Annotated in this window: 83 protein-coding genes and 1 pseudogene; 48 read left to right on the top strand and 36 right to left on the bottom strand. The window is 39.0% G+C overall.

The window, feature by feature from the left end:
• The coding region (gene tnpA, locus AC6CHH_RS12590; RefSeq protein ID WP_498283374.1) for an IS200/IS605 family transposase at positions 1–387 on the top strand (387 nt) is incomplete at its 5' end.
• A 99-nt stretch (positions 388–486) separates the two neighbouring features.
• Here the strand turns inward: tnpA and AC6CHH_RS12595 are convergent.
• Positions 487–1,167, bottom strand: coding sequence for an NADPH-dependent F420 reductase (locus AC6CHH_RS12595; protein ID WP_498283376.1), 681 nt, complete (start codon positions 1,165–1,167; stop codon positions 487–489).
• 20 nt (positions 1,168–1,187) lie between these two features.
• The gene (locus tag AC6CHH_RS12600) at positions 1,188–2,495 is read right to left on the bottom strand and encodes an NtaA/DmoA family FMN-dependent monooxygenase (protein WP_498283378.1); all 1,308 of its coding nucleotides are present in this window, start codon (positions 2,493–2,495) and stop codon (positions 1,188–1,190) included.
• A gap of 124 nt (positions 2,496–2,619) precedes the next feature.
• On the opposite strand from AC6CHH_RS12600, the gene AC6CHH_RS12605 reads away from it, so the two are divergent.
• The gene (locus AC6CHH_RS12605) at positions 2,620–2,967 is read left to right on the top strand and encodes a winged helix-turn-helix transcriptional regulator (protein WP_498283380.1); all 348 of its coding nucleotides are present in this window, start codon (positions 2,620–2,622) and stop codon (positions 2,965–2,967) included.
• Positions 2,968–3,086: 119 nt separating this feature from the next.
• On the opposite strand, the gene AC6CHH_RS12610 is transcribed toward AC6CHH_RS12605, so the two are convergent.
• Both AC6CHH_RS12610 and AC6CHH_RS12615 read right to left on the bottom strand, forming a co-directional pair.
• Positions 3,087–3,944: an alpha/beta fold hydrolase gene (locus AC6CHH_RS12610; protein ID WP_498283382.1), complete on the bottom strand. Its 858-nt coding sequence runs from the start codon at positions 3,942–3,944 to the stop codon at positions 3,087–3,089.
• 58 nt (positions 3,945–4,002) lie between these two features.
• Positions 4,003–4,569, bottom strand: a complete 567-nt coding sequence (locus AC6CHH_RS12615) for a Crp/Fnr family transcriptional regulator (RefSeq protein ID WP_498283384.1) — start codon at positions 4,567–4,569, stop codon at positions 4,003–4,005.
• Positions 4,570–4,807: 238 nt separating this feature from the next.
• Between AC6CHH_RS12615 and AC6CHH_RS12620 the strand changes: the two genes are divergently transcribed.
• Positions 4,808–5,686, top strand: coding sequence for an NAD(P)-dependent oxidoreductase (locus AC6CHH_RS12620; protein WP_498283386.1), 879 nt, complete (start codon positions 4,808–4,810; stop codon positions 5,684–5,686).
• Between the two features lie 5 nt (positions 5,687–5,691).
• Here the strand turns inward: AC6CHH_RS12620 and AC6CHH_RS12625 are convergent, their stop codons facing one another.
• From AC6CHH_RS12625 to AC6CHH_RS12640, 4 genes are all read right to left on the bottom strand, one after another.
• Positions 5,692–6,030, bottom strand: coding sequence for a winged helix-turn-helix transcriptional regulator (locus AC6CHH_RS12625; protein WP_498283388.1), 339 nt, complete (start codon positions 6,028–6,030; stop codon positions 5,692–5,694).
• Between the two features lie 142 nt (positions 6,031–6,172).
• Positions 6,173–6,706 (bottom strand): SRPBCC family protein, encoded by a 534-nt coding sequence (locus AC6CHH_RS12630; RefSeq protein ID WP_498283390.1) that lies wholly within the window; start codon positions 6,704–6,706, stop codon positions 6,173–6,175.
• A gap of 96 nt (positions 6,707–6,802) precedes the next feature.
• A complete protein-coding gene (locus AC6CHH_RS12635; RefSeq protein ID WP_498283392.1) occupies positions 6,803–7,273 on the bottom strand; it encodes an SRPBCC family protein in 471 nt (156 codons plus the stop codon).
• Positions 7,273–7,596 carry an ArsR/SmtB family transcription factor gene (locus AC6CHH_RS12640; RefSeq protein WP_498283394.1) on the bottom strand — a complete coding sequence of 108 codons (324 nt, stop codon included), beginning with the start codon at positions 7,594–7,596 and terminating at the stop codon, positions 7,273–7,275. Before AC6CHH_RS12640 ends, AC6CHH_RS12635 begins: the two co-directional genes overlap by 1 nt.
• A gap of 241 nt (positions 7,597–7,837) precedes the next feature.
• Here AC6CHH_RS12640 and AC6CHH_RS12645 point away from each other — a divergent pair, with 241 nt between their 5' ends.
• The 6 genes from AC6CHH_RS12645 (at position 7,838) to AC6CHH_RS12670 (ending at position 11,688) form a co-directional block, all read left to right on the top strand.
• On the top strand, positions 7,838–8,572 hold the full coding sequence (locus AC6CHH_RS12645) for a DUF6597 domain-containing transcriptional factor (RefSeq protein ID WP_498283396.1): 735 nt from the start codon (positions 7,838–7,840) through the stop codon (positions 8,570–8,572).
• A gap of 249 nt (positions 8,573–8,821) precedes the next feature.
• Positions 8,822–9,445, top strand: a complete 624-nt coding sequence (locus tag AC6CHH_RS12650; RefSeq protein ID WP_498283398.1) for a DUF2867 domain-containing protein — start codon at positions 8,822–8,824, stop codon at positions 9,443–9,445.
• A gap of 28 nt (positions 9,446–9,473) precedes the next feature.
• Positions 9,474–9,890, top strand: a complete 417-nt coding sequence (locus AC6CHH_RS12655) for a hypothetical protein (RefSeq protein ID WP_498283400.1) — start codon at positions 9,474–9,476, stop codon at positions 9,888–9,890.
• 120 nt (positions 9,891–10,010) lie between these two features.
• The gene (locus AC6CHH_RS12660) at positions 10,011–10,451 is read left to right on the top strand and encodes an LIC_13387 family protein (RefSeq protein ID WP_498283402.1); all 441 of its coding nucleotides are present in this window, start codon (positions 10,011–10,013) and stop codon (positions 10,449–10,451) included.
• A gap of 97 nt (positions 10,452–10,548) precedes the next feature.
• Positions 10,549–11,025: a GNAT family N-acetyltransferase gene (locus AC6CHH_RS12665; protein ID WP_498283404.1), complete on the top strand. Its 477-nt coding sequence runs from the start codon at positions 10,549–10,551 to the stop codon at positions 11,023–11,025.
• A 93-nt stretch (positions 11,026–11,118) separates the two neighbouring features.
• Positions 11,119–11,688 (top strand): DJ-1/PfpI family protein, encoded by a 570-nt coding sequence (locus AC6CHH_RS12670; RefSeq protein WP_498283406.1) that lies wholly within the window; start codon positions 11,119–11,121, stop codon positions 11,686–11,688.
• Between the two features lie 123 nt (positions 11,689–11,811).
• Here the strand turns inward: AC6CHH_RS12670 and AC6CHH_RS12675 are convergent, their stop codons facing one another.
• The 4 genes from AC6CHH_RS12675 to AC6CHH_RS12690 form a co-directional block, all read right to left on the bottom strand.
• Complete coding sequence (locus AC6CHH_RS12675) at positions 11,812–12,291, bottom strand: PepSY-like domain-containing protein (protein ID WP_498283408.1); 480 nt, start codon at positions 12,289–12,291, stop codon at positions 11,812–11,814.
• A gap of 170 nt (positions 12,292–12,461) precedes the next feature.
• Entirely contained in the window at positions 12,462–13,124 is a 663-nt protein-coding gene (locus AC6CHH_RS12680) for a Pr6Pr family membrane protein (protein ID WP_498283410.1), read from the bottom strand.
• 160 nt (positions 13,125–13,284) lie between these two features.
• Positions 13,285–13,572, bottom strand: coding sequence for a putative quinol monooxygenase (locus tag AC6CHH_RS12685; RefSeq protein ID WP_498283412.1), 288 nt, complete (start codon positions 13,570–13,572; stop codon positions 13,285–13,287).
• A 16-nt stretch (positions 13,573–13,588) separates the two neighbouring features.
• Complete coding sequence (locus tag AC6CHH_RS12690; protein ID WP_498283414.1) at positions 13,589–14,227, bottom strand: NAD(P)H-dependent oxidoreductase; 639 nt, start codon at positions 14,225–14,227, stop codon at positions 13,589–13,591.
• A gap of 224 nt (positions 14,228–14,451) precedes the next feature.
• On the opposite strand from AC6CHH_RS12690, the gene AC6CHH_RS12695 reads away from it, so the two are divergent.
• The 8 genes from AC6CHH_RS12695 to AC6CHH_RS12730 all read left to right on the top strand — a co-directional run bounded on the left by AC6CHH_RS12695 (position 14,452) and on the right by AC6CHH_RS12730 (position 26,684).
• The gene (locus AC6CHH_RS12695) at positions 14,452–15,363 is read left to right on the top strand and encodes a LysR family transcriptional regulator (RefSeq protein ID WP_498283416.1); all 912 of its coding nucleotides are present in this window, start codon (positions 14,452–14,454) and stop codon (positions 15,361–15,363) included.
• Positions 15,364–15,963: 600 nt separating this feature from the next.
• Entirely contained in the window at positions 15,964–16,977 is a 1,014-nt protein-coding gene (locus AC6CHH_RS12700) for a PCMD domain-containing protein (RefSeq protein WP_498283418.1), read from the top strand.
• A complete protein-coding gene (locus AC6CHH_RS12705) occupies positions 16,974–17,741 on the top strand; it encodes a porin family protein (RefSeq protein ID WP_498283420.1) in 768 nt (255 codons plus the stop codon). Before AC6CHH_RS12700 ends, AC6CHH_RS12705 begins: the two co-directional genes overlap by 4 nt.
• A gap of 82 nt (positions 17,742–17,823) precedes the next feature.
• Entirely contained in the window at positions 17,824–18,207 is a 384-nt protein-coding gene (locus AC6CHH_RS12710; RefSeq protein WP_498283422.1) for a DUF6660 family protein, read from the top strand.
• Between the two features lie 139 nt (positions 18,208–18,346).
• On the top strand, positions 18,347–22,708 hold the full coding sequence (locus AC6CHH_RS12715; protein ID WP_498283424.1) for a CusA/CzcA family heavy metal efflux RND transporter: 4,362 nt from the start codon (positions 18,347–18,349) through the stop codon (positions 22,706–22,708).
• An 11-nt stretch (positions 22,709–22,719) separates the two neighbouring features.
• Complete coding sequence (locus AC6CHH_RS12720) at positions 22,720–23,991, top strand: efflux RND transporter periplasmic adaptor subunit (RefSeq protein WP_498283426.1); 1,272 nt, start codon at positions 22,720–22,722, stop codon at positions 23,989–23,991.
• A gap of 11 nt (positions 23,992–24,002) precedes the next feature.
• The gene (locus AC6CHH_RS12725) at positions 24,003–24,425 is read left to right on the top strand and encodes a Fur family transcriptional regulator (protein ID WP_498283428.1); all 423 of its coding nucleotides are present in this window, start codon (positions 24,003–24,005) and stop codon (positions 24,423–24,425) included.
• Between the two features lie 279 nt (positions 24,426–24,704).
• Positions 24,705–26,684, top strand: a complete 1,980-nt coding sequence (locus tag AC6CHH_RS12730) for a heavy metal translocating P-type ATPase (protein WP_498283430.1) — start codon at positions 24,705–24,707, stop codon at positions 26,682–26,684.
• Positions 26,685–27,017: 333 nt separating this feature from the next.
• On the opposite strand, the gene AC6CHH_RS12735 is transcribed toward AC6CHH_RS12730, so the two are convergent.
• Positions 27,018–28,484 carry a sulfatase family protein gene (locus AC6CHH_RS12735; RefSeq protein WP_498283432.1) on the bottom strand — a complete coding sequence of 489 codons (1,467 nt, stop codon included), beginning with the start codon at positions 28,482–28,484 and terminating at the stop codon, positions 27,018–27,020.
• A gap of 261 nt (positions 28,485–28,745) precedes the next feature.
• Here AC6CHH_RS12735 and AC6CHH_RS12740 point away from each other — a divergent pair, with 261 nt between their 5' ends.
• Together AC6CHH_RS12740 and AC6CHH_RS12745 are read left to right on the top strand one after the other, a co-directional pair.
• A complete protein-coding gene (locus AC6CHH_RS12740; RefSeq protein ID WP_498283434.1) occupies positions 28,746–31,532 on the top strand; it encodes a TonB-dependent receptor in 2,787 nt (928 codons plus the stop codon).
• Between the two features lie 11 nt (positions 31,533–31,543).
• Entirely contained in the window at positions 31,544–32,614 is a 1,071-nt protein-coding gene (locus AC6CHH_RS12745) for a phytase (protein ID WP_498283436.1), read from the top strand.
• Positions 32,615–32,663: 49 nt separating this feature from the next.
• Here AC6CHH_RS12745 and AC6CHH_RS12750 read toward each other — a convergent pair whose 3' ends face one another.
• From AC6CHH_RS12750 to AC6CHH_RS12765, 4 genes are all read right to left on the bottom strand, one after another.
• Complete coding sequence (locus tag AC6CHH_RS12750) at positions 32,664–32,879, bottom strand: ABC transporter permease (protein WP_498283438.1); 216 nt, start codon at positions 32,877–32,879, stop codon at positions 32,664–32,666.
• A gap of 161 nt (positions 32,880–33,040) precedes the next feature.
• Positions 33,041–33,526: a GNAT family N-acetyltransferase gene (locus AC6CHH_RS12755; RefSeq protein WP_498283440.1), complete on the bottom strand. Its 486-nt coding sequence runs from the start codon at positions 33,524–33,526 to the stop codon at positions 33,041–33,043.
• A gap of 142 nt (positions 33,527–33,668) precedes the next feature.
• Positions 33,669–34,058 (bottom strand): DUF1801 domain-containing protein, encoded by a 390-nt coding sequence (locus tag AC6CHH_RS12760; protein ID WP_498283442.1) that lies wholly within the window; start codon positions 34,056–34,058, stop codon positions 33,669–33,671.
• A 107-nt stretch (positions 34,059–34,165) separates the two neighbouring features.
• Positions 34,166–35,116 (bottom strand): alpha/beta fold hydrolase, encoded by a 951-nt coding sequence (locus AC6CHH_RS12765; RefSeq protein ID WP_498283444.1) that lies wholly within the window; start codon positions 35,114–35,116, stop codon positions 34,166–34,168.
• 298 nt (positions 35,117–35,414) lie between these two features.
• On the opposite strand from AC6CHH_RS12765, the gene AC6CHH_RS12770 reads away from it, so the two are divergent.
• The 5 genes from AC6CHH_RS12770 to AC6CHH_RS12790 all read left to right on the top strand — a co-directional run bounded on the left by AC6CHH_RS12770 (position 35,415) and on the right by AC6CHH_RS12790 (position 44,025).
• On the top strand, positions 35,415–36,008 hold the full coding sequence (locus tag AC6CHH_RS12770) for an RNA polymerase sigma factor (protein WP_498283446.1): 594 nt from the start codon (positions 35,415–35,417) through the stop codon (positions 36,006–36,008).
• Positions 36,009–36,098: 90 nt separating this feature from the next.
• Positions 36,099–37,196 carry a FecR family protein gene (locus tag AC6CHH_RS12775; RefSeq protein WP_498283448.1) on the top strand — a complete coding sequence of 366 codons (1,098 nt, stop codon included), beginning with the start codon at positions 36,099–36,101 and terminating at the stop codon, positions 37,194–37,196.
• 64 nt (positions 37,197–37,260) lie between these two features.
• Positions 37,261–40,302: a SusC/RagA family TonB-linked outer membrane protein gene (locus tag AC6CHH_RS12780; RefSeq protein WP_498283450.1), complete on the top strand. Its 3,042-nt coding sequence runs from the start codon at positions 37,261–37,263 to the stop codon at positions 40,300–40,302.
• Positions 40,303–40,313: 11 nt separating this feature from the next.
• Positions 40,314–42,005: a RagB/SusD family nutrient uptake outer membrane protein gene (locus AC6CHH_RS12785; RefSeq protein WP_498283452.1), complete on the top strand. Its 1,692-nt coding sequence runs from the start codon at positions 40,314–40,316 to the stop codon at positions 42,003–42,005.
• A 19-nt stretch (positions 42,006–42,024) separates the two neighbouring features.
• The gene (locus AC6CHH_RS12790; protein WP_498283454.1) at positions 42,025–44,025 is read left to right on the top strand and encodes an FAD-dependent oxidoreductase; all 2,001 of its coding nucleotides are present in this window, start codon (positions 42,025–42,027) and stop codon (positions 44,023–44,025) included.
• A 297-nt stretch (positions 44,026–44,322) separates the two neighbouring features.
• On the opposite strand, the gene AC6CHH_RS12795 is transcribed toward AC6CHH_RS12790, so the two are convergent.
• Together AC6CHH_RS12795 and AC6CHH_RS12800 are read right to left on the bottom strand one after the other, a co-directional pair.
• Positions 44,323–45,378 (bottom strand): nucleotidyl transferase AbiEii/AbiGii toxin family protein, encoded by a 1,056-nt coding sequence (locus AC6CHH_RS12795; protein ID WP_498283456.1) that lies wholly within the window; start codon positions 45,376–45,378, stop codon positions 44,323–44,325.
• The gene (locus AC6CHH_RS12800) at positions 45,375–46,145 is read right to left on the bottom strand and encodes a DUF6577 family protein (protein ID WP_498283458.1); all 771 of its coding nucleotides are present in this window, start codon (positions 46,143–46,145) and stop codon (positions 45,375–45,377) included. Before AC6CHH_RS12800 ends, AC6CHH_RS12795 begins: the two co-directional genes overlap by 4 nt.
• Positions 46,146–46,287: 142 nt before the next feature.
• Between AC6CHH_RS12800 and AC6CHH_RS12805 the strand changes: the two genes are divergently transcribed.
• Positions 46,288–46,596, top strand: coding sequence for a golvesin C-terminal-like domain-containing protein (locus tag AC6CHH_RS12805; protein ID WP_498283537.1), 309 nt, complete (start codon positions 46,288–46,290; stop codon positions 46,594–46,596).
• A gap of 94 nt (positions 46,597–46,690) precedes the next feature.
• Here the strand turns inward: AC6CHH_RS12805 and AC6CHH_RS12810 are convergent, their stop codons facing one another.
• Together AC6CHH_RS12810 and AC6CHH_RS12815 are read right to left on the bottom strand one after the other, a co-directional pair.
• Entirely contained in the window at positions 46,691–47,191 is a 501-nt protein-coding gene (locus AC6CHH_RS12810) for a hypothetical protein (RefSeq protein WP_498283460.1), read from the bottom strand.
• Between the two features lie 51 nt (positions 47,192–47,242).
• The gene (locus AC6CHH_RS12815) at positions 47,243–47,890 is read right to left on the bottom strand and encodes a hypothetical protein (RefSeq protein WP_498283462.1); all 648 of its coding nucleotides are present in this window, start codon (positions 47,888–47,890) and stop codon (positions 47,243–47,245) included.
• A 357-nt stretch (positions 47,891–48,247) separates the two neighbouring features.
• Here AC6CHH_RS12815 and AC6CHH_RS12820 point away from each other — a divergent pair, with 357 nt between their 5' ends.
• The 4 genes from AC6CHH_RS12820 (at position 48,248) to AC6CHH_RS12835 (ending at position 54,400) form a co-directional block, all read left to right on the top strand.
• A complete protein-coding gene (locus tag AC6CHH_RS12820) occupies positions 48,248–48,808 on the top strand; it encodes an RNA polymerase sigma-70 factor (RefSeq protein WP_498283464.1) in 561 nt (186 codons plus the stop codon).
• Between the two features lie 134 nt (positions 48,809–48,942).
• Positions 48,943–49,944, top strand: coding sequence for a FecR family protein (locus tag AC6CHH_RS12825; protein WP_498283466.1), 1,002 nt, complete (start codon positions 48,943–48,945; stop codon positions 49,942–49,944).
• Positions 49,945–50,085: 141 nt separating this feature from the next.
• A complete protein-coding gene (locus AC6CHH_RS12830) occupies positions 50,086–53,517 on the top strand; it encodes a TonB-dependent receptor (RefSeq protein ID WP_498283468.1) in 3,432 nt (1,143 codons plus the stop codon).
• Between the two features lie 37 nt (positions 53,518–53,554).
• Positions 53,555–54,400: a hypothetical protein gene (locus tag AC6CHH_RS12835; protein ID WP_498283470.1), complete on the top strand. Its 846-nt coding sequence runs from the start codon at positions 53,555–53,557 to the stop codon at positions 54,398–54,400.
• Between the two features lie 180 nt (positions 54,401–54,580).
• Here AC6CHH_RS12835 and AC6CHH_RS12840 read toward each other — a convergent pair whose 3' ends face one another.
• Positions 54,581–55,063 (bottom strand): hypothetical protein, encoded by a 483-nt coding sequence (locus tag AC6CHH_RS12840; RefSeq protein ID WP_498283472.1) that lies wholly within the window; start codon positions 55,061–55,063, stop codon positions 54,581–54,583.
• Between the two features lie 439 nt (positions 55,064–55,502).
• Positions 55,503–55,724 (bottom strand): helix-turn-helix domain-containing protein, encoded by a 222-nt coding sequence (locus AC6CHH_RS12845; RefSeq protein ID WP_498283474.1) that lies wholly within the window; start codon positions 55,722–55,724, stop codon positions 55,503–55,505.
• A gap of 900 nt (positions 55,725–56,624) precedes the next feature.
• On the opposite strand from AC6CHH_RS12845, the gene AC6CHH_RS12850 reads away from it, so the two are divergent.
• Genes AC6CHH_RS12850 through AC6CHH_RS12860 form a run of 3 tightly spaced genes read left to right on the top strand, consistent with a single transcriptional unit; the run spans position 56,625 to position 62,841 of the window.
• Positions 56,625–59,912: a SusC/RagA family TonB-linked outer membrane protein gene (locus AC6CHH_RS12850; protein WP_498283476.1), complete on the top strand. Its 3,288-nt coding sequence runs from the start codon at positions 56,625–56,627 to the stop codon at positions 59,910–59,912.
• A 5-nt stretch (positions 59,913–59,917) separates the two neighbouring features.
• Entirely contained in the window at positions 59,918–61,294 is a 1,377-nt protein-coding gene (locus tag AC6CHH_RS12855) for a RagB/SusD family nutrient uptake outer membrane protein (protein ID WP_498283478.1), read from the top strand.
• The gene (locus tag AC6CHH_RS12860; protein ID WP_498283480.1) at positions 61,294–62,841 is read left to right on the top strand and encodes a TlpA family protein disulfide reductase; all 1,548 of its coding nucleotides are present in this window, start codon (positions 61,294–61,296) and stop codon (positions 62,839–62,841) included. The genes AC6CHH_RS12855 and AC6CHH_RS12860 overlap by 1 nt, the downstream gene beginning before the upstream one ends.
• Before the next feature lie 204 nt (positions 62,842–63,045).
• Here the strand turns inward: AC6CHH_RS12860 and AC6CHH_RS12865 are convergent, their stop codons facing one another.
• Positions 63,046–63,519, bottom strand: a complete 474-nt coding sequence (locus AC6CHH_RS12865; protein ID WP_498283482.1) for a hypothetical protein — start codon at positions 63,517–63,519, stop codon at positions 63,046–63,048.
• Positions 63,520–63,684: 165 nt separating this feature from the next.
• On the opposite strand from AC6CHH_RS12865, the gene AC6CHH_RS12870 reads away from it, so the two are divergent.
• The 5 genes from AC6CHH_RS12870 to AC6CHH_RS12890 all read left to right on the top strand — a co-directional run bounded on the left by AC6CHH_RS12870 (position 63,685) and on the right by AC6CHH_RS12890 (position 70,667).
• A complete protein-coding gene (locus AC6CHH_RS12870) occupies positions 63,685–65,646 on the top strand; it encodes a tetratricopeptide repeat-containing sensor histidine kinase (protein ID WP_498283484.1) in 1,962 nt (653 codons plus the stop codon).
• Positions 65,639–66,268 carry a response regulator gene (locus tag AC6CHH_RS12875; protein WP_498283486.1) on the top strand — a complete coding sequence of 210 codons (630 nt, stop codon included), beginning with the start codon at positions 65,639–65,641 and terminating at the stop codon, positions 66,266–66,268. Before AC6CHH_RS12870 ends, AC6CHH_RS12875 begins: the two co-directional genes overlap by 8 nt.
• Before the next feature lie 605 nt (positions 66,269–66,873).
• Positions 66,874–67,773 carry a sulfite exporter TauE/SafE family protein gene (locus tag AC6CHH_RS12880; protein WP_498283488.1) on the top strand — a complete coding sequence of 300 codons (900 nt, stop codon included), beginning with the start codon at positions 66,874–66,876 and terminating at the stop codon, positions 67,771–67,773.
• A 227-nt stretch (positions 67,774–68,000) separates the two neighbouring features.
• The gene (locus AC6CHH_RS12885; protein ID WP_498283490.1) at positions 68,001–69,491 is read left to right on the top strand and encodes a phytoene desaturase family protein; all 1,491 of its coding nucleotides are present in this window, start codon (positions 68,001–68,003) and stop codon (positions 69,489–69,491) included.
• Between the two features lie 282 nt (positions 69,492–69,773).
• Positions 69,774–70,667: a DNA-processing protein DprA gene (locus tag AC6CHH_RS12890; protein ID WP_498283492.1), complete on the top strand. Its 894-nt coding sequence runs from the start codon at positions 69,774–69,776 to the stop codon at positions 70,665–70,667.
• 267 nt (positions 70,668–70,934) lie between these two features.
• Here AC6CHH_RS12890 and AC6CHH_RS12895 read toward each other — a convergent pair whose 3' ends face one another.
• From AC6CHH_RS12895 to AC6CHH_RS12925, 7 genes are all read right to left on the bottom strand, one after another.
• A complete protein-coding gene (locus tag AC6CHH_RS12895; RefSeq protein ID WP_498283494.1) occupies positions 70,935–71,219 on the bottom strand; it encodes a type II toxin-antitoxin system YafQ family toxin in 285 nt (94 codons plus the stop codon).
• Positions 71,216–71,467, bottom strand: coding sequence for a hypothetical protein (locus tag AC6CHH_RS12900; RefSeq protein ID WP_498283496.1), 252 nt, complete (start codon positions 71,465–71,467; stop codon positions 71,216–71,218). Before AC6CHH_RS12900 ends, AC6CHH_RS12895 begins: the two co-directional genes overlap by 4 nt.
• A gap of 277 nt (positions 71,468–71,744) precedes the next feature.
• The gene (locus AC6CHH_RS12905; RefSeq protein ID WP_498283498.1) at positions 71,745–74,471 is read right to left on the bottom strand and encodes a hypothetical protein; all 2,727 of its coding nucleotides are present in this window, start codon (positions 74,469–74,471) and stop codon (positions 71,745–71,747) included.
• A gap of 37 nt (positions 74,472–74,508) precedes the next feature.
• On the bottom strand, positions 74,509–75,210 hold the full coding sequence (locus tag AC6CHH_RS12910; protein ID WP_498283500.1) for a DUF4998 domain-containing protein: 702 nt from the start codon (positions 75,208–75,210) through the stop codon (positions 74,509–74,511).
• 35 nt (positions 75,211–75,245) lie between these two features.
• Positions 75,246–76,436 (bottom strand): DUF5000 domain-containing lipoprotein, encoded by a 1,191-nt coding sequence (locus tag AC6CHH_RS12915; RefSeq protein WP_498283502.1) that lies wholly within the window; start codon positions 76,434–76,436, stop codon positions 75,246–75,248.
• A gap of 11 nt (positions 76,437–76,447) precedes the next feature.
• Complete coding sequence (locus tag AC6CHH_RS12920) at positions 76,448–78,331, bottom strand: RagB/SusD family nutrient uptake outer membrane protein (RefSeq protein ID WP_498283504.1); 1,884 nt, start codon at positions 78,329–78,331, stop codon at positions 76,448–76,450.
• Positions 78,332–78,346: 15 nt separating this feature from the next.
• On the bottom strand, positions 78,347–81,571 hold the full coding sequence (locus tag AC6CHH_RS12925) for a SusC/RagA family TonB-linked outer membrane protein (RefSeq protein ID WP_498283506.1): 3,225 nt from the start codon (positions 81,569–81,571) through the stop codon (positions 78,347–78,349).
• A 746-nt stretch (positions 81,572–82,317) separates the two neighbouring features.
• Here AC6CHH_RS12925 and AC6CHH_RS12930 point away from each other — a divergent pair.
• Positions 82,318–83,616, top strand: coding sequence for an AAA family ATPase (locus AC6CHH_RS12930; RefSeq protein WP_498283508.1), 1,299 nt, complete (start codon positions 82,318–82,320; stop codon positions 83,614–83,616).
• Between the two features lie 70 nt (positions 83,617–83,686).
• Positions 83,687–84,253, top strand: a pseudogene (locus AC6CHH_RS12935) (RloB domain-containing protein); the annotation flags it as partial.
• A gap of 705 nt (positions 84,254–84,958) precedes the next feature.
• Here AC6CHH_RS12935 and AC6CHH_RS12940 read toward each other — a convergent pair.
• Positions 84,959–85,093, bottom strand: a complete 135-nt coding sequence (locus AC6CHH_RS12940; RefSeq protein WP_498283510.1) for a hypothetical protein — start codon at positions 85,091–85,093, stop codon at positions 84,959–84,961.
• A 120-nt stretch (positions 85,094–85,213) separates the two neighbouring features.
• Positions 85,214–86,266 carry a Gfo/Idh/MocA family protein gene (locus tag AC6CHH_RS12945; protein ID WP_498283512.1) on the bottom strand — a complete coding sequence of 351 codons (1,053 nt, stop codon included), beginning with the start codon at positions 86,264–86,266 and terminating at the stop codon, positions 85,214–85,216.
• A gap of 389 nt (positions 86,267–86,655) precedes the next feature.
• Here AC6CHH_RS12945 and AC6CHH_RS12950 point away from each other — a divergent pair, with 389 nt between their 5' ends.
• Both AC6CHH_RS12950 and AC6CHH_RS12955 read left to right on the top strand, forming a co-directional pair.
• Positions 86,656–89,721, top strand: coding sequence for a SusC/RagA family TonB-linked outer membrane protein (locus tag AC6CHH_RS12950; protein ID WP_498283514.1), 3,066 nt, complete (start codon positions 86,656–86,658; stop codon positions 89,719–89,721).
• Positions 89,722–89,741: 20 nt separating this feature from the next.
• Complete coding sequence (locus AC6CHH_RS12955) at positions 89,742–91,262, top strand: RagB/SusD family nutrient uptake outer membrane protein (RefSeq protein ID WP_498283515.1); 1,521 nt, start codon at positions 89,742–89,744, stop codon at positions 91,260–91,262.
• A gap of 164 nt (positions 91,263–91,426) precedes the next feature.
• Here AC6CHH_RS12955 and AC6CHH_RS12960 read toward each other — a convergent pair whose 3' ends face one another.
• From AC6CHH_RS12960 to AC6CHH_RS12970, 3 genes are all read right to left on the bottom strand, one after another.
• A complete protein-coding gene (locus AC6CHH_RS12960; RefSeq protein ID WP_498283517.1) occupies positions 91,427–92,617 on the bottom strand; it encodes an exo-beta-N-acetylmuramidase NamZ family protein in 1,191 nt (396 codons plus the stop codon).
• A 124-nt stretch (positions 92,618–92,741) separates the two neighbouring features.
• Positions 92,742–93,308 (bottom strand): hypothetical protein, encoded by a 567-nt coding sequence (locus AC6CHH_RS12965; protein ID WP_498283519.1) that lies wholly within the window; start codon positions 93,306–93,308, stop codon positions 92,742–92,744.
• Positions 93,309–93,647: 339 nt separating this feature from the next.
• A complete protein-coding gene (locus tag AC6CHH_RS12970; RefSeq protein ID WP_498283521.1) occupies positions 93,648–94,196 on the bottom strand; it encodes a dihydrofolate reductase family protein in 549 nt (182 codons plus the stop codon).
• Positions 94,197–94,668: 472 nt separating this feature from the next.
• Here AC6CHH_RS12970 and AC6CHH_RS12975 point away from each other — a divergent pair, with 472 nt between their 5' ends.
• Genes AC6CHH_RS12975 through AC6CHH_RS13005 form a run of 7 tightly spaced genes read left to right on the top strand, consistent with a single transcriptional unit; the run spans position 94,669 to position 106,210 of the window.
• Positions 94,669–97,833, top strand: a complete 3,165-nt coding sequence (locus tag AC6CHH_RS12975; protein ID WP_498283523.1) for a SusC/RagA family TonB-linked outer membrane protein — start codon at positions 94,669–94,671, stop codon at positions 97,831–97,833.
• 29 nt (positions 97,834–97,862) lie between these two features.
• Positions 97,863–99,590, top strand: coding sequence for a RagB/SusD family nutrient uptake outer membrane protein (locus tag AC6CHH_RS12980; RefSeq protein WP_498283525.1), 1,728 nt, complete (start codon positions 97,863–97,865; stop codon positions 99,588–99,590).
• Between the two features lie 23 nt (positions 99,591–99,613).
• Complete coding sequence (locus AC6CHH_RS12985; RefSeq protein WP_498283527.1) at positions 99,614–100,990, top strand: acetylxylan esterase; 1,377 nt, start codon at positions 99,614–99,616, stop codon at positions 100,988–100,990.
• Between the two features lie 3 nt (positions 100,991–100,993).
• The gene (locus AC6CHH_RS12990; RefSeq protein WP_498283529.1) at positions 100,994–102,394 is read left to right on the top strand and encodes an enolase C-terminal domain-like protein; all 1,401 of its coding nucleotides are present in this window, start codon (positions 100,994–100,996) and stop codon (positions 102,392–102,394) included.
• Between the two features lie 13 nt (positions 102,395–102,407).
• On the top strand, positions 102,408–103,508 hold the full coding sequence (locus AC6CHH_RS12995) for a plastocyanin/azurin family copper-binding protein (protein ID WP_498283531.1): 1,101 nt from the start codon (positions 102,408–102,410) through the stop codon (positions 103,506–103,508).
• Complete coding sequence (locus tag AC6CHH_RS13000; RefSeq protein WP_498283533.1) at positions 103,508–105,013, top strand: PQQ-dependent sugar dehydrogenase; 1,506 nt, start codon at positions 103,508–103,510, stop codon at positions 105,011–105,013. The genes AC6CHH_RS12995 and AC6CHH_RS13000 overlap by 1 nt, the downstream gene beginning before the upstream one ends.
• Before the next feature lie 54 nt (positions 105,014–105,067).
• Positions 105,068–106,210, top strand: a complete 1,143-nt coding sequence (locus tag AC6CHH_RS13005; RefSeq protein ID WP_498283535.1) for a prolyl oligopeptidase family serine peptidase — start codon at positions 105,068–105,070, stop codon at positions 106,208–106,210.
• Positions 106,211–106,518: the final 308 nt, after the last annotated feature.

Below are 106,518 nucleotides of genomic sequence, written 5' to 3' on the forward strand. Positions count from 1 at the left end.
ACAAATCGTTCAAAACATTATTTAAAATGCCATTTAATCTTCGTTTGCAAGTATCGCAAAAAGTTACTAGTTGGTCAGCTGAAAGATGTTATGCGTTCTATCCTGTTACAGATTACCGCTAATTTAGATTTTGAAATTGAAGTGTTTGAATCAGATTTAGACCACATACACTTTCTAATTCGTTATGTTCCACGTCTATCTATTACTTCTACTGTTCGTAAGTTAAAGCACGAATCTACTTACCATATTTGGTATTCAGCTCATAAGTCTTTCTCATCTAAACATTTTTGGAAAGAACATACTTTCTGCTCAGATGGATACTTTGTTTGTTCTATTGGTGAAGCATCTCCTGAGACCATTCGTGGGTACATACTCAATCAGGGGTAGTCGCTTACATCCCACAGACTAAAGACCTCTGGGTTTTATGCTCTATTTTATAAAAACACAAGATAAACGGTGTTTTTCCGTTATCTTGTAAATAAATTTTTATAAATATGGTCTTGCCATTTCATCAGCCGCTGCAAGATTTTCAGCACGTTTACTGATGTCGGCTTTTTGCAATGCAGCTTTCAAATTTTCTTTGCTCAGATCTTGGCAATACGCGGGTCCGCCCGGTTGTTGTCTCCAAGATTCGGAAAGTAAACCTCCGTCAATCGCATCGAAACCAATTTCATCAATGAGTTTCATCACAGTTTGTTTTTGTTCTGTGTTGTCCCCGGCAACGGATAATGCAATTCGGTTGGCATCGCCGGAAGGAATTGCTTTTGAGGCTAAACTCGGAGCAACAATATTATTAAACGCTTTAATGATAGGATGGTCGATAACTTGTGCAACCCATTCACTGTCTGTCGCTCCGTTTAAAATCTCAGTAATTTCGCCATCACGGGATGGATAATAGTTCCCCGCATCTACTAAGATTGCGTTTGATGAAGCTAAAATAGTGATAGGCAAATTTACCATCGCCTTTTGCGGAATGGCAAGAATTACCAAATCTTTTGCATTCGCAGCTTGTTGGGCTGTTGCGGCTTTTGCACCGGTTGTTTCAGCGATGCTGGTCAATGTTTCCGGTCCTCGGGAGTTTGCGATAGCCACTTGATGACCTAATTTTGTTAAATATCCGGCAAGTGTACTTCCGATATTTCCTGAGCCAATTATTCCTATTTCCATAATATTTTTATTTTCTTAATTTAAACTCGTGGGTCAATTCCGTACTGCTCTGGTGCACCGATATTTTCCCTCAAAGTTTTGCCTTCGTAATCCTGATGAAAAAGTCCACGCTCTTGTAGAACGGGAATGACTTCATCCACGAAAGAATCGATTCCGTCTGCATTTATATCTGGAGAAATCCAAAATCCATCGGCAGCACCGGCCTCAAACCAAGCCTGCATATGGTCGGCTGCTTCTATTCCAGAACCAACAATTACAGGATGATAATCGATGACACCGTGAGCCAGAATATCGCGAAGACTCCAACCTTCTTTTGCAATTTTTAAAGCATTATCCGAACGCGGATCGTAGCGAGACGGACGGGCTGAATCCAACTGTGTTTTTGTAAGTGGTTCATCAATTTTAGATGGATTCAACGGAATGCCCAACATTTGTTGAAGGTAACTCAATCTTTGTACCAATGAATTCCCTGCTAACCGAATACGTCGGTCAAGTGCAGTGCGTCGGTCTTTTGCAATGGTTGTCATCAATCCTGGGATATATTTGATTTCATTAGGATTACGACCATAACTCTTTGCAGATTCCTTGAAAGCATTACGCTGTGCTTTTGCATCTTCAATCGTAAAAGCCGCGCCAATAACAACATTGGCAAAACGTCCCGCCAACACGTGTGCATTGGGACTTCCGCCTGCATGAAAAATGATGGGCTGTCCTTGTTCAGACGGCGGAATGTAAAGAGGACCGCGTGAACCCACATGTTTTCCTTGTAAATTTATGGGAAGAATTTCTGCTCTGTTGGCAAACTGGCCGGTTTCCTGATTGTGAATCCAGGCATCTTTTCCCCAACTTCCCCAAAGAGATTGTATAAGTTGAATGACCTCGTGAGCACGACTATAACGGTCTTCACTCGATGGAATTCTTTGGCCATAATTGGCGGCAACGTCTTCTCCGCTAGAAGTGATGGCGTTCCAACCGGCTCTCCCGTGACTCATTACATCCAAAGCTTTAAATTGTCTAGCCAGATTGAAAGGTTCATTAAAAGTGGTTGAACCTGTAGCGACCAAACCTATATGTTTAGTTTCTCTTGCCACTGCGGCAAGCGTCATCATCACATCGAGGTTAAAAGCCGGAGCTTCCGTTGCGATATCTGCTAACACAGCACCGGGACCATCGGGCAAAAATATAAATTGAAATTTCCCACGTTCTGCAGCCTGAGCTTGTTTTACACGGGCATCAAAACTCGTGTAGCTCTTAGGGTCAACTCCCGGCATACGCCACGCCCCGAGTTGAGAACCGTATCCGTTTCCAAGATGGAGACCGAGAAGCATTTTTGCATCATGTTTCATAATTTTCAAGTTTGATGAAATTAGTCTACAAAATTAATTAAAAAATGCTTTACTTTGTATAGTAGTTTCCAAAAGGAAAGTAATTTTTCAAATAAATATAATTTATATGGCTGGCAAAAAAACTTATTTATCGTGCTTAGAGAGCGTAAAACCAGTTCGTGATGCTTTAGATGTCATTAATGGAAAATGGAAATTGCCGATTATTATTTCTGTGGGTGTAGGTAATGAACGTTTCACCGATATCCAAGAGAGTATTCCTGGCATAACACCAAAAGCGTTGGCAAAGGATTTGAAAGAGTTGGAACAGCACAAACTGATTGAGCGAATTATTACAAATGATTATCCTGTAAAAATCACTTACAAATGGACGTCTTATGCCAATACTTTAACACCAATAATTGATGCGTTGAAAGAGTGGGGAATTAAACATCGGGAAGAGATTTTTAAGAAATGATTAGCCACCATAACTATATTTAAATAGTGTAGGATAATTATTTTCCTGTCTCATTCGTCGCTTGGATAAGTAAAATTTCCTTCGGATGTTGGTGATTTTTCTTTGCTAATTGCGGTATTTTAGGTTAAAAATTCACTTATGGATTCGGACATCAATTCGGGTTGTTCTTCTTGCGGGAAATGACCGCTTGTTTCTAGTTTAAGTAGGGTCGAATTGTGAAAACCCGAAACAAATTTGTCTAAATAATGTGGCTTAATAATTGGATCCTTCATCCCCCAAATGAACAATGTTGGCTTAGCCGAAATAGCCCGTTTTTTGTTCCAAAGTTCTTCAAACCAAGCTTGGTCGTTCACTAGCGAGTGGGCAAATGCCAGGGTCCCGTTTCGCTGTGTTCTGCTGGCAAACGGTCTTGTATACTGTTTTAAGAGTTGCTTTGAAATTTTATGGTCACCGAATGATTTTGGTAAGAGGTATTTGGCTGACAGATTAAATTGGCGGTATAAAAAAGGTAGAATTGGATTTTTTAGAAATTTACTCAATTTGATAAACTCAGGTTCGTTTTGAGTACTCCAAAGCCAAGAATTGAGAATGACTATTTTTTTTACTTTTTCAGGGTAATTAATGGCGAAATTTAACCCAATTGGTGTACCAAAATCGTGAAGCACTAAGGTGATGTTTTGTAATTTTTTTTCAAGAATAAATTTTTCAAGGGTTTTGCTGTGGTTTTGGGTCGAATAATCATAATGTTCAGGCTTCTGGGAAAGGCCAAAACCAATATGGTCAATCGCTATACAACGAAAGTTCGCTTTTAATGCTTTGATGACTTTGCGAAAATCGAAACTCCAAGAAGGTGTTCCGTGAACAAACAATATTGTTTCTCCCTGTCCCTGATCAATGTAATGAAGTTTATACCCATTGATAGGAAAGTAATTTGAACGAAACGGATATTCTGATGTATCAAGCCAACGTATTGCCATATTGTTTTTATTGTAAAGTTCATAAACTCATCGCAAACAAATCTTGGTCTATACCAACTTAGAATTGTATATTATTGTAAAGCTTGCTGAAGTTCGTAGCATCAATGCCTAAATAAGAGGCGATATATTTGTGCGAAACAAGCTGAAGTAAATGCGGACTTCGCTGACAAAAACTTTTGTAACGTTCTTCAATTGTCATACTGTGCAGTTCAATATGCCGGTTTATCATACCTGCCAAAACAAATTCGGTCATTCGTCTGAACAATCGTTCCAATTGGTGGGATTGTTCAAACAATTGAATAAGGTCATGGTAGGAAATGTAGTCTAATTCACTCTCCGTTAGGCAGCTTAAGGTGTATTTTGAGGGTGTCTGAAACGAAAATGATTCAGGAATTGCACACACATTCGGGAAGTAAGTAAATGCAATAACGTGCGTTTTTTCTTCAGTCTCAAAATAAGACATTTGTACGCCACTTTTTACCAAGTAAAGTTCTTTCTGAATTTGTCCAACAGCGGTAATGATTTCCCCCTTTTTGAATTTTTTCGTTTTTAGGTTTTTGCTCAATAATTCAAAGTCGGCTTTACTGATCTGGTGAAAAAGTTTAAAATAGTCGTATCTCTCCATAACACGTTGTCAAATGCGGGATGTATTGCCTGCAGGATTTTTTGCCTAATGCCAGCCTATTCTTTATCTGGTTTACATATCAAGCCATTGGAATTTAAATATAAGCGATTCAAGTGTATAAACAAATTCGAGAAGATGAATATTCATAGGGATAAATTTTTCAGTATCTGAATCTTTTTTCCGTTATAGGATAATCGTTTATAACGCTTTACGTTTGTAACGTACTAATTTAAAAAATATGTCAGTAAATAAATTGAAAGTTTCTGTTATTGGCTTAGGCAATATGGGAAGTGCATTGGCGAGCGCTTTTGTTCAAAGTCAGCAAGTAGAGACTACGGTATGGAATCGAGATGTTTTGAAATCTTCTATTTTTAAAACACAGTCGGCAGTTGTCGCTGAGAATATCAAACAAGCGATTGATTTAAGCGCTATTCTGGTTGTCTGCGTTTCTGACAACCAAGCTGTAAGAAGTATCTTTGATTCTCCTGAGCTCATATCAGCGCTAAAGGACAAGATTATCGTGCAATTAAGTACGGGAACACCAAAAGATGCCGTTGAATCCTCGAAATGGTTTGGTAATAATGGTGCTCACTATATAGATGGTAGAATATTTGCCTGGACAAACCAAATAGGAAAGCCCGAGGCGACCATTGTGGTGAGTGGTAAACAGATGGTTTTTAAAAGAACGGAGCCGGTACTTAAGGTACTTGCTGGGAATTTAGTTTATCTTGGAGAAGAGGTAAATAAGCCTGCTGCATTATTCTCAGGCCTGCTTTCTTACCTGGCAGGACATTGGATTGGGCTGAGCTATGGGGCGCTTATTTGCGAGAAGGAAGGTGTAGATGTCATTTCTTTTGGGTCAATGCTATCGGATATGGCACCATTTTTTGGCGAGGAAAGTAAATATCTAACAGAAGTAATTGCGCAGGATAACTTTTCAAATCCTCAAAGTACTATTTATACTGCTGGTCAGGATATCGAGCGCTTACTAAGACAAGCGCATGAGTCTGGTATTGATGATGCATTCCCAAAATTCGCCTCCTCGATATTTAAAAAGACTGTCGATGCAGGATATGGACATGAGGAACATTCAGCTCTTATAAAAGTTATGCGCTAAGCCAATCAGGGGGTCAGAACATCATCTCTGTGATCTTCTCCCCATTGTTCCATAACATCCATAACAGGGAAAAGAGATTTACCAAGTTCTGTAATATGGTATTCCACACGCAGAGGAATTTCAGCAAATATAGTTTTAGAAATAATTCCATTCATTTCGAGCTCTTTCAACTGCATGCTTATCACCCTTGGGCTAACTTCAGCCATCTCCTTTTGTAATTCGCTCGGACGTTTTATTCCTTGTCTTAGACAAGTCAATATCCAGGCCTTCCATTTCCCGCCAATTATTTTAATCGAAATGCTTAGTCCGCAATCTAGGCGTTCTGTAATCTTTCTTTCGTACATAAGGAGTAAATTAAACAGAATCAGTAAAAAAATCAACAACTAAACTATTAATTGCCTTCATCTCATAAATAATATTATCCATCTTACCCTTCTTTTTGTTGTGTATCACCAGTAATTATAGCATAATGGATATTTTTTTATCCTATTCATTAAGTCCTTCCAGATAGATTTTTTCTAGTTCAGAATGTCTGGCCCAAAAGCTGTCCAAGATATGCTCATCAAGTCTTGCGATCAATGTGTCCAGGTGGGCGTGCCAACCGCTCAACACACTGATGGTCGTTTCTTTATCCTGACTCAGCTTGCGGTGTGTAAGAGTCAGTAATACTTTCCCAGGGATTTCACTTTGTGCTAGTTTAATCGTAACCTCTGAACTGTTTCCCCAAGTGAAAGAAAGTAGATGGGGTGGGGCATAGCGTAACACTTTACCTTGTAAGGTATGGCCATGTTCCATTTTTTTATATTTCTCAGGAACTGCCCGATACACATCACCGAGTTCTGAATGCTGGAATTGAAGGGTCACTGAGCCCCCCTCGAATAACTGTATTTCTCCTTTTGCCAGCCATTTGCCACGTTTTTCCGAATCTGTCAGGTAGAGCCAAACCTTGTCAATTGGACCATTCAAAAGCCGTTCAAATAGCAGCTCTCCGGGTGCTGTAATTTTGCCGTATTTATTCATGTTGCTTCATTAATTGTCAAATAGATCGTGTTCGCTAAGAAGCACGAACGGGTTATCGTTGCCCATTAATCGTTAGGGGCGGTCGTTCTCTAAACATTACCGTCCACTGAGTCCACTAGGGAATTTATCGGCAATCAAATTTAATTCGACACCGTGTTCCAGATACGCTTTCAATCCATCAAGTACTGTTGTAAATCCTCCGGTTGAATCCTTTATTTCATCAAGAAGTGCCTCTCCTTGAGAATGAAGTCCGTATTGCCTAATCTCTACATAGGTTGAGTTTGCATCCATAACCTTAAACTCAAAATCCACACGGGTTGCTGGTTCATTCCAGTCTATCGATATTTTTTCATTCTCCAGAATCTCGATAACTTTTACCGGGGTTGACACGTTATACATTTCCCATTCCCATGTTACTTTTTTGCCCTTATCGAGTCTGCCACTACCTTTTGTAAACCAAAAATGTTTTGTGATTTCAGGATCCATGAATGCCTCAAACACGGTCTTTGCAGGTCTGCGGATGAGCATCTGTGCTTCTACATAAGCTTTGTCTTTTGTCTTTTTCATCATGTGTTGTTTTGATCGTTTGTTAACAAATATTCAAGTGCATCGAGTTTATCGTTCCAGAATTTCTGATACTGATTGATCCACTCGGAAGCCTCTCGCAGAGGGGTCAGGTTCGCCTTGCAATAATGTTCCCTTCCTTGTTTTTCAATTTTAACTAGGCCGCATTCTGTTAGGATGCGCATGTGTTTGGATATGGCTGGTCTACTGATCGCGAAATTCTCTCCGATGGATTTCATGTTTAGTTGCTCTTTGGCAATCATTTGAATGATCGCTCTTCGTGTCGGATCAGCTATAGCCTGAAATACATCTCTTCGGGTTTCCATTTATTTTTGCTTTATATGTAACCAAATGGTTACTCAAATATAAGGTAAAATAGGGTTACTAAAAATTATTTTTTTTTTTTGAGAAATCCTCATCGTAACTTTAAAAATGGGTCTCATATCAAATTATGATAGGTTGTGACATACATTGGAAATGTATCGTAGGTATTTTGCAGTCCTTATGAACTCTTGTTTTAAAAAATAATGTTCTATAATCCTTATCTTTAGAGATGCGTTCTGAGAAATGATATTCACTGAATTTAAACCACATAACCAATTGGCTTCCTTCATAGATGCGTATTGGGATATCACCTGTGATGAAGGCGTTCCTTCTGTTAATAAAGTGTTGCCAGATGGTTGTGTTGATATTATTATCAATTTGGCAGAGGACTTTCATAACGACCATGAAAACCTTGTCTTGAAAAGTGAAACAGCGTACTTGGGTGGTGCTATCACACAGTTTAATGAAGCCGAAACCTTACGTGAAATGCATTTAGTTGGTGTTCGTTTTAAACCCGCTGCATTTTCTCATTTCTATCCCTTCTCATCCTTGCATGAGGTGACAAATAAAGTGGTTGAACTTTCACATACGCTCATCCCAAAGATTAGCACCTTCAGTAATGATATTGCAGAGGCGTTCGACTCCTTCTATTATGGTAAGCTGATTCAACCAAAGCATTTCTTATTACCTGTTGTTGAAACTGTGAATTGGCATGGCGGTCGAATTACTGTAAATGAGTTAGCGCGGCGGCATTTTACAACTATACGGCAGTTAGAAAGAAATTTCAAGGATTACATTGGCTTAAGCCCAAAAGAGTTTATAAATATTATCCGATTCAAATTTGCGCAAGAACTTATTCTAAAAAATCGCTCCAAAAGAAACCTTGCTGAGATTGCTTTTGAAAGCGGGTACTACGATCAGGCACATTTAAGCAACGAAATAAAAAAATATGCAGGGGTGGTTCCTACAAGTCTCTAAACACTTTTCTCTCTAAATTTGCAGTTTTTTGGTGCTTGTAGTTTTTCATTAATTATTTGTGGCTGTTGGTTATCTGCGAAACATCAGCTGTTTTTTAAAGTTGTCCGTGATGAACTTTGTCGCATTATTCCAAAGGATACACTTGTGGCTTGCGTATCTTTGTTGTAAACCGGAAGGAAAAGCCCTGGAAAAACTATAGTTTTTCATTAAGTGATCAATGTTTTTACAACACGTACAATTTGTTTTGTTATGAAATTAACACCCAAGATCAAAATCAGCCAACAGGAGCATCTTCAGCAACATTTTAGAGTACATGCTTTACTTGGTGATTTTAAGTTGGAAGATGTCTGGGAATTTCCCATCGTCTTAAATTCGAATCAAAGCCTGAGTGAGTTTGTAGAGCTATTCCATAAGTCGATGGATAAAATGACTAGAAAAGGAATTGCTGGTTTTTTATTCAGGTTCCGACTCTCGCTAGGTAAATGGTTGAATATAGATGCGAATAAACACTTCACTAATGAACTGATTCCGGGGAGTATACGGTATCGTTACGCCCACCAAGAAGGATTGCGTGTTGCGGATTTACCTCCACTGAGTAAAGAAAATCTTGCCTTTGCCGGCGTGTATAATTTGGAAAATGAACAGCTTTCTGAAATTACGAATAAAACAGTTCATGGAGCATTGCATTTTAGTCGGGTTTCCTTTGGGAAGTCAATTTGGGGTGTACGCATGGCTGTATATGTAAAACCAAAAGGAGCCTTAGGAGAGCTGTATATGGGGCTGATTAAGCCATTCAGGTTGTGGATTGTTTATCCTGCGCTTATGAGAGTTGCCAAGGATGAATGGGAGTCCTTTTCCAAACAGACTCTTTAGTTTAACAAAATGCGCAAATATGGTGAACATGTTAATTCAAAAATTAAGAGCAAATCCAAAGAAGGTGTTTTTGATAGACAGTATAGGTGCCTTACTTACCGGAACACTCTTGATCGGGATTTTGGTTCCATTTAATCAGGAATTTGGTATGCCTGAGAATGCATTATATTTCTTGTCTGCCGTTGCATACCTGTACTCAATTTATTCATTTTGCTGCTCGGTTATCAACAGCGAGAAAGAACCAGTTTTGCTAAAAGTTTTATCTATTGCAAACTGTGCTTACTGTGTCTTGACAATAATTTTTCTATTTAGTTTCAGCAAAAACCTTACGTTCTTTGGATTCCTCTATTTTATAGTGGAAATCATCCTTATTCTCCACTTGGTTTGGCTTGAAATTTTGGTGCTCAAGAAATTATTACAAATCGACCCCCGACTAAAATCCTAATCAACCCACCTCCGATAGGTTTAATTTCTTGTTTTTTTATTTTGTCGCATTTTTCCAAACGCTATGGTTTTAGCTTAAGTAGCTTTGGGTATATATTCAATGAGGACAAAACTATTTGATATGGCAAGAATTAGCGTAATTTTCGGGTCAACGACTTTGTTGTTTTTTGGGTTGTTGCATCTATACGGCACTTTTTTTTCAACAGATCTTCATCCTGCTGATTTAGATTTAATAACGCAACTCAAATCATCCAGCATTCAAATGGATGAATCTGGGAATCTCTGGAAATTATGGATCGGTTTTAATGCCATGTTTAGTGTGGGTCTTATTTTTATAGGTTGTATACTTTTTTATTTAGCCTTTAAGAAATTTCAACTTTTAACCCATCTTCATTTTATCTTGCTGGTAACCATTGCCTCGAATGCATTTTTTGTTTGGGTAGGGCATCAATACATGATCGCAGATTTCGCCATAAGTATGGTTATACCATTGGTGTTATTTGGTATAGGATTTATTTTAATTCAATTGAAAATGTACAAAGTAAATCCAGAGAACGGATAACAGCGTGATGAGCGGGTGTTGTTCACGTTCATTGAAGAAAAACATCAACTACAATATGGATTAAGTATTAAGTATTTTTAAGAGGGCAAAATAAACAATGAGAGATCAAATCACAATAAGGCTGGCGGTTGCTAAGGACGCAGAAAGTCTCAGCCAAATGATTTGCGAAAATGCAGAGACGATTTTGCTTGCTCACTATACTGAAAAGCAATGGGCTGTTTTTTTGCAGCATTATTCTATTGAGCAAATGAGAATAAAAATCAAAGAACAAGTTGTCTTTTTAGCCGAATTCAAAGGAAATATTGTGGGTACAATTGCTCTAGATAACGATTTTGTTGTGGGTTTTTATACCAGAGTTGATTCTTTAAATCACGGGATAGGGACGCTATTAATGCAACATCTTGAAAAGTTTGCTTTGGATAAGGACTTAAATCAAATTCAATTGGCAGCCTCTGTAACAGGTCTGTCGTTTTATTACAAGAATGGGTGGGAGAGGATAAAGGACATAACGGTCGAACATTATGGCGTTGGTTTTAAAGAAACATGGATGATCAAACGAATACAAAAGGAGTAACCCAAGCGATTTCAAAAATGCATCCTAATAAACCTTGCACCTTGTTGTGCGCAGTTCTATTCCTAAGAGATTAATTTTTAAAAATAAACCAGTATGAAGAAAGCCATTATAGTAGTGTTTGATGATTTTACGGATATATATGTGTTTTTACCTTGGGATTTATTGAACAGAGTAAAATTAAGTGAAAATGGATTCCAAGTAAAAATAGTAGGCACCAAAAACATGCATACCTCTGTATGTGGATTAAATTTGACTACCCATGGGTATATTGAAGAATGCAATGATGCCGACCTCGTGTTTTTTGCTAGTGGGCCGGGGACAAGACAGGTCATCAAAGACCGTTCATACTTGGAACGTTTTGAGCTAAAACCGAACAAACAAATTATTTGTTCCATGTGTTCAGGTGCGCTTATTATTGCGGCTCTGGGGCATTTAAAAGGGCTTTCAGCAACCACTTATCCAACGGCATTTGATACATTAAGGGACTATCAGGTAGAGGTTATAGAGAATAGCCATTTAGTAACTCACGGAAATATCGGAACAGCTGCTGGTTGTTTGGCAGGCGCTGAATTGACGGGATGGGCAATAGAAAAATTGTACAGCAAGAAAATAAGACAGGACGTTATTTCCTCTATTTTGCCAAATGGACAAGACGAAATTTGAACTTTCCGTAGGGTATGCTAACAGATAAAAGCAACGGCGTACGATCAAGCCTAAGTTGACTTCCTAAATGCATTTTGAACAGGACAAATTCCAATTTTGATTTCAAGGTAGCCTGGAGCAATATTATTTTTTTTCTCTTATAAAAACGCCAGCTACATCAAAATATAGTTTAGAATCGCTGGTTAATTCCAGTTCATAACCAGCATCGCTTCGGTCGATACTTTGTATACCCGTGCCCGAATATGTGTTTTGTAGGAAGGCGCGAATTTTATCCGGGAGCACGCTGGTAGGGAGTTGCTGCGGTTCTTCGGTACTAATTTCAATCCAATTTCCTGACTTTCCAAAATCAATTTCCGTCTCATCCTTCAACCTCGCTTGGTAAAAAGCTCCTTGGGGTGTTGGAGATTTTTTTTCTTTCACCTGCAGTAAAGCCGTCTTTGGGAAATGTTTTTCTATAAAAACGATGGCGCTATCTGGAAGAGATACCTCCGCGTTAATTTGTTTCAGGGTATCCTGCCGGGTTTGGTTATTGTTTTCCTTGCTGGCATTGGAACAACCTAGCAACAGAAAAAATAGGATCAACATATAAACTAACCTGTTCATCTTTAGTCGTTTTGAGTGTAGTGAGAATAACACCAAAATTCCAGAAAGGTTTTCTATAGTGTAGTCGTGTCCAAAACTATTTCTGAAACATATGGGTGAATTTTCGCGATCTAAACTTACTGGGAAAACCGGATGTAAACCAAGATCAACAATCAGGGTATACTACAGATTTAGTAGAGCATGTGGTTATTTGCTCTGGCACGACTTATCCAGGCCAACAACAGACTAAGCGAAGTAAAAGCGATACCAATCCCTAGTACATACAGACTGACTCCAGGTATACCTGAGGTTCTATCCGGATCAAGAAAAGGATAGGGATACCAAGCTGTAAACCAAGCGCGAATAAAAGTATAAATCGTCCATAGTACAGGAAAGATTAACCAGACTAAAGATTCTCTGGAAGAAACCGGCAGCCGGGATGGCCATAGCAACCACCAAACCGTGATGAATAATGGGCCTAATTCATGAAGAATAAAATTGTTCCAATTAAATTCATTGGGATTTGGATTTACTTCCGCATTCTGCAATAGCAGCGCAGAAACAATTCCAGTTATCATCATATAGAGTACCGCTGCACCTCGAAGATACCTGAACCAAGCGGCCATTTTTTGTTTTCTTATGAGCGCCCAAGCAGCAATAAGATAGGTGCCGCTCGCGATAAAATTACTTTGTACAGTAAAATAGCTGAACCTGTTCCATCCATAGCCGTGGGCGTTTGGATCAATATTCCAAGCATTCCAAGGTGAAATAGCCGCAACGGTGATCACGGCCATGCTGATCAAGACGATAGCATTGATCCATTTTATGTTTTGAGGTAACTCCGTCCTTTTCATCGGTTTTCTGGAAATTTAAAACGTAAGCAATAGTTCTTCTGTATACAAGTAAGGTACTGTCCTGTGCGCCTGAAACTTTTTTGTAGAGGAAATATACAAAAAACGCTCAACTTGTTTGCTGGTTTATTTTTTAATTCGTTGAATTTCCAGTTACCTAATTTTAAATTAATGTTGTTAGAATAATTGTTGGTTTTTCCTGCAGTTTGTTTGTAGCCAGTTCTCCAAAAGCCTTAATGTAGGGCTGTTCATTATGGGCGGCCAGACCTTCTTTGCTTTTCCATATTTCATAGAACGTAAACACGTTTGAATCCTGCAAACCTTGGTGGAGGTTGTAGCGTTCACAGGCGTCTTCCTTTTTGCTTTGATGCACCATGTTCTTCGCTATGGAGGCAACTTCATCACGGTGTTCTTCTTTGGCCGTAATAATGGCTGTTACGTAAATTTTCATTGGCTTATGGTTTATTTTAATCGATTGGTGTGTGCTCGCTTTGGATGCTCACAGTTTTTAACTGTGAACCAAATAGAGTTTCCAGGTGCGCGGTATATTCTTTCATATCTCTTTTCAAATCCGCGTTTTTTTCTACGTCGTGAAAGTGAAAACTGTCCATTTTTTCAAGGCTGGCAAAGGCATTCATCCGGTGAAAGCCAAACAATGGACCTTGGTCGATACTCGTTTCGTTAAAAAACTCTCCGGGTAGCGTAAAGGCCGCCTTTGGTGCATTCCAGCTACTTGTTACCATGTATTTTCTACCGTGTAACATACCACCTGTACCGTAATTTATATCAGGGTTTCTCGAGGAACGGCCATCACTGTGATAAATTCCCGTTTTGTGTCCTGCTGTAAAGACTTCATCTATATATTTTTTAAATCCATTGGGAAGCTGGAACCACCACATCGGGGTATGGTAGATAATGTAATCTGCCCAGATGAATTTCTTTACCTCTTCTTGGCTATCGTATCCTTCTTGTATAGTGGTCAATTTCACTTCAATCTGCTCAAACTTTTTAAAAAAGGCTGCGGTATGTTCTGTAACTGTTTGATTAAATCTTCCTGAGGAATGGGCAAATTTCTGACCTGCATTGATGATAAGTACATGTTTCATGTTGTTGTCTTTTATTATACGACAAAAGTAAGGGAGCTCATTCTATTATTAAAATAACATAAATGATATCAAACTATTATTTTTATAATAGTAATATATATGCTTCCTTATTTAGCCTATTTGGAGATTTAACATGCTTAATATGGTTTTATAGCGTAAATCGACTTGATATTCATTATTAGTTTATTAATTGAATAGTATCTTTGTATTGTAATTTTAATAGCATGGTTAACTTAGAATGGTATCGTACCTTTAAAGCGATTTACAACACAGGGACCCTGACGGGTGCGGCAGGGACATTGTTTATCTCTCAGCCGGGGGTTAGTTTGCATTTAAGTTCATTGGAAACGTATGTTGGCTACAAGTTATTTGACCGAACTGGGCGTAAAATGATTCCGACTGAACGTGGAAAGGTGCTCTTTAATGCGCTATCTGAACCCCTGACAAAGCTTGAAGAGATTGAAAAGAATTTTCAGCAATCTACCCAGAAGCAAACACTTACCATTAGTGTGGGCATGTGCTTCGAAACTTTCCAGAATACTTTGGAGCAATACGTATCCACACTGCCTTTTAATTTGATTATTAGCTTTGGGGCGTATCCTGAAATGTTGGATCAATTGGATAAGGGTATTTTGGACCTTATCATCACGCCAAAAAAAGGAATCTCTCCCAATATTGAACACGAGCCTTTTTCTTCTGAGCGCATTGTATTGGTTGGGGGGAAGGATGTTGATCTGAATGCATTTAAAGAGATGCACAAGACAAAGAACAGAACACAACTCGAACTTTGGCTGAAACAACACAAGTGGTATGGAACCACAGGCGACATGGAGCACTTGTTTCAATTTTGGAATCTAAATTTTGGTAAAAAACCAGATTTCAGGCCAAATTATGTAGTCCCTAACCTGAATTCCATTGTACGCTGTTTGAGTGCAGGAGTTGGTTTGGCCGTTATCCCTGATTTTCTATGCCATGAGGAAATAGAAAACGGTGACATACAATTGATATGGCAGGGAGACAAGAAGCTAAAGAATACACTTTATTTTGGAACTCGAAAAAAGACCAGTCATCCTCAGGAAATAGAACACATTAAAGATTTATTCAAAAAAGTAATGAAGAGTGCCAGTGATGACTAGTTCTCATCAGAAATAAGAATTCACATTCGTATTGTTTAAATTTTATCGTAGATGAGATACTTGAACATACACACTTATTCTTCGAGATTTCCTTTCTTGATTATGCCAAAATAATCCATTGGAGATTCCTTTTATGAGGAAATATGGACATTGGCAGAATTGGATGTTCCTTTGCTAATATTTCGAAATACTTCATTTTTCCTTTGAGTTTTACATGCAACAGGGCTGGGGTTGAACGAATATAAGCATGGCCGATAAAAATATGTCAATAATTATATACTTTTATAATCCAAATTAATTATATTTATATTGTAATTAATTGCCTCTCTGAAGTTATGAAATTAGTGCTATAACTAGCCCTCGATGAAAAAATGTTTTGCTTATTTGTTACAATGCTATTGCTAGCTTTCCTAGCGAAGTATTCGCATATATTACCGATCAATTGACAAGGGGTATGATAGATTCCCACAACAAGGAATCTATTTTGTGAGACCACTGCAGGAGATAATCCTAAATTCAAGAAATTAATGAGAACTAACCTATACTACATTGAAAAACTTTAAACAAAATTTTAGCTTTTTTGCCATATGCTTGATTTTGATGGGTTGTATAAAAGATGCCCCTCTGAATCCTGAGGCAGATATTGAGTCTTTTGAGATAGATAAAAACCAGCTTACAGGCACTGTTTTTATCAATCAAGATAGCCGCACAATAACTTTGAACCTGACCAAAGAAGCATTTGCCTCTGGCATCAGTCCAAAACTAACACTTTCTGCAGGCGCTCAGGTTTCTCCTTCTTCAGGCACCAAGATCACCTTTGGAGAGAAAGATATCATCTACCAGGTCACCTCTGCCTCGGGTGAGAACCAAAAGAATTATACGGTGAAAATTGTGACTGTCGGGACCTGGGACTTTGCTTTTGAGAATTGGAGTAAGGATCCCAAAAATGGGTATGAATACCCGATTGAGCAAAATGAAATCGAATTATGGTCATCCGGCAATCCAGGAGTTGCCCTTTCAGGAGTGCAAGCAAGACCAGATGCATTTCCTACAAGGTCTACCAAGGATGGACTACAAGGTAGCCTGGCCGCAGAGATGGTAACATTGAAAGGAACCCCTTTATCCGAAATATTTGGGATAAGGCTTTTCCCTGGTTCCCTATTTTTGGGAGCTTTTAATTCTTCTGTGGCTTTGGTAAATCCACTTGCAGCGACCGAATTCGGGCAGCCTTATGTTGGATTGCCATTAAGCTTTACGGGCTCTTATAAATATTCTCCAGGGGCTAAGTTTATAGACAAAGATGGAAATGTACTTGCGGGGGTTAAGGACAAGTGTTCTATGTTTGCGGTTTTATATAATGGTCCCGATAGGCTGAACGCAATGAATATTCTAAGCTCGGATAAAATAATAGCTACTGCCATTTTAACGGATGGAAGTGAGGTTAAAAATTTTAAGGAGTTTTCTATTCCATTTGTCTATAATCCAGCCGTTAAGCCAGGTAAAAACCTGATGATGGCTATTGTTTTATCTTCGAGTGAACAAGGTGGGCTATATAGGGGAGCTATAGGCTCAAGATTAGTTGTAGACAATTTAAGCATCGTACCAAAATTATGAGACACATTATAATGCAATTGATGGTCTGTTTGATTTCCATATCTTATGTGACCATTTCTTACGCACAGCAGGGCAAAAGAAGTTCCAATACGGCTGATCTGGAACACCAGATTACAGTAGGATTGAATATTGGGGCTGCCGCACCGCTGCCATTTCCAAACACAATCCGTAAAATAGAAAGTTATTCACCTGGTTTTAATCCCTCAATTGGATACGAAATTCGATATAAAGTCTCCCCGAATTGGGCTGTAGGCTCGGGCATTCAGTTCGAGAGAAAAGGGATGAAGGTTGTGGATAGTGTTCAATATTTTCACACGATTATTACCATGGATAATGGTGGCGAAAAAAGTGACTTTGAAGGTGATTTTACAGGGATGAACCAGACAGAGGCGAACGGAGCGTATCTTAGCTTGCCCTTGTATGTAGAATATGATTTCTCGAAATGGAAGTTAAGAGCAGGGACCTACCTCTCTTACTTACTTGCCGGAAGATTTGAAGGGAAAGTATACGATGGATACATCCGCAAAGGGGACTCTCTAGGACAGAAGGTCATTGTCGAAAATGCGACATTTGATTTTGCCGATAAACTCAAAAACTGGGATGTTGGTATCACGCTAGGTGGGGCGCGTAAAATAGGAGAGAAATGGGAAGTACGTGCTCATGGTAATTTCGGGCTGGAACCCATCTTTCCAGAGTCATTTCAAGGTGTGGGCTATACATTAAATCAATTGTTTGTCAATTTTGGCGCTTCCTATAGCCTATAACCATACACTACCTTTTTTTTACCGGCATTTAGAGTGAAAAAAAGTGTACAAAAAAAACCTGCGACCCTAGTATGTAAAAACAATGCAATACCATTGCATTGTTTTTTTACTAACTTTACCAAAGAATATGAAAGTCATTTCTTCCATACTGGCGCTCTACATGATGGTATTGTTTATAATACCCTGTGATGATACGTATGAAAAAGACGTGGTTCTTCCCGCTGGGCAAACGCAAGAAACAACACATCAAGAAAGCCATGATCATTCCAAGCAGATGGATTTATGCTCTCCGTTTTGTTTATGCGGTTGTTGCGGAATGGTTTTTTCAGTAGTCCTTCACTGGAACGTATTCAACTTTGGTAAGATAAAGACCTTTGATTTGTCTAAACCCCAAATGTATTATGCATTTGATTTTATCCCCCACTACTTTGCTGAAATATGGCAGCCTCCTCAGATTAATGCTTAATTTTTAATGTATTTAATGACTAGCGTTTATTGTGAAAAACAGTAGCGCTGAAGGCTCTGGATTATACGTCATTGTATTTTCTGGTCCCTATTCATTCTGATTTTATCATTACTAATTCATCATTAATCCTGAATAAGAAGTGTTAGATAGTATTATAAAATTCTCCGTAAAGAACAAGTTCATTATAGGCCTTATGACCTTGTTACTCATCATCTGGGGGGTATGGAGTGCCACTAAGATCCCAATTGATGCCCAGCCTGATATTACAAACAATCAGGTCCAGATTATTACGCTCACGCCGACTTTGGCAGGACAGGAAGTGGAACAACTGGTTACATTTCCTATAGAGCAAAGTATTGTCAATCTTCCTAAAGTAGAAGAAATCAGAAGTATTTCAAGATTTGGACTCTCTGTTGTAACGGTTGTCTTTGAAGACCAGCTCGATATTTATTTTGCCAGGCAATTGGTTAGTGAGAAGCTCAAAGAAGCTCAGCAGCAGATTCCGCAAGATATAGGAATTCCCGAGCTTTCTCCTGTAAGCACAGGTCTTGGTGAAGTGTACCAATATATTCTGCATCCTAAAAAAGGAAGTGAGGCTAAATATTCTGCTATGGATTTACGCACCATGCAGGACTGGATTGTTGCCCGTCAGCTCTATGGCACGCCCGGAGTGGCCGAGGTGAATAGTTTCGGTGGTTTGCTCAAACAATATGAAGTGTCCATTGACCCTGATCGCATCAAGGCCATGGATGTAAGTATTTCCGATGTCTTTACAGCACTTGAAACCAACAATCAAAACACCGGAGGTGCTTATATAGACAAAAAGCCCAATGCGTATTTCATCCGGGGAGTAGGTCTGGTAGGCTCACTTCAGGAGATCGGAAATATTGTTGTTAAAAATACCGGAAATATCCCAGTGTTCATTAAAGATGTTGCCCAGGTTCAGTTCGGACATGCCACGCGGTATGGCGCGATGACCTACAATGGCCAGGTAGATGCTGTGGGCGGTATTGTCATGATGCTAAAGGGTGAAAATAGTGCTGCGGTGGTTAAGCGCATTAAAGAGAAATTACCAGTAATTCAACAATCTTTACCCCAGGATGTTGTTATTGAGGCTTTTTTGGACAGAACTGACCTGGTGAACCGGGCTATCAGCACGGTACAGAAAAACCTGATTGAGGGGGCCTTGATTGTTATTTTTGTACTGATTATTTTTCTAGGAAATATCAGGGCTGGATTAATCGTTGCCTCAGCGATACCCCTATCGATGCTATTTGCCCTGGGTATGATGCGTTTGTTTGATGTGAGCGCAAATTTAATGAGTCTGGGAGCTATTGATTTTGGATTGATTGTAGACGGTTCTTTGATTGTCGTTGAGGCCACAATGCACCATTTGGGCTTACGCAAATCAACCCACAAGCTGAGCCAAGATGAAATGGATGAGGAGGTATTTGAGTCGGCAAGAAAAATCCGAACAAGTGCTGCATTTGGTGAAATCATCATTCTTATCGTCTATATTCCTATCCTTACTTTGGTGGGTATAGAGGGAAAAATGTTTACGCCAATGGCACAGACCGTTGGTTTTGCCATCTTAGGCGCATTGATCTTATCCTTTACCTATATTCCGATGATGAGTGCCTTGTGTTTGTCTAAAAAACAGGTAACCAAAAGGAACTTTTCTGATAAAATGATGGACTATCTCCAAGGTCTTTATAAACCGTTGTTAGAAAAAGCTATACGCCTTAAATATGTCGTTATAGCCATTGCCCTTGGACTCTTTGCAATCAGTCTTGTTCTTTTTTCAAGGATGGGTGGTGAGTTTCTTCCAAAATTAGGGGAAGGGGATTTTGCATTTCACTGTATCTTGCCACAAGGAACATCGCTTAGCCAAAGTCTGGAAACTTCCATGCAAGCATCCAGAATTATTAAAGAATTTGATGAAGTAAAAATGGTTGTAGGCAAAACTGGGGCGGCCGAGGTGCCAACCGATCCGATGCCTCCGGAGGCAACCGATATGATGATTATTCTAAAACCACAAAAGGAATGGAAAACAGCTAAATCCTATCAAGAACTCTCGAATGAAATGATGGAGAAACTGGAAGTTATTCCAGGTGTATTCTTTGAGGCGAACCAGCCGATCCAGATGCGTTTTAATGAATTAATGACCGGTATCAGGCAAGACGTTGCGGTGAAAATATTTGGTGAAAACCTGGATTCATTGTTGATTTATGCCAACAAGGCAAAGGAGATTATTCAATCTGTAGAGGGGGTGAGCGCGCCACAGGTAGAACGTATAGCTGGACTTCCTCAAATTAATATAGAATACGATCGTACCCGGATAGCGAATTACGGCTTGAACATACAACAGATTAACGACATCCTGAGTACCGCCTTTGCCGGTAAGGTGGCCGGCGTGGTGTATGAAAATGAGCGTAAGTTTGACCTGGTGGTGCGCCTTGATAAACAGCACCGCGGATCCATTGAGGATGTGAAGAATCTTTTTATTCCTCTTGCAAATGGGGAACAGATCCCCCTTGAACAGCTTGCCAATATTGACTACAAATTAGGTCCTGCACAAATTAGTCGTGAAGATGGTAAGCGTAGAATATATGTAGGTTTCAATGTTCAAGACAGAGATGTTGCTAGTGTTGTTGGCGAAATTCAGGATAAATTAGCCGAGCAGGTTAAACTGCCTTCTGGATATTATTTTACCTATGGAGGTCAGTTTGAGAACCTACAAAAGGCAACCAACAGGCTGCTGATTGCAGTGCCTATCGCCTTACTTTTAATATTTATCCTTCTGTATTTCACCTTTCGCTCTTTTAAGGAGGCTATTTTGGTGTATACGGCTATTCCGATGAGTGCCATCGGAGGAATATTTGCCCTATTAATTCGGGATATGCCCTTTAGTATCTCGGCAGGAGTGGGATTTATTGCACTTTTTGGAGTTGCCGTGCTAAACGGAATCGTACTGATCGCCACCTTTAATAGATTGGAAAAGGAGGGTTGGAGCGAGATAATTCCCAGAATTATGGAGGGAGCAAAAACTCGCCTAAGGCCTGTATTGATGACAGCGGCGGTTGCCAGTCTAGGTTTCTTACCCATGGCCTTAAGCAGTAGTGCTGGAGCGGAAGTACAAAAACCGCTGGCAACGGTGGTCATCGGAGGTTTGATTTCGGCAACTGGCTTAACTTTGTTCGTGCTTCCCCTGTTATACCTTGTGTTTATGAAGAATAGTAAACCAGCAAAAAATAATAAAATGAAAACGATAATTCCCCTATTGTTGCTTTTTGTGTTCTTGGGTTTATCTCAAAAAAGTACAGCACAAAACTCAATCAATATAGACAAGTCGATCGAAATTGCACTAGAGAATAATCCCGAAATCCGTTCGAAAACCTTGGATATTCAAGCCACCCAAAGTCTGACAAAAACAGCATATGAATTACCAAGAACCGCTGTAAACTATCAGTTTGGAAATAATGAAGGTTTTGAATACAATGATGGTTTCCAGATTTCGCAAACCATACCTTTTCCGAGACTCTTTGGAACAAAGAAAGAGCTCATCAAAGAACAGATCAAGGGTCAGCAGTGGGTAAAAGCCTTGAGCGAAAATGAGCTAAAAAAACAAGTACGAACCTATTTCTATCAATTGGAATACTTCGTGCATTGTTCTTCCGTTTTAAGCCATCTGGATAGTATATATGCGGACTTTATCCGTGTGGCTGAACTGCGTTATAAGACAGGAGACATCGGTAAATTAGACCTCAATATGGCCATTACCAAAAAAGGAGAAGTTGATTTATTGTTCCAGCAAAACGAGGTTTTTCGCGAAAATGCTTATCAGAACCTTAAAAATTTAATGCAGATACAGGATGACTTTATCATTGAATCCACGAAGGAGTATGCTCCCCTGCTATTGACTTCCGTAATGGATAGTTCAGCGATACAAAACCACCCCCGCGTTCAATTGTTGTATCAGGAGGCTAAAATCGCTGAACAAAACCAAAAATTAGTGCGCGACAACAATTTGCCTGATTTTACGCTCGGTTATAACAATGTATCCTTAGTAGGCTTGCATACTAAAAATGGTGTGGAGCGATTTTACGGCAGAGATCAACGGTTTAATTCGTTTGAAATCGGTATTTCTGTTCCGCTTAGTTTTGGGGCTAGCAAAGCAAAAATACGTTCTCTTGATTATCAGAAGCAATCTCTAGAAGTGAATTCCCAGTGGCAGAGACAACAAATCCATAGCGAGCTCACCGGCGCACTCAAACAATACGAGCAGAATTTAGCGCAGTTCACCTATTTTAAAAAGCAGGCACTGCCGAATGCCGATGAAATTATTGCTGCAGCAAATCTGGGCTACAGCAGCGGAGCTATTTCCTATGTAGAGTATCTATTTGCGTTACAGACTACAGCAGATATTCAGCTTAATTATTTAAAGAGCATTCAACAAATCAATGAGGTTGTAACGCTTATCAATTCATTAACCAATAAATAGACAGAGAGTATATGGAACAGATCAAAAATAAGTTAATCTTCAGCAGTATTGCCTTTGTCGCTTTGTTTGCTTTTAACGCATGTACAAATGACCATACACCAGATCAGGAACATAACCATGGAGGGAAAGAAGAATCAGCCCCGCATCAGGAACACCAAGACGGTACGGCCACCCTTAGCGATGAGCAGATTAAAGCCGTGGGTATTGAGATTGGACTAATTGAACAAAAACAATTGTCGGCCACTATGAAGATAAACGGGGAACTAAGAGTCCCTAACAGCCATAGAGCACATGCAACTTCGCTGTTTGGGGGAATCATAAAATCATTGAATGTAGAAATAGGAGACTATATAAAGAAGGGCCAGCTTATTGCAAGTATTTCTAATCCCCAATTTATAGCGGTGCAGGAAGAATATTTAAGCCTGAATAGCCAGATAGAATTCGCAGAACAGGAGTTTGCCAGGCAAAAGGAACTAAACCAGGGAAACGTCGGCGCCAGAAAAAACTTGCAAAGTGCAACGGCCGAATTGAGTACACTGAGAACAAGAAAGGCATCCTTAAATAAGCAGATCCAGTTGATGGGAATAAATCCAGCTTCTTTGTCAAACAGCAATCTAAAGTCCTCATTGGTTATTACCAGTCCAATAAACGGCACAATAAGCGAAGTGTTTGCCAAAATTGGGAGCTATGTGGACGTGTCTTCCCCGATTGCCGAAATAATAGAAAACAACGCGCTTCATCTGGATTTACAGGTATTTGAAAAAGATATTCCACGGGTAAAAATTGGTCAAAAAATTAATTTTGTAGTCACCAACAACCCGGATAAAACCTACACGGCTCAAGTATACAGTATTGGCTCTTCCTTTAGCGGAGAGAGTAAAACGATTGCCGTTCACAGCGAAATCACCGGAGATAAAACAGGATTGATTGATGGAATGAATATAACGGGAATCGTCAGTTTAGATGATGTTTTGACGCCTGCAGTACCTAATGAGGCCATTGTTAATGCGGACGGTAAGTATTATATTTTTTTGGTAGAAGAACAGAACCAACAAGCCCATGAACATACAGAAGGTGAAACCGCAGATCATGACCACGATCACAGCCAGGAGCATCAAACTCGTTTCCAGCGGGTAGAAATCACAAAAGGACCTTCTCAACTAGGTTATGTAGCCTTTACCCCGGTACGAGAAATTCCAGAGGGTACACATATCGTTGTTAAAGGAGCATTTTTTGTGAATGCAAAAATGAATGATACAGGTGAGCACGCGCACGCGCATTAATACAGATTCCAATGAAGAAGAACATTGAACAAAAGCTCTTGCAAAAGAACACCAATCCAACGAGTATGCGAATTCTGGTGTATGACTTGCTGGAACAGCAGAGCGTGGCTATGTCCTTATCAGAACTCGAAAATCATTTTTACAAAGCGGACCGGGTCACTATTTATAGAACGTTGAAGACTTTTGAAGAAAAGGGAATCGTTCACGGTATTCAGGAAAATAATACGACCAGGTATATCTTATGTAACGATGGATGCGATGAAAAAACCCATAAGGATTGGCACTTACACTTTTATTGCAAGATTTGTAAACAGACCACTTGCAAGGATGATTTTATAATTCCTGAGGAAACAAACCAAGCATACCGGATCGATGAAATAAGATTATCTGCTAAAGGTATATGTGCGGATTGTTTAAAAGAGAGTTTGCAATAACATTGCAAGCTTCTCTTGCTTATTTTTGTAACGAAGATGCATGCTTAAAGTGAAGTGTGATGGAAATTTGAAACAAAACGCTCCAATACGAGCACCGTGATGGCTACCAAGCCAAAAAAATAAAGGCGATTGGAGGATTTGTTTTTTGGAATAAGTTAGATTTAAAGAATAATCGCGAAAACCAATACAAAAGGGAAAGAAAAAAGAACATCAAAAATTAAGGGAATGATACATACCGATAAAAATCATAAACATATCTACGATGAACACGGCCGGCAGATGTGCTGCTCGCAGGAAGAAAAGATCTATAGTGAGGCGGGGGCCAAAGAATTAGTTGATGAACACGATCGAGAACCTCATAGCCACGCTGATGGGCATGTGCATAGCCAGAAGGGAAATAGTTCCTTTGCCCTGTTTTTGCCCAGTATACTTTCCCTGGTGCTGTTATTGCTCGCTCTTTATTTTGATTATGTGCTAAAGCCAGAGTGGTTTGACGCCTGGATCAGAGTAGTTTGGTATGTACTTGCTTATGCCCCGACCGGACTTCCTGTGCTTAAAGACGCTGTCCGGAGCATCCGCAAAGGGGACTTTTTTTCGGAGTTCTTTTTAATGGGCATTGCGACTATTGGTGCATTTGCTATTGGCGAATACCCAGAGGGCGTTGCAGTGATGTTATTCTATTCAGTTGGCGAAGTGTTTCAGACCTTGGCGGTAAAAAGAGCGAAGTCAAACATTAAATCTTTACTCGACCAAAGGCCCGATGAAGTAACGGTTTTAAGAAACAATGAACCTTTCAGGGTAAAGGCAGAAACCGTAGCGATTGGAGAGGTTCTGCAACTCAAACCTGGAGAGCAATTAGGGTTGGATTCGGAACTCATCTCCCAGAGTGCATCCTTTAACACGGCAGCCTTGACCGGAGAGAGCAAGCCTGACACAAAGAACAAAGGCGAGATTATTTTGGCCGGAATGATAAATCTAAATACCGTATCCCAGGTAAAGGTTACAACCACATACAGCGATAGCAAATTAAGCAAGATTTTGGAACTGGTGCAAAATGCCACGTCGCAAAAAGCGCCAACGGAATTATTTATCCGAAAGTTTGCTAAAATCTATACCCCTATTGTTGTGCTCGGTGCCACGATGATTTGTTTTCTGCCTTATTTTTTTGTGCGCGATTATCAGTTTACGGACTGGTTGTATAAGTCTTTGGTGTTTCTGGTTATTTCATGTCCTTGTGCACTAGTCATTTCGATTCCCTTAGGCTATTTTGGAGGTATTGGTGCGGCCAGTAGAAACGGAATATTGTTTAAAGGGAGTAACTTTTTAGATGCCCTTGCCACGGTCCAAAATGTCGTTATGGATAAGACGGGAACCATGACCGAAGGTGTTTTTAAGGTGCAACAAGTTGTTTTTGATCCCGCGTTTAATCAGGCAGAAATCCTTCAAATGGTCAATGCATTGGAGAGCCATAGTACGCATCCGGTAGCCACCGCCATTCACCAATACCTTGGAAAGCCAAACCATGAAATTCAATTGGAAAATACGGAGGAAATTGCTGGGCATGGATTAAAATCAACCATTAACTCAAAAGACTTATTGGTCGGCAATTTCAAGCTGATGGATAAGTTCGGGATATCCTACGATTTGGATCCGAGTTCTATTGTTTACACGACGATTGCGGTTTCCTATGACCAAAAATTTGTTGGTTATATCACCATTGCGGACAGCATAAAAGAAGATGCAAAGCAAACCATCACCCTATTGCACAAGCTAAATGTTAGAGTCACGATGCTTAGTGGCGATAAAAGCACCGTTGTCAAAGATGTGGCCAGGCAGCTAGGTATAGATGATTCTTTTGGCGATCTGCTTCCCCAGGATAAAGTAGATCGTGTAAAAGAAATCAAAGCAAATAATCAGACTGTTGCTTTTGTTGGAGATGGGGTAAACGATGCCCCTGTGGTGGCCTTGAGTGATGTAGGGATTGCAATGGGTGGATTAGGAAGTGATGCGACCATTGAGACGGCTGATGTGGTCATACAAGATGATAAACCGAGTAAAATACCGATCGCCATCACCATTGGTAAACGGACGAAGAAGATTGTTTGGCAAAATATTGCCTTAGCATTTCTGGTAAAAGGCTTTGTATTGGTATTGGGTGCATCAGGATTGGCCACGATGTGGGAAGCGGTATTCGCCGATGTCGGTGTAGCTTTGTTAGCCATACTAAATGCGGTCAGGATCCAGCGGATGAAGTTTTAATTGCTTCGCTAATAAATAGTGTTAAATCAATGAGCAAGCAAATACGATGTATCCACAGGATAAAGATTTGAATGCAAGTCTGACTTTACTAAAAATACGTTTCAAAATTGTTTCACTTTCCTGGTGGGGGCATTCCTCCAATTCGGTCTAATTTCCGCGCATAGGTAGCGGTACTAGTAACCATTTCTTAAGTCTTTTCTCATTCCAGGATGACAAGTATGTTTATAGGTCATAATCCACCATTCTTAATGATGAGAATAGCCATCATTAAGAATGAATCAGCCTGTTAATGGTGATTAAAACCAACAAATTAACACAAATCAAATTTTGATTCTATCGCTGAATCTTGCCCAAAGGTCTTCTGTTTTCTCCTGGATGCGCTGTCAGATTATCCCCCAGATCTCGCCTTGCTTGCTGAGCTAACTCCTGTAAGTCACGAACAACATCTGGATTCTGTTTGATGACATTATAACGCTCTCCTGGATCCCTTCTTAAATCATATAAGGCCAGAGAATCCTGAGTACCCTGACTATAGGCACCTGCATAGCCGTCATTACCAGGTAATACCCCTTCATAAGAACGATATTGATGTGGAAAAACTAGTTTCCAATGTCCAATCCGTACAGCTTCCAGATCATTCTTATTGTAATAATAATAGAAGTTCTTCCTGGGGCTAGTGCCCTTACCTTCCATAACTGAAAGAATACTCACCCCATCAATTTGATGATCAGGTAATTTCGCTCCTGTTATTTCGGCCAAAGTTGGCAAAATATCAATCGTACTGCTCAAGGTATTATTCACTTTTGCTTTTGGAATAACACCTGGCCAGGACATGATGCTAGGTAGGCGAGTTCCGCCTTCCCAACTCGTTCCTTTTCCTTCTCTGAGTCCTGCGGTAGACCCACTATGGTTTCCATAATTCATCCAAGGCCCATTGTCACTTGTAAAAATAATAAGGGTATTTTTATCCAGACCATGTTCTTCAAGCGTTTCTACGATCTGTTGCACACTCCAATCAATTTCCATCATCACGTCTCCATATAAACCTTGTTCACTCTTTCCCTTGAATTTAGGGGAAACAGCAATTGGAACATGCGTCATGCTATGGGCTAAATAGAGGAAAAAAGGTTCCTTTTTATGTGATTTGATAAAAGAGACCGCCTGCTCGGTATAGCGCGTTGTTAGCTGCGCTTGATCCTGAAGTGTTTTTACACTCATCACAGTGTCAGGCACGTTTTGACCCTGTTTGGTTTGTAGTAAAGGAAGAGTCGGGTAAATTTTATATTTGAAATGATCTTTTGCAACGGGTTTGCCATCATACCCCACAGGCCACATGTCGTTGGAATATGGAAGCCCTAAATAGGTATCGAAACCTTGCCGGGTCGGTAAAAATTCCGGCTCATTTCCCAAATGCCACTTGCCAACCATGGCGGTCGTGTAGCCTACAGTTTTGAGCATTTCTGCAATGGTGATTTCCTGCGGATTCAGGCCTTCACCGGCGTTGGGACTAAATGCCCCATACATATTCATTCGATTTGGATAAGTACCTGTCAAAAGGGCGGCTCTTGAGGCCGTACAGGTTGCTTGTGGCGTATAGAAGTTTGTAAATCTCATTCCATTCGCTGCTAATTTATTCAGGTTGGGCGTTTTATAGCCAACAGCACCATAACTCTCTAAATCACCATACCCCATATCATCCATAAAAATGATGATAATATTGGGTTTGTTTTGTCTGTTCTGCGCGGAAGCAAGTGTACAGATTAAAAAAAATAGGGCGGCACTAAATAATTTATTCTTCATAAAAAACAGCAGTTGGAATTTCCGATTAAATTAGGGTTTTATTCCCTCTTTTTTGAAAATTTGGTCCTAAGATTAAAAAATAAAATTCCTAAAAAAATCAAAACCACCAAAATACCCCAAAACATAGCGATTGGAAAAATGAACTAACCTAAAATTAGCGGGAAGAAAATATACATCTGATCGTTAATAAATTCATAATATCGGGTTAATGATCTCCTAAATTGCTATTCCTATGTTTGCCCCAAACAAATTATTAACCTTATGAGATTATCTCTACTTCTTCTATTTAATTTTGTATGCTATATTTCCTTTGCCCAAACAACTGTTTTGAGAGGGAAAATTATGGATAGCAATGACAGCTTTTCCCTGCCTGGGGCAGCTCTTCGTATCGAAGAAGGCAATAGATACACCATCTCCGATGTCAACGGAAACTTTGAATTTCTCAATCTTCCGGTAGGTAGCTACACCTTGAGGATTGATTATTTAGGGTATAAACAATACGTTCAAACAATCAAAACGACTACTGATGTCCTTGAAATCTATTTGGAATCAGCAGTCAATACGTTAGCTGAAATTCAAGTTATCGGTGAGATGGCTAAAGGCCAAGCAAGGGCTTTGAATCAACAGAAAAACAACAACAATATCACCAACATTATCTCCTCTGATCAAGTTGGACGTTTCCCCGATCAAAATATTGGGGACGCTTTGAAGCGTGTTCCTGGCATTACTATGCAAAACGATCAAGGGGAAGCCAGAAACATCATTATACGTGGCCTATCCCCAGAGTTAAATTCCGTTACACTGAATGGAGACCGAATCCCCTCCGCCGAAGGGGACAACAGAAATGTCCAGATGGACCTAATTCCCTCTGAGATGATTTCTTCTATTGAGGTGAACAAAACCTTAACTCCAGATATGGACGCTGATGCAATTGGTGGCAGTGTTAACCTGATCACCCGGGTTTCGCCAAATAAGCAGCGTATTTCCGCTACCTTAGGTGGTGGCTATTCCCCGATTCGGGAAAAAGCAATTTATAATGGTTCGCTCATTTATGGCAATCGTTTTATGGATAATAAAATAGGCATGATATTAAGTGGAACGATGCAGACTAATGATTTTGGATCCAATAATATTGAAGCCGAATGGGATCAGGATGAAGGAAATGTTTTCTTAAAAGAAATGCAGATCCGTAAATATGACGTTACCCGCGTTCGTAGGAGTATTTCTGGGGCTTTGGATTACGAGATTAACGCCAAACATAGAATAGCATTGAATGCGATGTACAATTGGCGTGATGATCGGGAAAACCGCTTTGCGGCCAAATTTTCTGATTTGGAGTATGATGCCAATGCAAAGAACTATAGTGGTGAAATAGAATATGAAACTAAAGGCGGTATTGATAACGCTCGAAACAAAGGCCGCCGCTTAGAGCGTCAATCTGTTATGAATTTCTCACTCCAGGGAGAACATTTATTGCTTCCTACTTTAGACATGGACTGGTCAACGTCCTATTCACGCGCTTCTGAATGGAGACCTAACGAACGTTACATCTCCTATGTTCGTGAGGATGTCCAATTAAATGTCGATGCAGCGGATACCTATCTACCCTTTGTGAGCAATTCGAATAATGATCTCTCTAGTTTTGAATTGAATGAGATTACCGAAAATGAAAACAACACGCATGAGGACGAATTTGGGGCTAAATTAAATTTTCGTCTCCCGTTTACCGTAATCGATGGGCAGAAAGGTAGAATTCGCTTCGGTGGCCGCTTGCGGATGAAAACAAAAGAAAGAGATAATAATTTCTTTGAATACAGTCCATTAACAGGATTTGATAATATGGCGGCATTGCCTTTGCAAACTTGGGATGCCAAAGGTTGGGATCAAGGAGAGAAATATGCAGCTGGATCGTTTGTCGATAAAAATTATCTGGGTGGGTTAAACTTGACGGATAAATCTCAATTCGAAGAAGAAGCCAATCCCAAAGAATACTTATCTCAAAATTACCGGGCTAAAGAGCATGTTTTTGCAGGATATTTCCGCTGGGATCAAAATATAACAGAACGTACGGCATTGATATTAGGTGCTCGAATTGAACATACTAAAATTAACTACACCGGTAATAATGTTGTTGATGAAGAGGAATTGGCTGGTGAGATCAACACTAAAAATAACTACACCAATATTCTTCCTGGAATTACCTTAAAACATAATTTCGCAACTAACTTCATCTTGCGTGCAGCAGTCACTACAGGCTTAGCCAGACCAAATTATTATGCGTTGGCGCCATATGTCAATTCAAATCTGGGTGATAAGGAATTATTCGCTGGAAATCCGAACTTGAAAGCTACTTACTCCTGGAACTATGATATCATTTTGGAACGTTATTTCCAAAACGTAGGTCTCCTATCAGGGGGAGCTTTCTATAAGAACCTGAAGAACTTTATTTATATGTATAACGATAGAAGCTTTACAGCGGATCGTTTCCAGGAGGTTTTCCCAACCTTGGATAATCCGGTTCAGGCAGGTGAGACATGGGATTTTGCGCAATTCAGAAACGGAGATAACGTGGATGTATATGGTTTTGAGGTAGCCCTACAAAGGCAACTGGATTTTCTCCCTGGATCTTTCCTTCAGGGGTTTGCAGTATATGCTAATTACACCTTCACCGAGTCCAAAGCAAAGGGAATCGCTGGTGAAGACGGTGTCTTACGACAGGGACTTGGGCTTCCAAGGACAGCTCCACATATGTTGAATGGCTCCTTATCCTGGGAAAATACCAAGTTCTCTGCGCGAGTTTCAGCAAACTATACGGCGGCTTATTTGGATGAAATTGGCGATGATGCTTTTACTGATGCGTATTATGACAAGCAGTTTTTTTTGGATGCAAACGCGTCGTACAAAATTACAAAAACGCTTCGAGTTTATGCAGAGGCCAATAACTTAACAAACCAACCGTTACGTTACTACCAAGGAGAAGTACAACGGATGCGTCAATTAGAATATTATAAACCGCGTTATACCTTAGGTCTTAAGTTCGACCTGTAATCAAACAACTCATGAAAAAACAGTTCATCATATTTAGTTTAACAGCAGCAGTACTCTCTTCGTGTGTCGATAAATACGCGAGTGTTGCACAGAATGCGTTAAAACCGACGATAATTACTGAGGTCGTACCTAACGATACGGATGACCCGGCGATTTGGGTAAACCCTACCGATAGCACGCATGTCATTGTGATCGGTACCGACAAGCATGAAAAGACAGGAGGTCTTTATGCGTACGATACGCAGGGAAAAATAGTGGATAAAGTCGTTCCATTAGATCGACCAAACAATGTAGACATTGCTTATGGTTTCAACTTGGGGGGTAAGAAGATTGATATCGCTGTTCTTAGTGAACGTGGAACTGATAGAATTAGGGTATTCAGTCTACCTGATTTAAAACCGCTCGACAACGGTGGTATTCCGGTTTTTGAAGGACAAACAGAAAGATCTCCAATGGGGGTTGCGTTGTATAGTCAATCCGATACAGCAGGAAATAAAATCTTTGCAATTGTAGGCAGGAAAACAGGACCGGCTGGTGCTTATCTTTACCAATACGAACTTCAGGATAAAAATGGCGTGATTGTGGGAAATAAGGTTCGAGAATTTGGTGATTTTAAGGGGGGTAAGGAAATCGAAGCAATTGCAGTAGACAATGAATTAGGTTATCTCTATTACTCCGACGAAGGATTTGGCATTCATAAATACTATGCTGATCCGAGCAGAGGGAATCAAGAGCTCGCAGTCTTCGGACAAAAGGATTTCAAAGAGGACCATGAAGGTCTAGCAATTTACAAAACAACGGACAGCACGGGGTATATTGTGGCATCCAACCAGCAAAATAATTCATTCAATATTTACCCAAGAGAAGGAGATACAGACAATCCTCATCAATACACGCGTATTGCGGAGGTTCCTGTCTCAGCAGTTGAATCCGACGGAGTAGAGGTCATCGCTATGCCTGTTGGTCCTCAATTTCCGAAAGGCATGTTGGTCGCAATGAGCAACGGGATGGTATTCCACTATTATGATTGGCAAATGTTCCAAGACATAATTGATGGCAAAAAACAAGAAGGCACCAATTAATAAAAATAATTGACACTTCCGTACCAAAGCAGCAAAGTGACCTCCATGATTAATTCTCTCGTAACGAATTAACTGGATTCGCTCCTGCGGTTCTAAGCGCCTCCCATCCAACAGTCAACATCGCTATCGATAATGCGGATAATCCTGCGGCGGCGAACATCCACCATTGGATTTGAATATGGTATGCAAAATCTTCTAGCCATATATTCATGGCAAACCAAGCAACGGGAGTAGCTATTGCAATAGCAAATAGTACGAGTTTCATGAAATCTAAGGTCAATAAGTAAACGTACGACTACCCACATACGCTTAGGCGATGAGTCGGTTTCCGCAGCATTTTATGAATGGTTATATTCTTCGAAAAGTTTTGTGCGGCTTTTTCAATGGCTAAACGATCTTTTTATACCTCGAGTCAATTGATGATATTTACTTACAGATTGTCATGTTATAGGTAGTCCAAGTTTCTCCGTTCATTTCCACCTGGGTTTCAAAGCCGGGATTAATTTCAAAGCCTACTCTTTTGTAGCTAGCAATAGCGTTGTGATTCCAGTCAAAAACATTTAAATCGACCTTTTCAAACCTAGTCGTCGTAAATACACGATCTAGTAAACTTCTTATGATCGCTTTTCCTATTCCTTGATTTCTGACGGAAGGGTCACCTACTAATATTCTTGAGAGTCGGGGAATCTCATTTTGGAGATTAAGCTCACAATGTCCCACGATTTGTCCCGTTGAGAGTAGTCGAACTTTAAAAACTTGCCGTCTCGGATCACTGGTATAGTTCAGTAGCTGCTCCCGGGTTAATGGATAAGTAAATATCGGTCCAGCAAATTGAATCATTTCTTCTTTATTTTTGATCCAGGAAATAAGTCGCTCAAAGTCTTCTTCTTGAAATTCTTGTAATTCGATCATAAACTTTACTATAACAAAGAATAACGCCTGTTATTCGAAACCAATATACAAAATGTTTTTCTATACACTGTTTCAATCACCTACTCCGTGTCAATGGCTGTTTACATCATTTAGTTTTCGGAATCCAGGCAATCCATCTGGTCTAGGTAGTTGCTTGAATCCATTTATACACAATATCTTGCAGTTTTGATTTAGATTGCTCTATATCGTTTATGTCCTTAAATGAGAGGATTGCTCTATCGTTCTCTTTCCAGAGCAATAACCCTGAGTTATCCTCAATGATTCTCTCATTAGGTTGGGTTAATTTTTTTGCACCTCTGTGAAAAATTAGTTGAATTTGTTTTGCAGGATGAATTCTCATCGTTATTCGGTCCTGGTCCCCAAAACAGTAATTCGGTCCATTCCATTTTATGTTTTCGGTGATTCGTTCATCAGCGTTTAATATCGTCTGTCGTAACTGTTCTATTTCAGCCCTCAAGGGATGATCCAATGCATCAAGAAATTGCGTAGTATCGGGATTTAGGTTGCCCATAATTTTTTAGGTTTTGTTTTTTATCGCTCCTACCCGGAGCATCAGAGATGTCTAATCTTTTTTGTAAAACCCACAACAGGTACAATAGTTTTATTTTGGTTCGAGTTTTAAGTTACTGGAGAAGGATGATTAGCTTTTAGTTCTATGTTGTTTATGAAATTAAAGATGGATTTGATAAATTCTTTATTTTGTTCATAATACAGGATATGCCCCCCGTCGATCTGATGTATTGTTTGATTTGGGAAATTAAATGCATTAAAATGTGCCTCTCCGATGGCATGATCTTTTTTTCCGCTAATCACTAAAACAGGTGTAGGAATTTTATTCGTGATTTTTGTATAATCTTTTAGGTATTCCGCTATAGATAATGCTTGTTGAGCAAAAGCAAATTTACTGGGGTTTGCGCTGTCTATTTTGTGAAGTATATCGATGTTAGCTTTCGTATCTGAAAGTAGTTTATAAATTAGCTTTTCCTTGATAAATTCAGCCTGTACTTTTCTAAAGGTTGGGATTATTTGCAAAGAATCACTTGCTGTATAATCTGTCTTTAAAAGGTTGTTCATATAATCGATTTGATTCTGAAGGGAATAACGAATATTTAATGTTGCATTCGCAAGGATAATTCCTTTAACATGGGAAGGGTATTTCAATGCATAGTTTGCCGCTAAAACTCCGCCAAAAGAATGTCCTATTAGATATATTTTATCGGCATGATAACTTTTTCTAATCAATTCAACATCTTTAAGCATTCTTTCAAGCGAGTAATCATCATTTTTAGAACCTTCGGAACGCCCACAACCTCTTTGATCATAATAGATCATGGTAAGCTCACGTTCTAAATTATTTCCTCCAGCACTCTCAAACGATTTACTCCAAGCTCCTGGTCCACCATGCATGAAAATAGCAACGGGTCCATTTCCTGATTTCTTAGTGTATAATTTGATTTGGTCATCCGTAGTCACATAATGAACTCCTGTTGGAGCTACTTGGGCGATAAGAGGTAGACTGCTTGTTAAGATCATGATCAAACAAGAAATCAATGAATAGATGGTATACATTTTATATGTTTTAATTTGGGCGGAATCTTGTTAAAGCTTCCTGTTCGTCTTGCGAATTGTGATATTGTGAAATTAGCAATATTATTGTAAATTAGAAATAAGCCTGTTTTGTACTGCTCGAGCGTGAAGCGTTGCGGGCAGTGATGAAGGCTCATTTCGTCTGCAACGTTATTTCAAGCCTAAGGCAAGGGGATTAGGGTAGGGTGTCAACGCGCATACACCAAATAGTATTTTTGTTTTGAATTATTTATCTTTAACTCGAGTTAATCGCATCTGCCAATTATACGAAATACAAAAGATGAAATCTCCTATAGAAACCCTTACCCTGGAAAAATTGAAAAATGGAGATCTTGATTCATTCAATGAGATTTATTATCAATATTCTCCCAAAATCTATATCAGATTGATGAAACTGGTGAAAGAGCAGACCGTTGCCCAGGAAATCTTACAAGATGTGTTTACCAAAATATGGCTTAATCGGGAAAAAATAGATCCCGCTAGCGGGTTTGTGTCGTTTTTGAATCATATATCGGATAATCTGGCTATGGACTTTTTCCGAAAAGTACAACGGGATAAGGCCTTGCAACTGAAAATCTGGGCCTCAGCAGTAGAACTGTATTACCATACCGAAGAGGAAATGTTCTTAAAAGATAGTCGCAATATGCTCTCAAAGGCAATAGAATCTTTGAGTCCTAAACGAAGAGAAATCCTGATGCTCAATAAGTTCCAGGAAAAAAGCTACAAAGAAATAGCAGATGAACTTGGTATTTCAGTCTCTACGGTAAGCAATCAATTGGTAAGTGCCCTAAAGGATATCAAGGAATATATTCACAAGAATTATCGTAACGAATACATTATAAGCTTTTTAGCGGCATTTTTATTTAAATTTTAAAAAAAAGTAAAACAGCGATAGTGTGATTTCTTTTGCCAAGCGTATAGATAGGGAAAATGCAGCAATGTGTTGAACTAATTATAAACAGTTTTGCAGGAACAATTCTTTAAAGATCAATTAAGGAGGTATATTCACAATAACCTCGATTTACAGGACTATGAAGCTTTCTTTGATGAAATGGCCAGGGTCGACCCTGAGCAATGTCAACAGTGGATAGCCGAGCAGCTCGAACAGAGTAAGGAGCAAGAGGTCCAAGTGATTTCCATACCTGATCTCTCTGAAGTCCATAAAAAAGTACTTAACACCATCTATACCATTGATCCTCCGAAAGCTGGTCGTGTGCGAAAGATTAGCTATTGGACTTGGGCCAGTTGTGCGGCCATCCTATTGTGTACTCTTTCGGTACTCTATACATTTGATTTTTTTACCGAAAAAAAAACCCAAGATACCCTTTCTGCTTTGAGCTGGTATGAGAATCCGCATTCCTATTCCATTAGCACCTTACTTCCTGATAGTTCTACCGTGATTCTGTATCCGAATGCCAAAATTAGCTTTGAGAACACCAAAATGGGTAGCCGAGACATTCGGCAACTTACAGGTAAAGTCGTCTATAAAGTTCGAAAGAATCCAAGATCACCTTTTCGCGTCAATTATAAGGGGTATGTTACGAGCGCATTGGGTACAGTCTTTAGTATTGATCCCAAAAGCAATGAAAATGTCCTGATCAAATTGTTGGAAGGAAAGATTTCTGTAGGCCCCATGAATGGAGCGACAGAAAGTTTGGTGTATTTGGATCCAAATGAAGAGGTATTGATCGATTTGCGTTTGCATCAGATGGTCAAATCTTCAGCGCAGGAACTGATAAAGTCCCGGACGGCCCGTGCTGACAAAAAGCTGTCTGAACTTATTCCTGATTTAAGGACTAAAATAGAATGGAGCAGTGAGACAGTAAGATTTAATCAGACAAAGAATACACAACTTCTGCAAGTTATAGAAGGACTCTACGATGTATCCATCGTCTGTGAAAACCCAGAACTGTTAAACAATTCATTCACCGGTGGACTCAGTCGGAAAGAACCCCTGGAAACATTCTTTACCAATTTCTGCCAATTGAATGGCTGCAATTTTAAACTAGATGACGGTATTGTGCATTTGAGCATTTCCACAAGAAAGGAGGAACCCAAATAAAATACCATACTTAATCGCATTAAACCAGCGTATTTTTTAAACCTTATAACCAATATAAATAATTATGAAGCCTATTCTAATCAAATTAATGCTACTGGGACAACTGTTCCTGTACTTTTCGACTGGGTTTGCCCAATCCAACGTCCAAGTCAATGGAAAGGTCGTGGATGCAGAGGGCAAAGCACTGCCCGGGGTTACCATTGACCTGATTCGCGAGAAGACGAAAAAGAAATTAAATTTCATAGCTGACAACGAAGGATTGTTTGTCCTTAATCCATTGGTCACTGGCGAAAAATATTCTATTTATGCCCATTATTTGGGCTACTCCGCAGACTCTATCAAAAATTTTGTCGCTACAGCTACCAGCAAAAACATTATTCTTATCCGATTAAAACCCAATACGGCCGAAATCAATGAAGTCGTGGTGGTGGGGTATGGTGTTCAGAAAAAAGTCAATCTAACGGGAGCCGTTTCTGCTGTCTCGGGAGATGATCTGAACAACAGACCTGCCGGACAAACCTCATCTGCATTACAAGGATTAGCGTCCGGGGTAACCGTCACCCAGCGGTCCGGTAAACCGGGTTCTGACGGGGGAGATATTCGAATCCGCGGAATTGGAACTCTCGGAAATTCTAATCCATTGGTTTTGATAGACGGTATTGAAGGTTCAATGAACAATATTGATCCCAATTTGATTGAAAACATTTCTATCCTGAAAGATGCCGCCTCATCTTCCATATATGGATCCCGAGCCGCCAATGGTGTAATATTGGTAACCACCAAAAGAGGAACCTCGGACAAGGTGGCCATTTCCTATACGAATTATTTCGGTTGGCAGTCCGCCACCAATATGCCTGAGATAGTCAATGCCCTGGACCACATGTTGCTGACCAATGAGGCTTATACCAATGTAGGTGCTAGCGCCTTATATCCAGAGAAGATTATTGAGGCTTATCGCGCGCAAGGGAATGGGAGTTCTGATGAATACCCCAATACCGATTGGCAAAAAGAGGCCCTACAGGGAAATGGATTTCAAAATAGTCATTTCCTTACGGTTAATGCCGGAACAGATAAAGTTAAAATGTTGACATCCGTGGGTTATTTTGACCAACAGGGTCTGACCCTGAACAGTTCGTTCAAGCGGTATACCATTCGAAACAATATGGATGTCCGATTTTCCGACAAACTTGCTTTGAAATTTGACTTTCAATATGTTAATCCCATTGTCCAGTCTCCAGCAGCTCGAATCGAAGAGTTATTTCAATGGATGAGTAGTATCCCGGCCAACCAGACTTTTAGAAATTCAAATGGCACTTGGGGACTTGGGTGGAATGGTAATAATCCTGTCTCGGCAGCGGCCGATGGAGGTCTTGCCACCAATAAGAGTCCATTTGGAAGTATCAATGCCTCCTTAATCTATAAGCCAGTAGAATGGCTGAGCGCAGAGGTGAATTACGCACCTAAATACGCGACACAAGTCAACAAGAATTTTCGTAAAGCCGTACAATCCTACTTCCCTGATGGTACGCCAAGTTTTTCTGTCCCGGTAAGGTCGTCTTTGACGCAGTACAATAGCCAAGAGCTCTTTAACAATATGCGGGCTACCTTAACGTTCAATAAAAACTTTGGTTCGCATCAATTAACATGGTTGGTGGGCGGTTCGCGTGAGGATTACAGGGTTGATTATACCCAAGGGTTTAGGGACACCTATGTACTTCCTGAATATGAGGTGCTTGATGCCGGATCTGCCTTGAACCAGGCCGCCACCGGAAGTGCTTCGGATTGGGCCTTGCAATCTTTGTTCTCTCGGATCAACTATGTAGTAAAAGATCGCTATCTTCTCGAACTCAATGCCCGTTACGATGGTTCATCGCGTTTTGCTAAGGGGAATCGCTATGGCTTTTTCCCCTCCGTGTCTGCTGGATGGCGTTTTTCGGAAGAGGAATTCTTCCAGGGCGCTCGCGGATGGTTGAGCGAGGGTAAGGTCCGCGCATCATGGGGGAAACTGGGAAATCAGAACATAGGGACATACCCATCTGTGGCCGCCTTAGACATGGGATCGTATACCTTAGGCAATGGTATTGTTAATACCGCGGCACTTAATGACATGTCCAACCCTGATATTACCTGGGAATCGACTGTTGAACAGAACATCGGACTCGACCTGACGTTATTTGATAGGTGGACTTTTACGGGTGATATATACAACAGAAAAACAAGCGATATTTTACTCTTATTGGACATCCCATTGATTATAGGATTGAATAAACCCTACCAAAATGCAGGTGTTGTCGAAAATAAGGGTTGGGAAATTGCAATGGGTTATAGAAATGACCCCGCCAAAGCATTTCGATATCATTTTAATTTTAACCTCTCCAATGTCAACAACAAAGTCCTTGATATGCGGGGTGTCAATCAAACAGGTCTTACGGTTAATCGGGAGGGGTATCCTATTAATTCTATATTCGGTTATGTCTCTCAAGGGTATTTCCAGAGTGAACAGGAGGTGGAAGGTCATGCTACTCAATTTGGCACCTTGGCACCTGGTGATTTGAAATACAAAGATCAAAATGGTGATCAGGTCATCAACGAATCTGATAAAGTCATCATTGGAAATACTATTCCAGGATTTACCTATTCATTGAGCTCGAATTTAAGTTATAAGGGAGTTGATTTTAGCTTCATGTTACAAGGGGTGGGTAAGGCCGATGGATATTTATATGGAGCTGGTATTCAGCCTTTCACTACGACAGGTGCCATTGGAGGTACCATTCGGGAGGACAACAAGGATCGCTGGACACCAGAGAACACCGATGCTAAATACCCACGTCTGGCTTTCGGAAAAAATAACAATCAACAGGCCTCTCAATTTTGGATGAGGGATGCATCCTATCTTCGTTTGAAAAACGTACAGCTGGGCTATACTCTTGATGCACAAAGCTTGAAAGCGATTGGAATTAGCAGGCTCCGTCTATTTGTCAATGGATCTAATCTGTTCAGCATGGACAAATTCTGGGAAGGGTATGATGTAGAAGCACCTATTGGGTATGGTAATTTTTATCCTCAGGTTAAGGTGTATTCCTTTGGTTTAGATGTTACGTTATAAAATCAGAAATTATGAAAAATCTATATAGATACGCTTTGAGTATAGTTATCCTGGGGGTGCTATTTTTAACAGGAGCATGTGAAAAATATTTGGACCGATCACCACTGAACGGCCCTACTGATGAGAATTACTTTGCCAATCAAGAAGAGTTAACCTTAGTGGTTAATGGATTGTATAGTGCGCTGGTTTTCCATCCAACGGATGAGATGCCTATTAATTTGACTCTTGATGCCGCTGCCGATATTGGTTGGGATCGAAATACGTCTGATCTGCAGGCTGTGGGCCGTGGGGATTTTGATAGCAATAATGGATATATCAGGAATATATGGACCAATTCCTACAAAGTAATTGGTAAATGTAATTTTATCCTGGACAATATCCATAAGCTGGACGGCAAGATGGACCAAACGCTTCAAAAACGCTATAAAGCTGAAACCCAATTTATTCGCGCCTATGTTTATCAATACCTTATCGATTACTTTGGGGGAGTACCTCTGGTAAGCAGCAGTGTGAGCCTTTCAGATGCAAATATTCCCAGAACCTCAAAAGCTGAAGTTGCAGATTTTATTCTAAAGGAACTTGAAGATGCTGCTGCGAATTTGCCAGAAAGCTACGGTGGAACTGATAAGGGACGTGCTACAAAGGGTGCCGCGCTTGCCATTCGTGCCAGAGCTGCCCTTAACAATGAACTTTGGGAACAAGCTGCCGCTTCGGCAAAAGCGGTCATGGACTTGGGGATTTATAGTCTACATCCGGATTTTGGTGAATTGTTTACCTATGATGGAGAGGCTTCCCCGGAGGTAATTTTTGCGTTCCAATACCTCCGCCTGCAAAAAACCAAAACACACAGTACAACACGTGCATTTATTTCTCGAAATGGACAAGGTACCTCCAACAAGATTCCATCGCAATCCATTGTTGATGCCTATGCCTGTATCGATGGATTGTCTATCGAGAAATCACCTAAATATGATCCTAAGAAACCTTTCACTAACCGTGATCCACGGTTAGCATACACGATTGCACTTCCTGGTTCAACATTTTTTGGCTTTCAATTTGAAACCCATAAGGACAGCCTTTTATGTTGGAATTATAACTACAACACATCCACACCGACCCGAATCAAAAATCAAGACGCAATTAATGCTTATGCGACCTTTTCAGGCTACTGCTGGAAAAAATATGTCGATCTAAAGGATAAGGATTTTACCATGGAATCGGAGTTAAATATTATCCAAAGCCGTTATGCTGAGGTCCTATTGATCTATGCCGAGGCAATGATTGAATCCAATAAGATTGATCAAAGCGTCTACGATGCCATCAATGCCATCAGGACTCGTCCTACGGTTGATATGCCGGTTATCGAAAATGGACAGTCACAAGCACAGCTTCGGGAGATTATCCGTAAAGAAAGACTCTATGAACTGGCTAATGAAGGATTTCGAATGGTCGACTTAAGACGATGGAAATTGGCCGATAAAATGATGAATTCAACCTTCTATGGACGCATTCCTCGGGGATTGCTCTCCAATGCACCTACCATTGATCAGGATGGAAAGGTGAGCTACCAACAGGTTGCTAATCAGAAAGACATGCGGGTTATTGAGATTCGTAAATTTGATCCGAATAAACACTATTTATGGCCTATACCGAATATTGAAATTGTAACCAATACGAATCTGGAACAAAACCCAGGCTATTAAACCAAAAAAAAAGGAAATTATGATGAACAAACTTTTAATACTGATAATCACCTGCGCAGCTGTCTTACACATGGCTTATGGGCAGACCCACAAGCAGGTAGACCTGTGTATTTACGGAGCGACTTCTGCGGGGGTTGCGGCCGCCTATACGGCTTCAAATGCTGGTAAAACCGTACTGCTGATTGATCCAGGAACGAGAGTCGGAGGGCTGAGTTCGGGCGGTCTGGGTCAGACTGATATCGGAAATAAATATGTGGTTACCGGAGTTGCTCTGGACTTCTACCGAAAAGTAGGAAAGTATTACGATGGCTTTGAACAATGGATTTTTGAACCGAAAGTAGCAGAATCCATTTTTAAAAGTTACCTCAGTAAATCCACTACTGAGCAATTGATGGCACACAGACTTCTGGATGTAAAGACTGAGAATCGGTTGATCAAAACAATTTCAGTCACGCCAAGTGAGAGCCAGGGTAAGGATAAGATCATCATCAGCGCAAAGATGTTTATGGACTGTACTTATGAAGGAGATCTTATGGCCAAGGCTGGAGTTTCCTACCACGTGGGCAGAGAATCAAACGCGACATACGGCGAGACCATCAATGGTGTGCAGGTGTTGGACGGTCATCAGTTCCCCGATGGTGTAGATCCTTATAAAGTTAAAGGAGACCCAACAAGTGGTCTTTTATGGGGGATTAACGATCAGCCAGTACAGGCCAATGGCACTGGGGATAGCAAGGTACAGGCCTATAATTATAGGATTGCCCTCACCAATGTTCCGGAAAACAGGATAGCCATTACAGAACCTGATAATTATGATCCTGCTAAATATGAACTCTTAAAAAGACAAAAAGAGATTCAGCCATGGAAAAGTATTCAAGATGTATTCATCTGGAGCAGAATGCCAAATGGGAAGACAGATATCAACAATAGAAATGGATTTTCAACCGATATGATTGGTATGAATTGGGAGTATCCCGAAGCCGATTATTTTAAAAGAAAAGAGATCATCAAGGCTCATCAAGAATATACTAAAGGTTTACTCTATTTTGTGGCCACTGACCCTTCGGTACCTGCACAGATCCGGCAAGAATTCAAAAGCTGGGGGTATCCTAAAGATGAGTATACAGAGAATGGACATTGGTCGCCCCAACTGTATATTCGTGAAGCGCGCAGGATGATTAGTGATCTCGTTATGACTCAACACCATTGTCAGGGACGTGAGATAGTAAGTGATGGCGTTGGTTTTGCGGCTTATACCATGGACTCTCACAATTGCGATCGCGTGGTCATCAACGGGATGGTCAAAAATGAGGGAAATGTTGAAGTTGGCGGCTTTTCGCCTTTCCCCATCTCTTACAGGTCTATTGTACCTAAAAAAGAGGAGATCAACAATCTCCTTGTGCCTGTTTGCCTATCGGCAAGCCATATTGCTTTTGGTTCAATCCGAATGGAACCCGTATTTATGGTTTTGGGACAATCGGCAGCAGTTGCCGCATGTCAGGCCATTGATAAAAATCTGATTGTACAGGATGTGGATATCAACCAGGTCCGCCAGGTATTGAAGGAAAACCCAAAGGCAGATGGTCGCCAAGCTGATTACATTATTCAAGTAGAGAATTCAGACCAAGTGAAGTTGCAGGGCAATTGGACGAAGTCTCCAAAAAAAGGATACGGAATGAGTTATCAGCAGACACAAAATGATCCTTCGGCTTCTGCCCGTTTTTCACCAGCAAAAGATTTTAAAGCTGGCACATATAAATTGTACAGTTATTTTCCAAAAACGCCTGAAAGTGCACCTTCTGGTAAGTTCACGATCTTTACAGGGAATAAATCGATTGAGAAAATTGTAAATTTTAAGGAAGTAACTATTCAAGGACAGACCACCAGCACATGGGTAGAGGTGGGTGAGTATACCTTTGAGAATGGAAGCAAAGATCCATATGTGGAGCTCAGTTCCAATGCACAGGGAGTATTGGCCGCTAATGCACTGATTTGGGTGCCAATTTCTGATCAAAAATAACAGCGATGGAATAATATTGTACTTGCTAGATTGACACGCCCTAGAGATGGATACACCTCTTATATCTTTGGATTACCTATGCATTTTGTTTTGTTTGCCAGAACAAAATGCGGGTTATCTTGAATTAAAATAATTGCATTTTTACTCTTGTTATGCTTTCAATTTATACGATTGCTACGTTGACTCTTAACTTCTTTCAATCGGGCTGAGAGTTTCTTTACGAGTTTAAGACTGTACTTCCTTCAGCATTTATTTTTTGTTCTACTCGAATGATGTACGTAACGATTAATCTATCTTTTAATTCAACGTCTGGTACCAATAGAAAAATGCTGCTTTATCTCTCGACTTTTTGAGCTTGTTGAGGTAGTTGAGCTCTCCGGAGATTTCAAGTTTACTAATATCCTGATCGTTAAATTTCTCTATGCTCGAATAGTCTTTACTTTTTAACCGTTTGGCCAAGTACGCTGCTTTTCCTGCTGCAAGTATGGTGTCCTCGATCTTGAAATTTTCGGCTATCAAAAATCCTTCAAACCTTCTGATACCAGTAGTCAGTTCATGGAACCTGGACTTATCCGGCTCGTTCGTGTTTTTGGTTCGTTTGACAATCAATAGTGATGTAGCTAAAATATCATCCAATACGTCCGGCAGATCAATGGAAAGGTTTCGATACTTAATTTCCTTTTTACAAATCCTTTCAAAGCTCAATGCAACATTTTCCATCTTTTCAACTTCTTCAAATAAACAGCCAATATCAAAAAGCTGTTTAATAATTTCCTGTTCTTTATTCTTACCATAAAGAATACCAACCGTATTGGGGGCAAAAGCGGTGAGTTTATCTCCTAAGATAGATTCAATGGAAGGAATTTGAACTTCCAAAATTTCTTCCGAATCAATCCATTCCGATTCAATGGGAACTGTTAAAATTTTAGGGTAATCGGTTTTTTCAAAAAGAATATCCAGAAGTACAAAATGGGCATTTTGGTTTAATTGTGATTCGTAATCGAATTCATAGTGGGCTTTTGGAACACCTTCTTGGTAACTTCTTTTATCTTGTAGAGTCCAACTCTTAAAGTGCGAATGCTCGACTACTTTGTCCAATATCGCTTCTATTTCTTCCCGACTTTGTGTAGTAAGAATATCAATATCCACTGAGAACCGTCTGGATTTTGAAAGTAATAAGAGCAAACTTGTCCCGCCTTTAAAGGTAAATTCCAAACCATGGGCTTTGAGTTGTTGTAACAAAGAAATCGCTTGGATCATCTTCTCCAATATTGGTGGGTTGATGCGTTTCAAATGCTTTTGTTGCTTGAATTGGTCAATCCAGTTTTTGGTAAAACATTTTGCTTTTATCATTTTAAAATATCTTTTAACACATCCCCGAAATGTTCACCCATAAAGACTTTAAGCTGATTTTCTTTTTTTCGTCTCTTGGCATAGTTCAACAGCTTACTAAAGTTGATATGGTATCTTTTTAGGGCATTTTCAAACAAGATTACCATTTCATTGCCCTGAATAGCATAAAAAGTTACCGGATCGCTAAATACATCCACCAATATTTTTTCAAGGCTGGGTAAATTAATTTTCTTTTTTGACTTTTCCTTTATCGATACTTTTTGCTTTGGAGAACGACTGATCAGCCGTTTGATAATTATAGTGCTTCCACTTTCAATGTAGCGTTCCATAATTTCCTCTTTGGGTTCTAGATACACTTTAAACTGGCTGGATTCTGAATATGCATTAAACACTTCTTCCATAAAATCCTGCTCTATCTCTAGGATATAAAAAAAAGTACCTAATTGGTGTCGGGTAAAATCATTCAGCCATTCTGTGGTCCACAGACAATAGTCCACTTGGTCAAACTCTTTGGCTACTATCTTGGAAAGCTTTGCCAACTTATCGGATACCACAGGAACATACTTGTCACGATCGGAAATACAATACACCCCACGCTTTACCTGCTTGATGATGGTCTTGTTGAGCAAATCGTGAATACGCCATGAAAAAGCAGATTCGCTCATTCCAGAATCAAACTGGCGAAAAAAATTGAATAACTCATCTCGTTCGAAATGAGTCCTATCCTCAAATGTTTCTATCAGTTGTTCCTCTAAGAATTTTACCATATTCTATATTTTGCCACTAAAGCAAATATAGTGGTTATTTTCTAGAAAACTATAATTTACCACCATTTTATGATAAGTGGTAAATTATAGATATAGTATATTACCAAAGTAATTCAAATGAGGTTAAATTTAACAGTCACGTATTGCCCGTTTTTCACCAGCAAAAGATTTCAAAGCTGGCACATATAAATTGTACAGTTATTTTCCAAAAACGCCCGAAAGTGCTCCTTCTGGTAAGTTCACGATCTTTACAGGGAATAAATCGATTGAGAAAATTGTAAACTTTAAGGAAGTAACTATTCAAGGACAGACCACCAGCAGATGGGTAGAGGTGGGTGAGTATACTTTTGAGAAAGGAAGCAAGGATCCATATGTGGAGATCAGTTCCAATAGCCAAGGAGTGTTGGCCGCCAATGCACTGATCTGGGTACCAATTTCTGATCAAAAATAACAGCCATGAACAATATAGTGCATTAACTTGTTTTTTTATTCTATTTATATCAGGTGGCATACAAGCCACCTGATATAAATAACTTTATCTGGTTTTAGTTGATTTTCTTTAAATAGATTTTTTTAGTTTTCCATTTAGTTCCAAAAAACACAAATTTTCTATTGTTAGTATATACTTTTGATTTTCTAACTAATCTCCCATTATCAATTCTGTATCCAAATAGTTTGTCACCTTTCATTTTATATTTTAAATGGTATTCAATCCCATTTTCAGTACATAGTTGATACGGGTGATAATTACCAGTTAATAATTCTGCAACACTTATCGAGTCATTTTTAGATTCAATTTCATATTGGTTTGTTTTGAACCTCAAATATATAAAATCATCGATTTTCTTAAAGTTTCCACTTAATTCTGTATGTTGTAAATCGCCGGAAAATTCATAATTAAAGATATTTTTTTTGAGGAAAGTTATTTTGGTAATGAAGAATTCAAGTTCGGCTCTATTTGATTTATAGGTGCCAATAATTTCTTTCTCCGAGCGACATGAAACTAAAAATAGTAGAAAAAATAATATAGATTTTAATGCTTTCATTTTGGTCGATAAGTGATATAATTATCTGATGGTTCAATTCAGTATGAAAATCTACTTGTACTTAAAAATTCCCATAAGAGGTTTCAAATATTTTCTCAACCTTTTTTTTGCTTTGTCTGTATAAAGCATATAGAAAATAATATATCCTTGATCATTTTTTTGAATGGTCTGTGCATGAAGATTTGAATATTTATCTAAATACCAATCTGGCCTTTTTAATGTTATATTTACGTAGAATGCAGTATCCGCATTAAACTTGTCTTTAGCTTCTCTATCGGAATAAAAATGAGTAATGTCACTCCTCGTCTTTTTTGTGGCATTAGGATAAAAGATTCTAAATAATCTCTTGCGTTCAATAATGTGTCCGTTATTAACTCTTATAGGTGTATTTGGAAACATTTCCCTTACTTCATCCTCAAATTCTTGCGTAACCTTTGGGTGGGCTGCTAGAAAAATAATGCACTCTCCGTCGTCTGATAAAAGGTTGTTTGGTGCGCATGTTATGAGATTACTAAGTGTATAATTCTTTTCAAAACACTCTATTTGATTACTTTCAGAAAATCCTTTTGGCGTAGAATACGTTAAATTCATTTCATCCAAGTTTTTTAAAGCAAAATCGCTAAAAAAAACAGAGCTGTCTTGAGCGCAAGCGACACTTGCAGATAGAAAAGCAATTACAATAAAAAAAAGTTCTCTCATTTCAATCAATTAACTTCCACTACCAGAAGAATCCTACATTTAGGTACCTTATAAAAATTAATCGCTCCAATCATTGTGTCCTTAAAAGTAATTGTCTCGGAACAGAGCGAGACCCATTTCCCCCCAAAATTTTTTATATTTTGTTTGCGGAAAAAGGGAATACATCTTCAATTTCCTTAAACTTTAGAAGTGTTTATAATTGTTTCGTAAACTTAAGATATTATTTCAAATAAAAAGGCAATTATGACCGTTTCGGCTGTAAATCCAATAGATAGACTTGAAAGGGAGGTCGGAATGAGAAATCATCCATCTCGATAACTTAATATTTCCCTAACATTAAACCCTTAGCTTTGCAAAGTGTTAAAGAAAACCGATTTATCGGAACAAGAACTTTTGCGCCGACTTTCTAAGGACGATACCGTTGCATTCAATTGCCTGTTCCTGACCTATTACAATGGGTTGCTTCGTTATGCTAAGAGCCTCATGCCTTATCCCAGTGATGCGGCGGAAGATATTGTGTGCAGTATATTCGGACATTTATGGGAGCACCGCATGCGACTTAATATTTCCAGTTCCATCCCAGCTTATCTCTATACTTCGGTAAAAAACAAAATTCTGAAAGAAATCAATAGAGAGAAGCTCTACGAACGAACAACAGATCGTATAGGGCATATCGATATTGCCGATAGTACCCATCACGAACCGGATAATATTTTACAGTATAAACAACTGGATGAACGCATCAAAAGGCTGATCAGTAAACTGCCTGCGCGTACAAAAATGGTGTTCCTGATGAACAGGAACGACAAGCTAACCTATGAAGAAATAGCCCAATTATTGGAGATCTCCATCCATTCGGTAAAAACACATATGTACCGTGCTTTATTGTTTCTAAAAAACAGTGTTTATAATAAATAAAGGTTTACTTAACCTTTTGTTTACAAAACAGTCTCCTGTGTTACCTTTATGTTAATCTTTATTTTTCTTGTAAGGAGTTAAGGCCACCTGTGGCTCTTCGTATATATAGCCAGGAATGGCATAGCTATTATATTATGGACGAACAGGAAATATACTTACTCATTACCCGTTACCTTGCACAGCAATCCTCACTGGATGAAAATGAAAAACTCGCCGACTGGATTGCGCTCTCTAAAGATAATGAAATCGAGTTTGAACAAATAAAAACGATATGGCTGGCCCGAGCGGATGAAGATGAAGAAGTGTCTGCGCTGAAGGCGCTCGATAAAACCAAGGAAAAATATAACATTTCGCAAGCGCCAATCTCTCCAGTAAAAGAAGTCAAACAGAGCAAGCGGTGGTACTATTGGGGAGCATCGGCGGCTGCGGTCCTTTTATGTGTACTCTTTCTTTATAGATATCAATCCGATATTCAAACACGTGAAATTGTTTATGTCGAAAAAACAACCTTGCCCAAACAGAAACTCAAACTGATCCTCTCGGACAGTTCAGTAGTTTATCTGGCACCGCAAAGCAAATTGCGCTACCCCGCCAAATTTGATGGAGACAGTCGGCAGGTAATTTTGGAGGGGGAAGCCTTTTTTGAAGTGAAACGCGATACTACGCGCCCATTCCTTGTTACTAGCGATCTGTTGACGACCAAAGTCTTGGGAACATCGTTCAATATCAATGCATTTCCCAGCAGTCCAGACATTCGCATTTCCCTTCACAGTGGAAAGGTGGAAGTGTACAAGGAGGGTGAACCAGGACAAACCTATGCGCTCCATCCAGGACAGCAACTTCTATATAATCGAAACCATGGAGAGATATACCGCGAAGATTTTGATGAATTGGTTGTTAATGGTTGGATGACCAATAAATTGGTCTTCAGAAATACGAAAATGGCGGAGGCTATCCGGAGAATCGAAATTCTGTATGGTGTTAAAATAATATTCACGGATAAAAATATGGCCGATCGACAGCTGTGGGCAAGCTTCGATAATGAATCTCTAAATAATGTGCTCAATTACCTGAAAATGGCAGGTGATGTAAATTTTAGAAGGGAAGGAGATGTGATATACCTAACCAGTAAATAAAGCAATGTAAATAGACCAAACCAATTACATGTGGGAAATTTGCCAGGCAAATACCCCTGCAAAAAAACCGGCATCTGATCCATGCCGGCTTAACAACGTCATTCAAATCGGTAAAACTTAAAAAACGTATTCGATAAAAATATGGAAAAAAACAATGTGGCAGTACATTTCTGTCCAAAAAAAGTAAAAACAACCTATGAATTTTTCTTCTTTATGAAGCTTGTAACCATCGTATTTTTCCTTAACACACTCTTTATGACGGTACTCTCGGCAGCAGGGTATGCACAAAATCTTAAAGATGTACCATATGCCGCAAGGACCGGACAAATGACTCTAGCAATGCTTTTTCAGGATATAGAAAAGCAGACAGGTTATTCTTTTCTGTTGATGGACCAGCAAGCTAATATCCTGTTAAATCAACAAGCTTCTATACATAAAGGCGCAAATAATCTGGCTGCTGTCTTGAGTCAAGTGGAACAAAAAAATCAACTTCAATTTACAGTAAAAGCTAAAAAGATCATTGTCAAACGTAAATCAGGGACCAGATCAGTAGCAATGAGCCAGCAGTCTGGCCGTATCAATGGTAAAGTAGTGGACGACCGAGGTGAGTCATTGGCCGGTGCTAATGTCAAAATTTCACCAATCAATCGAACGATACAGAGTAGCGTGGACGGAAGTTATAACGTAAGCCTTGCACCAGGATCTTATGCCATGGAGGTGAGCTATATTTCGTTTCAAACCAAACGCATTACACAGATAGAAGTTAAGGCTGGCCAAACGACAAAACTGAACATCGTACTGAACCTGGCTTCCAACAAACTCAATCAGGTGACCGTTACCGGTAGCTTCAAAAAGGAAAGTGTCGCAGGATTGTATGCCACACAAAAGAATGCTGCTTCTGTTACCGATGGTATATCGGCTGAACAGATTGCCAGAACCCCCGACAACGATATCGGACAGGTATTGAAACGTGTTACGGGCTTGACAACCGTGAATAACCGGAATGTGATTGTGCGAGGAATGTCTGATCGCTATAATCAGGCAATGCTAGACGGTGTTGTGATTCCAAGTACCTCACAAAACAGGCGCGATTTTTCTTTCGATATTATTCCTACAGAGATGGTCAGCTCAATTGTGGTCAATAAAACGGCAACGCCAGATGTATCAGCTGAGTTTTCAGGGGGGCAGGTGTCGGTAAATACGATAAATATCCCCGAACAGAATTTTACCAGTATTCAATTAGGGACTGGTGGAAATTCACAAACGACTGGCAAAGAATTCTTTCGTCTAGGCGAGCGTCATACGAGTGAGTATCTTGGGTTTTTTGATAAATCAGCAAAAATACCCGAAGGTACGAAAACTTGGGGATGGAATAACCGAGCCTCACTATTAGATGCGCCTCCGGGCTATATCCTGACCGATCCGGAATTAAATGCATTCCCGCTCAATCCAACAGAGTTTGGAGATGCCGTGAAATACAATGACCTAGATGCCATCGCTCAGTCAAAAAGGTTGAATAGCGATGCTATGCGTCCATACAAGTACAGAGCTTCCCCTAACCAAAACATGCGTTTCTCGCTCGGTCGGGTATATGATTTGAAAAGCGGAAGCCGTTTCGGATTTGTGACCTCTGCAAATTTCAGGAATGAGCAAAATATAGTTTCCTTTAACAATGTAAGACGCTCACCTATGGGTAACTATATAGATAGTGTAGGGCTTGGCGATAACGGTGCAGGTAGATCATTTCGTTTTAACAGTAGCGGTGGGTTAGTTGCTAATATGGGATTGCAAGGACAACATTTTAAGTTGGCATTCAAGAATATGTATGCGCGTACCTATAGCGATAACTACAATGAATCTATTCAAACTCCTCGAGAGGAATCTATTCCGACACCTACCAAACTTATCTATCAACTACCCGAGGCCATGTCTTTGCAACAACATCAGTTGACTGGCGAATATCAATTGCCCTGGAAGATAAAGGGCGAGGGTATGTTTACGATTAATAAGATCAATCAACAGATTCTCGATGAGCGAAAGCTTTCTTACCGACTGACCGCAATAATTGCCGATCAGCCTTATTTTCAGACTCCAGGTTTAATGACCCATTCTGCAGCATCAACAGGAGGCACCTTCAAAGACTGGCGAATGTGGACCCGTATCAATGAAACGGATTACAATTGGAGTGCCGCATTTTCTCGCAAATTTGGAGATGAAAAACCGGTGTCAACCTTGCTCAAGTTCGGATATCAGGCTTGGACAAAAAGTAGGTCGCTGGATGTAAATAAGATGGTTCCCTGGACAAGATCCTGGATTGAGGGAACAACGAATCAGAAAGCCCCAGAGAACGAGATCCCGTATGACCTATTGTTATCGACTGAAAATATTGGAAATGGTGATGGTCAGGCTTACTATTATGCAGATGCCCTTGGGGGAAGATACTATGATGGAGAGATGAGTTCGCATGCTCTCTTCCTGATGGCCGATCAGAAACTGTGGAGTAATCTTCGATTGGTATACGGTGTTCGTGCCGAATATTTTGATTTAAATTCGAAACAGGAAGAGCTTTATAGACGATCTTATCAGGACGAACCAGATCCCGATGATGTGCAAAGACATCGATTCGGTGTGAAAGAAAATAACTGGAGGTTCCTTCCTTCGATCAATGCGACCTATAGCGTTACTCCCGAGTTTAACATCCGCGGAAGTTACTCAAGAACAATAATACGTCCCGATTTTAGAGAAGTTGGCATGTTTGCGATGTATGATTTTGAAATAGACGGTCATGTTTACGGAGAACATGTTGAGTCTACTTTAATCGACAATGTAGATGTACGATTGGAATGGTATCCTTCCCCTGGCGAAATCATTTCCTTGACAGGATATCATAAAAAATTGGACAAACCTATCGAATTGGTTCATTCGGGAAACGGTTCGAACCAATATACCTTTGCCAATATGGAGAATGCAGAAAATCTGGGAATGGAGCTGGAAATCCGAAAGAATTTTAGCTTTTTATCCGATAAGGATTGGGCTAAAGATCTGTTCATATCCGCAAACGGGACGCTGCTCAAATCCACGGTCAATGTGTTAAGTGCCTGGGAATGGATTAATAATCCGGAAACACAGGTAGCAGAACGCGTCCAGCAGCGATATCCGAATCAAGACAGACCATTGATCGGTCAGTCCCCTTGGTTGTTGAATCTGGGTCTAGGATACTGGGGAGACCGTTTTGGCGCGACAGCAAGCTATAATCACCGAGGTCCCCGAACAAATCTTGCCAATGTCAACATGGCAAGAGTGGAGTATGAATTAGCACCGAAACAATTAGATGCTCAATTTTATGCACGCTTCTTAAAGAAAAAAATGGAGGTTAAATTTAACATGTCCAATCTACTGGACGACTGGACACGTTATTACGTAAATATCAATGATTATGAACAAGATGACACCAACTTAAATGTCCTCAAGGAAGGCAAATCTATCAAATATAATAAAGGAGAAGGGGACAATATAACCTATCGTAAAAAAGAAGGTCAACGGTTCAGCCTGAGTGTCAGCTATAACTTTTAATAATCAATTATTGGATTTGAGATCAAGAAATAAACAGATGAAAGCATATATAAGAAACAGTATAGTTATTACCCTATTGTCGATCGGATTATATTCTTGTCAGAAAGCAGAATATGTAAATTCATTTTCGGAATTTGTCGATGTATATTTTGATGCCGATAAAACCGCACTACGAGACAATGGAAAGGGCGTTTTTATTGCAGCCAGATACAACGGAAAACCGATCGAATGGGATGTGAATGCCAAAAAAATCAGAGTAGTTGCAGGTGAGGGCAAATTTGAATTCTATGATACCCGCGATGGAAAGGTGGTTGCGGAAAAAGTGATCGATGTGAAGCCTGGTTCCAAAGAAACCTATACCTTATTCCAACCTACGATGGAGGCTCCTGTGGTTTTTATCGATACCGATGCACAGGTTGCAGAAAGTCCAGCTCCGGCTGGCCATATCAAACTTAAGCTGGCCAATTATGCCAATGATTTAATTCCATTTGAAAACCTGGACATCAAGGTTTCAATAAGTTATTTTGATGCCGATTTTAATACAATCGTCGAGGAGCTTGGGACGATCAAAGATGTAAAAAACAGCATTGACCAGGCCGAATACTACGTTCTTCCAGATGGTCTGCCGAATCCTTCACCTGAATACGGATATAACTACCAGTTCGAATTTGTTAACGGTAGTACTGGGGAGCCATTACTCAACCATGGTGGAACAGGTTATTCAAATATGGCATTTAGTCCTGAAGGCATAAACCCACTGCCTGTTAAAAATGTCTTTACCTTATACCTCCTTTCCAGGGAAGCTTGGGGAGAAGCACCTCCATTTATCAAAAAAGGAGATACATTTTACGAAATAATCACCAACGTACTGTTTGCAGACTAATTTATAAAATAAAGCCCCTATTATTCGATTTATACGAAAACAGGGGCTTCTTATTCTCAGTTTTATAAATTCTTTTGCGTTTGAAATGAGTCAGTAAAAGCGATGATTAGCGACCAATTGAAATGATCAATCCCGATTTGTAGTTTGTGTTATGATATTGTTGGATACCACATGTGAAATTTAATTGAGGAATTCAGGCAAATGGATTTCTAAGAATTTATTTTCCAATAGAGTAATCATTTTTTCCTTTTCAGCTTGATAGGTATTTTTATTTAAATAAACGTTTTTATAATCATCTTTTCTAAACCCTACTAGGTCTAATTGACAAGCATTACCTTGCCTATTTTCTGTTCCTCCCACAATTTTGCGCCAAAATATAATGTCATCATTAATTGTGGAGTCGTTTAACGTAAAATAGAAATTCACGCTATCACTATCTAATGCCGTCATACCATAATAGATTTTATAATTAGCTAAGGAATCATCAAGAGCGTATTTGTTATCTAGAAGGATTTTATTAAACTCTTTGCTTAATGTTTCTTTCGATGAATTAAATTCAAATCTTTCAATATGGCCATGTGTTCCCCCGCATGAAGAAAAAACAATTAATCCTATACCTATAATTAGTAGATAAGTAAGTTTTGAGATTTTAAGTCCAGTCATTGGTTAATAGTCTAGACGTTTTATTATTTGGGATTCATATTTTAACTTTTGTCTATTAGTAAAGGCTATTGATCAATTTTGTAATCGATTATGTATGGGTTTTGTTATCTGTGTATACTACTACTTCTTATAATGAAATTTTAAAACATTAAATTTTGAGAGCGTGTAATTTTCTTTTCCATTTTCCATATCACTTAATTTTGATCTGTCCATTTTTTGGTATTTTTCGTGAGATATCATCTTGAGTCAATCCTAGATCCAAGGGTTCTTTTCTTAGATTTTCACCGCTGGAATAAAAACTATAACAGCTAAATTCCGTCGCGATTACCGTATAGATGGGGTATGAGTTTTTAACACAGATTATAATGGTACGCAAAGAATGTAGTTAAACAACCATTCTTTATTTTTTAACATGAATTTGACGGCTCATCTTTAACACCTATATACTTTTGCTCCACTCGCTTTGATGCAGTAATTGCCGGATATCCACTTGAAGAAATTTAGCGATATCATTAAGTGTATTCAAAGTAGGTTGTTGTTTGTTGTTAACCCATCTTGAAACTGTCTCTTTCTTTACTTTTAAATGAATGACAAGATCGTTGTTCTTCTTTCCTTTTTCTTCTAAAACTGCCGATATTCTGTTGATTTTATAATTTTTCATAAAATTATCTAAAATATAGTTGACTTTTAAAATCAACTTTCATATATTTGTATATGATTTGGTGAAAAAACAAGTCATATATAGTTTGAGCTGTAGTTAGGCTATGCCTAATTGATTACGAAGAGTCTCCAATTTCTCGATTGATACCCGTGAAGGAGGCGGTAAGGTTAGCTCATTTCCTACGAATATTATATCTTTGTATATAATGTAGGGGTGGGCCTTGCTGTGAAACCGCTTTCGGGTATCACCTAAAGTTTTTGCTTTAGGTCTGACCTAGAGTTTTTAACTCTAGTGAGAGGAGTGGATTGACGCAAGGTTTCATCCCTTCGTCATAGACTCGTTCAGATAAACCAATATCATTATGAGAACGAAAACATTAGTAATTCCGAAAATCCACACGAAAATTCATAATAATGTATTATGGGTTACTCATTCAATTTTATATAAGAACATTATCCGCTCTCCTGAATAAAGCGTAAAAAAACAGGCAACAAGATATACATCAGTAAGCCCTACTCATTTAGGGTAGTTTGTGATTTTTAAACGAATTACTTTTGTTATATCTTCCTATTGTCTGCAACCAGCCCTCTTTTTATAAAAGATTATTTGTCTTAGGCTAAATTACTAGCGCCATAGGTTTACTACTGTTCATTTTAAATCTAGGTTAATTTTTCTTTATTGACAAGTGATCTATATCAAAAATTCAATTTCTTTAAGTTGGGGCAGGGGCTGGTATTGTCTTTTTATTTTCCGAAATGATTATAGATTAAATCGTTAAAACCAATTATAAGCCAATAATAACCGGTTTACATGTTTCGGAATATTTTCTCACTTAAGAAGCGTGGTTTGTCATTGCGATGGATAATCCTATGCTCCAATGCTTCTCCTAAATTATGATGAATGCGAACACTTTACTTACCCAATTTATACTATCTGTTGAAAGTTCGTTTGCGATCTTTTATACAGATCTATTATCAAAGTAATAATGGGACTAGCTTTTTAACCATGCTTTTCCTTACGATTTGTTTCAGTTTGTTTAGTAATCAGTTAAATGCCCAAGAGCTCCGCGAAAGCGGGGCAACAGGGAAGGAGCTGATTAGAGGGACCATAAAATCTTATACAACTCTTGAACCCATAGTGGGTGCAACTATAAAAATTGGAGCTAAAAAAACCAAATCAAATTCAGATGGAAAATTTTCACTTAAGGGACCCTTTTCTGACGCTCTGGTTTCCTTTGGTCATGTGGGGTACCGAGACACGGTACTGTCTATCTCATCTATATCAAGAGACATTGAGGTCTTGTTAGTCCCAATCTCGAATCAAATTGAAGAGGTTCAAGTGGTCAGCACAGGTTATCAGCAGATTTCCAAAGAAAGGGCTACGGGGAGTTTTGCTCATATTGATAAAAAAACGCTACAGCGGAACCCATCTATGAGCTTATTATCCAGACTGAATGGGGTGGCAAATGGCCTACTTTTAGATCAGAATACTGGTAATCCTGATGGAATAAGCGTCAGAGGAAGAAGCACAATATATTCTAATACTCGGCCACTTATTGTTGTAGACAACTTCCCGTTTGAAGGCGATATTGAAAATATCAACCCAAATGATATTGAAAGTGTCACGATTCTAAAAGATGCAACGGCAGCCTCGATCTGGGGTGTTCGATCAGGGAATGGAGTAATTGTTATCACGACTAAAAAAGGAAAGAAGGGCGTTCAGGTTGATTTTAGCTCGAACTTACTTTTTGGAGAAAAACCAGATCTTTTTTACCGGAAGCAGCTGTCTTCAAGTGAATTTATTGACGTAGAGACCTTTCTGTTTGAGCAGGGGTATTTTGATGGAACTATTAATTCAGAATATGAAAACATCTCCCCAGTTGTTAGCCTGCTAGCAAAAGTAAGGTCCGCCGAGATGAGCTCGGAAAATGCGAATAAACAGATTGATGTGCTACGTTCTCAGGATGTTCGAAAGGATTTATGGCATTATTTTTATCGAAATAAACTTCAGCACCAACAAAACCTCAGTATTTCTGCGGGCTCTGACAAGGTTAAAAATGTGTTGTCCTTTGGTTATGACAACTCTCTCAGCGAGAGTGTGAGTCAGAGTAACGATCGATTTAATATTCGAAACAATAATCAGTGGAGCCCCTTAGGTGATCGTCTGCGGATAGATATGGATATCTGGTACGTGAAAAATGCGAACCGTGATGGAAATAGCAATGGATACACGCCGTCATATCCTTACGACCGTCTGGCGGATGGCGAAACAGCTCTTGCCGTTTCTGCCGGAAGTACTTTGCGTCATTCTTATACAGACACTGCCGGAAATGGAATGTTGCTTGATTGGAAATACAGGCCGCTTGATGAAGTACAGAAGGAGTTATCTGAATACGTTGGAGAGAACCAACAAGTAAGGTTCCAGGTAGGCCTTAATTCCAAGCTATATCGATCCTTTAATGTTCAGGCCAGTTATCTATCAAGCAATAACTGGATATCATCATCAACACTTTATGATGAGGAATCTTTCTATGTACGGAACTCAGTTAATCAATTAAGCCAAATCGATCACGAGAATGGGATAGTTCATAGACCTATACCATTAGGTGATATCCTCTCCCAAGATAATACGCGAATGCAATCTCATTACGGCCGGATTCAGATGAATTGGGATGAACAGTTTTTGGACAAGCACCGGATTAGTGGAATGGTAGGTATGGAGTGGAGGCGGGATAAACGTTTATTTAGCGGGAATGGTTATTTGTATGGATATAACCAGGCTCTTGAAACATCTGCCAAAGTGGATACTTACACCCATTATCCAGTATACCATACAGGAAGGAATTCACAGATTAACGAGAATAGATCTCGGGCCCGTTACTTAGATAATAATCGCTCAGTTTATGCCTTGGCTTCCTATAGCTATGATGATAATTTAACGCTGACCGGAAGCTTACGTAAAGATGAATCAAATGTTTTTGGTGTTGCGGCTAATCAAAAGGGAGTTCCATTATGGTCAGTTGGTGCATCCTATGAAATTAGTGAAATCCTAAGAACGAAAATATTTGATCAACTTAAGGTAAGAGGAACTTATGGGTACAGTGGGAATATCGATAAAAATACCACCGCTTTTTTGACCTCCAAATTAAATAGACCAAGTAACCTTTGGGGACATCCAATGGATATCATTTTGAACCCTCCCAACAACACTCTGCGATGGGAACGTATTCGAAACGTAAACTTAGGAATAGATTTTAGTATTGCCGATAGATTACTGGGGGGATCTTTGGAATATTATAATAAAATTGGATTGGATCTCATGGGAAGCAGTCCCGTTGCCCCACAAACAGGAATCAGCGCATTCTATGGCAACGTGGCAAATACCAGGACTAACGGGGTTGATATCCAGTTGTGGGTTTCCTGGTTAAAAAATCGTCCCTTATCAATCCGTACAGATTTGATCTTTAATCACACAAAGGACGAAGTAACGAGCTATTTTGTTGAACCAGGAGTAAACACTGATATTGTAACGAGTACAGGTATCGTACCCATGGAAGATTATCCCATTAACTCAATTTTTTTATACATCTATAAAGGTCTGGATTCCAAAGGGGACCCTTTAGGTTGGTTTGATGGTCAAATAACGGAAGATTACAACAGTATCATCAATAGTTTAGATCGCAGTAGTATTGAGTTTTTAGGATCGAGAGTACCCACAAGCTTTGGCAGTCTAAGGAATACTTTTAGCTATAAAGGATTTGAGTTTTCCTTCAATATCCTTTATAAATTGGGTTATTATTTCAGAAATCCAAATTCATTTAACTCCTTAGGCTTGATTCGTGGATCCTATGCTTTTTCTGATTATCAACAGCGCTGGAAAGATCCGGGAGATGAGTTAATAACTACAGTACCCTCGTTTCAATATCCATCCGTTTTAAATAGAGAAGAATTTTATGGGTATTCTTCCGTATTAGGAATTAAAGGAGATCACATTCGACTGCAGGATGTTAGGTTTTCCTATCAACTCCCGAACTTGGGTAAATATAAAAATGTCTCTATTCAACTTTATAGCTATGTATCTAATTTAGGAATAGTGTGGAAGCATAATGATTTAGATATGGATCCTGCTATTCTAACAGGATACCCAAGTCCTCTGGAAGTGTCCTTTGGTATGCACCTTAATTTTTAAGAATCATGAAAATATATATTAAAGTATTTATAATAAGCCTTTTATTCATTTCTTGTTCAAGGTCTTTTTTAGAAGAAGTACCGAACAGTCGTATTTTAACTCCAAAGAGTGTGGATGATTTTCAACGGTTGTTGGATAATTTTGAAATCATTGGAGAAACTCTGGCTTTACCACAATTAGCCTCTGATGAATATTTTATTATATCTCTCAAGCATTGGCAATCAGCAAGGACAGGAGTGGAAAGAAACTCTTATATCTGGGCTAAAGATATCTATGGAGGCGAGGTTAATGTTAAGGATTGGAATGATCCCTATTCAAGTATATATTATTGTAATAATATTATCAATGAGATCAATAAGAAAGCTATTGGCGGCAATATCCCTACTGAATATAGGGATGTTTATGGGCAGGCATTATTTCAACGCGCAAAAATATATTACGATCTGCTGAAGAACTATTCTGTACCCTTTGATAAATCTACTCAGGATTCAGATTTGGGGATTCCATTAAGACTAGATCCGTCAATAGATTATACTTTAGGTAGGGCCACAGTAAAAGAATGTTATGGTCAGATCTTCGAAGATATAAATCAGGCATTAATTAACTTGAAGTTTATAGGACCAATAGCCGAGAGAAACCGAGCAACTAAACTTGCAGCTTTTGCACTACTCTCTCGTATATATCTTTATCGAAGGGAATATAAACAAGCCGGTGATTATGCAGATAGCGTATTAAATCTATATGATAAGTTAATCGATTATAACCAAGTGCCAATAAGCGGAAGGACCCCTTTTTCAACAACGAATGATGAACTTATTATGTATAGCTCTACAGTTTCCTATAATAACTCCACACAAAGAAATCCATATGGAGATGTATTTGTGGATACGACATTAATAAAAACATATCATAATGATGATTTAAGAAAGGCAATTTATTTTATTGACAAGGGAAACGGATTTTATACAGTAGCCAGGGGGTATAATGGCAGTGGATTAACTCCCTTTAATGGCTTTGCAGTTGATGAAGTATTGCTTAATAAAATCGAATGCTTAGTACGTTCAGCAGATTTGTTGGATGCAGCAACATTGCTCAACAGGTTGCTGGAAAAAAGATATAAGACGGGAACATTTAGTCCTATAGCGTTTAATTCCCAACAAGAAGCCTTAAGAATAGTGTTAGAAGAAAGACGTAAAGAGCTAGTTTGGCGAGCCCTTCGTTGGGATGATATTAAAAGGTTGAATAAAGAAGGGGCTAATATTGAGCTTCGTAGAATATTAGATGACAAAGAATATGTACTTGAGCCGAATTCTGCTCGATATACATTCAATTTCCCACAAGATGAAATTAATAGAAGTGGAATAATACAAAACGAAAGATAATGAAATCGATAACAATTATAACTAGAATACTGATGCTATGTTGCCTTGTAACTGTACTTGGTAATCCTTGCAAAGCACAAAAAAATAATGAAAGTTTTATTGTTCATGGAAAAATAACCGGGAACCACGATATTGATAGTGTAACAGTATCGTACGCAACAAACTTTGAAGAGCAACATAATATTTTTTTTAGGGGAAAAACTAAAGTATATCCAGTTTCTGGGGGCGGTTTTGACATAAAAATTGACAGTGCAGATAGTCTATTCTATATGCTTTTTTATCCCATTGATAATATGGGTTTGTTAAAAAATCAAACTTATAGGCTGTTGACAAGTTCACCCATATTGGTTTGGCCTGGAATGGAACTTCAAATGGAAATTACTGATGATACGGTATTATTTACAGGGAAGGATGCAATGATTATAAATTTTGAAATGGACCTTCGTCGATTGAAAATGAAACCCTCTGATAGAAAACGTGTTTTGTTTAAAAAATTCAATATATTTCATGGGGAAGAAGATGATCCATATAACAGAATGTGGAACTATCTTGTGGAGTATCATGAAGTCATTAATGAAACTCTTGAACAAGGGAAGAAACTATTTGAAAGCTATTCTATAACGTCAAATTCAACAGCTTGGAAACAAGCGTGGTATGATTGGATTGGCATCATAAAGTTTAATCAGTTAAACAACTTACATTTTTTACATCAACACTATTCTAAAAATTATAAACCAGCTATACAAGATTTCTATAAGCAATATATCCTTCACCAGGAGCATTCTGCGTTGATTGCGAATTACACGTGTCATTCCTATATGTTCCCTCATTATTTATATTATAAATCATACAGCGATTTGATCTTTTTATTAGCAGAATCGGGTGTCGAACTAAACCCAACATTTGGGACATTGCTTGATTTACTTATCGCACGCTATAAAAGCGAATTATTTGAACAGGTAGCATATACTGCTATTTTAAGACAAGGTGCTAATAAATATATAGATGAGAATACCTATTTAAAGTTAATTTCAAGACTAGACAATTCGGAATATAAATTTTCTGTAGAGAATATGCTTACTCGTAAAACCAAGAACCGCTCTGGTTACCCATATCTGTTGGAGGATAATAATGGAAAAGTTTTTACGCATGAAGATTTTCAGGGAAAGACCGTGATCATGGATTTCTGGTATACAGGCTGTCATGGTTGTAAAGGCCTGTATAAAGCAATGAAACCTATTAAAGAAGCCTTTCAAGGAGATAGTAATGTTGTTGTTTTAAGTATAAATGTGGATAAAACTAGGAATGGTTGGCTAGAAACGATTAGTGATTCTCAGAATGGCTATACTGATTCGGCGAATATTAATGTGTGGATTGGGAATGATAATAAGGAGAATTCAATGATACGTTATTATGATATATATTCATATCCTACTTTAATTATTCTGAATGGGGATAATAAAATACTTGCTTATAATCCTGATTACAAAGAAGATATAGAGAGAAGGGCATTAGTTGCCCTTATTAATCGGTCTCTAAGTAAATAAGAGAATGCAAAAAGAAATAACAGGAGGTTTATTAAGCCTCCTGTTCCTTTAAATTTCTTACAGAGCTATATATACACCGTTGTTGGTGTGCATCCGTTCAATAAGACTATCGGTTTCTAATGCTGCGGCTTCAGTTGCATCAAAATTTTCCGGTACTGAGACTAGGCCTACTTAATATTATATTAAATTATTCTTTTGGGCGTCTTAGAAAGAATATTGTTTGGTGAAATCATCGCCATCTGTGGAAAGTGTAAGTTTTTCATTGACAACGGTTTCATTGTCTTTTTCAATCTTAAAACTAAGCGGTAAGTTTTCACCATAGTTGATAATTTGTGTTCCGCCTGCAAACGCTCGGATAGGTACTGTCGTTTCGATGACATAGGTTTTGGTGGCTCCACTAAAATCATTTTTGTCTAGTCCTATGGCGGACTCTCCAGGTTTAGCAACTCCGTTTACCTTCCAAACATCGGTTTTTCCTGCCATATTCCCTCCAGATACTACTATAGAAACAAAATCGTCGTCAGCATTGACATTATCAAGGGTTACAGTGATTTTGTAATGACTTCCATTTGATGGTTCTTCATTTTTATCGTCCTTACCACAACTTGTCGTGAGTCCTCCGATTGTCAACACTGTTACCATTTGTAAAAGAGCTAGCTTCGCGTTTATTTTTCTCATAACTTCTATTTTTTTATTATTTTGGAAAACAAATTTCTGTAGAATGTAGCTCCAAGACAATCATCGTAAACAATGATTTTGTTTCTAATGGTTTACCATGATTTTGTGAGTGTGATAATCTTTCAGTTTTTTTTATATAGATATTTGCAGTTTAATTACACCCACATGTTCAGAATTATATCCTTAATATTTGTTATTTTTCTTATTAGCAACAGGTTATCGGCGCAACAGTTAATTCCTCTGGATGAAACGAATTATTTAAAGCAGATCGATACCAAAATAGCAACAGCTGCCAACGACAGCGTTCGTTTGTATAATCACCTGCTATTATCTGAATATTGGGCCCACAGTGATAGTTTAAAAAGTTGGCAGGCACTACAAACTGTAGTACAGTCTGCTGATAAAAGTAGGTTATCAAAAGGTGTTCTAGCCTATTATCAAGGATTTTTTTATGCGCAGCAAGGGGATAAAATAAAAGGAAAAAAGCTATATGAACAAGCGATAGACCAACTCGAGAAGGATCGGACCAATAGTGATATACTCATAAAAGCATACTATAATCATGCATATATTCAAGTAGAGGAGAAAGGATATGACGTGATGGTTAAAGCATTAACCCAAAAGTGTATTCCGATCAGTGAAAAAAGTGGGAACACGGAGCTGCTCGCCTATTCATATACACAGTTAGGGTTGACCTTTATGTCTGTAGGCCAATTTGATACAGCAGAAGAATACCATAAGAAGGCACTGGAACAGTTGAGGAAAATATCGGTACAAAAGACTGTTCACTTACTTACTTATCTCAATTTGGTTAGCAATTACTGCTATAAACCTGATAGTAAATCGGCAAAAGTATATCTGGATAAAGCGAATGAACTGATTAAAAAGTACCCAAATTCGCAACATTATCCTAACTTTTATTACCAGCAAGCGATGTATTATACGACAAAGCAAGACTACCCTAGCGCTTTAGTTAGTTTAAATGAAGGCGCTAAATTAGCCAAGGATAAAAACCAGCTTAAATTATTGCATATGCTATATTTTAGGATGTATAATGTGTATCTGATGCAAAAAGATTACACAAGAGCTAAACTGCAATTGGAACAGATTCTACAAGAAAATATATTGAGTAGAGAACCTGTAAATCGAAAAATTACCTATACACAATTGGCAGAAGTCAATAACGTCCTAGGAAACTACAAACAAGCGTATGACTGGATGAAGAAATCAAGTGTTTTAAGTGACAGCTTACAACAGAAGAAGTTGATCGAAAAAATGAACGAACTTGAAATCTTACACCAGACCGCTGATAAGCAGCAAACAATAGATAAGCTAAAACAGGAAAAAACAGAGAATGACCTCATTGCCAAAAATAGAAATCTACGTATTATTTTCTTAGGAAGTGCTCTTGGATTGAGTTTGATTATTGTTTTATTAATCCTGCGATCGTTTAAAAATCAACAGAAACTAAACAAACAAATTAGCATTAGCCATCTTCAAGACCTGTTGCACATTGAAAATGAACGAAAATACGAAGCTACCCAAGCAGTCTTGCAAGGTGAAGAGCAAGAAAGACAGCGCATAGCACAGGACTTGCATGACAGTATGGGGGGAATGCTTGCGAATATCCGGATGTCCATTGCATCAATAGATCCGAACAAATCGTCCGATATTTATAAGAAAATAGACAAATCCATTTCCGAGATGAGACGTATTTCCAGAAACCTGATGCCCGAAACCTTAAAAAACCTTGGATTAGAGATTGCGCTAAAGGAACTTTGTGAATCCATGAGTCACAAGCATTTTTGTATCCAGTTTGAAGCCTTCAATTTGTCTGAAGATATTCCGTTTCAAACGCAACTAACCCTTTACCGTATCGCGCAGGAAGGGATTAGCAATGTTATAAAATACGCGCAAGCCAGTAATGTTATTGTGCAAATAAGTCAACATGAAAACACACTTAATCTAACTATTGAAGACGATGGGGTAGGTTTTGATACCGCTGAAATTGTTTATGGATTGGGTTTGAAAAACATTGAAAATCGTGTTCGATTGATAAATGGAACAGTGGATATTATTTCATCAGTAGGGAATGGAACCACTATAAATGTAGTATGTAATGTATAAAGGACGTTTGAATTTAGCGATAGTTGATGATCATCCCATGGTTTTGGAAGGATTGAGATCGCTTTTGAACCAGGATGATAAATTTCAGATTTTTTCCTTTACAAAGGGAACTGCTGTATTGGATTTTATTCAAGAAAACAGAGTGGATATCCTTTTGCTAGACATTGTTTTACATGACGGGAACGGTTTGGATTTTTGTAAAAGTATCAAACAGAAATCTCCCGAAACCATTGTTATTGGAATAAGTAATCAAGCAGAACGTAGTATTATATTTCGGTTTTTAGAAAATGGTGGAAGCGGATACATTTTAAAAAATGCAGATACCCAAGAAATAATTCAATGTATTGAAAATGCTATACAAGGCGACCTTGCTCTAAGTAAAGAAGTGCAGGAGATTATGTTGCGTCCATCATCAGGTAATTTTGAGATTCCCAGAATAACCAAACGGGAACAACAAATTTTACAGGCAATCGCTCACGGGAATACCTCTGTTGAAATTGCTGAAAAACTGTTTATTTCAGTGATTACTGTCGAAACACACCGTAGAAATTTATTGCAGAAATTCAAGGCAAGAAATATGGTGGAACTAGTTAAAATAGCCTCAGATAATAAATTAATATAATAAAGGATAGGAGATCTTCATGCAAATGAAAAAGTAATTTCATGATCTTCTTTTGGGATATACAACCTAACGGAGCCAGATATTATAAAGGAAAGGTAGTTTTCGGTTTGCCCAGCACTTAGTAATGCTGTTTTTTGGGAAAATACTGCATAGTCAGTTTTGAAGAGAATAATTGCCAGTCATCATCCGTTAGCTTAATCCAAGTTGCCATATACGTGCGAATTTCCTCCATTGTATGCGCTGAATTTAAAATTTTCGAACCATCCATTTGGTGATTAAATGTATTATTTATTCTTTCATTTTGCAAAAGTCGATTTGAGAGAGCAAAAGGTCACTTTAGACAATTTTCTTTACCTATTCTTGAATTCAACAGGTGTTTTTAAATAAAAAAAGTATTTTAAGATACCCAAAGGCTAGTGGAAACTGATTTGATTAGTTACCAAAATTCAATTTTGATCCTCATTTAAATTCAATATTTCCTTTTATCGATGCATATTCTTGCATTTAATTGAAAAATAAAGACTACTAATTTAGTAGTCTTTAAAAAATATTATTACATTTGTCATGCACTTGTAGATTGACAATCAAAATTGATTCAATAGATTATGGAAAAAGCAATAACTTTTTTAGGATTAAACCAGATCTCAGGAAAATTCACCCTGAAACACTTAGGATGGATTATCATATCCTTGAAAATTTTCATTGCTAGTTATTTTATCTATCTGGTCATTCAAGAAGGTCGGATGGAAAAGTTTACTTTTGGTCAAGAGTTCATGTGGTTCATTGTCGCTGGTTTTATTGCCCAGATGATTGATGGTGCTCTGGGGATGGCTTATGGAGTGAGTTGTACAAGCCTGTTACTGTGGTTTGGAATTCCGCCAAAGTTTGCCTCGGCGAGTGTGCATACATCCGAAATTTTTACAACAGGTGCTTCAGGACTTGCCCACATCCGGTTTGATAATATCGATAAGAAATTGTTTTTTCAAATTGTTATCACGGGGGTTATAGGTGCTTTGGTGGGTGCTTACTTGATTGCTGATTTTTTTGATGGATCAGCCGTTAAACCTTTTATATCCCTTTATTTGCTTTTTTTGGGTGTGTATTTATTGTTTAAAGCTTATAAAAAGAAAGAATCTTCAAAAAAAGAAATAAGAAGAGCTCCACTTCTGGCTTTTGTTGGCGGACTACTTGACGCCCTTGGCGGTGGGGGATGGGGACCGATCGTAACCTCAAACTTATTAAGCCGCGGGAAAAGCCCAAGACACATTATCGGGACGGTGAATACTGCAGAGTTCTTTGTGACTTATTCTGCGACTGTAATATTTATCTTTTTACTAGGAGTACAGCATCTGGAAATTGTATTGGGCTTAGTAATTGGTGGTGTATTAGCAGCCCCTTTTGGTGCCTATTTTGCGTCAAAAATTAATCAACGCATTTTACTCTTTTTAGTCGGATCGGTGGTCGTACTGACTTCTTGTTGGGGAATTATATCGTATTATTATTAAGGAATATATAAATGAATTATGCGAAGCAAAACATAACCAGCAAATCGGTCTAGACTCTTAATAAAGATGTGATCTTCCAGCTATTTATATTATTCTGTTTGATCAAATAAATAAGGATGATAATTTTTCACTTACTTATAGCAGACCCAATTCAGAAACGATTATCTTAGAGGGCCTGGTGGAATCTTCGCATTTAAAGATTAAGCTTGTTCCTCGAAATAAAGAATATGCTTTGTTTCACAATAGGAATAGTGGAAATTTCGTTTTTAAACCTTGATACAACCGTGAAAGAATACGACGCAATAGTAGTAGGATCTGGACCGAATGGCTTTGCCGCTGCGATCACCTTGCAGCGACAAGGGCTGAATACGCTTTTGATTGAAGGATCAAATTCCGTCGGTGGGGGCATGCGAACCAAAGAACTCACTTTGCCAGGATTTAAACATGATGTCTGTTCTGCTATCCAACCAATGACCATGGCATCTCCTTTTTTTGCCTCCCTTGATTTAAAAAAATTTGGTTTAGAATTCACATATGCTCCCTATGAGGCCGCACATCCAATGGATAATGCAGAGACTGCTTTTTTGCAGCGCGATGTGCTGCAAACAGCTAAAGATCTTGGTGCGGATAGAGCGAGTTATTTAGACTTAATAGGCCCAGTTGCAGAAAATTGGAATCAATTGGCCAGGGATACCATGGGACCTTTACGATTCCCCAAATCACCTGTTTTGTTGGCTAAATTCGGAGTAAATGCCCTGATGTCTGCCCAGCAGACCGCCAAACGATTTAAGACAGAAAGGGCAAAGGCCCTTTGGGCAGGAATGGCAGCGCATGGCATCCAACCGTTGTCCAATTTGACCACCTCGGCTATAGGTATGGTACTCTCTGGTGTAGGACATAAATTTGGCTGGCCTTTAGCAATTGGTGGTTCTCAATCCATAGCGAATGCTCTGATGCGCTACTTTCAATCCTTAGGTGGTGAAATTCAGACTGATTTTTGGTTTACAAATCTCGCTGAATTGCCTGCTCATAAGATTCTAATCCTGGATCTTACACCCGCGCAGATTTTAAAAATAAAAGGCTTGGATCTGAAAGAATCCTATAAAAATCAGTTAAAAAGGTATCGCCAGGGAATGGGCCTCTTTAAAGTGGATTGGGCGCTTTCAGATCTTGTTCCATTTAAAGACAAACGTTGTAATGAGGCAGCGACAGTTCATCTGGGAAATACATTTGAGGAAATAGCGTTAAATGAAAAGTTGACAAGCCAGGGGAAGCATGTTTCAAAACCTTTTGTGTTATTCACCCAGCAAAGTGCGTTCGATAAAAGTCGTTCACCCTTAGGAAAACACACTGGTTGGGCATATTGTCATGTTCCAAATGGTTCTACAGTAGATCGTACCCAGGCGATAGAAGATCAAATAGAGCGCTTTGCCCCTGGATTTAAAGATACAATCATTGCGCGTTCGACGATGAATACACAGCAACTCGAAAGTTATAATCCCAACTACATTGGAGGAGATATCAATGGTGGCGTGATGGATATTTTCCAGCTATACAGCCGTCCGACATGGCGCTTTACACCTTATCGCACGTCCAATAAAAAAGTATATATTTCTTCATCTGCAACCCCACCTGGAGGAGGAGTACATGGTATGTGCGGATTTCACGCTGCTAAAACAGCCTTACGTGATCATTTTAATCTTGAGGTTAATCTGTAGAGGCGCAAGCCGGATAGGCTGACTGTTTTTTTTATTTGATATTATCGGCTTAATCTATTCAGTATTGCATCAATTTGCCCAATGGATTATGAGACGCAAAACAAAATCTAGTAATTAAATAGATATTTCTTCAAGGATTGTTAAATTTTAGGGTGTACTTACTCAGTTTATTTTTGAGAACTGGAAAACTATCTTCCAAAAAAAATTCGTTATATGATTAAACTTTTTGTAAACTTAACTACTCAAATTCTTTGTATTTGAACCTCATTAAAATGACGTTACATGCTATTAAAAACAAATTTTCCTATAATTAGTCCAATTGAAGAGATTGCTGCGTATGAGACGTTATGGGAAAATAGTAATGCTTCATTTAAGTCTCTTGCTGAAATTTTTCTTGGCAAACCAGGTAGCAGACCGACAGATTTTATAAAAAGGGATAAATACGAAAATAATCTTCAAAGGGTTATTGAAATTATAAATAAACTTAGAATAGAACACAATTATAGACCCAATCTTTTAATTAATGGGAGTATAAATTACCCTGAGAAACTTAGGTCAGCAAAAGATCCAGTTGAACTATTGTATTATACTGGAAATCTGGATTTAATTTATACTAGATCTGTTGCTATTGTTGGTTCTAGGAAACCGTCGGTGGAAGGTCTTAAGAGGGCTGAGAAAATGACCCGATTGCTTGTTGAAAAAGGATTTACAATTGTTTCCGGGTTAGCAGCAGGAATCGATACTGTTGCTCATACTACTGCTTTAAAAAATGGAGGAAATACTATTGCTGTAATTGGCACACCTCTAAACTCAGTTTATCCAAAAGAAAACACCAGTTTGCAGGATTATATAGCCAAGAAACAACTTCTAATTAGTCAAGTTCCTTTTATCAAGTATGAGAGTCAAGATTATCGGTTAAACAGGCTTTTTTTTCCAGAAAGGAACAAAACGATGTCGGCGATAACCGAAGCTACAATTATAATAGAAGCAAGTAATATTTCAGGGACTTTAATCCAAGCAAGAGCCGCTTTAAATCAAGGAAGAAAACTCTTTATATTGAACAGTTGTTTTGAGAATAAAAATATAACCTGGCCTTCTTATTATGAGAAACGAGGCGCTAAGCGGGTTAAAGACATAAATGATGTTTTAAACTTTCTAGGCAGTGATGTTGCTTAGGAAAATTGATGATCTAACAAAACTTGATCATTTATTATTAGACACAACTTGCAACTTTTTTTGCTAGAAGAATTTTATCAGATCTATCTTTTGACTTTTTAGATGATGATGTATCCATTTTGATTATTTTCTCTTGATTACATTTAACTGAAACTATTTTTCTTACTGATTTCTGTATCTAATTCAATACGTACGCTGTAGTTTCGCCCATTTATCATTAATGTACTCCCCTTGTTTTATATTCTGTTGTAATTTTCAATAGAAATGTTAGAACAGTTCAGAATGATTCCCAAGACGAATTAATGTAATCTCTTTAGGTTCTTCAATCTGTTTCCATATTAAGAGTAGGTCTGGAAAAATATGACATTCCCAATTTCCTAGGTAGTTTCCTATTAGTTTATGGGGCTTCATTTTCTCAGGAATCGCATCATAGCCATTCTGAGAAAGTAATAAAACAGTGTTTTGAACTGCTTGTAACTCTTTTTTAGTCTTTAAAAATTTCTTGTAATCTTTTTTGAACTTGGTTGATGGGTAGATCTTATATCCACTCATTTTGCCAAGTCTTCAAAAAGCTCATTCATATCCGTATACCCTTTAAGAAGAGGTCTTTCCGATTCGGCTTCCTTTATAGCTCTCTTGGTCTCCTCGTTAGGCTCATGGAACCGAACGGCATCTGCAAGTACCGTTTCAATGAAATTGTTCACGCTCCTATTTTCTTTTTTAGCCAGCTTTTCTATATAGGTATACAATTCTCTGTCAAGGCGTAAAGAAGTAGATTTTTTTAAACTAATTGTATTCATAATGAAATCATTTTAAATACAAATGTAATCATAATGCACTATATTTACAAAATTCTTTAAAGCATGATATGTTCTACTACTCCGAGTCAATTCAAATTTCAAGTAAAAAAAATTTAAATCTATTTTCAAATCTGTCTCCACACAAAAGGTACCAAGTCCATTATTCTACTGCTCTAAAAATGAGGGAAATACTATTGTACTAATATGTACATCACTGAGTGGTTGGTAAATGCAAAAGGGTAATGCTTGTTTTAACTACCCCTCTGCATGTACATGGTTACATTGGAGTTATGGTGTATTCCGCAGGATCTGAAATTTCTAGATAGATGGCATTTTCCTTAGGTAGCACAGTGAAATTTTGTATGCTTCGCTTGCCTTTCTTAAGACTCCATTTTCCTTCCTTGATACCTGTAATCACTACTTTTGTCAACCCTTTATTTTTTAATGTGAATGTAAATGGCTTAATGATTAGTCCTTCTCCGGTGATAACAATGTTGTGCTCCCCGATATAAATCACTTCACCAACTTCATTTTTCTGGTGTTGCAATGGCAATGGTTGCTGATTTCCATCGACCATCTGGAATACTGTAACAAAACGGTTTGTTTTGCTTTTGTCTTTGTATGACATCAATAATCGGTGTCCTTTACCTTCAGCTAAATTTGATTCAGGTACTTCTAAATATGTTCCAAAAACAGTGCTTGTTAAAGAATCCGATAGTATTTCTGTTGTATATTTTGCCGGCATAGGACTTAGAATAGAAACGTGTGTTTTACCGACTCTTCCTCCTAGGGAATTCTGTAATACAAACCCGTTTTCTTTAAGTTCTGGGATATTGTGTGAATTTATCTGCCAATATTTATCAATCTGCTCATTTTTGGTTTGCATATCATCTGTAAGCACAATTACTGCTGGAACATCGCTTCGATCCAAATTCAAAAAACAAAAAGACCTTTGGTATTGATCCACTTTATCTGTATAGGCTCCTTTAAGATCTACAGAAAAATAACTAAAATACGGATGAGTGGTAGAAGGTCCAACCTTTGTCGAGACTACCTGCCCGTTGTTAAACCAAGGGTCTTTCTGAACTTCTTGGGGAGAAGATGGTGCGCGCTGGTTGAAGCGGGTTCCCCCATCATTGGCCTTACTTCTGTAAAATTCCTCTTTGGGATCTACCGCTAACATCATGCTATGTGCAGCTGAACGTTTATTAAATCCCATATCATAGGGTGTTCCATAGAATCTGTACAGACCAATGTCTCCCAATTGAAATCCTCGGTAATATATTTGCAAAGATCCAGCATCTGCGTGTTGATGATTACCAAAGTGATACCCACCACCTTTAATTTCAGCAACAACATCATCGCTTTGAGGCCCTATGTCCCATCCTGTACGTGCGACCATCGAACCTAAGATCGGACCAAAGTCTTTGGTCAGAGGCAAGGAGGTTAATTTGGACTCAGCCTTTAGGTCAGGGTCATTTAACAATAAATATAGGGTTGGGTTGTTCAGTTCTCCATGCCGTAAGAACTCACCTTTCACGAGCGGGTCTTTACTATAAGCGTACATTAAAAACATAACTAGAGGAGATTTCCAATAATAAGCAGCTCCTGGTTTTCCGGAGGAAAAACCATCTCCATCGCGTAACATTTCTCCCCCTGGGCTTCGCATATACATAAAGAAGTCAGAGAGTCCTTTTATATTTTCATTGAACACAGGTTTTCCGGTCATACGTTGGTACAATAAAGCTGCGTGCATTTCCCATGCAAACCGGTAGGCGCCATAGCCAACTCCTTGATTATGACGAGGTGACTGATACTCAAATGCGCGCATGGGAACTAATTCCTCTAGGATAGCATAGGAGATGTACTTGTAAGGAGTAGGGTCTTCATCGTATATAGCAATACTCATCGCTAAAAAATCCCGATTCACCATCGCCTCATTTCCGTGTCCATTTAAAATTTTCATGCGGAATGGGGGCCAACCTATTTCCATATCCCGAGATAGTCTCATTAAATGACTAATAATAGTCTCTTTTTCTGCTTTTGTCCATAAATCATAAGTCCAGTCATACACGAGAGATGCCTTATAAATGGCACGTCCCAATTCGCGCGTGATATCTAAAATATTTCCAAATTCTACGCCTGCCAAGTAATTTTTAGTTAATTCGACAGCCTGCCGTCCTATCTCTTTATCACCGGTCATGAGATAGTAGAAAGCTTTGATTTCTGTCGCTTTCTCCAAATCATCATTATAGCTCATTTCTTCCTCTGGGTTGAAGGAAAACGAAAAAGGCTGAAGGGCCTCTTCTTTTAGCTTTTCCCACACCTTTCGGTTCTCCTGTTTGGTTAGGTTTTCTCTAACCTGTGGCAAGGATTCTTGATTGACCCATAGTCGCGGATGTCCCTGTGGAGGGACTACACTAGGCGTATAGTTTTGTGCTGCCTGAGGAACTTTTGGAGGGGTATAACTTTGAATTTCAATATGCCCCAGTCGAACGCCTCGAGGTAACCAAATTTTTATTTCTTGTTCCTGGTCGCTCAGATTAAATATTCCCGTAGTTTGATTTGGTCTATCCCAAGGTACATAGACCACTCTTTTGGTTGCTCTTTTATCACCTATCTGAATACGCATAAATAAGGATTCAAACTTAGATTTTGCTTTTTTCATCAGTGCGGCCCCTTCTGTGTCGGTTACGGCATAACTTTTAATAACATATAAACCTGCCTTGGGGGCTTTGATGAGGTAACTAAGGTCGGCTGTTTCCCGCTGACCGTCAACGGCCTGAGTTACCTGATTCTTTAAGGTGATACCTTGTTTTGTTTCTATTCGATCATCGGTGATCAGCTCACTTGTTTGCGGGTTTAATTTGGCTTGTTGAGCACTCAATTTAAATGGTTTATCTAACGAAAAATTTGCCTTTGGAACTGTTTGTGCAAATACAACATTCACTAAGGTTGTCAATAGAAAAATAACACTTAAATAATATCGGCTATACATCTTCATATTTTTTGTTTTTTATTTCTTTTTTGGTTCATTCGAATTATAAATTCGTCTCAACCTGATCAAATTTTGCATAAAAAGTATCTATGGCAACTGAATCGGGTAAAAATCCTGATCGGTATTGAAATGAACCATTTAATGGAAATCCAACTAATGTTGTGGTGTCGCTAAAGCTACTGGTGCTTTGGCTTATCTTCGAATTATTGTTATCCATATATTCCAATTCGATGATGGACAATCCTTCTGGTTGATTTTTGTTCCAGATAACCTTTAAATCGTCTCCTTTTCGGAAATATTTTGAAATCGTGGTGTTTAACAAGGATTTTTCATAATGTTCGCCGTAAGACCTTCCAGAAATTTCAGCTTTTACAGAACGATTACCTGCGGAATCGTAGGCATAAATTTCAAAGGTATGATTCCCCTCGGCAAGGTCATTAATTTCTACCCGTATTGTGTCAATCACATCTGACTTCTCCACTGTATTCTCCATGGAATCTAGTTGGTTATTCCAATAAATCTTATACTTTTTAACCTTCGGATCCGAGAGTAATAACCAGGAGATTTCAACTTTATTTCTTCCAGGACGTAATTTAATGGAATCAGCTTTGGCAACATAAATGATGGATCCTCCTTCAAGAAATTGTTCATAGGTGTCATCCATATTTCCGCAAGAGGAAAACCCGGTGAGAAAGAAAACCCAAAGTGCAGGAAACAGGATATACCAATATTTTTGTTTTTTCATGATTTTATCTTTAATAGTTTGGACTGAATGATAAATTATTCCATGGGCTGGCCAAATAAATCCAATTGGGTTAACATTAAATTTTGTGCTCCTGTCCATGATCTTATCGTTTTAAAACGTATGTACCGATATGCAGCTGTCTCCGGAGGAAAGTTGTAATTCTCTCCTTCTAAAGCATATGCACTATCCTCAGGCGTTCTCTCTCCTACAGGACTGCCAGAGGGTTTGATTGATTCACATTCTATTAATAAATCCCATCCCTCGAAAGAACCATTGGGATTCGGGTTGTTAGTTCCCCAAACTTCATACGTTCTGGGTGTACCGTAGTTGTAGGCATATGATGGTCTCTCGGTTGGAACTTGGAATACGACGAGTCTACTGAATTTAGATTTTTTACCTAAATCAATCGTAAACCAATTCGGCATGGAAGCCCCTGATGTCGCTTGGTAATACAACTCAGATAATTTTGTATAGTCTCCATCCCAAATATTGCTTATAGGTCCCCAACTTCCTTGTACGGTGTAGGTGTCTGAAGGTAGTGGGTAGGCTTTCCAAAGCTTTTTATCTAGCATTTCTTCGTAAAGAGGCGTGATGTTTTTGTAAAGCGTATCGGAAGAGTTTCCCCACTCATCGCGAAAATAGAAAGCAAAATCAGTTGGATTTGGCAGCAATCCGCGTACCGAATAATCCCTTAATTTTGAGGCGGTAAATAAACGGTCATATTGTACCCATTCGCCTTCTTCGTTCTTGTAAAGGGTGTAAAAAATGACTCCTTTTTCTTGTTCATTTGCGAATTTTGCATTCACTCCACCAAAATCTTCATTAACCAATAAGGATTGGAAAATATGATCTATTGGAGGGGCTAGTGGCTGAATGGTAAGTTCTGTAGGTTCGGATTTTACCTCTCCTTTATTCACTGTGAATAGCCTGACTCTATATTCTTTGGTGTCACCAAAGCCTTCTAAATCAATATAATTTTTATAGATGGAAGCCTTTATTTCTCGCTCGGTACCTTGGTTGCTTTCGAATACAGCTGACACATATAAAATATTTGGATCATTGGGTATAGAATAGGAAATTCTGGCTCCTCCATTTAAGTTTTCAATCTTTGTAACCATAGGTTTTTCAGGTGTAGCGGATACATCCTCTAATGGACTGTGTTGAAGCCCCTGGCACCCCCACAGTATGATTACAATAAATACGAGTATTAAATAATTTCTTTTCATAATATTTTAAATTACCATCCTGGACTTTGAACTAAATTTTTATTGACAATCAAATCATATTCTCGAATTGGCCAGAAATAATCCTTCATGCCAAAGGTTTGGGTGAATATGGTTTTTTCTCTATAATAATCTTCTGCTTTGGATTGGTCCATGTCCCATCCGCTAATGATATCATTGTATACATCAATTGCCGTTTTCCATCTGCGTAGGTCCCAGAAGCGCTGCCCTTCTAGGCATAATTCTATGGCACGTTCTCGTTGGATAATTTCACGCAGACCTTGCTGGGTACTGAATTTATTTGGATTTCTTGAATGAGCACTCCAAGATTCTTTTACTCCTTTGAGTCCAGCTCTTGATCGAATCAAATCGATATAGGTGAACGCTTCATCTACAGGTCCCTGCGATTCGTTCAGCGCTTCTGCATAAAGTAAATACAAATCGGAAAGTCTAAGCATTGTCCAAGGGTAATCCGTGGAGGTATAGGTATTCGCCGTGGAAGAAAGGACGTTGGTGAAATAAATGTATTTTTTAGGGTAATATCCCGTAACAGTATGGTTTAAATTTCCTCTTTTACCACCACTTTGCCCTAATTTTAATTCAAGCCAATAAGCATTTTCTTCATCGTAATTACCCTGTCCAAACCACACCCCACCATCAAAACCTAGGGTGGAATAGAAGCGCGACTCGCGATCAAAATTTAGTTCAGCCGTGGTATACCCCTCTTTAATGTTGAATCGATCTTCTTTCTCAGATTTTCTTAAAGCAAATCTGTTCGTGTATGGCCATTGCGTGTCTTCATTAATCGGTACGCCATTATCGGAATAAAACAAATCAACAATGCGCATAGGTACACCAAGATGGCCATCGACCGAACCATTTCCGACTGCCGAAGCAGGTAGAGTTTTTGGCATGGTGTTCACTTGAAGGTCTCTGGCGTTATTTTTAGTATGTGCCCAAATTATTTCCGAATTCCATCTTTCTGTAAATGAATTCCGGGTATTCATCTGGGTTTTTATGCTGTCCGATAAGTTTCTGACAATATTGGTTTCCTCAAAATAAAACAATTTCATGCCAATGGAATGACTCTTTTCAATTGCTTCTTTACAGGCGACAACTGCCTTATCCCATTTTTCCTTACTGTATTGTTGGTTAAAAAGTGGTGTTCCGTCTTTGTTGGTATAGGTGGCATAATCAGCATTTCCATTGAATAAAGGGCTCGCTGCATACACTAATATTTTAGCTTTCATGCCTAAAGCGATAGGCAAAGTGATTCGGCCTAATTCTGAATTTTCGTCTTCCACCATATCTGGAAGATCTACGGCAGCCTCATCGATTAAGGAGACGATGTAATCGAAGACCTGATCTACAGGTTCTCTTGAAACCCTTACTTCTTCCTCTGAAGTAGATATAGGAATGTTTTCCTTCATGATAGGAATTGGCCCATACATCCTTAGTAGGAAAAAATGATAGTATGCTTTTAAAAATTTAACCTCGGCTGCCCATTTCCGTTTTTCAGCATCGTCTACATCTTTGACATTCATAATATTTTCTAAAAAAATATTACATTCACGGATGCCTCTCCAAAGAGGATATGTTCCGTTCCAAAAATCTAAATAGGGACTGTTGACGTTCTGGTTTCCTCGTGCTATCTGCCAAGGATTTGATCCGATACTTTCCCGAACCCACCACAATTCATCTCCTCCTAGTAATACCGGGCTCGTGTTTTTATTTCCCAGTTGTGGCAGGTATGAGTAACAAGTAAATAAATATCGCTCTGTGGTTGCTCTTAATCTAAAAGCATACTCTATGGTAGCGATGTTGTCGGGAACTATATCCAAATAACTATTACAAGAACTAGTTACAAATAGGATTAATATAATTAGATAATTTTTCATTTTAGTTTCAATTGGTTAAAAAGACATATTCACTCCAAAATTGACCACACGTTGTAGGGGATACCCTAAGCCATTTCCTCCCATTTCAATATCCCATAACTTGAAGCCACTAATTAATAATAAGTTAGTACCGCTTAAATACACTCTGAGCTTGTCCGTGTGTATTCTTTGGGCTAGCTTTTGGGGAAGCGTGTAGCCAATTTCCGCCTGTTTTAATCTGACAAAAGCCCCATTATTCAACCACCAAGTGCTTAACTGTGTATTGTTGGATTGATTCTGTGTGCTTAGACGAGGCCATAAGGCATACAAATCCTGGTTTTCCATAGAAAAATGACTTTCTGCAAAGGCTTTTAAAATTTGTTTTCCGCCCACAAATGGCTCTACGTTTACAGGACCGGTGCTTCCATTAACCACACCTCCCGTCCAGAATGAGGAACGAGCAGACCCTTGGAAAAAAGCGGAAAGATCGAAGCTTTTATAACCCAAAGAGAATCCACCTCCATAAATGATTTCTGGCGTTGTAGGAAAACCTATAGGAACTTGATCAAGGGTTGTAATCATACCATCTCTGTTGACGTCTTTATATTTTATGTCCCCCGCAAAATTGGTTGATCCAAAACCTTGTACTGGAGAATTGGCAACCTCGCTATCATCAACAAATAACCGTTCAGCGATATAACCCCAAGGTTGGTGAATAGAATAACCAATTTTCGATTTCCACCATTCGTTTTCATAAATAGGTTCTTCATAAGCGAGATATTTACTTTTTGCATAAGTAAAGTTTCCACGCAATTGCATCCAGAATCCATTTGAGAAGTTCTCAGAATAATCAATCGACATATCAAGGCCTTGTCCAGAGGCGCGCCCAACGTTCGCGCGGACCGGCGCAGATAGGCCCATTGTTGAGGGAATAGCAGAACGATTCATCAAGATGTCCTTTCTCTCCTCTCTGAATAGATCCAGCTGAATGTTTATTTTATTAAATAGCCCCAATTCAATGGCTAAATTAGACTTGTAAGAAGTCTCCCAAGTGATGTCTGGATTAGAATAACGCGTAACGTTAATCCCTGGTTTCGTGCTGCCATACTCCTTGCCAAAGGTGAAGCCCTTAGCCGCGTCCAGCATATTAACATTTGATAAATAAAAGAATCGGTCAGTGGCTGAACCAATAGCATCATTACCAACCAATCCATAAGTTCCTCGTATTCTAAAATTGTTAATTTTTCCTTTCAAATCTTTCCAGAATCTCTCGTTTGAAATACTCCATGCCAGACCAAAGGAAGGGAAGAAACCATAACGATGACTCTCATGAAAACGTTCAGATCCATTGTAACCAAAATTAACTTCTGCATAATAACGACTATCGTAGGAGTAGGTGGTACGACCAGATAAACCAAAGTTTCTGGTGGGAAGAGATAATTGCAAGCTACCCGCCACAGCATTCGTACTGGAACGAAGGATATTAACTAATAAGGCGCTGATGCTGTGTTTCTCATTAAATGTACGTGAGTAGTCTAGTGCATTTTCCATATAAAAAACGGAATTTTGTGCTCTTAACTCGTCATCAAGACCAAAGCTTAAGAACTCTTCACCGCTATCTTCGTTGGTTATTCCCACAACATAATCCATCGTTCTGCGATCGTAATAGGCCAATTCGTAATAGAACGGCTTATATGCCCTTACGATATCATACCTGGATATTTTATTGGTGTTAAACATCGACCTGAACCTCAGTCCTTCGGTCAGAAAAGAGAGGTTTTGTTTAATTTCCATTTGCGCCATCATTAGAGAGCGGTCATAGTCTTTATATCCTTTTACCATATCGGCATATGGATTAAGGAATGCTCTTTCTTTTAATCCGCCAAACATAATGTGTTCAATATGGCTATGTAATTCATCTACCGGGTAATAGGGAACAAAATCCACAGGGTTCGCGCGTACGACTTTATTGTACATCCCTCCACCACCTTCTATTGGTCCGGTATAATTATCAAAATTTCCGTTTAGTCGAACGATCAGCTCGGTACTCTTTGTCAAATCTATATTGACATTCGCGCGCAAAGTATAACTCTTGAGGTCAACATTATTATTGAAGTTGTTTTTGCCATCGACACGTAGAGTTCCGTTGTCTTGTGCATAAGAGCCTGCAACATAATAGCGTGCAACTTTTCCCCCTCCTGAAACATTTAAATTGTACCGGTGATTTAATGTTTGTTCTTTAAATAAGGTAGATCTCCAGTCTACAGCCGGAAAAATAATCGGGCTTAGTCCTTCCCGGGTAGATTCTATTTTTTCCTGGGTGTATAAGGGTTCGGCAAAAGGATCTCGAGAAACCAGCGCATTGTTGTAAAGTTCCATATAGGTTACTGGATCCGCTAATTCCACATTTCTGGTAGGGGCAGAGACGGAAGCTTCTGCGCGAAGGGAAATGTTTGCTTTTCCTTCTTTACCCTGTTTGGTGGTTACAAAAATAACCCCGTTTGCTCCACGTGCTCCGTATAGAGCGGTTGAGGTAGCATCTTTCATGATTGAAAAGCTCTCAATATCATCTGGTCTTAAGCGAGCCAATTCGGTAACACTTAACTCAACCCCGTCTATTAAGATCAATGGATCCACTTTTCCAGTTCCAAAGGATGTTACACCTCGAATAAAGAAATCAGCATTGTCCATACCAGGCTCTCCACTTCTCTGATAAGCAATAATTCCCGCGGCTTGACCAGCTAAAGCTGTTGTTAAATTGCTGGATGGAATTCTAAGATTACTTGGTTTAATCTGTGTGACAGAACCCACCATGTCTGTTTTTTTTTGCGTACCAAAGGCCACCACTACAACCTCTTCCAAGGCTTCAGGATCCTCTAATAGGGTCACCTGGATTGATTCTTGATCTGTTAGGGTGATCTCTTGGCTTAAAAATCCTGTAAAACTGATAGACAAGATGCTTCCCTTCTCCAGATTGGGAAATGTAAAATTTCCATTTCGATCCGTCTGAGTTCCGACAGATGTTCCTTTAATGACGACTGTTGCACCCTCTACTGGATTTCCATCCTTGTCTTTTACAGTTCCTTTAACATTTTGTTCGACTAGGTTCCATACAGGACTATCTGCCTTAAGGACATTCCCAAGCAAACAATTTAACGACAAGGTTAGCGCGAGAAGAATATTTATTTTTTTAATAAACATTCTGGATGTTAAAACCTTGTCGAAAATCAACACAAATGATTTACGATCGTTATTCTCCATAATTTATACGATAATTGGTTATTCATTTAACGGTTACGTAACCGTTACTAATGTTCTAATTATTTATTTGGTTGAATTAAAGATAAATTCCTAAGTGTAATACTCAATTGAAAATCTTTAAATCTAAACCTTAACGTTTATTCGATTAACTGTAATAATTAAAATGATACGTCGATTTATAACACCGGTTACGTTACCGTTATTATACTGTAAATTGGTTAATAATTCTACTAAAGTAAATATTAAATCTAAAAATACAATAGCGAGTGTAAATTATTTTTCATGTTATTGTATTTTTCCAAGAGGTTTAAGTCATTCTCTATAATGTTTTTACAGGCTACCGATTTAGGGTATAAGTGGGGTTTTGTTTAAATTAAAACGTTTTAGTTTTTTAATTATAATTTCAATTATTTACCGTTCATGAGTGTTCCTTATTTATAAACCTGCAATTGTATTTTTTTTCCTGACTTGGAGATTTATTCTCGAAGATATTTTACAAGGTAATCGTGAATTTGTTGAATCAGAGTAGAAAAGAAATGAACAAAAACTGGTGGTTTTTTAACTATAAAACCTTCCTATAATTTTTGGTATTGAGAAAGAACAGCTTAAAACAATTAATATAATCCCAAAACTAAAGACTTATTATCTTTTATATGTAAAACAATTACATTTTATAAACTAAACATTGTGTTTATATGATTTTTTGTTCTTAAATTTGTAGATGAATTACATAAATAGAGAGAAAAATGATTATTAATTTTAGTGTTCAGAATTTTGGATCCATTAAAGATAAACAAACTCTTTCTTTTGAGGCAGACAAGTCAATACATCTCGAAGATACCTATATTACGAATATAGATGGACATAGAATTTTAAAACTGGCCTTAATCTATGGTGCAAATGCTTCGGGCAAAACTTCAATACTTAAAGCTCTCGATTTTTTAAGAGATATTGTTCTAAATCCTGAAAGGAAAAAAAATAACGAATTGGGATTTAATCCGTTTCTTTTTGACCCAAAAACTCCCACGCAGAACTCAATTATTTCGATAGAGTTTTTTCAAAATCGCATAAAATATTTTTATGAAGTAGAGTTTTCCAAAAAGGCTATTGTAGCGGAAGAGTTATATCTTAGCAGCCCTAAAAAAGCCAATGTTTTCAAAAGAAAAACGAACTTATCTAATCAATTTACTGAAATAACTTTTGGTAGTAAGATTTCTACGGGAAAGGTTTTTAAAAAGGCACTTGAAGCGAATACTTTGTGGAACAATACCGTCCTTGGTGGATATTTAAAAACAAACGTTGACTTCAAAGAATTACAAGAAGTTGTTGACTGGTTTGGAAATTATCTAAGTCCATTGGTTTACACACGAACAGAATTAGAGGGGTTTGTAACCTCAAGAATTGATAATGGAGAAATCTCTAAATCAGATGTCGTTACAATACTAAAAAAAGCTGACTTTAATATCTCAGATATTGTAATTCAAGAGGAAGTAGAGAAAGTTCCTGACGGTCTAATTGAGTTTCTAAAAAAGCAAGTTAAGGCACCAAGCGATAAAATAAAAGAGTTAGAAGAAAAGGGCGAATTAAAAGCTGTAAACATAGAATTTGAACATACTGTAAACAACACAAGATATACTTTACCCTTAGAATTCGAATCAGAAGGAACGAGACGTTTCTATGGTTTTGCGGGTCTGCTAGCTCTATTAATTAAAAATTCAACAGCATTCCCAATTGACGAGCTAGAAGCATCGTTGCACCCTGATTTGTATTTACATTTTCTGCTTTCATTTCTTTTGAATTCCAAAAATTCACAACTCATTGCAACCACCCACAATAGAGAAATTTTAGACAATAAGGACATTTTTAGGAACGACGCTATATGGTTCACTGACAAGCAAGTAAGTTGTTCTACTGAACTCTATTCCTTAGCCGATTTTGATAGTTCTGTTGTTCGTAACACCACAAATATTTTAAATGCTTATAAAAGTGGTAAATTAAGTGGGACACCTAATTTAGGAGACACCTTCATTGGTTTAAATCTATGAGAAAACCCAAAAAGATCGTACATAGAACCATTCCCTCTTTTGCTGTTGTTGTAGATGGGAGACAGAGGTTTGGTATTTGCAAATGCTAAAGCGGAACGAAAAGGATCTTCGTGTTAGTATAAAACCCGAAATTCCTAATAAAAAAAGTGTAGCGGAGCAATACAAACTAGTATGTGATTTATCCGACAAGGAATTTACAAAGGTATTTTGGATTATTGATCTTGATACGATTGTCAAAGAAGAAAGAGAAGCACCTAAAGGAAAAAATTCACCACTTAAAACATTTGAAAGATATCGAACAGACCTTATCGATAACTGTTCAAATGTCATTGTGGTTGTAAATAATCCTTGTCTTGAATTTTGGTTTATGCTTCATTTCGAAAAAACATCAAAATATTTTGGAAATTGCTCAAGTGCAGAAATACATCTGAAAAAACACTTGAAGGATTACGAGAAAACTCAAAAGTACTTCACAAAAGAAAACGATGATATTTATTTAAAATTAAAACCAAATTTAAAGTCCGCTTTAAAAAATTCACTTGCTCTTGGAAGTTCCAACAATCAAGACTCATTAAAAGCGATGTGTGAAATGGAATTATTGTTTCAATCGGTAGAATTTAAAAAACACTTTGAATAAAAGCAGTACTTTGTGAAAATGTTGTATTTTTTTTACCATAAAGGGAAGAGGATTGATTTTTTTAATCTGTTTAGATTTTTTGATGTTGTTCGGTTAAAAATTTATTAGAAATCATAACCCTCTCTTTGTAAATGTTATCCAAAAATTTTACCCAATCAAGATTAATTTCTTTAGCATGAGAGGCAAAGTAAAAGTCAAATAAACCTATTAATTCCTCTCTCTGTGTTAATATGTATGATGTTCATGCCAATCAAGAAATGTCTAAAACTGATAAGATGTATCACGCTTAAGTATTAATTTTTTTGATAGATGGATATACTGGAGCAAGCTGACCCCTCAAAATTGAATAACATTTAGGGTATGATATTGTGTTTAAAGCTTATATTCGCCTGCCATACTGGCGGATGTTGACCCCCTAAATACGTTTTCAGTTTATTGCGCTGGAGCATACTGACCCCTTTGCAAGTAGTTTTTGTTACTTAGTGATCAAACAATTTGGATAGGCATCAAGAAAGCTTGTAAGTGGAAAGCTTGACGCTAATTTTTTAAACATAAAATGTGAATCAAAACGGGCCTTGTACCTGCGTTTCCTGATTTGTATTGATTATTTGTACTAATTTCAATATTATTCAAATCATTTATTATTCATATCATTTTTATTCCTGCTTTGGCTGAAACTAAAGCGTCTGCTCTGGATATATTAGATTAAAAAGATTGTATGGCGTCTGCTAAATCATAGAGGTAATCGCCTAACACAGCGTGATCGGTTGTGTATTTTGGAATATTATTAACCGTATATTCTGTCCATGTAATTGGTGATGGTAAATTAGCTGAATTCATTGAGTAAATCAAAAAATGATTTATCGTTAATTTCACTCCAGAATTGTTGAAAAATTAACTTAATTAATGCGCGACCCCATATTCAAGAGCGATAATAAATGGGAAAGGTCTTCCGGATATCTAAACCTTTTTTATGAAGACCTCAGCTCCGGTTTTTGCACTCTGATATATCGCCTGGATAATTTCAACGGATTTTGTTCCTTCAACACCATCAACCAGTGGAGTGCTTTTGCTTGAAATCGCGTTTAAAAAATCTGTAATTTGTAACTGGTGGCCTAAGAATGAAATATCCATGGCATTGGCTGCACCTCCGCTAATCTTTTCACTGCTGATTTGATTTTCCACTTGTTCATTTGGAACAGAAGAGTCTCTAAATTGCCAGGTTTTAAGTTCATTATCTTCCAATACAATCGTACCAGCAGTTCCATGTAGTTCTATGCGTTTAAGTGAACCGGGGTAGGCCGCTGTAGTGCATTCAATGGTGCCAACTGCTCCGCTTTTAAATCGAACAATGGCAACTACGGTATCCTCAACTTCTATATTTTCATGCAGTCTATTTGCGGTGATGGCTTGAACTGATTCAACAGGGCCCATATACCATTGTAATAAATCTACAGAGTGTATCGCTTGGTTCATTAATGCGCCACCTCCATCGAGTTCCCAGGTTCCTCGCCATGGGGCTGAGGCATAATACGCTGGATCTCGGCTCCATTTTACATACGCACTACCCAAAACTTGTTTTCCCAAGCGATTCTCGTCAACCGCTTTCTTTATTTGTAGGCTTGCCGGGTAGAATCTGGAAGGGAAAACAACGCCGATTAAGACCTGATGTTTCAATGCTTCCTGTGTAATCTGATGACATCTTTCAGCGCTGATTTCAAGTGGTTTTTCAATTAAACAATGCTTCCCCGCTTGGATACACTGCAGGGCAGGGGATAGGTGCATCCCAGAGGCAGTACAGATGCAAACAACATCAGGATCATCTTCTAAGAGCTCCTCAATAGTCTGGTAGGCCTTGCAATTCCATGTTTTTCCAAAATCATTTGCTTTCTGCCTGGTTCTATTATAAGCTCCCAACAGTACCGCATTACCAATACGCTCAATAGCTTTGGCATGAATATGGGCTATTGCACCTGTTCCTATAATGGCCAATCTAAATGGTTTATCACTCATCTTGCTGAAGATCTTTTACACTAATGGTTTCATTTTATAAACCCGCTATGGCGAGTTTAGGAGTTAACGCACCTATCATTTTGCGGTAACGCACCCGTAAGATACGGTATTTTTGCATAAATAGGAGATAAAAAAGGAGAGGCGAAAATGCTTTGTAATTACATTTTGTTGTGAATCAGTTGTTTGAGATTTTATATTTCTTTCAAATTATTTTTTATCAGAGGGATTGGTATTAAATAATTTATACTATATTAGTAGTCCAATATAAACTAATTCTTATTTGTCGGGTACGTAACCGTGTATTTTAATTTATCGTTTCCTGGTTTTACGGTAACGTTAACGTAATAAGTGCTTTTAAAATAGAATATGAATTGATAAAAACTTAAACTATGCTTAAACCTATCCGCGTATTTTTTACGCTTTTGATTCTACATTTCTGGCTTACGCCAATTTTTTCCCAATCCTTGCTCACCGGTGTTCTAAAAGACGCCCAGAGTCAACAGCCCCTGGCAAGTGTGACCGTAAGTGCAGGGAATCTCAAAAGTCAGACGGACAATTTAGGACGCTTTGAAATACAAGCCACCCAAGGGACTATGCTTCACTTCTCTCTCCTGGGCTACAAAGCAAAGGATACGCTAGCGACCCGGGGGCCGATGGAGATATTTTTGGAAAAACAGCTATCTGATTTAGACGAAATTGTTGTGGTGGGCTATGGAACCCAGCGCAGAGGAGACTTAACCGGCTCAATATCCTCGATCAAAGCGGAAGAACTCGTGAAGGTGCAAACACCAAGTTTTACCTCCGCCATTCAAGGAAAAGTACCCGGAGTATACATCTCTCAAACCTCCGGAGCCCCGGGAAGTTCTGCATCGGTTCGTATTCGGGGGGTAGGAACAACTGGGGGGAATCAACCTTTGTATGTGGTAGATGGATTTCCCATAAGTGCTGGGGCGTTGAGTATCAACCGGAGCTCCGACCGAATTGACGGGCTTTCTGTGATTAATCCAGCAGATATCGAATCCATAGAGGTGTTAAAGGATGCCGCATCTGCGGCCATTTATGGTGCAAGGGCTGCCAACGGGGTTATCCTTGTCACGACCAAACGTGGGAAAGCCGGTCAGGCAAAAGTAACCTTAAATTCATCCTACGGTATGCAGGATTTGTGGAAAAGACCTGAGTTTTTAAATGCTGAACAGTTCGCGACCCTGGCTAATGAGCTCTATACCAATTCAGGGATGACCCCTAATCCGGAATGGGCTAATCCGGCTTCATTTGGTGAGGGAACCAATTGGATTGATCAGGTTTTTCGCACTGCTCCAGTTCAAAACTACGATTTCACTGCCTCAGGAGGGACTGAAAAATTAAAAGCTTCGGCATCTCTAGGTTATCTGGATCAACAAGGTACGATGCTTGAAACCAATTATTCACGGTATACTGGTCGATTTACAGCAGACCTGACAGCAAGCGATCAACTTTCTTTTGGCGGATCCTTGGCGTACACCTATTCAACAGGAAAGGGACAACAAAACCAAGTGATGAACTACGGCATATTCAACCTTGCTCAGCAATTTTACCCAACCTTGGGGCCTGATGATGTAATCGATGGCTCCTCAGCCTACTATACCACGCAGGGGGATAATCCAGTCCTTAGAGCAAAGACCATGGATAACAACATGCGAAATTCGAGAATATTTGGAAATGCTTTTGGTAGTTATAAAATTATGGATGGATTGGTTTTTAAAACCAGTCTAGGAATTGATCAAGCAAATAATCGAAATTCAGCATGGGAACCCACTGTGGAAAGAGGACATTACCGTAATCTGCAGGCTTACTTAAGTGAGACCGCCTCAAATGATATGACCTGGTTGATTGAAAACACTCTTTCTTATAGTAAAACCTTTAATGATCATCATATTTCAGCAGTCGTTGGACAAACGGCTCAACGAAGTACGACGGACTGGATTACGGCAATTGGACGTGAGTTTTCTAATGAACAATTGCAAATTATCAATGGGAGTAAATCCGATTTGCGCGAGGCCGCAGGAACTAAAGGGGAATATGCTTTAGCATCATATTTAGCTCGGGCAAATTATGCTTTCAAGGATAAATATTTATTTTCTGCAAGTCTGCGCCGTGACGGATCTTCTAATTTCGGTCCAAATCAGAAATGGGGTAATTTCCCATCCGTTTCAGCAGGTTGGAATATTTCCGAGGAATCATTTCTTAACGATGTTGAATTTTTGAATGCTTTAAAAATTAGAGCAAGTTGGGGAGAGCTCGGGAATGATGCTATTGGATCATTTGGCTATTTGAATACCATCCGTAGTGGGACCTCCAGCGATAATTATGTCTTCGGATCAACGCAGGATCTGGTACTAGGAGCCTCCCTTTCTAGACCTGGAAACGCAAACCTCAAATGGGAAACAACAACTCAAACCAATTTCGGTATTGATGCCTCCTTGTTTGAAAATCAAGTGAGCCTTACAGCGGAATATTATATCAAAACTACCAAAGACATGTTGGTTAATCTTCCGGTATCCTTTGAGGCAGGATTTGCCTCAGCGCCATCGGTTAACGGGGGAGAGGTGGAGAATAAGGGATTTGAATTTTCCTTAGGCTATCAAAAAAACATAGGTGAATTATCTTTTGCGGTAAATGGTAACTTGTCTACCCTGCGTAACCAGGTGAAAAGTTTGGGTGTTGGTAGACCAATTAATGGACCAACGTTAACCTATACCAGTATGAGCTCATCCTATACGGAGGTTGGTAAGCCAATTGGTTATTATAGAGGATATCTGATAGAGGGAATTTATCAAAGCGACCAGGAAATTAACAAAACCCTTCAACCAAATGCTGTGGCTGGCGATTTTAAATTTAAAGACGTGAACGGCGATAATCTTTTAACAGATCTGGACCGCGTGGAATTAGGAACTCCTTGGCCCGAGCTCATGTATGGGTTAAACACGGATGTAAAGTATAAGGGATTTGATCTGAACATTCTGATTCAGGGCATTTCCGGGAATCAAATTTTTCATTCCAATAAGTTCTCTACTTATCCGATGAAATATTTTGGGGGATCAGGGGTAGTAAACTCTTCGATTCATGTATTGGACCGCTGGACCCCTGGGAGCGGGAAAAATGAAATTCCAGGCTTAAAGTATGTGGATGCCAACGGGAACTATGCCAATGCATCATCTTTTTATATTGAAGACGGAGATTATCTGCGAATTAGAAATGTGGTTTTGGGTTACAGCCTGCCAGCTTCACTTTTGCAGAAAACCAAAACATTCAAAAGTGTTCGATTGTATCTGAGTGCACAAAATTTATTCACATTCACTGATTATTCGGGTTTTGATCCAGAGGTAGGAAGTACAAATCCAATACGGGCTGGAATTGATGACGGGGTATACCCGATGCCGCGTACCATCACCTTTGGCTTGAATGTTTCCCTATAGATTATTAAAAACACAACACTATGAAAACGATTATGACCTATATATTTAGCGCCTTGTTGCTTGGCTTGATTACCTGCTGCGGGGATGCTTTTTTAACGCTTACTCCTAAAGACCAACTTACCGACCTGAATTTCTTTCAGACAGAATCGGATGCCCAGCAGGCTTTAATTGGAGTCTATGGTCAGCTACAGCCCAATGAAACCTTTGGGGTGTCTATTGATGCGGCTGATATAGAATGGGCAATGAGTGGGGATCTGTACGAGATGGACGGTTCTGCGGCCCGGATTGAAATCCACTCTTTAGCACTTCCGGCTAGTAATACCAAGATTAGAGACCTTTATAGACAAACCTATGTTGGGATTTCTCGAGCAAATTTTACGATTTCCCGAGTAGAGAAAATGGAAGAGTTAGATGCGCAAAAGAAAGCAGAGATTCTTGCACAAGCCAAGTTTTTAAGAGGAATTTTTTATTACCGATTAGCGAATTATTTTGGTGGGGTGCCCATAATATTAGAAGAACTGGATGCCAGCTCGGAGATGGAGATTCCTCGTTCTTCCATTCAGGAAGTCTGGGCACAAGTCGAAGCTGATTTAAAAGAAGCCGTACAGGTTCTACCTGAAGTTTGGCAAGGAAAGGATCAGGGAAGAGCAAGTAAAGGTGCAGCACAGGGTTTTCTGGCCAAAACTTATTTATGGCAAAACAAATGGGAGGATGTAGTCCGGATCAGTGAAGAGATGATTTCTTCAGGGAATTACGGACTTGAGCTTAATTTTAGAGATGTTTTTAGAGAAAGTAACGAAGGGAATAAAGAGATTGTCTTTGGTACACAATTTCGAGAAGGCAACGACGGAGAGGGTAGTAATATAGTTTACCGTACGGCCCCAAGAGGTGCCCCGTCTGAATTTACGGGTTCAGGAGCATGGAGCAATTTCGTACCACAGGGACATTGGGTGAATTCCTTTGAAAAAGATGGAACGGGTAAAATTATAGATAAGCGCTATTGGGATGTAATTATTGGTCCAGGTGAAGCGCATCAAGATATGCCTGCCTTTGTGATGCCTACCTCGGTACCTGCGGGATGGTCTAAAACGGGTTACATTACCACTAAATATTGGCAAAAAGCCACTATTGGAATGTCAGGGGTTAATGCTCCTGTGCTACGTTTTGCTGAGATTCTGTTAAACTATGCTGAGGCGTTGAATGAATCGGGCATGAGTGCAAAGGCCATGGAACAAGTCAATAAAATTCGAGTAAGAGCCGGTTTGAATGCAAAACCATTGGGCCTACCGAAAGATCAGGTGTTGGATGCTATTTTTAAGGAAAGAAGAATGGAGTTTTTGTGGGAATCTGCAGGAGCGTTCTCCGACTTGAATCGCAGAGGTCGTTTTATTGATTTTATCAAAGAGAACCGTGTTGATTTTCCTGCTCTTTCTGTAGAGAGTAAACCTTGGTTGAAAACTCAGCCTATCCGTTTACCTATTCCACGAGAAGCTTGGGAAAGAAATAGAGCGTTGGAACAGAATCCTGGTTATACCTTTTAATATAAGTAGTTGGTTAAGCTGTCTCCCCGATAGCTTTGTGTTTGTTAATGTTTAGTAGATGATCAAGGTGCCCGCTCGTGGCACCTTGATTACTTATATTCCTTGTTGCACCTTCAAATAGTCCCGATTGGGTTTTCTAGGCATGGTGGTTACCCTATGAAGCGTTAATTATAGATCAAATATTTTTTACGCATTTTATTGTATTTTTTCAAACCTGGCTCCCAGCTTTTACGAATTTGCTCTTGGGTGAGTCCTGAAACTATCTGTTTTTCTAAGGTATCACTTCCTGCAAGTCTATTAAAAACGACAATTTCTTTGCTTTGCTTATGATCGAAAAAGATCTCCTTTTTGGGGTGTTTTTGGTATGCTTCAATTAACCAGGTCAGGTTGATTTTTTTTTCTTTCCTTAACCGTACTAAATCGACCTGTCTTAAATCAAAACCATAACACAGCTCACCCAAATGGATTGGAGTGGCGCTCATTTCTTTTATACTAACCGGGGTGAACGAAAAATCGTAAATCCCTTTATAAGCCGGGCTTCCTATTACGGTAAAAGGAAACTGAGTTCCTCTTCCCTCACTCAGCACAGTTCCCTCGAATAAACAAGTTGATGGATACAAGACGACTGCCTGATAAGTGTTAATATTTGGGGACATATTCACTGGCGGAATATATTCCATGGAGTGGTCATAATTAGCGACTGGTATAATCTTAATTTTGCATTGGATTCCGGAGGCCAGCCAACCCTCTCCATTGATCATTTGTGCATACTCGGCTACAGTCATGCCATGTACAATGGGCACCGGATGCATGCCAATTCCGGATTGATAGGCCATGTCCAATATCGGACCATCCACGTAATGCCCGTTTGGATTTGGTCTATCTAGAATTAATAACTCTTTATCGTTTTCAGCACACGCTTCCATAACCCTATGCATTGTGCCCAAATAGGTGAAATAACGTACACCAATATCCTGCATATCAAAAATCATCAAGTCTATATCTGCCAACATCTCCTTGGTGGGCTTGTTTGTTTTTCCATATAAGGAAACAATTTTTACCCCGGTAGCTGCATCTTTTGAATCTTCGACTTCTACTCCCGCACCAACATTTCCTCGGAACCCGTGTTCAGGGCCAAAAACCTTCACGACATTTACCCCCAGGGCGATCAAACTATCTACACTCGATTTGTTTCCAATTATGGATGTGGGATTAATGACCATACCTATTCTTTTTCCTTTGAGATAATCGATGTATTCAGGAATTCGATCAGCTGCAGGTTGAATTTGAGAAATTGCGGTACTCATCATCAGTATAAGACCACATACCAGGGAGGTGAATTTAAATGTTATCATAATGTATTTGCTTAGCGTTCATCCTTTGTGGGTATGAATCGGTAGTATGAGTTTGTTTTAGTGTTGAATATAAGCTTAATATTCTTTTTGTCTGTTTTAAAAAATAAAAAGGGCAACAACCGGCTCACTCTAATAATTCGGCAGGAATTATTTTTTCTAGGGCGGTTTTCATTTTTTCATTATCAATGACAATGAATTTCCAGTTTTCCTTATCGGATGAGCTCGCAATGGCTTTTTTATAGGAATCCAATTTAAAAAATCCCGTTTCTTGATTATACTTAACATTTCCATCTCCGAATTCTTTCTCTAAACTTTTTAGTATAGTCTCTAATTTTAGCTCATCGAATTCCATCTGTACGAATTTCATTTCTATTGGAGAATGGTAGTCAAAGTTTACATAATTGACGCCTTGAATAAATTTCAGCTCACCAAAAGTATTGATCTTTGGAATCCCTAGTTTGAACACCAGATCAGGATTGTTGTAAATTGATTCGACGGCGGTTTTTAATTGTTCCTTTGAAATAATTTTATAAAATTTTGGATTGAGGTAGTCAAGTGCTTTATCAGTTTGCTTTTCACGAATTAAATTTGAATAAATCAAAAAATCTCGCTCGATTTTTTGATTTAGTTCTTGAGAATAAGACTTTGCAAATCCCAGTATGAGAAAGAGTATAATAAAGGTTTGTTTCATTTTGATGTTTTAATATAATTTGGTTCCCGATCCTGTAATAAATGGTGGTGTATTCATATACCAGGGTAAATATAATTCTATTTTCTTACATTTTTGGATCTTCTGGATCGGGATGTTTTTAATCGACTGGATCAGCAGTGGTCATTTGAGAAACACCATAATGGGTATCAAAAGTTGGAGCTGATAAGTGGGTTGTTCAGTCATCTTTTCTCTTGCGTATTCGGTTTGCGAATCGCTATAGTCTTGGTAGATAAAAATAACAAAAGGTCAAGTATTTTGCGCAAAATACTTGACAAATAAAAATTGAATAGAGTAAAAATAGAATAAGATGAGTTGATCCTAAGGGTTTATTTTTTCATAGGTTAATTCAATCACTCCGGATTTAAAAACACGAGTTCCGGTTAAGCAGAGATTGATTCTATTTTTCAACTCTTCAAACAAAGGTTTACCACTTCCTAAAACGATGGGGTGCACAGAGAGTTTGTAGGTATCAATAAGACCTAAATTAATAAACGTTTTAATCAAGTTCGCTCCGCCATACATCCAAATATTCTTGCCTGGCTGCTGTTTGATTTGGGTTACTTTGGATGCAATATCGCAAGAGATATAGGTCGCCTTTTCAGCTGTTAGATTCTGTCTTGAAAAAACGAATTTATTTTTGGCGTGCACAGCTTGCCAGAGTTCTTTTTCTTGCTGACTCGAATCCTCTTCTGGTTCATAATTACCCCACTGTTGATAGCTTACTCTCCCGTAAAAGATGGTGTCAACAGATTCTAAAAAATCGTTAAAACCCATATCCTCGTCCAATATGCACCAATCTATTTCTCCATGTTCTCCTTCTATGAATCCATCTAAACTTACCGCAAGGTTTAAAATTATTTTCTTCATCTATATTAATCAGTTAGTACTAACTCAAGTGCCATTTCTTAGCTGAAGATACAAAAAAAGTAATTTCCAACAGAACACTCAATCAACCATTCACCAGACTGGTTGGTGTAAGTACAGTCATTTATTTTGGGTCAATCCAGGTGCAGAATTCATCTGACTCCTTTGACTTTCGATCCTAGTGAATCGAAATTAATTCAATAGGACTTTAAGTTTATCCTATACCAATTTTAGGAATGATTTTCACTGGACTAATTTGCAGAATAGGTCTTTCTTTTTGCGCTAATTTTTAAAAATATTATTGTTAATTTAATATTAAATATTACTTTAGTACTGAATTATAACCAACAACGCCTTAATTCGTGTACGTAACCGATATTTCTGAATTTTCAAGCTTTTTAAAAAGCGGTAACGTAAACGTTTTTTTGGTTACAATAGAACTAATTGAGTATAAAATTTTATAAAACTTTGAATTATGATTAAACTTATGCGGATACTCATCCCTCTTTTAATCGCGAATTTCTGGATTGTAACCCTGTACGGCCAGTCCCCAATTAGCGGTGTTGTAAAAGATGTAGAAACAAAACAGACGCTTCCGAACGTGACAGTAACACTCGGGGAAGTAGTCACGCAAACTGACCAATCGGGTCGTTTTGAAATTAACGGGAAACCAGGAAATACGATACGCTTTTCTTTTTTAGGTTATCAGGGAAAAGAAATGAAAGCTACCGCTGCGGTGATGGATGTGCTGCTGTCCCCACAACTCTCGGATTTGGATGAAGTTGTGGTCGTGGGATATGGTACTCAGAAGAAAGGGAACCTAACGGGTTCGGTGGATGTGATTTCCGGTGAGAGATTGAGCAATCGGACTTCCAATACGGTGGCTGATCTGATTAAAGGCGCCTCACCGAATCTAAATATTGGTATGAACATGCGTGGGGGAGAACCTGGGGCAGTGAGTTCTTGGAACTTAAGAGGTATGGCCTCAATTTCAGGAGGGGGATCACCGTTAATTCTGGTAGACGGAGTGGAGATGAACATCACCAATGTGGATCCAGAATCCATTGAGAGTGTCTCGATCCTCAAAGATGCTTCTGCATCTGCCGTTTATGGGTCAAGGGCTCCTTTTGGTGTGATTTTGATCACCACCAAACAAGGAAAAAGAGATGGAACGGTGGCCATTGGTTATACCGATAATTTATCCTGGGCTAGCCCTATTCGTAACCCGAGTCATGTCGATTCTTATACCTGGGCCACAGCCTATAATCAGGCGCAGAGCAATGCTGGACTGGCTGCATTATACAGTGATGAGCAGGTGGAACGTATAAAAGGATATATCGATGGAACTTTCCCTCACGAATACGATCCGGAAAATCCCATAAGCAATATTTGGGCTGGACGCCGTGATGGAAACGCCAACAACAATTGGGCCCGGATGCTCCTGCGCGATAATTCTTTTAACCAGAAACACAACATCAATGTGAATGGCGGAAATGAAAAAAATCAGTATTATATTTCTGGGGGATTCATTGAGCAAAATGGTATGTATGAATGGGGGAATGACAGCTACAAGCGGTATAATTTCGTAGGTAACGTGAATTCTCAAGTCACCCCTTGGTTAAATTTCCGCTCAAGTGTAAAATATGCATCTGGGCACACTGATTTTCCTATGGGTGAGACGACCGTAGGACGAGAGCATACGTTCAGGGAAATCCTATTTTTCGCTCCGATGATGCCTTTTCATAACATCAACGGGACGGTGCAAAGTCCTCTAGTTCGTTTGATGCAAGATTCCGGACGGGATCAGGCGCATACCAATGATTTCTTTATCACTCTTGGAGGTGAACTCGAGCCGATTAAAGGATGGAAGACGAATTTTAGTTACAATTACAACAACCAGGGCCGAAGAGGAACCTCTAACCCTAAGCCCATAATGGTTGAGCTTGGAGACGGCAATTTTGGGAATATTGGTAAACCGGCTGCTGTTTACAATACCGCTTTTTCTCAGAACATATACACTTTAATTAACGGAACGACCTCTTATGAAAATACCTTCGGCGATCATTTTCTTAAGGCATTAGTTGGGTATGAACAGGAATACCGGTATTCCACCGGTTTGAGTGCTTCTGGTACAGGACTGATCTCTGAGGAAATCGTTTCCTTAAGTACTGCTCTAGGGGATAAAACCGTTTCAGATAATATTACGCACTGGGCAACTCAAGGCGTGTTTGGAAGATTGAATTACAATTTTCAAGAGAAATATCTTGTTGAAGTCAGCGCCCGTTATAACGGATCTTCCCGCTTTGAAGATGGGAAGCGTTGGGGATTTTTCCCTTCAGCCTCTGTGGGATACAACGTATCTAAAGAAAATTTTTGGCAGCCAATTACGCCCTATGTGAATGATTTGAAGTTCAGATTGTCTTATGGATCCCTTGGAAATCAAAATGTATCCAATTATCTGTACCTACCAACCATTCCAATTTATAACAATGTAAACTGGATTATTGACGGAGAGCGTCCGGGTTATGCAAATGTTCCTGGTTTAATTTCAGATGATTTAACTTGGGAAACTATCACGACGCTTAATGCAGGGATTGATGCTCGTTTTATGAGCAATAAATTGAGCTTAACCTTTGATTGGTACAATAGAGTAACTACCAATATGTTAGGACCAGTTGTCACCCTTCCATATCCATTAGGAGCTGCCACTCCTAAAGCTAATAATGCAGAACTCTCAACCAAAGGTTTTGAGCTGATCTTAGGATGGAAAGATAGCCCTTCAGATCAATTCTCGTACAACGCAAGTGTCAGTCTAGGGGATAGCCGTTCAACGATTCTGAAATATCTAAATGATAAGAATCTTATAGGCGATTGGTATAAGGGTAAACGAGCAGGGGAAATATGGGGCTTTGAGAGTGATGGTATAATTCAAACTCAGGGTGAGCCAATGCCAGATCAATCCAAATTTCATACAAAGTGGGGTCCAGGTGATATGAAATACAAGGATCTCAATGGCGATGGGGTTATAAATGATGGTCAGCGTACCATTGATGATCATGGTGATTTAAAGGTGATTGGTAACGATAGAGAGCGTTACAATATCGGGATTACCGGCGGAATTCAATGGAAGCAGTTTGATTTCTCTATGTTTTGGCAAGGAGTTGGAAAACGTGATTTTAACCCCGATACCGGGTCCGCTGTATTCTGGGGCATGACCAATGCATGGGGGAATTCAGGATTATTTGAAGATTCTTACAATTTAGACTACTGGAGACCGGCTGATGAAACCAATGTATTAGGCCCAAATACGGATTCGTATTTACCAAAGCCTTATTTCTCAGCAGAGACCTCAAAAAATCGTCAAAGCCAGGACCGCTATCTATTGAACGCTTCGTATTTGCGCTTAAAAAACCTACAGGTTGGCTATAATCTGCCAGCGGATATGTTGCAAAAAATCAAAGTGAGTAACATCCGGGTGTATTTCTCTGGAGAGAATTTATTGACCTTTACAAAATTGCCAAAAGTATTCGACCCGGAAACTATTTTCGCCTCGGACGACCGTTATGGTGGATATTTAACCTCAGGGGTGATTTATCCGATATCAAGGACCTTTTCTTTTGGCTTGAATATCACTTTTTAAACTGAATTCATACTTTATTTATAAAAGACATGAAAAAATATATCACGATACTGACCTGCTCAATCACTTTGCTATTGCTGAGTGCTTGCAATAAGGACTTTTTAAACCGTACGCCATTAGATGCAGTGACTACGCCGGATTTCTTTAAGACCCCGGATGAGCTCAGAACTTATGTTAATGGGTTTTATACAGCCGCTAATTTTCCGAAATACGCCAACCATGGTGATGATTTCGATAGCGATAACCAAACCAATGGCGCACCCAATACAAGACTTGAAGGTACCCGAACTGTCTCTACCTCAGGGAGCATTGGTTTTGGGGATGTACGCCGGATTAATTATTTCTTTGATAATTATCATGTAGTCAAAGAGAATTATGAACTCGAAGATTACCAGCAGTTTTTGGGAGAAGCCTATTTCTTTAGGGGGCTGATTTACTTTAATTTGCTCAAAAGCTACGGCCCGATCCAGATCTTGACAGGCACATTAGGAACCAGTTCTCCAGAAGTATACAACCCACGTAACCCGCGTAACGAAGTGGCCGACTTTATCATTAGTCAATTGGATTCTGCTGCGATGTATTTAAGTCCAGAGAAAACCTCAGGCGATGCAAGATTAAACAAATGGATCGCTTTACTCATACAGAGTCGGGTGGCTCTGTATGAGGGGACCTGGGAAAAATACCATCAAGGAACTGAATTTGGTGTACCGGACGCTCAGCCCGAGAAATACCTCAAAAAGGCGGCTGAGGCATCCAAAGAAATTATTGAATCGGGGTTATACTCCGTGTATTCCAATAACAAGCCTGAAACGGATTACAAAGAATTATTCTCCTTGCTGGATTACAGCAGAAATAGCGAAGCGATGTTCTGGCGTAAATACGATAATGAGTTAACCAAAGGGAGTGGCACCTTTACCAATGATCGTTTTTTCCGGATGGAAACTCCGACCAGTAAGACCATTACCAAAGAAATGGCCGATGCCTATTTATGTATCGATGGCCGCCCCATTACAGGGAATCCGCTGTTTGGAGGATATGAGAATATCACCAAAGAAGCCCAGAACCGTGACCCGCGCTTTTATCAGTCCATTGCATTGCCTGGTGAGGTTTGGAAAGTACATACCGATGGAAAAGTTGAACTTTATAAGGTTGTGTATGATAAACTAAATAGTTCAGGAGATTACAACGCACCTTCTGGTTATGTGATTCAAAAGGGGTATAATCCAATGATGCAATATCATAAGCAACAAACAGAGGAATCTCCGGCCTTGATTTACCGTTACGCTGAGGTGCTATTGAATTATGCCGAGGCTAAAGCGGAATTGGGAGAGATTAATCAAGGGGATATCGATATCAGCATCAAGCCACTCCGTGATCGGGTTGGACTTCCTAATCTAGTCTTAGGAGGTATTGCCGTGGATCCGAAATGGAATTTTCCAAATCTTTCTCCGATCATCAATGAGGTGCGCCGTGAGCGCAGGGTAGAACTGTTAGCAGAAGGGTTGCGCTGGGACGATATTGCCCGCTGGGCTGCGGCCGATGAGCTGATTGTAGGTAAAAGGCCGACAGGCTTTTTAGCTTCACAAATCACGAAGAATCCTTATCCGGTAAACGCAGATGGATTTTTAGATCCGCTTCAAAAAGCAATGCCAAATGGTTGGGGCTTTAAATTGGACCGAGATTATTTGAATTCTATTCCAGAGAGCGAAATTGTTTTGAATGATAATTTAGAGCAAAATCCTGGTTGGACCAAGTGATGTTCTTTTTAATAAAACCTACTATGGTATCTAAAGTTAAGTTTTTAATAAAAAATATACAGTTCGTTTTTTTGTTGTTAGTGGTGAACTTGAATGCAGGCCTCTGTTTACAGAGGCCGCAATCAGGGCAAAATCAAACCGTTGAAAAAAACGCGCTGCACACGCCTAAGATTTCTCTGAGCTTAAATCACTCCGATTGGCAATATGAACTAGGAGAAAAGGCTGTATTTTCCCTTGAGCTCGATTTGGATAAACCACATGATGATCTCCAGGTACAATACAGTATAGGCCTTGAAAAAATGCCTCCTTTGAAAAAAGGAAAAGTTAAACTAAAGGATGGTAAAGCTGAAATTGTGGCCCAGGGCTTAGCTGAATCAGGTTTCCTTCGCTGCACGGTGAACGTTCAGTTGGACGGTAAATCCTATTCGGCAGTAGCTACAGCCGCATATTTGCCGCACAAAATTGAAGCTTCTTCTGAATTACCTAAGGATTTCGCCTCTTTTTGGAAGACACAAATCGCCGATTCAAAAAAAGTAGATTTGAATCCTAAATTAACGCCACTTGGCCAGATACGAGATGACTCGGTACGGGTTTATCAGGTGGAATATGAGTTTTATAACGATGGAGTCCAAAAATTTTATGGCGTATTATCCCTTCCAAAATCGAGCAAAGGTAAAAACGATCAATTCAAAAAGTTTCCAGCTATAGTTCGCTTTCCTGGCGCCGGGGTTGCTCCTTTATCAGGAGACCCTGAAAATGCGGCAAACGGTTTTATAACTTTGGACCTCTATATACACAATCACCAGGTGAATTTGCCTAAATCTTTTTACGATGGGCTGAAAACAGGAGAACTCAAAGATTACATGTATAAGGGATTGACCGATAGGGATTCGTTTTACTACAACAGGGTGATTTTGGGCTGTGTGAGATCGATAGATTTAATTTATTCTCTGGATGAATTTGATGGAGAGAATCTTGGCGCCTGGGGTTCCTCTCAAGGTGGCGCTCTCTCGATTATCACTACATCTCTAGAACCAAGAATCGATTATTTTGTTGCCTTATGTCCTGCAATGTGTGACCACCCAGGTTATTTAAAAGGAAGAGCTGGGGGCTGGCCTCATGTGTTTACAAAAAAAGACCTTTATAAAGAGAATCAACCCCAAGTACTCCATACTTTAGGGTATTATGATGTGGTGAATTTTGCAAAATTCATTCGGGTTCCCGGGTACTTTTCCTGGGGTTTTAATGACCAGACCACTCCGCCAACTTCATTTTATGCGGCCTATAATCAGATTGAATCTCCGAAAGAAATATTGATTATTCCAAATGGAGAACATAAGATATATCCTGAACAAAAAAAGGTAACTTACAGTTGGCTAAAGGATCAACTGGGAAAATAATAGATGAATAGAAGATGGTTTTTAAGAAATTCGGCGCTAGCGTTAACCTCGATGAATTTTCTCTCTACAGAGAAACTTAGTGCTAGAGTGAATGTCAAAAGAGAGAAAATGAATGAAATAAAAATTGCAACAGTTGATTCTAATTTTGAACGTGAAAAACTTCGATTTCCATTCGGGTTTAAGGGTGGTTATTTGAGTGAACTTTGGCAAATTATATCCCAAGTTCAGAGCGAAAATGGACATGTTGGTTTAGGGCTCTCTACCCAAAGTGTCCTGTATGGAGACGCCAAGGTATTCAGTGAGTTTTCAGAATCACAAGGCAATGCCCTCATGTTTGCCTTATTGGGAAAGGCTCTTAAGTTAATTCGTGGCGAAGTATTTGTTGATCCTATAGAACTCATCGATCGCATTGTTCCGCAATTATTTCTTCAGGCAAAACGACTAACCCAGAATCCTGAGCTCAACATTAATTTTGTTTATAACGCTCTGGTTAGCCTGGATAATGCCTTATGGATGTTGTACGCTAAAGAAAATGGAATTACCCGTTTTGATAAACTAGCACCTTCTGCTTACAGCACGCTCTTTAGTCATAAAAATTCCAGAATTGCAGTAATGTTCCAAATATCCTATGATATGCCTTTGCAGGATATTCAAAATGCAGCCAATGCGGGCTATTTTATTTATAAAATAAAAACAGGTGCCTCCGGGAGCCCAAGCGAAATGCTTAAGAAAGATCAGCAAAGATTAGCTGAAATTCATGAGGTATTAAAACAAGTGAGCACGCCGCATAGCCCCAATGGTAAGGTTTATTACACCATGGATGCCAATGGACGTTACCCGAATAAGGCTTTGTTAGGTAAGTATTTGGATTATGCAAAGCAAATTGGTGCTTTTGATCACATTTTGTTTTATGAGGAACCCTTTGGAGAAGACAATACAGAGAACGTCTCGGATTTAGGTCTGATGATTGCCTGTGATGAATCCCTTCATTCCCCCCAGGATGCATACCGAAAGCTTGACCTAGGCTATGGCGCTTTTGTCTTAAAAGGAATTGCCAAAACACTGAGTCTCACGGTAAAGATTGCTGCTGTAGCCAAGGAGCGAGGAATCCCTTGTCTATGCTCTGATCTCACCGTAAATCCGATATTAATTGACTGGAATAAAAATGTTGCGGCCAGCATGGCTCCCTTCCCAAAGTTGGGCATGGGCATGATGGAGACCAATGGAGATATGAATTATCAAAACTGGGAGGAGATGAAAACAAGACATCCTTATTCTGGAGCGAATTGGACTCTGGTCAAAAATGGCGTCTTTGAACTGGATGAAGATTTTTATACTCGCGCCGGAGGAATCTTTGAGCCATCGCCGTATTATCAAAATTTATTAAAAGCTAAATCTTCGTAGAAATTCGTTTTAGATGATGAGAAAAAATTTGAAATTACGCTTTAGAAGACCTTGGTTTTTGGCTTTTTTTCTACTGCTATTTTTAGGGTCCTGGAAACCGTTAGACGGGCCTGCACCGGTTGAAATAAACCTTTCTGTGCTTGCGGGAATGCAATATAGCCTTGCGCGCTTTCATGTTTTACCTGGCCAAAAGGTAACGATTAATTTTACCAATAGCGATGATATGGACCATAACTTATTAATCCTTTCGCCAAAGAGTAGGTTAAGCATTGTGAAGGCGGCCGCAGATTTAGGCGCTTCAGGAAAACAAATGAATTATATTCCTAAGCGTAAAGAGGTGCTTTTTAGTATTCCCATTGTGGAGCCCACAAGACGCAAAAGTATAACCTTTACCGCTCCGAAGGAACAAGGAGTTTATCCTTATGTTTGCAGTCTTCCGGGACATGGATTCTTAATGTATGGAGCGATGTATGTCGATGATTCACCTAAGATGCCAGATCTGGCTAATGATCTCCATATCCCAGAGCAAAGACGTAAATCATCTGAGCAGCCGCAGCGCAAACATTCTTATGCGCTAAAGCCACCTTATTATTACCGAACCTACATTCAGGGAGCCTCTCCAGCGGCCATCATTGTTCGCCTTAGTGAGAATTTATCCATTTGTTGGGATGCTGGTCCTTGTAGATTACGATTTGCCTGGGAAGGTGATTTTGTTGATCAGCAGGCGATATGGAAAGGACATAAAGACGCCAAATCGGAGATTCTTGGAGAAATTTTTTACCGCGAGAACGCAAAATTTCCGATAGAATTCCAGGGAATGGACCCGTCCGAAAAACCTACATTTAAAGGCTATAGAATTCTAAAGGAGGGTTATCTCGAATTTCAGTATCAAATTGGATCGCGTAAGGTGTATGAAACGATTAAAGAATTAAAAAAGGAGAATGGGCTCATTCGTCATTTTCGAATTCAAAACCCAGGCTCGCGTGTTTATTTTAATTTCACAAAGACCCCTGGTGTACACTATTATTATCAGGGAAAACCTGTTTTATCCGAAAGGTTAGAATTATCCCGGGAGCATGCAGCAGAATTTTCAGTGGAACTAATAAAAGAATAATGTACATCAAACCATTTAAATATTCTATCGGAAATTTTCTTACAGCAGTCCTGATAACGCTGCTTGTAGGTTGCCAGAGGGAGCCACAATCCTCAGTATTTCCCTATACGATCGAAGATGTTCCAACCCCAGAAGGCTTAACGGCTGAGGTGGCGGCAATTGATGTGTTGAAAGACGGACGATTGATAGCCGCTTTTATGCGGGGGGAGATTATGATTTATAATCCAAAAGATAGCTCTTGGAAACTTTTTGCATCCGGGCTTCATGAACCTCTTGGTCTAATGGCGGTGAATGAAAAAGAAATACTGGTCATGCAACTCGCTGAGCTGACCCGGATTGTAGATAGCGATGGCGATACCCTTGCTGATCAGTATGAAACACTATATGACGGTTTTGGAATGACGGGCAATTACCATGAGTTTGCCTATGGACCTGTCAAGGATTCTAAAGGGAATCTTTTTGTTGCCTTAAACACCTCTTCCTCGGGAGGAGGGGTATCAGATGAACTGCGTGGCGAGCAAGATTCCTTAGGGAAATCTGCTAAAAGAGCAATGTTTTCAACGGTACCTTATAGAGGTTGGGTAATGAAGATTGCTCCCGATGGCAAGATATCACCTTTTGCAATGGGTTTTCGCTCTCCCAATGGGTTGGTTATAGGAAAGGATGATCAGCTCTATCTCACCGATAACCAAGGAGATTGGGTTGGTTCGAGTTGTTTATACCAAGTTCAACAGGGTAAGTTTTATGGCCATCCGGCAAGTTTAATCTGGAAAGAGGGATGGAATAAAGGCAATCCCTTTGCATTACCTATAGATTCTTTGGAACACATGCGCGAAAAACCAGCTGTCATATTTCCCCATGACGTGATTGCAAATTCTCCATCACAACCTGTTTTAATTAAAGACCATAAGGAGCTTCGAGCTTTTCAAGGTCAATACTTGGTTGGAGAGATGAATCAAGGGAGATTGGTGCGAATTATACTGGAGCAGACCCAGGATGGAATCACGCAAGGATCCGTTACCCCGTTTTTGGATGGTCATGGACTTAGAAAAGGAAATAATCGACTTGCCTTTGGTCCAGATGGAAGTTTATGGATTGGACAGTCTGATCATGGCTGGCTAGGTGATCGGGGCATACAGCGAGTGCAGTTTAATGGAGGGGTGCCATTCGATATTCAATCCATGAACCTGACTAAAAAAGGCTTTAGTTTATCCTTTACCAGAGTTTTACAGGCCTCAGATGGAGAAGATTTGCTTGGGAAAATTAAAATAAAAAAGTACCGTTATCTCTATCATGATAAGTATGGATCAAAGCAAACAGATGTACAAAATGTTGACTTAAAATCACTTGACCTTTCATTTGATAAAAAAAGACTTGATCTAAATCTTGGTGATATGACCCAAGGTTTTGTGTATGAACTGACCTTAGATTCCGTGTTTTCAAAGAACAATCGGGACACGATGAATCAAAAGGTAATTGCATACACCTTAAAGAAGAAAATATAAATCGGCTGTGGAAATCAGCCTCAAAATAAACCGGTGAAAATTAAACCAAATTATATGAGAAGCATAGGAATCGCATTAATCATATCGCTGCTATTTTGTCAAAACAGTTTGGCTCAAAAACAGCAAACTCAGGAAAAAAAAGAATTATGGAATAAAATTTCTCCTTTTTTCTCGCCACCTGAAAAATTCCAGAGTCAATACGGAGATTTCAAATCTTTCCTTCATTTTTCCGATGGCAAAGCCGTCAAGACAGCGAAAGACTGGTCAATTAAACGGGCTGAAATTTTAAAGAAATGGCATGGTATGATGGGGGCATGGCCAGCTGCGATTACGAATCAAAAACTCGAAATCTTGGATTCGGTAAAAAAAGAGGGGTATATGCAATATAAGGTGAGCTTTAATTGGATGCCAAATACGAAAACAGACGGCTATTTGTTGATTCCCGAGTCTCCTAAAAGTAAAATGCCTGCGGTTATAACGGTATTCTATGAGCCCGAAACGGCTATTGGAGAAGGTAAAGCTGGAAGAGATTTTGCTAGGGGTCTGGCGCTTCGTGGTTTTGTAACTCTTTCTCTGGGTACCAGAGAGGCTTCAAAGGAAAGGGTCTATTCGCTCTATTACCCAAGCATGGAGCAAGCAACAATTCAACCCCTTTCAGCTTTAGCTTATGCGGCAGGTAACGCTTGGTATGCCTTATCCAAACATCCTTCTGTAGATTCTACACGAATTGGTATCATGGGGCATTCTTTTGGCGGGAAATGGGCTATGTTTGCATCTGCTTTATTTGATCGCTTTGCCTGCGGAGTTTGGTCCGATCCGGGAGTTGTTTTCGATGAAACCAAGGGTGCCGCAGTGAATTATTGGGAGCCTTGGTATTTGGGGTATTATAATCCACCTTGGGAAAACACCTGGCGTAAAACGGGCATGATTCCGCAAGCAAAAGGTTTATACCCGAAATTGATTCAGCAAGGTGATGATTTGCATGAACTTCACGCTTTGATGGCACCAAGACCATTTTTAGTCTCTGGTGGGTCTTCCGATCCAAAGGAGCAATGGGTGCCCTTGAATCACAGCATTAGGCTCAACAAATTGCTTGGGTATACTGACCGGGTAGCCATGACCAATCGTCCGGATCATGCCCCAAATGAGGAATCAAACGATCAAGCATACACTTTTTTTGAATATTTTTTAAAGTAGCTAATATCCAAAGGACTTTTGTTTTAACCTGTTGACTTTGACTATGTATGGTTTAAAAGAAATTTCTGGTATGATAAGTCAGTTGTCGGTCCCGATTTTCCGTTTACAATGAGACTTGAAGGGATTTAATGATATTAAACAAAACAGTTAGTCTAAAGAACATAATTTAAAGCGACACGTGTCAATTTTAAGATATTTAGATCAAACTGGGTTTGTTATGTTACAAGAAAATGGTAAATCTGGCCTTGTTTTGTTACAAAGTTAGGTCAAACTAACTAGTATCAAATTATGATATCATTGCTTTAGAA

It is taken from the genome of Sphingobacterium sp. GQ94 (genome assembly GCF_059758715.1).

What these genes read in the sequence shown, in the direction of transcription:
- AC6CHH_RS12735 (WP_498283432.1), bottom strand. Translation starts at nt 28,484, where the DNA reads ATGAAGAATAAATTATTTAGTGCCGCCCTATTTTTTTTAATCTGTACA.
- AC6CHH_RS12700 (WP_498283418.1), top strand. Translation starts at nt 15,964, where the DNA reads ATGGGTTGTATAAAAGATGCCCCTCTGAATCCTGAGGCAGATATTGAG.
- AC6CHH_RS12865 (WP_498283482.1), bottom strand. Translation starts at nt 63,519, where the DNA reads ATGAGAAAAATAAACGCGAAGCTAGCTCTTTTACAAATGGTAACAGTG.
- AC6CHH_RS12825 (WP_498283466.1), top strand. Translation starts at nt 48,943, where the DNA reads ATGGACGAACAGGAAATATACTTACTCATTACCCGTTACCTTGCACAG.
- AC6CHH_RS12710 (WP_498283422.1), top strand. Translation starts at nt 17,824, where the DNA reads ATGCAATACCATTGCATTGTTTTTTTACTAACTTTACCAAAGAATATG.
- AC6CHH_RS13005 (WP_498283535.1), top strand. Translation starts at nt 105,068, where the DNA reads ATGAGAAGCATAGGAATCGCATTAATCATATCGCTGCTATTTTGTCAA.
- AC6CHH_RS12785 (WP_498283452.1), top strand. Translation starts at nt 40,314, where the DNA reads ATGAAAAATCTATATAGATACGCTTTGAGTATAGTTATCCTGGGGGTG.
- AC6CHH_RS12725 (WP_498283428.1), top strand. Translation starts at nt 24,003, where the DNA reads ATGAAGAAGAACATTGAACAAAAGCTCTTGCAAAAGAACACCAATCCA.
- AC6CHH_RS12705 (WP_498283420.1), top strand. Translation starts at nt 16,974, where the DNA reads ATGAGACACATTATAATGCAATTGATGGTCTGTTTGATTTCCATATCT.
- AC6CHH_RS12930 (WP_498283508.1), top strand. Translation starts at nt 82,318, where the DNA reads ATGATTATTAATTTTAGTGTTCAGAATTTTGGATCCATTAAAGATAAA.
- AC6CHH_RS12625 (WP_498283388.1), bottom strand. Translation starts at nt 6,030, where the DNA reads ATGTACGAAAGAAAGATTACAGAACGCCTAGATTGCGGACTAAGCATT.
- AC6CHH_RS12940 (WP_498283510.1), bottom strand. Translation starts at nt 85,093, where the DNA reads ATGAATTCAGCTAATTTACCATCACCAATTACATGGACAGAATATACG.
- AC6CHH_RS12840 (WP_498283472.1), bottom strand. Translation starts at nt 55,063, where the DNA reads ATGACTGGACTTAAAATCTCAAAACTTACTTATCTACTAATTATAGGT.
- AC6CHH_RS12890 (WP_498283492.1), top strand. Translation starts at nt 69,774, where the DNA reads ATGCTATTAAAAACAAATTTTCCTATAATTAGTCCAATTGAAGAGATT.
- AC6CHH_RS12770 (WP_498283446.1), top strand. Translation starts at nt 35,415, where the DNA reads ATGAAATCTCCTATAGAAACCCTTACCCTGGAAAAATTGAAAAATGGA.
- AC6CHH_RS12655 (WP_498283400.1), top strand. Translation starts at nt 9,474, where the DNA reads ATGTTAATTCAAAAATTAAGAGCAAATCCAAAGAAGGTGTTTTTGATA.
- AC6CHH_RS12610 (WP_498283382.1), bottom strand. Translation starts at nt 3,944, where the DNA reads ATGGCAATACGTTGGCTTGATACATCAGAATATCCGTTTCGTTCAAAT.
- AC6CHH_RS12685 (WP_498283412.1), bottom strand. Translation starts at nt 13,572, where the DNA reads ATGAAAATTTACGTAACAGCCATTATTACGGCCAAAGAAGAACACCGT.
- AC6CHH_RS12815 (WP_498283462.1), bottom strand. Translation starts at nt 47,890, where the DNA reads ATGAGAGAACTTTTTTTTATTGTAATTGCTTTTCTATCTGCAAGTGTC.
- AC6CHH_RS12745 (WP_498283436.1), top strand. Translation starts at nt 31,544, where the DNA reads ATGAAAAAACAGTTCATCATATTTAGTTTAACAGCAGCAGTACTCTCT.
- AC6CHH_RS12860 (WP_498283480.1), top strand. Translation starts at nt 61,294, where the DNA reads ATGAAATCGATAACAATTATAACTAGAATACTGATGCTATGTTGCCTT.
- AC6CHH_RS12780 (WP_498283450.1), top strand. Translation starts at nt 37,261, where the DNA reads ATGAAGCCTATTCTAATCAAATTAATGCTACTGGGACAACTGTTCCTG.
- AC6CHH_RS12665 (WP_498283404.1), top strand. Translation starts at nt 10,549, where the DNA reads ATGAGAGATCAAATCACAATAAGGCTGGCGGTTGCTAAGGACGCAGAA.
- AC6CHH_RS12895 (WP_498283494.1), bottom strand. Translation starts at nt 71,219, where the DNA reads ATGAGTGGATATAAGATCTACCCATCAACCAAGTTCAAAAAAGATTAC.
- AC6CHH_RS12990 (WP_498283529.1), top strand. Translation starts at nt 100,994, where the DNA reads ATGAATAGAAGATGGTTTTTAAGAAATTCGGCGCTAGCGTTAACCTCG.
- AC6CHH_RS12960 (WP_498283517.1), bottom strand. Translation starts at nt 92,617, where the DNA reads ATGATAACATTTAAATTCACCTCCCTGGTATGTGGTCTTATACTGATG.
- AC6CHH_RS12885 (WP_498283490.1), top strand. Translation starts at nt 68,001, where the DNA reads ATGCTTTGTTTCACAATAGGAATAGTGGAAATTTCGTTTTTAAACCTT.
- AC6CHH_RS12985 (WP_498283527.1), top strand. Translation starts at nt 99,614, where the DNA reads ATGGTATCTAAAGTTAAGTTTTTAATAAAAAATATACAGTTCGTTTTT.
- AC6CHH_RS12635 (WP_498283392.1), bottom strand. Translation starts at nt 7,273, where the DNA reads ATGAAAAAGACAAAAGACAAAGCTTATGTAGAAGCACAGATGCTCATC.
- AC6CHH_RS12950 (WP_498283514.1), top strand. Translation starts at nt 86,656, where the DNA reads ATGCTTAAACCTATCCGCGTATTTTTTACGCTTTTGATTCTACATTTC.
- AC6CHH_RS12645 (WP_498283396.1), top strand. Translation starts at nt 7,838, where the DNA reads ATGATATTCACTGAATTTAAACCACATAACCAATTGGCTTCCTTCATA.
- AC6CHH_RS12755 (WP_498283440.1), bottom strand. Translation starts at nt 33,526, where the DNA reads ATGATCGAATTACAAGAATTTCAAGAAGAAGACTTTGAGCGACTTATT.
- AC6CHH_RS12850 (WP_498283476.1), top strand. Translation starts at nt 56,625, where the DNA reads ATGCGAACACTTTACTTACCCAATTTATACTATCTGTTGAAAGTTCGT.
- AC6CHH_RS12615 (WP_498283384.1), bottom strand. Translation starts at nt 4,569, where the DNA reads ATGGAGAGATACGACTATTTTAAACTTTTTCACCAGATCAGTAAAGCC.
- AC6CHH_RS12880 (WP_498283488.1), top strand. Translation starts at nt 66,874, where the DNA reads ATGGAAAAAGCAATAACTTTTTTAGGATTAAACCAGATCTCAGGAAAA.
- AC6CHH_RS12650 (WP_498283398.1), top strand. Translation starts at nt 8,822, where the DNA reads ATGAAATTAACACCCAAGATCAAAATCAGCCAACAGGAGCATCTTCAG.
- AC6CHH_RS12925 (WP_498283506.1), bottom strand. Translation starts at nt 81,571, where the DNA reads ATGGAGAATAACGATCGTAAATCATTTGTGTTGATTTTCGACAAGGTT.
- AC6CHH_RS12980 (WP_498283525.1), top strand. Translation starts at nt 97,863, where the DNA reads ATGAAAAAATATATCACGATACTGACCTGCTCAATCACTTTGCTATTG.
- AC6CHH_RS12670 (WP_498283406.1), top strand. Translation starts at nt 11,119, where the DNA reads ATGAAGAAAGCCATTATAGTAGTGTTTGATGATTTTACGGATATATAT.
- AC6CHH_RS12835 (WP_498283470.1), top strand. Translation starts at nt 53,555, where the DNA reads ATGAAAGCATATATAAGAAACAGTATAGTTATTACCCTATTGTCGATC.
- AC6CHH_RS12695 (WP_498283416.1), top strand. Translation starts at nt 14,452, where the DNA reads ATGGTTAACTTAGAATGGTATCGTACCTTTAAAGCGATTTACAACACA.
- AC6CHH_RS12945 (WP_498283512.1), bottom strand. Translation starts at nt 86,266, where the DNA reads ATGAGTGATAAACCATTTAGATTGGCCATTATAGGAACAGGTGCAATA.
- AC6CHH_RS12795 (WP_498283456.1), bottom strand. Translation starts at nt 45,378, where the DNA reads ATGATAAAAGCAAAATGTTTTACCAAAAACTGGATTGACCAATTCAAG.
- AC6CHH_RS12905 (WP_498283498.1), bottom strand. Translation starts at nt 74,471, where the DNA reads ATGAAGATGTATAGCCGATATTATTTAAGTGTTATTTTTCTATTGACA.
- AC6CHH_RS12680 (WP_498283410.1), bottom strand. Translation starts at nt 13,124, where the DNA reads ATGAAAAGGACGGAGTTACCTCAAAACATAAAATGGATCAATGCTATC.
- AC6CHH_RS12920 (WP_498283504.1), bottom strand. Translation starts at nt 78,331, where the DNA reads ATGAAAAATTATCTAATTATATTAATCCTATTTGTAACTAGTTCTTGT.
- AC6CHH_RS12845 (WP_498283474.1), bottom strand. Translation starts at nt 55,724, where the DNA reads ATGAAAAATTATAAAATCAACAGAATATCGGCAGTTTTAGAAGAAAAA.
- AC6CHH_RS12760 (WP_498283442.1), bottom strand. Translation starts at nt 34,058, where the DNA reads ATGGGCAACCTAAATCCCGATACTACGCAATTTCTTGATGCATTGGAT.
- AC6CHH_RS12875 (WP_498283486.1), top strand. Translation starts at nt 65,639, where the DNA reads ATGTATAAAGGACGTTTGAATTTAGCGATAGTTGATGATCATCCCATG.
- AC6CHH_RS12740 (WP_498283434.1), top strand. Translation starts at nt 28,746, where the DNA reads ATGAGATTATCTCTACTTCTTCTATTTAATTTTGTATGCTATATTTCC.
- AC6CHH_RS12620 (WP_498283386.1), top strand. Translation starts at nt 4,808, where the DNA reads ATGTCAGTAAATAAATTGAAAGTTTCTGTTATTGGCTTAGGCAATATG.
- AC6CHH_RS12995 (WP_498283531.1), top strand. Translation starts at nt 102,408, where the DNA reads ATGATGAGAAAAAATTTGAAATTACGCTTTAGAAGACCTTGGTTTTTG.
- AC6CHH_RS12595 (WP_498283376.1), bottom strand. Translation starts at nt 1,167, where the DNA reads ATGGAAATAGGAATAATTGGCTCAGGAAATATCGGAAGTACACTTGCC.
- AC6CHH_RS12605 (WP_498283380.1), top strand. Translation starts at nt 2,620, where the DNA reads ATGGCTGGCAAAAAAACTTATTTATCGTGCTTAGAGAGCGTAAAACCA.
- AC6CHH_RS12855 (WP_498283478.1), top strand. Translation starts at nt 59,918, where the DNA reads ATGAAAATATATATTAAAGTATTTATAATAAGCCTTTTATTCATTTCT.
- AC6CHH_RS12800 (WP_498283458.1), bottom strand. Translation starts at nt 46,145, where the DNA reads ATGGTAAAATTCTTAGAGGAACAACTGATAGAAACATTTGAGGATAGG.
- AC6CHH_RS12830 (WP_498283468.1), top strand. Translation starts at nt 50,086, where the DNA reads ATGGAAAAAAACAATGTGGCAGTACATTTCTGTCCAAAAAAAGTAAAA.
- AC6CHH_RS12630 (WP_498283390.1), bottom strand. Translation starts at nt 6,706, where the DNA reads ATGAATAAATACGGCAAAATTACAGCACCCGGAGAGCTGCTATTTGAA.
- AC6CHH_RS12730 (WP_498283430.1), top strand. Translation starts at nt 24,705, where the DNA reads ATGTGCTGCTCGCAGGAAGAAAAGATCTATAGTGAGGCGGGGGCCAAA.
- AC6CHH_RS12660 (WP_498283402.1), top strand. Translation starts at nt 10,011, where the DNA reads ATGGCAAGAATTAGCGTAATTTTCGGGTCAACGACTTTGTTGTTTTTT.
- AC6CHH_RS12690 (WP_498283414.1), bottom strand. Translation starts at nt 14,227, where the DNA reads ATGAAACATGTACTTATCATCAATGCAGGTCAGAAATTTGCCCATTCC.
- AC6CHH_RS12975 (WP_498283523.1), top strand. Translation starts at nt 94,669, where the DNA reads ATGATTAAACTTATGCGGATACTCATCCCTCTTTTAATCGCGAATTTC.
- AC6CHH_RS12965 (WP_498283519.1), bottom strand. Translation starts at nt 93,308, where the DNA reads ATGAAACAAACCTTTATTATACTCTTTCTCATACTGGGATTTGCAAAG.
- AC6CHH_RS12915 (WP_498283502.1), bottom strand. Translation starts at nt 76,436, where the DNA reads ATGAAAAGAAATTATTTAATACTCGTATTTATTGTAATCATACTGTGG.
- AC6CHH_RS12970 (WP_498283521.1), bottom strand. Translation starts at nt 94,196, where the DNA reads ATGAAGAAAATAATTTTAAACCTTGCGGTAAGTTTAGATGGATTCATA.
- AC6CHH_RS12900 (WP_498283496.1), bottom strand. Translation starts at nt 71,467, where the DNA reads ATGAATACAATTAGTTTAAAAAAATCTACTTCTTTACGCCTTGACAGA.
- AC6CHH_RS12870 (WP_498283484.1), top strand. Translation starts at nt 63,685, where the DNA reads ATGTTCAGAATTATATCCTTAATATTTGTTATTTTTCTTATTAGCAAC.
- AC6CHH_RS12640 (WP_498283394.1), bottom strand. Translation starts at nt 7,596, where the DNA reads ATGGAAACCCGAAGAGATGTATTTCAGGCTATAGCTGATCCGACACGA.
- AC6CHH_RS12675 (WP_498283408.1), bottom strand. Translation starts at nt 12,291, where the DNA reads ATGAACAGGTTAGTTTATATGTTGATCCTATTTTTTCTGTTGCTAGGT.
- AC6CHH_RS12910 (WP_498283500.1), bottom strand. Translation starts at nt 75,210, where the DNA reads ATGAAAAAACAAAAATATTGGTATATCCTGTTTCCTGCACTTTGGGTT.
- AC6CHH_RS12750 (WP_498283438.1), bottom strand. Translation starts at nt 32,879, where the DNA reads ATGAAACTCGTACTATTTGCTATTGCAATAGCTACTCCCGTTGCTTGG.
- AC6CHH_RS12720 (WP_498283426.1), top strand. Translation starts at nt 22,720, where the DNA reads ATGGAACAGATCAAAAATAAGTTAATCTTCAGCAGTATTGCCTTTGTC.
- AC6CHH_RS12600 (WP_498283378.1), bottom strand. Translation starts at nt 2,495, where the DNA reads ATGCTTCTCGGTCTCCATCTTGGAAACGGATACGGTTCTCAACTCGGG.
- AC6CHH_RS12765 (WP_498283444.1), bottom strand. Translation starts at nt 35,116, where the DNA reads ATGTATACCATCTATTCATTGATTTCTTGTTTGATCATGATCTTAACA.
- AC6CHH_RS12810 (WP_498283460.1), bottom strand. Translation starts at nt 47,191, where the DNA reads ATGAAAGCATTAAAATCTATATTATTTTTTCTACTATTTTTAGTTTCA.
- AC6CHH_RS12790 (WP_498283454.1), top strand. Translation starts at nt 42,025, where the DNA reads ATGATGAACAAACTTTTAATACTGATAATCACCTGCGCAGCTGTCTTA.
- AC6CHH_RS12955 (WP_498283515.1), top strand. Translation starts at nt 89,742, where the DNA reads ATGAAAACGATTATGACCTATATATTTAGCGCCTTGTTGCTTGGCTTG.
- AC6CHH_RS13000 (WP_498283533.1), top strand. Translation starts at nt 103,508, where the DNA reads ATGTACATCAAACCATTTAAATATTCTATCGGAAATTTTCTTACAGCA.